117 protein-coding genes, 1 pseudogene and 1 riboswitch (2 of these 119 running past the window's edge) are annotated in these 108,575 nt (G+C 64.3%); of the genes and pseudogenes, 59 read left to right on the forward strand and 59 right to left on the reverse strand.

Annotated features, from left to right (window positions below):
- A protein-coding gene (locus tag ACPPVR_RS37335; RefSeq protein ID WP_426611482.1) for a 6,7-dimethyl-8-ribityllumazine synthase crosses the window boundary here: on the reverse strand, positions 1-577 show its 5' portion. Its footprint begins 17 nt before the window's first position; the window shows 577 of its 594 coding nt (coding positions 1-577); its start codon is at positions 575-577; its stop codon lies off the left edge, out of view.
- 76 nt (positions 578-653) lie between these two features.
- Positions 654-831: riboswitch (FMN riboswitch) on the reverse strand.
- 412 nt (positions 832-1,243) lie between these two features.
- On the opposite strand from ACPPVR_RS37335, the gene ACPPVR_RS37340 reads away from it, so the two are divergent.
- Together ACPPVR_RS37340 and proC are read left to right on the forward strand one after the other, a co-directional pair.
- Positions 1,244-1,744, forward strand: coding sequence for a YbjN domain-containing protein (locus tag ACPPVR_RS37340; protein WP_426611483.1), 501 nt, complete (start codon positions 1,244-1,246; stop codon positions 1,742-1,744).
- 229 nt (positions 1,745-1,973) lie between these two features.
- The gene (proC, locus tag ACPPVR_RS37345; protein WP_426611484.1) at positions 1,974-2,801 is read left to right on the forward strand and encodes a pyrroline-5-carboxylate reductase; all 828 of its coding nucleotides are present in this window, start codon (positions 1,974-1,976) and stop codon (positions 2,799-2,801) included.
- Between the two features lie 69 nt (positions 2,802-2,870).
- Here proC and ACPPVR_RS37350 read toward each other — a convergent pair whose 3' ends face one another.
- The 4 genes from ACPPVR_RS37350 to ACPPVR_RS37365 all read right to left on the reverse strand — a co-directional run bounded on the left by ACPPVR_RS37350 (position 2,871) and on the right by ACPPVR_RS37365 (position 6,360).
- On the reverse strand, positions 2,871-3,263 hold the full coding sequence (locus ACPPVR_RS37350) for a thioesterase family protein (RefSeq protein ID WP_426611485.1): 393 nt from the start codon (positions 3,261-3,263) through the stop codon (positions 2,871-2,873).
- Between the two features lie 85 nt (positions 3,264-3,348).
- A complete protein-coding gene (locus tag ACPPVR_RS37355) occupies positions 3,349-3,552 on the reverse strand; it encodes a tautomerase family protein (RefSeq protein ID WP_008144861.1) in 204 nt (67 codons plus the stop codon).
- Between the two features lie 117 nt (positions 3,553-3,669).
- Complete coding sequence (hisS, locus tag ACPPVR_RS37360; RefSeq protein WP_426611486.1) at positions 3,670-5,190, reverse strand: histidine--tRNA ligase; 1,521 nt, start codon at positions 5,188-5,190, stop codon at positions 3,670-3,672.
- An 87-nt stretch (positions 5,191-5,277) separates the two neighbouring features.
- Complete coding sequence (locus ACPPVR_RS37365) at positions 5,278-6,360, reverse strand: branched-chain amino acid aminotransferase (protein ID WP_426611487.1); 1,083 nt, start codon at positions 6,358-6,360, stop codon at positions 5,278-5,280.
- Positions 6,361-6,697: 337 nt separating this feature from the next.
- On the opposite strand from ACPPVR_RS37365, the gene ACPPVR_RS37370 reads away from it, so the two are divergent.
- Genes ACPPVR_RS37370 through ACPPVR_RS37380 form a run of 3 tightly spaced genes read left to right on the forward strand, consistent with a single transcriptional unit; the run spans position 6,698 to position 9,381 of the window.
- The gene (locus ACPPVR_RS37370) at positions 6,698-7,240 is read left to right on the forward strand and encodes a MarR family winged helix-turn-helix transcriptional regulator (RefSeq protein ID WP_426611488.1); all 543 of its coding nucleotides are present in this window, start codon (positions 6,698-6,700) and stop codon (positions 7,238-7,240) included.
- 2 nt (positions 7,241-7,242) lie between these two features.
- Positions 7,243-7,968, forward strand: a complete 726-nt coding sequence (locus ACPPVR_RS37375) for a response regulator (RefSeq protein ID WP_426611489.1) — start codon at positions 7,243-7,245, stop codon at positions 7,966-7,968.
- 24 nt (positions 7,969-7,992) lie between these two features.
- Positions 7,993-9,381, forward strand: a complete 1,389-nt coding sequence (locus tag ACPPVR_RS37380; RefSeq protein WP_426611490.1) for an ATP-binding protein — start codon at positions 7,993-7,995, stop codon at positions 9,379-9,381.
- A 102-nt stretch (positions 9,382-9,483) separates the two neighbouring features.
- Here ACPPVR_RS37380 and ACPPVR_RS37385 read toward each other — a convergent pair whose 3' ends face one another.
- Positions 9,484-10,014 (reverse strand): DUF3617 domain-containing protein, encoded by a 531-nt coding sequence (locus ACPPVR_RS37385; protein WP_426611491.1) that lies wholly within the window; start codon positions 10,012-10,014, stop codon positions 9,484-9,486.
- Positions 10,015-10,070: 56 nt separating this feature from the next.
- Positions 10,071-10,364, reverse strand: a complete 294-nt coding sequence (locus ACPPVR_RS37390; RefSeq protein ID WP_426611492.1) for a hypothetical protein — start codon at positions 10,362-10,364, stop codon at positions 10,071-10,073.
- Positions 10,365-10,546: 182 nt separating this feature from the next.
- On the opposite strand from ACPPVR_RS37390, the gene ACPPVR_RS37395 reads away from it, so the two are divergent.
- The 4 genes from ACPPVR_RS37395 to ACPPVR_RS37410 all read left to right on the forward strand — a co-directional run bounded on the left by ACPPVR_RS37395 (position 10,547) and on the right by ACPPVR_RS37410 (position 13,209).
- Complete coding sequence (locus ACPPVR_RS37395) at positions 10,547-11,011, forward strand: hypothetical protein (protein ID WP_426611493.1); 465 nt, start codon at positions 10,547-10,549, stop codon at positions 11,009-11,011.
- A gap of 104 nt (positions 11,012-11,115) precedes the next feature.
- Positions 11,116-11,820: a ribonuclease T2 family protein gene (locus tag ACPPVR_RS37400; protein ID WP_426611494.1), complete on the forward strand. Its 705-nt coding sequence runs from the start codon at positions 11,116-11,118 to the stop codon at positions 11,818-11,820.
- A gap of 61 nt (positions 11,821-11,881) precedes the next feature.
- Positions 11,882-12,742, forward strand: a complete 861-nt coding sequence (locus ACPPVR_RS37405) for a 23S rRNA (adenine(2030)-N(6))-methyltransferase RlmJ (protein WP_426611495.1) — start codon at positions 11,882-11,884, stop codon at positions 12,740-12,742.
- A 251-nt stretch (positions 12,743-12,993) separates the two neighbouring features.
- Positions 12,994-13,209, forward strand: a complete 216-nt coding sequence (locus tag ACPPVR_RS37410; protein WP_008544396.1) for a cold-shock protein — start codon at positions 12,994-12,996, stop codon at positions 13,207-13,209.
- An 86-nt stretch (positions 13,210-13,295) separates the two neighbouring features.
- Here ACPPVR_RS37410 and ACPPVR_RS37415 read toward each other — a convergent pair whose 3' ends face one another.
- On the reverse strand, positions 13,296-13,919 hold the full coding sequence (locus ACPPVR_RS37415; protein ID WP_426611496.1) for an outer membrane protein: 624 nt from the start codon (positions 13,917-13,919) through the stop codon (positions 13,296-13,298).
- Between the two features lie 250 nt (positions 13,920-14,169).
- Here ACPPVR_RS37415 and uvrC point away from each other — a divergent pair, with 250 nt between their 5' ends.
- From uvrC to ACPPVR_RS37450, 7 genes are all read left to right on the forward strand, one after another.
- A complete protein-coding gene (uvrC, locus tag ACPPVR_RS37420) occupies positions 14,170-16,233 on the forward strand; it encodes an excinuclease ABC subunit UvrC (RefSeq protein ID WP_426611497.1) in 2,064 nt (687 codons plus the stop codon).
- 94 nt (positions 16,234-16,327) lie between these two features.
- Positions 16,328-16,945, forward strand: a complete 618-nt coding sequence (gene pgsA, locus ACPPVR_RS37425) for a CDP-diacylglycerol--glycerol-3-phosphate 3-phosphatidyltransferase (protein ID WP_426611498.1) — start codon at positions 16,328-16,330, stop codon at positions 16,943-16,945.
- Positions 16,942-17,193: a molybdopterin converting factor subunit 1 gene (gene moaD / locus ACPPVR_RS37430; protein ID WP_426611499.1), complete on the forward strand. Its 252-nt coding sequence runs from the start codon at positions 16,942-16,944 to the stop codon at positions 17,191-17,193. The genes pgsA and moaD overlap by 4 nt, the downstream gene beginning before the upstream one ends.
- A gap of 3 nt (positions 17,194-17,196) precedes the next feature.
- Positions 17,197-17,679, forward strand: coding sequence for a molybdenum cofactor biosynthesis protein MoaE (locus tag ACPPVR_RS37435; RefSeq protein WP_426611500.1), 483 nt, complete (start codon positions 17,197-17,199; stop codon positions 17,677-17,679).
- Positions 17,679-18,638, forward strand: coding sequence for a 50S ribosomal protein L3 N(5)-glutamine methyltransferase (gene prmB, locus ACPPVR_RS37440; protein WP_426611501.1), 960 nt, complete (start codon positions 17,679-17,681; stop codon positions 18,636-18,638). Before ACPPVR_RS37435 ends, prmB begins: the two co-directional genes overlap by 1 nt.
- 89 nt (positions 18,639-18,727) lie before the next feature.
- Positions 18,728-19,321, forward strand: coding sequence for a phage holin family protein (locus tag ACPPVR_RS37445; RefSeq protein WP_426611502.1), 594 nt, complete (start codon positions 18,728-18,730; stop codon positions 19,319-19,321).
- Positions 19,321-20,451, forward strand: a complete 1,131-nt coding sequence (locus ACPPVR_RS37450; RefSeq protein ID WP_426611503.1) for a YihY/virulence factor BrkB family protein — start codon at positions 19,321-19,323, stop codon at positions 20,449-20,451. Before ACPPVR_RS37445 ends, ACPPVR_RS37450 begins: the two co-directional genes overlap by 1 nt.
- 13 nt (positions 20,452-20,464) lie before the next feature.
- Here ACPPVR_RS37450 and ACPPVR_RS37455 read toward each other — a convergent pair whose 3' ends face one another.
- The gene (locus ACPPVR_RS37455; RefSeq protein WP_426611504.1) at positions 20,465-21,307 is read right to left on the reverse strand and encodes a class I SAM-dependent methyltransferase; all 843 of its coding nucleotides are present in this window, start codon (positions 21,305-21,307) and stop codon (positions 20,465-20,467) included.
- A gap of 121 nt (positions 21,308-21,428) precedes the next feature.
- Between ACPPVR_RS37455 and ACPPVR_RS37460 the strand changes: the two genes are divergently transcribed.
- From ACPPVR_RS37460 to ACPPVR_RS37470, 3 genes are all read left to right on the forward strand, one after another.
- A complete protein-coding gene (locus tag ACPPVR_RS37460) occupies positions 21,429-22,979 on the forward strand; it encodes a winged helix-turn-helix domain-containing tetratricopeptide repeat protein (RefSeq protein ID WP_426611505.1) in 1,551 nt (516 codons plus the stop codon).
- Positions 22,980-23,120: 141 nt separating this feature from the next.
- A complete protein-coding gene (locus ACPPVR_RS37465) occupies positions 23,121-24,605 on the forward strand; it encodes an EAL domain-containing protein (protein WP_426611506.1) in 1,485 nt (494 codons plus the stop codon).
- 15 nt (positions 24,606-24,620) lie between these two features.
- Positions 24,621-25,475, forward strand: a complete 855-nt coding sequence (locus ACPPVR_RS37470) for a TIGR01459 family HAD-type hydrolase (protein WP_426611507.1) — start codon at positions 24,621-24,623, stop codon at positions 25,473-25,475.
- 92 nt (positions 25,476-25,567) lie between these two features.
- Here the strand turns inward: ACPPVR_RS37470 and ACPPVR_RS37475 are convergent, their stop codons facing one another.
- On the reverse strand, positions 25,568-25,963 hold the full coding sequence (locus tag ACPPVR_RS37475) for a response regulator (protein WP_027523055.1): 396 nt from the start codon (positions 25,961-25,963) through the stop codon (positions 25,568-25,570).
- Between the two features lie 228 nt (positions 25,964-26,191).
- Between ACPPVR_RS37475 and ACPPVR_RS37480 the strand changes: the two genes are divergently transcribed.
- The 11 genes from ACPPVR_RS37480 to ACPPVR_RS37530 all read left to right on the forward strand — a co-directional run bounded on the left by ACPPVR_RS37480 (position 26,192) and on the right by ACPPVR_RS37530 (position 38,301).
- Positions 26,192-27,163 carry a bifunctional riboflavin kinase/FAD synthetase gene (locus tag ACPPVR_RS37480; RefSeq protein WP_426611508.1) on the forward strand — a complete coding sequence of 324 codons (972 nt, stop codon included), beginning with the start codon at positions 26,192-26,194 and terminating at the stop codon, positions 27,161-27,163.
- A 202-nt stretch (positions 27,164-27,365) separates the two neighbouring features.
- Positions 27,366-30,365 (forward strand): isoleucine--tRNA ligase, encoded by a 3,000-nt coding sequence (ileS, locus tag ACPPVR_RS37485; RefSeq protein WP_426611509.1) that lies wholly within the window; start codon positions 27,366-27,368, stop codon positions 30,363-30,365.
- Between the two features lie 9 nt (positions 30,366-30,374).
- Positions 30,375-30,869, forward strand: coding sequence for a signal peptidase II (lspA, locus tag ACPPVR_RS37490; protein WP_426611510.1), 495 nt, complete (start codon positions 30,375-30,377; stop codon positions 30,867-30,869).
- 93 nt (positions 30,870-30,962) lie between these two features.
- Positions 30,963-31,688, forward strand: coding sequence for a hypothetical protein (locus ACPPVR_RS37495; RefSeq protein WP_426611511.1), 726 nt, complete (start codon positions 30,963-30,965; stop codon positions 31,686-31,688).
- A 192-nt stretch (positions 31,689-31,880) separates the two neighbouring features.
- Positions 31,881-33,275 (forward strand): M16 family metallopeptidase, encoded by a 1,395-nt coding sequence (locus tag ACPPVR_RS37500; RefSeq protein ID WP_426611512.1) that lies wholly within the window; start codon positions 31,881-31,883, stop codon positions 33,273-33,275.
- Positions 33,272-34,645, forward strand: coding sequence for a M16 family metallopeptidase (locus ACPPVR_RS37505; protein ID WP_426611513.1), 1,374 nt, complete (start codon positions 33,272-33,274; stop codon positions 34,643-34,645). The genes ACPPVR_RS37500 and ACPPVR_RS37505 overlap by 4 nt, the downstream gene beginning before the upstream one ends.
- A 117-nt stretch (positions 34,646-34,762) precedes the next feature.
- On the forward strand, positions 34,763-35,179 hold the full coding sequence (arfB, locus tag ACPPVR_RS37510; protein WP_426611514.1) for an alternative ribosome rescue aminoacyl-tRNA hydrolase ArfB: 417 nt from the start codon (positions 34,763-34,765) through the stop codon (positions 35,177-35,179).
- A 156-nt stretch (positions 35,180-35,335) separates the two neighbouring features.
- Positions 35,336-35,722, forward strand: coding sequence for a c-type cytochrome (locus ACPPVR_RS37515; RefSeq protein ID WP_426616262.1), 387 nt, complete (start codon positions 35,336-35,338; stop codon positions 35,720-35,722).
- Entirely contained in the window at positions 35,723-36,118 is a 396-nt protein-coding gene (locus ACPPVR_RS37520) for a VOC family protein (RefSeq protein WP_426611515.1), read from the forward strand.
- Between the two features lie 35 nt (positions 36,119-36,153).
- On the forward strand, positions 36,154-36,702 hold the full coding sequence (locus tag ACPPVR_RS37525) for a gluconate 2-dehydrogenase subunit 3 family protein (RefSeq protein ID WP_426611516.1): 549 nt from the start codon (positions 36,154-36,156) through the stop codon (positions 36,700-36,702).
- 30 nt (positions 36,703-36,732) lie between these two features.
- On the forward strand, positions 36,733-38,301 hold the full coding sequence (locus ACPPVR_RS37530; protein WP_426611517.1) for a GMC family oxidoreductase: 1,569 nt from the start codon (positions 36,733-36,735) through the stop codon (positions 38,299-38,301).
- Between the two features lie 68 nt (positions 38,302-38,369).
- Here the strand turns inward: ACPPVR_RS37530 and ACPPVR_RS37535 are convergent, their stop codons facing one another.
- Entirely contained in the window at positions 38,370-38,687 is a 318-nt protein-coding gene (locus ACPPVR_RS37535; RefSeq protein ID WP_426611518.1) for a ribbon-helix-helix domain-containing protein, read from the reverse strand.
- 250 nt (positions 38,688-38,937) lie between these two features.
- On the opposite strand from ACPPVR_RS37535, the gene mutL reads away from it, so the two are divergent.
- Positions 38,938-40,749: a DNA mismatch repair endonuclease MutL gene (mutL, locus tag ACPPVR_RS37540; RefSeq protein ID WP_426611519.1), complete on the forward strand. Its 1,812-nt coding sequence runs from the start codon at positions 38,938-38,940 to the stop codon at positions 40,747-40,749.
- Here the strand turns inward: mutL and rsmD are convergent, their stop codons facing one another.
- Together rsmD and ACPPVR_RS37550 are read right to left on the reverse strand one after the other, a co-directional pair.
- Positions 40,750-41,307, reverse strand: a complete 558-nt coding sequence (rsmD, locus tag ACPPVR_RS37545) for a 16S rRNA (guanine(966)-N(2))-methyltransferase RsmD (protein ID WP_426611520.1) — start codon at positions 41,305-41,307, stop codon at positions 40,750-40,752. It abuts the gene before it with no gap.
- Positions 41,308-41,309: 2 nt separating this feature from the next.
- Positions 41,310-43,433 carry a pseudouridine synthase gene (locus ACPPVR_RS37550; protein ID WP_426611521.1) on the reverse strand — a complete coding sequence of 708 codons (2,124 nt, stop codon included), beginning with the start codon at positions 43,431-43,433 and terminating at the stop codon, positions 41,310-41,312.
- Positions 43,434-43,552: 119 nt separating this feature from the next.
- On the opposite strand from ACPPVR_RS37550, the gene ACPPVR_RS37555 reads away from it, so the two are divergent.
- Positions 43,553-44,011, forward strand: coding sequence for a nucleoside deaminase (locus ACPPVR_RS37555; protein WP_426611522.1), 459 nt, complete (start codon positions 43,553-43,555; stop codon positions 44,009-44,011).
- On the opposite strand, the gene ACPPVR_RS37560 is transcribed toward ACPPVR_RS37555, so the two are convergent.
- Together ACPPVR_RS37560 and purD are read right to left on the reverse strand one after the other, a co-directional pair.
- The gene (locus ACPPVR_RS37560; RefSeq protein ID WP_426611523.1) at positions 44,008-44,913 is read right to left on the reverse strand and encodes an alpha/beta fold hydrolase; all 906 of its coding nucleotides are present in this window, start codon (positions 44,911-44,913) and stop codon (positions 44,008-44,010) included. The two genes, ACPPVR_RS37555 and ACPPVR_RS37560, sit on opposite strands and share 4 nt — an antisense overlap.
- 181 nt (positions 44,914-45,094) lie before the next feature.
- The gene (gene purD, locus ACPPVR_RS37565; protein WP_426611524.1) at positions 45,095-46,378 is read right to left on the reverse strand and encodes a phosphoribosylamine--glycine ligase; all 1,284 of its coding nucleotides are present in this window, start codon (positions 46,376-46,378) and stop codon (positions 45,095-45,097) included.
- A gap of 260 nt (positions 46,379-46,638) precedes the next feature.
- On the opposite strand from purD, the gene ACPPVR_RS37570 reads away from it, so the two are divergent.
- Complete coding sequence (locus ACPPVR_RS37570; protein ID WP_426611525.1) at positions 46,639-46,869, forward strand: hypothetical protein; 231 nt, start codon at positions 46,639-46,641, stop codon at positions 46,867-46,869.
- 442 nt (positions 46,870-47,311) lie between these two features.
- On the opposite strand, the gene ACPPVR_RS37575 is transcribed toward ACPPVR_RS37570, so the two are convergent.
- The 7 genes from ACPPVR_RS37575 to ACPPVR_RS37605 form a co-directional block, all read right to left on the reverse strand.
- Positions 47,312-48,130: an alpha/beta fold hydrolase gene (locus ACPPVR_RS37575; protein WP_426611526.1), complete on the reverse strand. Its 819-nt coding sequence runs from the start codon at positions 48,128-48,130 to the stop codon at positions 47,312-47,314.
- Between the two features lie 114 nt (positions 48,131-48,244).
- The gene (locus ACPPVR_RS37580; RefSeq protein ID WP_426611527.1) at positions 48,245-48,775 is read right to left on the reverse strand and encodes a TetR family transcriptional regulator C-terminal domain-containing protein; all 531 of its coding nucleotides are present in this window, start codon (positions 48,773-48,775) and stop codon (positions 48,245-48,247) included.
- A 362-nt stretch (positions 48,776-49,137) separates the two neighbouring features.
- On the reverse strand, positions 49,138-49,854 hold the full coding sequence (locus tag ACPPVR_RS37585; RefSeq protein ID WP_426611528.1) for a hypothetical protein: 717 nt from the start codon (positions 49,852-49,854) through the stop codon (positions 49,138-49,140).
- A gap of 323 nt (positions 49,855-50,177) precedes the next feature.
- Positions 50,178-50,585: a hypothetical protein gene (locus ACPPVR_RS37590; RefSeq protein WP_426611529.1), complete on the reverse strand. Its 408-nt coding sequence runs from the start codon at positions 50,583-50,585 to the stop codon at positions 50,178-50,180.
- Positions 50,586-50,847: 262 nt separating this feature from the next.
- Positions 50,848-51,150 carry a winged helix-turn-helix domain-containing protein gene (locus ACPPVR_RS37595; protein ID WP_426611530.1) on the reverse strand — a complete coding sequence of 101 codons (303 nt, stop codon included), beginning with the start codon at positions 51,148-51,150 and terminating at the stop codon, positions 50,848-50,850.
- 3 nt (positions 51,151-51,153) lie between these two features.
- Positions 51,154-51,708, reverse strand: a complete 555-nt coding sequence (locus tag ACPPVR_RS37600; RefSeq protein ID WP_426611531.1) for a hypothetical protein — start codon at positions 51,706-51,708, stop codon at positions 51,154-51,156.
- Positions 51,705-52,715, reverse strand: coding sequence for an alpha/beta hydrolase (locus ACPPVR_RS37605; RefSeq protein ID WP_426611532.1), 1,011 nt, complete (start codon positions 52,713-52,715; stop codon positions 51,705-51,707). The genes ACPPVR_RS37600 and ACPPVR_RS37605 overlap by 4 nt, the downstream gene beginning before the upstream one ends.
- A gap of 137 nt (positions 52,716-52,852) precedes the next feature.
- On the opposite strand from ACPPVR_RS37605, the gene xseA reads away from it, so the two are divergent.
- Positions 52,853-54,475: an exodeoxyribonuclease VII large subunit gene (gene xseA, locus ACPPVR_RS37610; protein WP_426616263.1), complete on the forward strand. Its 1,623-nt coding sequence runs from the start codon at positions 52,853-52,855 to the stop codon at positions 54,473-54,475.
- Between the two features lie 246 nt (positions 54,476-54,721).
- Here xseA and ACPPVR_RS37615 read toward each other — a convergent pair whose 3' ends face one another.
- Together ACPPVR_RS37615 and ACPPVR_RS37620 are read right to left on the reverse strand one after the other, a co-directional pair.
- Complete coding sequence (locus ACPPVR_RS37615) at positions 54,722-54,895, reverse strand: hypothetical protein (RefSeq protein WP_426611533.1); 174 nt, start codon at positions 54,893-54,895, stop codon at positions 54,722-54,724.
- A 208-nt stretch (positions 54,896-55,103) separates the two neighbouring features.
- The gene (locus ACPPVR_RS37620) at positions 55,104-55,928 is read right to left on the reverse strand and encodes a dienelactone hydrolase family protein (RefSeq protein ID WP_426611534.1); all 825 of its coding nucleotides are present in this window, start codon (positions 55,926-55,928) and stop codon (positions 55,104-55,106) included.
- 166 nt (positions 55,929-56,094) lie between these two features.
- On the opposite strand from ACPPVR_RS37620, the gene ACPPVR_RS37625 reads away from it, so the two are divergent.
- The gene (locus ACPPVR_RS37625) at positions 56,095-56,322 is read left to right on the forward strand and encodes a DUF2093 domain-containing protein (RefSeq protein ID WP_426611535.1); all 228 of its coding nucleotides are present in this window, start codon (positions 56,095-56,097) and stop codon (positions 56,320-56,322) included.
- Between the two features lie 16 nt (positions 56,323-56,338).
- Here ACPPVR_RS37625 and ACPPVR_RS37630 read toward each other — a convergent pair whose 3' ends face one another.
- From ACPPVR_RS37630 to ACPPVR_RS37665, 8 genes are all read right to left on the reverse strand, one after another.
- Positions 56,339-56,653, reverse strand: a complete 315-nt coding sequence (locus ACPPVR_RS37630) for a hypothetical protein (RefSeq protein ID WP_426611536.1) — start codon at positions 56,651-56,653, stop codon at positions 56,339-56,341.
- A gap of 252 nt (positions 56,654-56,905) precedes the next feature.
- On the reverse strand, positions 56,906-57,325 hold the full coding sequence (locus ACPPVR_RS37635) for a hypothetical protein (RefSeq protein ID WP_426611537.1): 420 nt from the start codon (positions 57,323-57,325) through the stop codon (positions 56,906-56,908).
- A 157-nt stretch (positions 57,326-57,482) separates the two neighbouring features.
- Complete coding sequence (lpxK, locus tag ACPPVR_RS37640) at positions 57,483-58,499, reverse strand: tetraacyldisaccharide 4'-kinase (protein WP_426611538.1); 1,017 nt, start codon at positions 58,497-58,499, stop codon at positions 57,483-57,485.
- The gene (locus ACPPVR_RS37645; RefSeq protein WP_426611539.1) at positions 58,492-59,838 is read right to left on the reverse strand and encodes a 3-deoxy-D-manno-octulosonic acid transferase; all 1,347 of its coding nucleotides are present in this window, start codon (positions 59,836-59,838) and stop codon (positions 58,492-58,494) included. Before ACPPVR_RS37645 ends, lpxK begins: the two co-directional genes overlap by 8 nt.
- Positions 59,801-60,514 carry a lysophospholipid acyltransferase family protein gene (locus ACPPVR_RS37650; RefSeq protein ID WP_426611540.1) on the reverse strand — a complete coding sequence of 238 codons (714 nt, stop codon included), beginning with the start codon at positions 60,512-60,514 and terminating at the stop codon, positions 59,801-59,803. The genes ACPPVR_RS37645 and ACPPVR_RS37650 overlap by 38 nt, the downstream gene beginning before the upstream one ends.
- Positions 60,511-60,756 (reverse strand): DUF4170 domain-containing protein, encoded by a 246-nt coding sequence (locus ACPPVR_RS37655; RefSeq protein WP_426611541.1) that lies wholly within the window; start codon positions 60,754-60,756, stop codon positions 60,511-60,513. The genes ACPPVR_RS37650 and ACPPVR_RS37655 overlap by 4 nt, the downstream gene beginning before the upstream one ends.
- Before the next feature lie 60 nt (positions 60,757-60,816).
- A complete protein-coding gene (locus ACPPVR_RS37660; RefSeq protein ID WP_426611542.1) occupies positions 60,817-61,635 on the reverse strand; it encodes a 3'(2'),5'-bisphosphate nucleotidase CysQ in 819 nt (272 codons plus the stop codon).
- Complete coding sequence (locus ACPPVR_RS37665; protein ID WP_426611543.1) at positions 61,622-63,010, reverse strand: TldD/PmbA family protein; 1,389 nt, start codon at positions 63,008-63,010, stop codon at positions 61,622-61,624. The genes ACPPVR_RS37660 and ACPPVR_RS37665 overlap by 14 nt, the downstream gene beginning before the upstream one ends.
- A gap of 275 nt (positions 63,011-63,285) precedes the next feature.
- Between ACPPVR_RS37665 and ACPPVR_RS37670 the strand changes: the two genes are divergently transcribed.
- The gene (locus ACPPVR_RS37670; RefSeq protein WP_426611544.1) at positions 63,286-63,804 is read left to right on the forward strand and encodes a DUF6101 family protein; all 519 of its coding nucleotides are present in this window, start codon (positions 63,286-63,288) and stop codon (positions 63,802-63,804) included.
- Positions 63,805-63,806: 2 nt separating this feature from the next.
- Here ACPPVR_RS37670 and ubiA read toward each other — a convergent pair whose 3' ends face one another.
- Positions 63,807-64,739, reverse strand: coding sequence for a 4-hydroxybenzoate octaprenyltransferase (gene ubiA / locus ACPPVR_RS37675; protein WP_426611545.1), 933 nt, complete (start codon positions 64,737-64,739; stop codon positions 63,807-63,809).
- Positions 64,736-65,392, reverse strand: coding sequence for a hypothetical protein (locus ACPPVR_RS37680; RefSeq protein WP_426616264.1), 657 nt, complete (start codon positions 65,390-65,392; stop codon positions 64,736-64,738). Before ACPPVR_RS37680 ends, ubiA begins: the two co-directional genes overlap by 4 nt.
- Before the next feature lie 209 nt (positions 65,393-65,601).
- On the opposite strand from ACPPVR_RS37680, the gene ACPPVR_RS37685 reads away from it, so the two are divergent.
- Positions 65,602-66,396: a 16S rRNA (uracil(1498)-N(3))-methyltransferase gene (locus ACPPVR_RS37685; protein ID WP_426611546.1), complete on the forward strand. Its 795-nt coding sequence runs from the start codon at positions 65,602-65,604 to the stop codon at positions 66,394-66,396.
- Here ACPPVR_RS37685 and ACPPVR_RS37690 read toward each other — a convergent pair.
- Both ACPPVR_RS37690 and ACPPVR_RS37695 read right to left on the reverse strand, forming a co-directional pair.
- On the reverse strand, positions 66,393-67,403 hold the full coding sequence (locus ACPPVR_RS37690; RefSeq protein WP_426611547.1) for a helix-turn-helix domain-containing protein: 1,011 nt from the start codon (positions 67,401-67,403) through the stop codon (positions 66,393-66,395). The two genes, ACPPVR_RS37685 and ACPPVR_RS37690, sit on opposite strands and share 4 nt — an antisense overlap.
- 10 nt (positions 67,404-67,413) lie before the next feature.
- Positions 67,414-67,920, reverse strand: coding sequence for a hypothetical protein (locus ACPPVR_RS37695; RefSeq protein ID WP_426611548.1), 507 nt, complete (start codon positions 67,918-67,920; stop codon positions 67,414-67,416).
- 254 nt (positions 67,921-68,174) lie between these two features.
- Here ACPPVR_RS37695 and ACPPVR_RS37700 point away from each other — a divergent pair, with 254 nt between their 5' ends.
- From ACPPVR_RS37700 to ACPPVR_RS37725, 6 genes are all read left to right on the forward strand, one after another.
- Positions 68,175-68,393 (forward strand): hypothetical protein, encoded by a 219-nt coding sequence (locus ACPPVR_RS37700; protein ID WP_426611549.1) that lies wholly within the window; start codon positions 68,175-68,177, stop codon positions 68,391-68,393.
- 295 nt (positions 68,394-68,688) lie between these two features.
- The gene (locus ACPPVR_RS37705) at positions 68,689-69,840 is read left to right on the forward strand and encodes an ATP phosphoribosyltransferase regulatory subunit (RefSeq protein ID WP_426611550.1); all 1,152 of its coding nucleotides are present in this window, start codon (positions 68,689-68,691) and stop codon (positions 69,838-69,840) included.
- A gap of 3 nt (positions 69,841-69,843) precedes the next feature.
- Entirely contained in the window at positions 69,844-70,821 is a 978-nt protein-coding gene (gene hisG, locus ACPPVR_RS37710; RefSeq protein ID WP_426611551.1) for an ATP phosphoribosyltransferase, read from the forward strand.
- Between the two features lie 86 nt (positions 70,822-70,907).
- Positions 70,908-71,954, forward strand: coding sequence for a glycosyltransferase family 2 protein (locus ACPPVR_RS37715; protein ID WP_426611552.1), 1,047 nt, complete (start codon positions 70,908-70,910; stop codon positions 71,952-71,954).
- Positions 71,951-72,796, forward strand: coding sequence for a ChbG/HpnK family deacetylase (locus ACPPVR_RS37720; protein WP_426611553.1), 846 nt, complete (start codon positions 71,951-71,953; stop codon positions 72,794-72,796). The genes ACPPVR_RS37715 and ACPPVR_RS37720 overlap by 4 nt, the downstream gene beginning before the upstream one ends.
- A 125-nt stretch (positions 72,797-72,921) precedes the next feature.
- Positions 72,922-73,758, forward strand: coding sequence for a DUF2076 domain-containing protein (locus tag ACPPVR_RS37725; protein WP_426611554.1), 837 nt, complete (start codon positions 72,922-72,924; stop codon positions 73,756-73,758).
- Positions 73,759-73,834: 76 nt separating this feature from the next.
- Here the strand turns inward: ACPPVR_RS37725 and ACPPVR_RS37730 are convergent, their stop codons facing one another.
- The gene (locus ACPPVR_RS37730; protein WP_426611555.1) at positions 73,835-74,635 is read right to left on the reverse strand and encodes a L,D-transpeptidase; all 801 of its coding nucleotides are present in this window, start codon (positions 74,633-74,635) and stop codon (positions 73,835-73,837) included.
- 313 nt (positions 74,636-74,948) lie between these two features.
- Here ACPPVR_RS37730 and ACPPVR_RS37735 point away from each other — a divergent pair, with 313 nt between their 5' ends.
- Positions 74,949-75,728 (forward strand): protein phosphatase CheZ, encoded by a 780-nt coding sequence (locus tag ACPPVR_RS37735; protein WP_426611556.1) that lies wholly within the window; start codon positions 74,949-74,951, stop codon positions 75,726-75,728.
- Positions 75,729-75,802: 74 nt separating this feature from the next.
- On the opposite strand, the gene ACPPVR_RS37740 is transcribed toward ACPPVR_RS37735, so the two are convergent.
- Positions 75,803-76,324 (reverse strand): hypothetical protein, encoded by a 522-nt coding sequence (locus ACPPVR_RS37740; RefSeq protein WP_426611557.1) that lies wholly within the window; start codon positions 76,322-76,324, stop codon positions 75,803-75,805.
- A 308-nt stretch (positions 76,325-76,632) separates the two neighbouring features.
- On the opposite strand from ACPPVR_RS37740, the gene ACPPVR_RS37745 reads away from it, so the two are divergent.
- The 3 genes from ACPPVR_RS37745 (at position 76,633) to ACPPVR_RS37755 (ending at position 80,077) form a co-directional block, all read left to right on the forward strand.
- Positions 76,633-76,929: a co-chaperone GroES gene (locus tag ACPPVR_RS37745; protein WP_426611558.1), complete on the forward strand. Its 297-nt coding sequence runs from the start codon at positions 76,633-76,635 to the stop codon at positions 76,927-76,929.
- 162 nt (positions 76,930-77,091) lie between these two features.
- Positions 77,092-78,723, forward strand: a complete 1,632-nt coding sequence (gene groL, locus ACPPVR_RS37750; protein WP_426611559.1) for a chaperonin GroEL — start codon at positions 77,092-77,094, stop codon at positions 78,721-78,723.
- 142 nt (positions 78,724-78,865) lie between these two features.
- Positions 78,866-80,077, forward strand: coding sequence for a hypothetical protein (locus ACPPVR_RS37755; protein WP_426611560.1), 1,212 nt, complete (start codon positions 78,866-78,868; stop codon positions 80,075-80,077).
- 8 nt (positions 80,078-80,085) lie between these two features.
- On the opposite strand, the gene ACPPVR_RS37760 is transcribed toward ACPPVR_RS37755, so the two are convergent.
- A complete protein-coding gene (locus tag ACPPVR_RS37760; protein ID WP_426611561.1) occupies positions 80,086-80,484 on the reverse strand; it encodes an META domain-containing protein in 399 nt (132 codons plus the stop codon).
- Positions 80,485-80,620: 136 nt separating this feature from the next.
- Positions 80,621-82,285 (reverse strand): L-lactate permease, encoded by a 1,665-nt coding sequence (locus tag ACPPVR_RS37765; RefSeq protein WP_426611562.1) that lies wholly within the window; start codon positions 82,283-82,285, stop codon positions 80,621-80,623.
- A 316-nt stretch (positions 82,286-82,601) separates the two neighbouring features.
- On the opposite strand from ACPPVR_RS37765, the gene ACPPVR_RS37770 reads away from it, so the two are divergent.
- Positions 82,602-84,362, forward strand: coding sequence for an ABC transporter ATP-binding protein/permease (locus ACPPVR_RS37770; RefSeq protein WP_426611563.1), 1,761 nt, complete (start codon positions 82,602-82,604; stop codon positions 84,360-84,362).
- 256 nt (positions 84,363-84,618) lie between these two features.
- Here the strand turns inward: ACPPVR_RS37770 and ACPPVR_RS37775 are convergent, their stop codons facing one another.
- The 4 genes from ACPPVR_RS37775 to ACPPVR_RS37790 all read right to left on the reverse strand — a co-directional run bounded on the left by ACPPVR_RS37775 (position 84,619) and on the right by ACPPVR_RS37790 (position 89,032).
- Positions 84,619-85,626, reverse strand: a complete 1,008-nt coding sequence (locus ACPPVR_RS37775; RefSeq protein ID WP_426611564.1) for a TorF family putative porin — start codon at positions 85,624-85,626, stop codon at positions 84,619-84,621.
- Positions 85,627-86,030: 404 nt separating this feature from the next.
- On the reverse strand, positions 86,031-86,405 hold the full coding sequence (locus ACPPVR_RS37780; RefSeq protein WP_426611565.1) for a histone: 375 nt from the start codon (positions 86,403-86,405) through the stop codon (positions 86,031-86,033).
- Between the two features lie 69 nt (positions 86,406-86,474).
- Positions 86,475-87,797 (reverse strand): glycolate oxidase subunit GlcF, encoded by a 1,323-nt coding sequence (gene glcF, locus ACPPVR_RS37785; RefSeq protein WP_426611566.1) that lies wholly within the window; start codon positions 87,795-87,797, stop codon positions 86,475-86,477.
- A complete protein-coding gene (locus ACPPVR_RS37790) occupies positions 87,794-89,032 on the reverse strand; it encodes an FAD-binding protein (RefSeq protein WP_426616265.1) in 1,239 nt (412 codons plus the stop codon). The genes glcF and ACPPVR_RS37790 overlap by 4 nt, the downstream gene beginning before the upstream one ends.
- 360 nt (positions 89,033-89,392) lie before the next feature.
- Between ACPPVR_RS37790 and ACPPVR_RS37795 the strand changes: the two genes are divergently transcribed.
- Positions 89,393-89,728 (forward strand): putative quinol monooxygenase, encoded by a 336-nt coding sequence (locus ACPPVR_RS37795; protein WP_426611567.1) that lies wholly within the window; start codon positions 89,393-89,395, stop codon positions 89,726-89,728.
- A gap of 46 nt (positions 89,729-89,774) precedes the next feature.
- Here the strand turns inward: ACPPVR_RS37795 and ACPPVR_RS37800 are convergent, their stop codons facing one another.
- Both ACPPVR_RS37800 and ACPPVR_RS37805 read right to left on the reverse strand, forming a co-directional pair.
- Entirely contained in the window at positions 89,775-90,938 is a 1,164-nt protein-coding gene (locus ACPPVR_RS37800; RefSeq protein ID WP_426611568.1) for an acyltransferase family protein, read from the reverse strand.
- A gap of 27 nt (positions 90,939-90,965) precedes the next feature.
- Complete coding sequence (locus ACPPVR_RS37805) at positions 90,966-92,459, reverse strand: FAD-linked oxidase C-terminal domain-containing protein (protein ID WP_426611569.1); 1,494 nt, start codon at positions 92,457-92,459, stop codon at positions 90,966-90,968.
- 242 nt (positions 92,460-92,701) lie between these two features.
- On the opposite strand from ACPPVR_RS37805, the gene cycA reads away from it, so the two are divergent.
- On the forward strand, positions 92,702-93,097 hold the full coding sequence (cycA, locus tag ACPPVR_RS37810; RefSeq protein ID WP_426611570.1) for a cytochrome c-550 CycA: 396 nt from the start codon (positions 92,702-92,704) through the stop codon (positions 93,095-93,097).
- An 18-nt stretch (positions 93,098-93,115) separates the two neighbouring features.
- Here the strand turns inward: cycA and ACPPVR_RS37815 are convergent, their stop codons facing one another.
- Entirely contained in the window at positions 93,116-94,072 is a 957-nt protein-coding gene (locus ACPPVR_RS37815; RefSeq protein ID WP_426611571.1) for an alpha/beta fold hydrolase, read from the reverse strand.
- 332 nt (positions 94,073-94,404) lie between these two features.
- Between ACPPVR_RS37815 and ACPPVR_RS37820 the strand changes: the two genes are divergently transcribed.
- Positions 94,405-94,587, forward strand: coding sequence for a hypothetical protein (locus ACPPVR_RS37820; protein WP_426611572.1), 183 nt, complete (start codon positions 94,405-94,407; stop codon positions 94,585-94,587).
- A 2-nt stretch (positions 94,588-94,589) separates the two neighbouring features.
- Here the strand turns inward: ACPPVR_RS37820 and ACPPVR_RS37825 are convergent, their stop codons facing one another.
- From ACPPVR_RS37825 to ACPPVR_RS37845, 5 genes are all read right to left on the reverse strand, one after another.
- Positions 94,590-94,850, reverse strand: a complete 261-nt coding sequence (locus tag ACPPVR_RS37825; protein WP_426611573.1) for a hypothetical protein — start codon at positions 94,848-94,850, stop codon at positions 94,590-94,592.
- A 125-nt stretch (positions 94,851-94,975) separates the two neighbouring features.
- On the reverse strand, positions 94,976-95,629 hold the full coding sequence (locus ACPPVR_RS37830) for a tetratricopeptide repeat protein (protein ID WP_426611574.1): 654 nt from the start codon (positions 95,627-95,629) through the stop codon (positions 94,976-94,978).
- A gap of 107 nt (positions 95,630-95,736) precedes the next feature.
- The gene (ykgO, locus tag ACPPVR_RS37835) at positions 95,737-95,862 is read right to left on the reverse strand and encodes a type B 50S ribosomal protein L36 (RefSeq protein WP_006611362.1); all 126 of its coding nucleotides are present in this window, start codon (positions 95,860-95,862) and stop codon (positions 95,737-95,739) included.
- A 197-nt stretch (positions 95,863-96,059) separates the two neighbouring features.
- Positions 96,060-96,494: a MaoC family dehydratase gene (locus tag ACPPVR_RS37840; RefSeq protein ID WP_426611575.1), complete on the reverse strand. Its 435-nt coding sequence runs from the start codon at positions 96,492-96,494 to the stop codon at positions 96,060-96,062.
- A gap of 13 nt (positions 96,495-96,507) precedes the next feature.
- Complete coding sequence (locus tag ACPPVR_RS37845; RefSeq protein WP_426611576.1) at positions 96,508-96,984, reverse strand: MaoC family dehydratase; 477 nt, start codon at positions 96,982-96,984, stop codon at positions 96,508-96,510.
- A gap of 136 nt (positions 96,985-97,120) precedes the next feature.
- Here ACPPVR_RS37845 and ACPPVR_RS37850 point away from each other — a divergent pair, with 136 nt between their 5' ends.
- Positions 97,121-98,005 (forward strand): amidohydrolase family protein, encoded by an 885-nt coding sequence (locus ACPPVR_RS37850; RefSeq protein ID WP_426611577.1) that lies wholly within the window; start codon positions 97,121-97,123, stop codon positions 98,003-98,005.
- 251 nt (positions 98,006-98,256) lie between these two features.
- Here ACPPVR_RS37850 and ACPPVR_RS37855 read toward each other — a convergent pair.
- The 3 genes and pseudogenes from ACPPVR_RS37855 to ACPPVR_RS37865 all read right to left on the reverse strand — a co-directional run.
- Positions 98,257-98,556, reverse strand: a pseudogene (locus ACPPVR_RS37855) (GlcG/HbpS family heme-binding protein); the annotation flags it as partial.
- A 39-nt stretch (positions 98,557-98,595) separates the two neighbouring features.
- Complete coding sequence (locus ACPPVR_RS37860; protein WP_426611578.1) at positions 98,596-99,189, reverse strand: hypothetical protein; 594 nt, start codon at positions 99,187-99,189, stop codon at positions 98,596-98,598.
- A gap of 71 nt (positions 99,190-99,260) precedes the next feature.
- Positions 99,261-99,980: a superoxide dismutase gene (locus ACPPVR_RS37865; RefSeq protein ID WP_426611579.1), complete on the reverse strand. Its 720-nt coding sequence runs from the start codon at positions 99,978-99,980 to the stop codon at positions 99,261-99,263.
- A 413-nt stretch (positions 99,981-100,393) separates the two neighbouring features.
- On the opposite strand from ACPPVR_RS37865, the gene ACPPVR_RS37870 reads away from it, so the two are divergent.
- The 3 genes from ACPPVR_RS37870 to ACPPVR_RS37880 all read left to right on the forward strand — a co-directional run bounded on the left by ACPPVR_RS37870 (position 100,394) and on the right by ACPPVR_RS37880 (position 102,595).
- Positions 100,394-101,131 (forward strand): haloacid dehalogenase type II, encoded by a 738-nt coding sequence (locus ACPPVR_RS37870; protein WP_426611580.1) that lies wholly within the window; start codon positions 100,394-100,396, stop codon positions 101,129-101,131.
- A gap of 45 nt (positions 101,132-101,176) precedes the next feature.
- A complete protein-coding gene (locus ACPPVR_RS37875) occupies positions 101,177-101,644 on the forward strand; it encodes a YbaK/EbsC family protein (RefSeq protein ID WP_426611581.1) in 468 nt (155 codons plus the stop codon).
- A 117-nt stretch (positions 101,645-101,761) separates the two neighbouring features.
- On the forward strand, positions 101,762-102,595 hold the full coding sequence (locus ACPPVR_RS37880) for an adenylate/guanylate cyclase domain-containing protein (protein WP_426616266.1): 834 nt from the start codon (positions 101,762-101,764) through the stop codon (positions 102,593-102,595).
- 58 nt (positions 102,596-102,653) lie between these two features.
- Here ACPPVR_RS37880 and ACPPVR_RS37885 read toward each other — a convergent pair whose 3' ends face one another.
- Both ACPPVR_RS37885 and ACPPVR_RS37890 read right to left on the reverse strand, forming a co-directional pair.
- The gene (locus ACPPVR_RS37885; RefSeq protein WP_426611582.1) at positions 102,654-103,013 is read right to left on the reverse strand and encodes a hypothetical protein; all 360 of its coding nucleotides are present in this window, start codon (positions 103,011-103,013) and stop codon (positions 102,654-102,656) included.
- 95 nt (positions 103,014-103,108) lie between these two features.
- Positions 103,109-104,092, reverse strand: a complete 984-nt coding sequence (locus ACPPVR_RS37890; RefSeq protein WP_426611583.1) for a Bug family tripartite tricarboxylate transporter substrate binding protein — start codon at positions 104,090-104,092, stop codon at positions 103,109-103,111.
- Between the two features lie 149 nt (positions 104,093-104,241).
- On the opposite strand from ACPPVR_RS37890, the gene ACPPVR_RS37895 reads away from it, so the two are divergent.
- Positions 104,242-104,499, forward strand: coding sequence for a hypothetical protein (locus tag ACPPVR_RS37895; protein WP_426611584.1), 258 nt, complete (start codon positions 104,242-104,244; stop codon positions 104,497-104,499).
- A 36-nt stretch (positions 104,500-104,535) separates the two neighbouring features.
- On the opposite strand, the gene ACPPVR_RS37900 is transcribed toward ACPPVR_RS37895, so the two are convergent.
- Positions 104,536-105,471, reverse strand: a complete 936-nt coding sequence (locus ACPPVR_RS37900; RefSeq protein WP_426611585.1) for a LysR family transcriptional regulator — start codon at positions 105,469-105,471, stop codon at positions 104,536-104,538.
- 116 nt (positions 105,472-105,587) lie between these two features.
- Between ACPPVR_RS37900 and ACPPVR_RS37905 the strand changes: the two genes are divergently transcribed.
- Genes ACPPVR_RS37905 through wrbA form a run of 3 tightly spaced genes read left to right on the forward strand, consistent with a single transcriptional unit; the run spans position 105,588 to position 107,713 of the window.
- Positions 105,588-106,340, forward strand: coding sequence for an SDR family NAD(P)-dependent oxidoreductase (locus tag ACPPVR_RS37905; protein ID WP_426611586.1), 753 nt, complete (start codon positions 105,588-105,590; stop codon positions 106,338-106,340).
- Between the two features lie 28 nt (positions 106,341-106,368).
- Positions 106,369-107,067 carry a pirin family protein gene (locus tag ACPPVR_RS37910; protein WP_426611587.1) on the forward strand — a complete coding sequence of 233 codons (699 nt, stop codon included), beginning with the start codon at positions 106,369-106,371 and terminating at the stop codon, positions 107,065-107,067.
- Between the two features lie 46 nt (positions 107,068-107,113).
- Complete coding sequence (gene wrbA, locus ACPPVR_RS37915; protein ID WP_426611588.1) at positions 107,114-107,713, forward strand: NAD(P)H:quinone oxidoreductase; 600 nt, start codon at positions 107,114-107,116, stop codon at positions 107,711-107,713.
- A gap of 253 nt (positions 107,714-107,966) precedes the next feature.
- Here the strand turns inward: wrbA and ACPPVR_RS37920 are convergent, their stop codons facing one another.
- On the reverse strand, positions 107,967-108,575 hold the 3' portion of the coding sequence (locus ACPPVR_RS37920) for a protein-L-isoaspartate O-methyltransferase family protein (RefSeq protein ID WP_426611589.1). Its footprint extends 276 nt past the window's final position; 609 of the gene's 885 nt are visible here — the last part of the coding sequence; the start codon falls outside the window, past its right edge — the gene reads right to left on this strand; its stop codon occupies positions 107,967-107,969.

The raw sequence follows: 108,575 nt of genomic DNA on the forward strand, positions 1-108,575 counted from the left end.
CGACCTGCCCGCGCAGGCGCTCGAGGCCGAGCAGCGTCTCCGCACACGCTGCCGCGACCTCGATGCCCTTGATCGCAAAGTGCCTGCGGAAGAAATCGTAGTGCACTTCGGTCTCGTGGAATTGCTGCGGCGTCAGCACCGCGGAGAACACCGGCACTTCGGTGCGGAGCTGCACGTCCATCAGCGCCTTGATCACGGTGTCGGCGACGAACTCGTGGCGATAGATGCCGCCGTCGACGACGAGGCCCGCCGCGACGATCGCGGTGTAGCGCCGTGTCTTGGCGAGGATCTGCGCGTGCAGCGGGATTTCGAACGAGCCCGGCACCTCGAACACGTCGACATGGGTGAGATGGCGCGCCTCGGCCTCCTTGACGAAGGCGATGCGGGCCTCCTCGACCACGTCACGGTGCCAGCAGGCCTGCACGAAGGCTACCCGCTGCGGTTTTGCGAAGCGCGGGTGTTCGGGCGCCGGCCCCTGTGGAACCGGAGGCGGTGTTTGGGTTGGTTGGGAGGTTTCGGCTTTGGAAGTTTGGACTTGGGAAGTCTGGGCTTGGGGGTCTTGCAACATCTGATTCATGGCTTTCCTCAGTTAAGGACCAGAATCAGGGCACACGGAACGACAAACAGCCGCATCTTGCGATGCGTCTGCCACCGACCGTTCTCTTTCATCCGGACTCTAACCGTCGGCTTCGGAGTTGCACCGAATCTGCTGACCCTTCCCCTTCAGGGAAATCCTTCTTCAGGAAACCCCTTGGGGAGAAGGCGCTCGCGGGCTTAGGCCTTTCGGCCCTTACCGCCGGTGGGGACTTTCACCCCGCCCTGAGAACATCGGCCGTTCGGGATTGAACGGCCTGAACGGAAATATGACGCCGGTCCGTGGCCACAGCAAGCGTGTTCCGCATGGGAATTCCGCATGGTCCCATGCCGCCATGGCAGGTACGGCCCTCGCGCGGCGGAATTAACGATTGGCGGGCGGGCCGAGAATCCGATTCCGATTTGTTCTTCTCGTTAATAATTGTGGCCGAGATGAGCTGTGGACGAACGAGTCCTGGCTTGTGGACGGACTCGGGACCCGGTTGCGCAGATTCCGCAAATCACATCAGTTGATCCGCGACAAGCCCGCGCTGATCCCGGGATCGCAACAGCGACGCCTCGGGATCGCCTTATCAATATTTAAGGGAGCGCGCGCCGGACCAACCGCGTGCGTATCAAAGACAACAAAAAGGCAAGAGGTCGAGACGGCATGTCCCTGCTCGAAAGCACAACCGATTCCCGAAATCACCCGCTCGCGGTGGTCGAGGATATCGCTGCCAGCAACAACTGGCCGTTCGAACGCTCCGGCGAGGACGAACTCACGATTGTCTCCAAGGGGCAATGGACCGATTACCAGATCTCCTTCACGTGGATGGGTGAGATCGAGGCGCTGCATCTGGCCTGCGCATTCGACATGAAGATTCCCGTCGCGCGCCTGGGCGAGGTGCAGCGGCTCGTCGCCGCGATCAACGAGCAGTTGTGGGTCGGGCATTTCGACTTGTGGACCAACAGCGGCATGATCATGCACCGTCAGGCCCTGGTGCTGCCGGGCGGCCTCACCGCTTCGACCGCACAATGCGAAGCCATGCTCGCCGGCGCCATCCATGCCAGCGAGCGCTATTTTCCCGCGTTCCAGTTCGTGGTGTGGGCGGGCAAGACCACGACGGAAGCGATGGACGCGGCGATGTTCGATACGGCCGGAGAGGCGTAACTCTTAAGAAGACTCTTAAGAAGTGAGGGAGCCGCAGCTTCCTCCCCACGTCGTCCCGGCCTGGAGCGCAATTGCGCACGGGGGGCCGGGTACCGCGTGATGCCTCTTGTGGCACACTGCTTGTTGCCAACACCTCCATCCACTAAAACCACTCGTGGTTATGGGTCCCGGCCCCCCCGTGCGCAATTGCGCTCTAGGCCGGGACGACACTGAGTTTGTGGCAACAGCGATGGCAAACAACAGCACTCTCCAAAACATCACCGGCACCATCCTGCTCGCCGGCGCCGGCAAGATGGGCGGCGCGATGCTGACGGGTTGGCTTGCGGGCGGGCTCGATCCGCGCCGGGTCGCGGTAATCGAGCCGTATCTCGCGCCCGAGATCAGCGCGCTTGCCGCCAAGGGCGTTGCACTCAATCCCGACGCGAAGGCGGTAGGCCTGGTCGAGACGATGATCGTGGCGGTGAAGCCGCAAATTTTCCGCGAGGCCGGCGCCAAGCTGAAGCCGTTCGTGTCGGACAAGACCTCGGTGGTCTCGATCATGGCGGGAACCACGGTCGCCTCGCTTCAGGACGTCTGCGGCGGCGCCGTGGTGCGCGCGATGCCGAACACGCCGGCTGCGATCGGCCGCGGCATCACCGTCGCGGTCGCGGCAAAGAATGTCAGCGTGCCGCAGCGTGCGGTGGCCGATGCGCTGCTGCGCGCCACCGGCTGGGTCGAATGGGTCGAGGATGAAGGCCTGATGGACGCGGTCACCGCCGTGTCCGGCTCAGGCCCGGCCTATGTGTTCCTGCTCGCGGAAGAGCTCGCGCGCGCCGGCGTCGAAGCAGGATTGCCCGAGGCGCTGGCGACAAGGCTTGCGCGCGAGACGATCGCCGGCTCCGGCGAACTTCTCCATCAATCGGAGCTTCCGTCGGGCACGCTGCGCCAGAACGTCACCTCGCCCGGCGGCACCACCGCCGCAGCACTCAGCGTGCTGATGGGTGAGCCAGGCTTGCGCGAGCTGATGATCCGCGCGATTGCGGCTGCGACGAAGCGGTCGAAGGAATTGGCGAAGTAGCTGGACCCTCATGGTGAGGAGGCGCGAAGCGCCGTCTCGAACCATGAAAGGCGCCGCTCGCGCCCGCGGCTACGCCCCCAGCCGCTTGTTGAACATCTCGACATTGACGAGACCGCGCGCATGGCGGCCTTCGCCGAGCTTGCGCGTGCCCTCGAACGCCTCGACCTCGAAGCGGATGACGCGGCGCTCGACCGCGACCACCTTCGCGGTGGTCCGCACCGTCGCCCCGACAAGGGCTGCTGCGAGATGGCGAATGTCGACCTCGGTGCCGACCGTGACCCAGCCCGGCCTTAGCGCGGAACGGATCGCGTCACTCGATGTCATCTCCATTTCCAGGATCATCATCGGGGTCGCATAGACGAAAGGCATGCCCGGCACGAAATGCCCGACCGTCCGCTCCACCGCCACCACCAGCGTGCGCTCGGCGCTCATGCCAATCGTGATGAAGTCGCGTGCGTCCATGCTTGCTCCTCACCGTCGTCCCGGCCTAATGCGCAATTGCGCACGGGGGCCGGGACGACGGCTGTGAATGCCGCTCTGGCAGCGCTTACTTCTTCGCCGCGGCGGCGCGCTCCACAAAGGTCTTGCCGCCCTTCATCTTGTGGCGGAGCGGGGCTTCGTTGATCTGGATGACGACGGCATCGGCGTCGACGCCGAGATTCTTCACCAGCGCCTGGGTGATGTCGCGCATCATGCCGGCCTTCTGTTCATCGGTGCGGCCTTCGGCCATGCTGACGGTGATCTCAGGCATTGTCTTCTCCCTGCTGCTGTCACGACAGCCGGGCATACCCCGGCCATTCACGATGGATGCATCAAACAAGACGTGGATGCCCGGGACAAGCCCGGGCATGACGCTGCTTGCGAATGGCTAGCCCCAGCTTACGTCATGGCGCGCCAAAACCTCTCGCACTTTCGCGACGAGATCGGCTTCGCTGCACGAGAACTGCGCCGGGCGGCTCTCGCGCCATTCCTGGTTGGAGGCGATCGCGGCGGCCGCCTTCGCGCCCTCGATCAGATCCTTGATCTGCACCTCGCCGCGCGCCTTTTCATCCGAGCCCTGGATGATGACGCAGGGCGCGTTGCGGCGGTCGGCATATTTAAGCTGGTTGCCCATGTTCTTGGGATTGCCGAGATAGAGCTCGGCGCGGATGCCTTCGTTGCGAAGGCTTGCCACCATCTTCTGATAGTCGGCGACGCGGTCGCGGTCGAACACGGTGACGACGACAGGGCCGAATTCGGGGCGTGTATCGAGCTTGCCGAGCAGCGTCAGCGCGGCCTGGAGCCGCGACACGCCGATGGAAAACCCGGTGGCTGGCACGGGCTCGCCACGGAAGCGCGAGACCAGGCCGTCATAGCGGCCACCACCACCGACCGAGCCGAAGCGCACGGGGCGGCCCTTCTCGTCCTTGGTCTCGAGCAGGAGTTCGACCTCGTAGACGGGACCGGTGTAATATTCGAGACCGCGAACGACGGAGGGGTCGATGCGGATGCGGTCTGCACCGTAACCCGACGCCGTGACCAGTTTGGCAATCTCTTCCAGCTCGCTCACGCCGGCCTGACCGACTTCGCTCTTGGCCAGGTAGACATCTGCCGCCGCAATTGCCTCTTTCCAATCGTCGCGCGGTTTGGTGATGGCGAGGACAACATCAGCCTCCGCCGCACTCAAATTGGCGCCTTTCGTGAAGTCGCCCTTGCCTTCTTCGCCACCATCCCACCTGCCGGGACCGAGCAATTTGCGCACTTCGTCGGCGGGAAACTTGTCGAGCTTGTCGATTGCGCGCAGCACAGTCAGTCTGCGAGCGGCGTTCTCATCGCCTGCGAGCCCGATGGCTTCCAGCACGCCGTCGAGCACTTTGCGGTTGTTCACCTTCACGACATAGGAACCGCGCGCAATGCCGAGCGCCTCCATCGTGTCGGCGGCCATCATGCAAATCTCGGCATCCGCCGCGGGCGTTGCCGAGCCGACCGTATCGGCGTCGAACTGCATGAACTGGCGGAAGCGGCCAGGGCCGGGCTTTTCGTTGCGGAAGACGTAGCCGACGCGGTAGCTGCGATAGGGCAGGACCAGGCCATCGGTCCCGTATCGCTCGCCGACATAGCGCGCCAGCGGCGCGGTCAGATCGTAGCGGAGCGAAATCCACTGCTCGTCATCGTCCTGGAACGAGAATACGCCCTCGTTTGGACGGTCCTGGTCGGGCAGGAATTTGCCGAGCGCGTCGGTGTATTCCATCGCCGGCGTCTCCACCGGTTCGAACCCGTAGAGCTCGTAGACGGCGCGGATCTTCTCGACCATCTCGCGCGTCGCCCGGATCGCGGCGGGATCGCGATCCTCGAGCCCGCGCGGCAGCCGCGCCTTCAGTTTCTGGGGTTTTTTGGGTTTTTCGACCATGCGGGCGTTTACCAGCCGACGCGCGATGCGGCAACCGGAGTGTTCTTCCCCTCGCCCCGCTAGGGGGAGAGGGGAAGAGATCGGGGCTCAAATCACCTTCTTGATCCAGCTGTGTGGGTCGTTGGTGCGGCCGTACTGGATGTCGACGAGCTGCTTGCGCAGGCCCATGGCGACGGGGCCGGCGACGCCGCCGCTGATCTCGAAATCGCCGCTCACCGAGCGCACCTTGCCGATCGGCGAGATCACGGCGGCGGTGCCGCAGGCGAACGCTTCCTTCAGCTTGCCGCTCGCAGCATCCTTGCGCCACTGGTCGAGGGAATACGGCTCCTCGCGCACCGTCTTTCCGGCATCCTTCGCCAGCGCGATGATGGAGTCGCGGGTGATGCCGGGCAGGATCGTGCCGAGTTGCGGCGTCGACAGCGAGCCGTCCTCGAACACGAAGAACACGTTCATGCCGCCGAGCTCCTCGACATAGCGACGCTCGATCGCGTCGAGGAAGACGACCTGGTCGCAGCCGTGCTGGATGGCTTCGGCCTGCGCGCGAAGGCTCGCGGCGTAATTGCCGCCGCATTTGACCGCGCCGGTGCCGCCGACCGCGGCGCGCGTGTAATTCTCCGACACCCAGATCGACACTGGCGCAGGCCCGCCCTTGAAATAGGAGCCGACCGGCGAGGCGATCACCGCGAAGATATATTCGGACGACGGCTTCACGCCGAGGAAGGTCTCGCTCGCGATCATGAAGGGCCGAAGATAAAGGCTGCCCTCGCCGCCCGGTATCCAGGCGCGGTCGATGCGCACGACCTGCTCGACCGCCTCGGTGAAGACGTCCTCGGGGATCTGCGCCATCGCCATGCGGTCGGCGGAGTCCTTGAAACGCCGCGCATTGGCGTCGGGGCGGAACAGGTTCACGCCGCCGTCGTCGCGCTTGTAGGCCTTGAGGCCTTCAAAGATTTCCTGGGCGTAGTGCAGGACGGCGCCGGCCGGATCGATCTGGAAATTGGCGCGCGCCTCGACGCGTGCCTCATACCAGCCGCCCTTGGCCTGGTTGTAGCGGACCACCGCCATGTGATCGGTGAAGACCCGCCCGAAGCCGGGGTCCACGAGCTTGGCCACACGGTCCTTTTCGGACGTCGGATTGGATGCGGGCTGGATATCGAATTTCATGCTCATGTCCTTGGCTCCCGCTGCCGATGGCGGCGCTGTTCTGGCGCCCGCCTGCCCGTTCCGGGCCCGGCTGGCTTGTTGAGGTTTCTGGCCGAACCACCGCCAGCCTTGTTACGGCCGGTTTCCGTGGCCAGCATGTCCGTCGAGGACATGCTTTTGCGGAAGGCGGAAGTCCAGTATGTTTTGCCGAAAAGCCGCTCGACAATCGCACGGCAGATCTGATCCGGTCGGCGCCGCCTGTTGGCACTCCCCGGCCGCCCTTGAAAATGCCACCCGAAGCGAAACGATCTAAAGTTTCGTACGGGCTGATCGTTTTGTAACATTGAACCCAAGATACGTCAATATGCCTGACATAAATTTCGCGACTCCCTCTCATGACGCCGCCGAGCCCAAGCCGGCCGCGCCGGAAGGAAGCAATTTGCGCTGGGATATCATCGAGCTGCTGTTCTTCGCCTATCGCGATTTCGTCGGCGATCCCGACCAGGAGCTGGAGGCGTTCGGCTTCGGCCGGGCCCATCACCGGGTCATCCACTTCGTCTATCGCTATCCCGGGCTCAAGGTCGCCGATCTCCTCGACGTCCTGCGCATCACAAAACAGTCGCTCGGCCGCGTGCTCAAGCAGCTGCTGGACGAGGGCTATATCGTGCAGAAGACCGGCGACAATGACCGCCGCCAGCGCCTGCTCTTTGCGACGCCGAAGGGCGAGGCGCTGGTGCAGAAGCTCGCCGGCCTGCAGACCACGCGGATCACCAAGGCGCTGGCCGAGATGGCGCCGCAGGATGCCGAGACCGTCAAGCGCTTCCTGCGCGCGATGATCGACCGCGAGGATCCGGACAAGGTGCTGGAGACGATCTTCGCCACCGTCAATCAAGACGCAAAGGAGTAACCGTGCCGCTCGCAGCCACGCTCGCCCGCCCGCCGGCGCAACCGGCCGACGACGCCCCGCATCTCCTGCTGGTCGACGACGACCGCCGCATCCGCGACCTGCTGTCGCGCTTTCTCGCCAGCGAAGGCTATCGTGTCACCACCGCCGCGAGCGCCGGCGACGCGCGCTCGAAGCTTTTGGGCCTGCATTTCGACCTGCTGATCCTCGACGTCATGATGCCCGGCGAGACCGGCTTCGATCTCGCCCGCTTCATCCGGACCTCCTCCTCGGTGCCGATCGTGATGCTGACGGCGCGCCATGAAGCCGAAGCCCGCATCGAGGGACTTCAGATCGGCGCCGACGATTACGTCGCAAAGCCGTTCGAGCCGCGCGAGCTCGCGCTGCGCATCAACAACATCCTCAAGCGCGCTGCGCCGCCGCCGCAGGCAGCATTGGTCGAGAAGATCGCGTTCGGCCCTTACATCTACCATCTCGATCGCGGCGAGCTGCGCCAGGGCGAGGAGGTCATCCACCTCACCGATCGCGAGCGCGAGATGCTGCGGATCCTGTCGGAGAACCCGGGCGAGACCGTGCCGCGCAGCGCGCTCACCGGCAACGGCAGCGTCAACGAGCGCGCCGTCGACGTGCAGATCAACCGCCTGCGGCGCAAGATCGAGACCGACCCCGCCAATCCGCTGTTCCTTCAGGCGGTGCGCGGCATCGGCTACCGGCTCGTGGCCTCGCCGTAAGCAAGTAGCAGTGAAGCGCCACCAATGAGCACGATTGATACCAGCCTGACGCTGCTGCGAAGCGCCGCCGGGCGCGTCTCCGCCGCCAATGGCTGGATGGGCAATGCGTTCAAGGGCTGGATGCCGACCGGCCTCTACGCCCGTGCGCTCCTCATCATGATCGTGCCGATGGTGATCCTGCAATCGGTCGTCGCCTTCGTGTTCATGGAGCGGCACTGGAACACGGTGACACGCCGCCTGTCGGCCGCGGTGGTGCAAGACATCGCCGCCCTGATCGACGTCTACAAGGGCTATCCGCAGGACAAGGACCGCGACCAGATCCGCCGCATCGCGCAGCAGCGCTTAGGCTTGGTGGTGGACTTCCTGCCCGCCAGCGACATGCCGCCACCGGGGCCAAAACCGTTCTTCTCGCTGCTCGACCAGACGCTGTCGGTACAGCTCGGCCGCCAGATCGGGCGCTCGTTCTGGATCGACACGGTGGGCCGCTCCAATCTCGTCGAGATCCGCATCCAGCTCGACGACGCCGTGATGCGCGTGTTCGCACAGCGCAGCGCCGCCTACGCTTCGAACTCGGAGATCTTCCTGTTCTGGATGGTTGGCACGTCGTCGATCCTTTTGATCGTCGCAGTGCTGTTCCTGCGCAACCAGATCAAACCGATCCTGCGGCTTGCGGACGCCGCCGAAAGTTTCGGCAAGGGCCGCGAGGCGCCGAACTTCAGGCCGCGCGGCGCGCGCGAGGTGCGACGCGCGTCGATTGCCTTCCTTGAAATGAAATCGCGCATCGAACGCACGATGGAGCAGCGCACCGCGATGCTCGCCGGCGTCAGCCACGATCTGCGCACCATCCTGACCCGCTTCAAGCTCGAGCTGGCGCTGATCGGCGACAGCCCCGAGATGGAGGGCATGCGCAAGGACGTCGACGAGATGTCGATGATGCTTGAGGACTACCTCGCCTTTGCCCGCGGCGATTCCGGCGAGCAGTCGCAGCCGACCGACATGTCGCAGGCGCTCGAGGAACTGCGCAGCGATGCCGAACGCCACGGCCACACCGCGACGGTGACGTTCCACGGCCTGCCCGTGGTCACCGTGAAGCCGGCGTCATTCAAGCGCTGCCTCGCCAACCTCATCACCAATGCCGCGCGCTACGGCAAGAGCATCGCCATCACCGGCCAGCGCGATCACCGCTATCTGACCGTGACGGTCGACGACGACGGACCCGGCATTCCCATCCATCTGCGCGAAGAGGTGTTCAAGCCGTTCCTGCGGCTGGACAACGCCCGCAACCAGGACGAAGGCGGCACGGGCCTTGGCCTTGCGATCGCACGTGACATCGCCCGCTCCCATGGCGGCGACATCACGCTCGGCGACAGCCCGATGGGCGGATTAAGGGCGAGTGTGCGGATTCCGGTGTAAGCCGACGTAGCCTGGATGGAGCACAGCGCAATCCGGGCCCCTTTGCGCGAAGGGAGAAAGTGCCCCGGATTTCGCTGTGCTCCATCCAGGCTACGATCTCGCCTACTTCGGCAGCAGCGCTTTCAGCTTGTCGACGTCGCGCACGTTCATCTTGAAGCCGCCGGGCATCACGATGTCGCCGGGCTTCTGGTCCGGCTTGCAGGCCCCGAGCCATTTCGCTTCGAGCGTCACGGCGGTGTCGCGGCCCGCCGCGCCGGCCGCGCCGCCTTGCGCATGCGACGACGTCTTCACCGTGTAGGCGGAATTGAAGTCGCCGATGATTTCGGCATGCGAGGTCGTGCTCATGCCGGCGACATTGCACTCGGAATCGCTGACATAGCCGGTTGATGTCTTCTTGATGTCCTGCTTGGAGCAGATCTGCTTGGCCATCGGGGAGACGTTGTTGTTCATCTCCTTGTCGACGGTCTCGTCGGTGCAGTGCTGCATGGTCATGTCCGGCATCGCCGAGCCGGTCCTGACCATCTTCAATTCCCAAAGACCGGCCTTGCGCACCGGCAGATCGTCGGCGCAGGCAGCCCCTGCCGACAACACGAGCCAAACGGCCGAACCGAGCAAAGCAAGCTTGCGCGTCATAGGAGAGGCTCCCGACTGAGACGTCGTGGCGTTAGCTTGGCGTTCCGAAAAACGCCTCAGTAGAGCGTGCGGATCGGCCGGTCGGCCGCGCCATAGGGCACCCAGCGGCAGGCAAACGAGATGTAGCCGCCTTCATAGGCCTGCACTGCGAGGAATTTGACCACCTTGCCGTAGCGAGCACAGTGATCGACCGCGACCTGACGTGCATCGGCCTGAGCTGCCAATGAATAGGCGATGATGCCGCCAGTGTCGTTGCCCTTGAAGGGCGGCACCGGAAGGAGATCGGCGCGCGCCGACTGGCTCGCCATCATACCCAAGGCAAGAAGGCCCGCGGCCGCAATGATTCGCATTCCCGTCACTCCAATTGGCTGGGGGCAGCTTACGGTGCCGGCGCGGCGGTGGAAAGAACGGATAGGCCGCTTGCTGCGACGTTATGGTCAACTCGTCGGCAAGTGTTGCCGCGCTGCACTTGACCTCCCCCGCCCTTCGCGTCACCGTCCGGCTTCCGCAGATCATGCTGTCTGGATTGCCCATGCGCGCCTCGACCTCCCTGAAATCGCTCCGCTTTGCCGCCGTGCTCGGCCTCATGTTCGGGGCGCTGTCGCTCAGTGAGGCCAAGGCCGCCAATCCGCTGGAGCTGAACTTCTGGCTGAGCGGGCCGCGCTATGACGGCAATGTCGCCGATTGTGACAAGGCGCTGCCGACGATCGCGACCCAGTTCTGGGAGAAGGAAAGCTCGTTCTGGAATTCGTCGTTGAAGATCACGGGCTTCTCGGCGGTTCACGAGACCGCGTTCCGGCCCTGGGCGTCCGACAACATTCCGCGCCGCTTTTGCACGGGCGAGGCCATGCTCAACGACGGCAAGGTGCGCAAGGTGCACTTCTCGATCATCGAGGACGGCGGCTTTGCCAGCTTCGGCCAGGGCGTCGAATGGTGCGTGGTCGGGCTCGATCGCAACTGGGCCTACAATCCGTCCTGCCGCGCGGCAAAACCCTGATTCGGATCGATCAAGCAGCCGGACCTTGGCCGCTTGAATTTTGTTCTTGAAATGTTCTTATCGCCTGCTAGGCTCTTTGCACAGTCTAGTTGAGGGGCGTTGCCATGTTTCATTCCAGATTGCATTCGTTTTCTCGCCTGATGATCTCGGTGACCCTCGCCCTGACCCTTGCGGCCGGGCTGATTGGGCTCGCCGGTATGGCAAAAGCCCAGGACAGGCGACAAAACACGCCCGGCGAATTCGATTTCTATGTGCTGTCGCTGTCCTGGTCGCCGTCCTTCTGCGAGGAAGCGGCGGAGCGCGGCGGGCGTTCGCAGGTCCAGTGCGGCGGGCGGCCCTACGCCTTCGTGGTGCACGGCCTGTGGCCGCAATATGAGAACGGCTTCCCGGAATATTGCCAGCGGCCGTCGCCGCGGCTGAACCGCAACATCGTCTCCTCGATGCTCGATCTGATGCCGGCGCCGGGCCTGATCTTCAACGAATGGGACAAGCACGGTACCTGCTCCGGGCTCACCGACCGCAATTATTTCGAGACGATCCGAAAGGCCCGTGCCGCGATCAAGATTCCGGCCGAATATCTCGACCTGACGGAGGCCAAGACGGTGGCGCCGGCCGCGGTCGAGGAAGCCTTCATCAAGGCCAATCCAGGCCTGAGCAATGCCGCCGTCTCGGTCACCTGCAACCGGACGCGGCTCTCCGAGGTCCGCATCTGCCTCAGCAAGGATCTGCGATTCCGCGCCTGCGAGGAGATCGACCGCCGCGCCTGCCGCCGCGACCAGTTGACGATGCCGCCGATCAGGGGTGGGTAGAGGCGCACCATCCCTGAATGACAACAGTTACTTTCATCGCCCGATGTCGTAACGCTCCGTCATGAACTACCGTCACGCCTTTCACGCCGGCAGCTTCGCCGATGTCATCAAGCACATCGTGCTGGCGCGCATCCTGACCTATTTGCAGGACAAGCCGGCCGCCTTCCGCGTCATCGACACCCATGCGGGCGCCGGCCTCTATGATCTCGAAAGCGACGAGGCGCAGCGTGGCGGCGAGTGGCTGACCGGGATCGCGCGGCTGATGCAGGCGCGCTTCACGAACGAGACCATTGAGCTGATAAAGCCTTATCTCGACATCGTCCGCGCCTACAATCCGAAGGGCGAGCTCAAGGCCTATCCGGGTTCGCCGCTGATCGCGCGCGGCCTGATGCGACCGCAAGACCGCCTCGTCGCCTGCGAGCTCGAGCCGAAGGCACGCAAGGCGCTGATCGGCGTGCTGCGCCGCGATGAACAGGCTCGCGTGGTCGATCTCGACGGCTGGGTGGCCCTGCCGGCCTTCGTGCCGCCAAAGGAGCGCCGCGGGCTGGTGCTGATCGATCCGTCCTTCGAAGCGAAGGATGAGTTCGAACGGCTGGGCGAAGCCTTCTCCACGGCCTTCGCGAAATGGCCAACCGGTATCTATGTAATCTGGTATCCGGTGAAGAGCCGGCGCGCCACCGACACGCTGGCGCAACTGGTGGCGCAGGCCGCAGCCGCAGCAAAGCCGCCAGGAAAATGCCTGCGGCTCGAATTCAGCGTGTCGCCGCAGGTCGATGGCGCACCGCTCACGTCCACCGGACTGCTGATCGTCAATCCGCCCTATACGCTGCAAAGCGAGCTGAAGACGATCCTGCACGAGCTGGAAATGCCGCTCGGCCAGGGTGGCCCTGCCAGATTCCGATTAGAGGTACCGAAGCCGTAACACTCCGGCATTCTTGGGAAAAATATGCAGTAGCGGTAGTCAATCTGCAAAGAACCGTATTATGCTGTTTCCGTGACTGGCTTTACGTTCCGCTTCCGCGAATGGTTGCGGCGGAGTGAAGGCCTAAAAAAGATCCAGTCGGACCGAAATGGTCTGCCCAAGGATGGCCAGCTCCCGGGCTTCGTGAAGCCCGGTCATGCTGCGACGCGCGTCTGCGTCGCGGCGGAGGAGCAATGAGGGGGAGTTTCCCGATGGCCATGACGGGAACGGTTAAGTTCTTCAACGGCGAGCGCGGCTACGGCTTTATCAAGCCCGACGACGGCGGTCGCGATGTCTTCGTTCACATCACCGCTGTGGAGCGGGCGGGATTGAAGGACCTCGCCGAAGGACAGCGTATCACATTCGAAGTCGAACCGGACAAGAAGGGGAAGGGGCCCAAGGCGGTCAATTTAGTGATCCTTTCCTAGCGGGCCTCACGCAAAAAAACTGGCGCAAAAAAATCCCGGCCGCGAGCGGCCGGGAGGCTGTTGTCCGGCATTTTCTTATTCGCCTATCAGAAGTGATAGTTCACGCCTGCGCGCACAACGCTGGCGCTATAGCCGTTTGACACGCCCGTAATTGCGAACTGGCTCGTCGACAGATCGATGTAGAGATATTCGAGCTTCGCGCTCCAGTTCGGCGCGAGGCCGACTTCTGCGCCGACGCCGGCCGTCCAGCCAGCGGTGGTGTGCGACTCCGTCCAGCCAAATGTCTGCGCGCGCAGCTCGCCGAAGGCGAGGCCGGCGGTGCCGTAGAACAGAACGTTGCTGAAGGCATAGCCGGCGCGGCCGCGCAGCGTGCCGAACCAGGGATTGGAGAACTTCCACGGTGCGAAAGTGTCGTCGGCGCCGGCGGCCTGGATGTCGCCCTCGACGCCGAACACCCACGGGCCGCTCTGGAAATTGTAGCCGGCCTGCACGCCGCCGGCGAAGCCGGAGGGTTTTGCGGGATTGCTGCTGACCGAGCCCCACTCGTAGCCGACATTGGCGCCGATATACGGGCCGGCCCAGCTATAGGCATTGAGCGGCTGATTGACGGTATAGGGCGCGCGCTGCCCGTAATTGAGATCGGCGGCCTCTGCCGAAGCTGTCCAGCCGGCTGCAACCAACGCGGCCGCGCCCACAACGAACCCCTTCATCGGTACTCTCCAACGCAACTGCCCAAACCCGCGCGCTGCCTGCACCGCCGCGCAAGGCAAACCCGCATGGTTGGGGAACCAAGAACTTTTCGCGTAGGATTTATCGAGAGTTTTAAGTTAAAGGCCTGTTAAGACCCGTTACCGCGCAGTTAACAGACTTAAGGAAGCGTTACCGGGAACTGCGCGCTATCCTGTGCGTGCGGCAATGCCGGAACTTCAAATCGGCATCCCCAGCGCTTAAATGCGTCTCATGGTTCACGATTCCACCGACAATCCGGACGACGCGCGCGCACGCAAACCAGCGCACCGCACCGCACCGGACGCCCCGACCGAGGGGTTGACGCCGCCCGACCTCGATCCCGCCACGGTGAGCGGCGATGACGAGGACGATGCGCGGCTGCCGGATATCCTGGAAGAGAGCGGCGCGGTCGGCGAAGAGCCGCTGGCGACAGGTCATGAGGCGATCGAGCGCGCGGTCCGCCTCGCCCCGACCTCGCCCGGCGTCTATCGCATGCTCGCTGCGAACAGCGACGTGCTCTATGTCGGCAAGGCCAAGAACGTCAAAAAGCGCCTGTCGAATTATGCGCGCCAGAGTGCGCCGCAGCCGGCGCGCATCCTGCGCATGATCGCGGCCACCGTCTCCGTGGAGATCGTCTCGACCACGACCGAGACCGAAGCGCTGCTGCTGGAAGCCAACCTCATCAAGCAGCTCCGGCCGCGCTTCAACGTGCAGCTTCGCGACGACAAATCGTTTCCCTATATCCTGATCACCGGCGACCATTGGGCGCCGCAGATCCTGAAGCATCGCGGCGCGCAGTCGCGGCCCGGCCGTTATTTCGGCCCGTTCGCTTCGGCCGGCGCCGTCAACCGCACCATCACGGCGTTGCAGCGCGCGTTCCTGATCCGCTCCTGCACCGATTCCTTCTTCGAGAGCCGCAGCCGGCCCTGCCTGCTCTACCAGATCCGCCGCTGCGCCGGCCCGTGCACCCGCGAGATCGATTTCCCCGGCTACACGACGCTGGTGCGCGAGGCGACCGACTTCCTGTCCGGCAAAAGCCAGGCGGTGAAGCAGGAGCTGGCAGGCGAGATGGAGAAGGCCTCCGGCGAACTCGAATTCGAGAGCGCGGCGCTCTACCGCGACCGCCTCGCCGCGCTGTCGGCGATCCAGTCGCAGCAAGGCATCAATCCGCGCACGGTAGAAGAAGCCGACGTGTTCGCCATCCACCAGGAAGGCGGCTTCTCCTGCGTCGAGGTGTTCTTCTTCCGCACCGGCCAGAACTGGGGCAACCGCGCCTATTTCCCGCGCGCGGAAAAGACCTATACGCCGGAAGAGGTGCTCGGCTCCTTTCTCGCCCAGTTCTACGACGACAAGCCGCCGCCGAAGAACATCCTGCTCTCGCACCAGATCGAGGAGAGCGAGCTGCTTGCGAACGCGCTCTCGATCAAGGCCGGCCACAAGATCGAGGTCGCAGCGCCCAAGCGCGGCGAGAAGAAGGAGCTCGTCACCCACGCGCTGACCAATGCGCGCGAGGCACTTGGCCGCAAGCTCGCGGACACCGCGACCCAGAGCCGCTTGCTCGACGCGATTGCGACCACGCTGAGCCTGCCGCACCCGCCGAAACGGATCGAGGTCTACGACAACAGCCACATCCAGGGCACCAATGCGGTCGGCGCCATGATCGTCGCGGGCCCCGATGGTTTTGTGAAAAACCAGTACCGCAAGTTCAACATCAAGTCGGAAGGGCTGACGCCCGGCGACGATTACGGCATGATGCGCGAGGTGCTGGAGCGCCGCTTCAAGCGCCTGATCAATCCACCCGAAGAGGGTGCGGCCAAGGCGAAGGACGACGACTTCCCGCAATGGCCGGATCTCGTGGTCATCGACGGCGGCCGCGGCCAGCTCAACGCCGTTCGGGAGATCTTTACAAATCTCGGCCTGACCCAGGTGTCGCTGATGTCGGTCGCCAAGGGACCGGACCGGGATGCCGGCCGCGAGACCCTGTTCATGCCGGAGCGCGAGGCGATCAAGCTCGAGCCGCGCGACCCCGTGCTCTATTTCATCCAGCGCCTGCGGGACGAGGCCCACCGCTTCGTCATCGGCTCGCACCGCAAGCTGCGCAAGAAGGACATTCGCGAGGCTGGTTTGCAGGAGATTCCGGGCATCGGCCCGTCACGCAAACGTGCCTTGCTGCACCATTTCGGAACCCTGAAGGAGATCGAACGGGCCTCGATCGTCGATCTCGGCAAGGTTCCGGGGGTAAGCGCCGAGAGCGCCCGCAGGATTTTCGAATATTTCCATCCCCAGCCGGGGTGAACTCAAGGGGCCGCAGTCATATGGTCGTCGCATCCTGCACCCCATTTGGGGGCGTAAGGTTGACGTTCGGGCTCGAGCGGTATTGGTAGGACGGATGAACATCGCCACGACACGAGGGACCACAAGCCGCGCGATGTCCCTCCCGAACCTCCTGACCTATGGCCGGATCGCCGCGATCCCGGTCGTGATCGGGTGCATCTACGCGCAGTCGATTCTGGATCAGCCGCTGTGGCTGCGCTGGGTCGCGGTCGCCATTTTCATCGCGGCCGCAGTGACCGATTACCTCGACGGCTATTACGCACGGATCTGGAATCAGCAATCGGCGTTCGGCCGGATGCTCGACCCGATCGCCGACAAGCTCCTGGTCGCCTCCTGCCTGCTGATGCTCGCCGCCGACGGCATCATCCATGGCTGGTCGCTGTGGGCCGCGATCGTGATCCTGTGCCGTGAGATCCTGGTCTCGGGCCTACGCGAATATCTCGCGGCGCTCCGCGTCAGCGTGCCCGTGACCAAGCTCGCCAAATGGAAGACCACAGTCCAGCTCGTCGCGATCGGCTTCCTGCTCGCTGGCCCGGCCGGCGACGAGGTGATGCCCGTCGTCTCGATGACCGGACTGGCCCTGCTGTGGGCCTCGGCGATCCTGACCATGTACACCGGCTACGACTATTTCCGCGCCGGCATCCATCACCTCATCAAGGAGGATGAGGGATGAAGCTGAAATACTTCGCCTGGGTGCGCGAGCGCGTCGGCATGGCCGAAGAGACCGTCGAGCCGCCTGCGACCGTGCGCACCGTCGAGGAGTTGATCGCCTGGCTGTCCGGCCGGAGCGAGGCCTATGCCTACGCGTTCGAGAAGCCGAAAGTGATCCGCGCCGCAATCGACCATGCCCACGTCAAGGCGGACGCCGCGATCGCGGGCGCCCGCGAGATCGCCTTCTTCCCGCCGATGACCGGCGGCTAGGCCATGACCTCCCCCGTCACCACCGGCGCCGTCACCATCCGCATCCAGGAAGATGATTTCGACATCGCGCGCGAGATCGCGAGCCTGACCAAAAGCCGTACCGACATCGGCGCGGTCGTGAGCTTCTCCGGCATCTGCCGGGCCGATGAGGGCCGCGCAAAGATCGCCGCGCTGACGCTCGAACATTATCCAGGCATGGCCGAGGAAGAGATCAGGCGCCATGTCGACGAAGCTACGTCGCGCTGGCCGCTCAACGGCGTCACCATCATCCACCGCGTCGGCCGGTTCATGCCGGGCCAGAACATCGTGCTGGTGCTGACCGCATCGCAACACCGCAAGGCGGCTTTCGAGGCGGCCGAGTTCCTGATGGACTACCTGAAGACCAGCGCCCCGTTCTGGAAGAAGGAAGAAAGCGCCACCGGCACCGGCTGGGTCGAGGCCCAGGCCCGCGACGACCAAGCCGCCGCACGCTGGACCCGATCCTGATGGCAAGAGCATCCAAAAAGATCGCGCGCAGCCGGGCCGCGCCAAAACTCGCCAAGGTCGGCCGCGGCGAGCTTCTCACGCTGCTCGATTTCGTCCGCTATGCGGTCAGCCGCTTCACCGAGGCCAAGCTCGCCTTCGCGCATGGCACCACCGATCCGGTCGCCGAAGCCGCCTTCCTCGTCTGCGAGGCCCTGCATCTGCATCCCGACCAGTTCGACGCCTTTGCTCACGCGCGCGTCACGGCGGCGGAAGGCAAGACCATCTTCGATCTCATCCACAAGCGCGTCACCACGCGCAAACCGGCCGCCTATCTCGTCAACAAGATCTATATGCGCGGCCTGCCCTTCTATGTCGACGAGCGTGTCATCGTTCCGCGCTCCTTCATCGGCGAGCTGCTGGACTCGCATTTCGGCGGCGGCGGCGAAGCCGGCTCCCTGATCGACGATCCCACCTCCGTCGAGCGCGTGCTCGATCTCTGCACGGGATCTGGGTGTCTGGCGATCCTCGCCGCGCATCATTTCCCGTATGCCGCGGTCGATGCCGTCGACATCTCCAAGGGCGCGATCGAGGTTGCCGGGCGCAATGTCGGGGAGTACGGGCTCGATGAACGCATCACGCTCCATCGCGGCGATCTGTTCGCCCCGCTCGGCGACAACAAATACGATTTGATCATCACCAACCCGCCTTACGTCGATGCCGAAGGCATGGCGGCATTGCCGCCGGAATGCCGGGCCGAACCAAAACTCGCCTTTGACGGCGGCGCCGACGGTCTCGACGTGGTCCGCCGCATCCTGCGCGACGCGCCCGACCATCTGACGCCGGACGGCGGGCTGATCTGCGAGATCGGCCGTGGCCGCGACCTGATCGACGAGGCCTTTCCGGAGCTGCCGCTGCTGTGGCTGGACACCGAGGAGTCCGAGGGCGAGGTGTTCTGGATCGCGGCCGCCGATCTCGGCTGATCCGTCGCGCGGCACAGCGCCGGCGGAACAAGTCAAACGCCGCCACGTTCATCCCCGAATGGGAATTTCCGCTCTCGGAGGATGTCCACATGCTCGCGCCATCGGGCGAATTGCTGCGCGCCGGCTTGGCGCTCAAGCTCAATCATCTCAAACGCGCCACACGATCCTATCTGCGCGACCAGACCAGCCATGCGACCGGCAAGGTGACGTCTTACGCGGTTGCGGCGGGACTGTTCGCGGTGGCGGGCTTGTTCGTCGTCGCAGCCTGCTTCGTGGGCCTGATCACACTGTACCGCTGGGTTGCGATCACTCATGGCCAATTCTGGGGATTCGGCGCCGTCGGCTGCGTGCTGCTGGTGCTGGCGGCGATCTGCGCCGGTGTGGCCATGGCTCAGATGAAGCGCAAGACCAGGCGGATCGTGCCGCTTGCCAGCCGTCTGCGCGTGGCGATCGCCACCCCCCGTATCCCGCGCGGAACGGTGAAGGAGGCGGTGAAAGAGGTTGCAACGACGATTCCGTTGGCGCCGTTCGCACCGGGTGAACGCGGTCAAGAACGAGATCGTGGCAACAAAGGGCGTTCGCTGCGCACCAACAGGCCGGTGCAACTGGGCTTGATGCTCGCGGCCGTTGGCGTGTTGGGGTTCACCGCGGCGCGCCGGAGCCGTCACGGGCAAGGCACGTAATGGCGGCGCGGGGTTCTCAGCAATTCGATTCCTGGCTGCTGGTCGCGGCCACCGCTGTCTTCGTGCTGAGCGCTGAACGCTATTTTCAGGACTCCGGCGTCCTCCGATCGGGGCCTCCGCAAGAGCATCGCAATGCCGAGGCGAATTCGCCCGAAGCGAGTCCGGCCGGCGCAGCCACACAGCCCGGCCACGGCCGCCGTGCGAAGAGCCCGTTCGCGATCCCCTGGGCGGGTTGGAAGGATATTTTCTGGCGTACCTATCAGCGCATCGACGACGATCGCCTGCTGGCAACCGCGGGTGGCGTCGTCTTCTTTGGGCTGCTCGCGGTTTTTCCCGCCGTCACCGCACTCGTCTCATCCTACGGCCTGTTCGCCGATCCCTCGACCATCAGCGCCAATCTCCAGACGCTGGCGATGATGCTGCCGGAAGGCGCGTTCCAGATCGTCGAGGACCAGGTCGCGCGCGTGGTGTCGCACGGCAATACGGCGCTCGGTATCACCTTCCTGTTCGGCCTCGTGCTCGCGATCTGGAGCGCCAATGCCGGCGTCAAATCCATGTTCGACGCCCTCAACGTTGCCTATGAGGAACGCGAGAAGCGCAGCTTCATCAAGCTGAACCTGATTTCCCTAACCTTCACGGCCGGCGCCATCGCGGCGCTGCTGCTCATGGTGGCTGCCGTGGTCGCCTTCCCGCTCGCGCTTGATCATCTCGGCATCGCGCCCGAGAGCAAGCTGATCGTCGCACTCGCACGCTGGCCGCTGCTGCTCGTCATCCTGCTGGGGGCGCTCGCGATCCTCTACAGGTTCGCGCCGAGCCGCGACGCACCGCGCTGGCAATGGTTGAGCATCGGCGCGGTGGCAGCCGCCATTCTCTGGATCGCCGGCTCGGCGCTGCTGTCCTGGTATCTCTCGGCGTTCGCCAATTACAATGCGACCTACGGCTCGCTCGGTGCGGCGATCGGCCTGATGACGTGGATGTGGATGTCGGCGATCGTGATCATGTTCGGGGCCGAGCTGAACTCGGAGGTCGAACGGCAGACCCTGCGGGACACGACCACCGGGCGGCCCAAGCCGCTCGGCAGCCGTGACGCTGTTTCGGCCGATACGGTCGGCGCCGCGGCGCCGTCCTGACCGACTTCGCACCTCAACGCTTGGTGATGACGGCTTCGAGATATTCGCTGTGCACCACCACCGTGCCGTCGTCGGCGTGGTTGAACTCGCCGAGCAGGGTCATGAGATCGAGCCGCAGCGCCGCCTGGCCGGTCTCGTCGAGCGCGGCGAAGGCTTTCAGCATCGGGCCGTAAAACGACTTGAAGACCTCGAGCCAGTGCTCCGGCGAGCGATAGCGGAACACGAACATGCGCGGTTCGGCCGCGATCTCCGAGGCCTGGCTTCCGAACATCTCCTGAAGCCGCGCAGGCGTGCCCCACAGCGCCGGCGACTTCACGCCGGCCGGCGGCGGCAGATGCTTGCCGATAATCTTGAAGAGCTGGCCGATGAAACCTTGCGGCGTCCAGTTGGCGAGGCCGACCTTGCCGCCGGACTTGCAGACCCGAGCGAGCTCGGAAGCCGCCTTGTCCTGGTCCGGTGTGAACATGACGCCGAAGGTCGAGAGCACGACATCGTAGCTCGCATCCGCAAACGGCAGTGCCTCGGCATCGGCCTCGCGGAATTCGACCGTCAGATGCTCGGCCGTGGCCCGCTCCTGTCCGCGTTTGAGTAGCGCCGGCACGTAGTCGGTGGAGGTGACGTCACACCAGCGCCGCGCCGCCGCCAGCGTCGCATTGCCGTTGCCGGCGGCAACGTCCAGCACCTTGCTGCCGGCACGCAGATCCAGCGCCTCACAGAGCTGCTCGCCGACGATCTGCAGGGTGGTGCCAACGACGGCATAGTCGCCGGACGACCAGGCGCCGTGCTGGCGCTGCTTGACGGCGGCGAGATCGGGTTGAGTTGCGGCTTGGGTGCTGAGCGCTGCAGATGTCGACATGGCTATCTCCTGCGGTTGAAAACGCCCGGGACGATACGGCGCATGTCATCGGCTGGCCTTGAGAGCGGCGCTATTTTACGTTCAGATCACCTTGATTTCCGAGCCGGAGCCGAGGCGCAGCGTGACATTTCATTTCGAGGATTTCGTGCTCGATCCCGAGCGCCGCGAATTGCGGCGGGCGGATACGCTGGTCGCGCTCGAACCCCAGGTGTTCGATCTCGTGCTCTATCTGATCCGCAATCGCGAGCGCGTGGTGACGCGGGACAATCTGCTCGATGCGATCTGGAACGGCCGCGTCGTCTCGGAATCGACGCTGACCAGCCGGATCAACGCGGCGCGGCGCGCGGTCAACGACAATGGCGACGAGCAGCGGCTGATCCGCACCGTGGCACGCAAGGGCGTGCGCTTCGTCGGCGAGGTCACAGAACTCTCCGCCATGGCGATACCGGCTGTTGCCGACACGGCGCCGGCAGCATTGTCCCTGCCCGATCGTCCCGCAATCGCCGTGCTGCCCTTCACCAACATGAGCGGCGAGGCCGAGCAGGATTATTTCTCCGACGGCATCAGCGAGGACATCATCACCGCGCTGTCGAAACTGCGCTGGTTCTTCGTCATCGCGCGCAACTCCTCCTTCATCTACAAGGGCCGCACGGTTCATTTGCGCCAGGTCGCCGAAGAGCTCGGCGTGCGCTATGTCGTCGAAGGCAGCATCCGCAAGGACGGCGACCGCGTCCGCATCACCGCGCAGCTTAACGACGTCGCCACCGGCAGCCATCTCTGGGCCGAGCGCTACGACCGCGAGCTCGCCGACGTCTTCGCCGTGCAGGACGAGATCACGGAGGCGATCGTCGCCGCGATCGAGCCGCAGCTCTATGCCGCGGAGAATTTTCGCGCCCAGCGCAAGCCGCCCGACAGCATGGATGCCTGGGACCTGCTGATGCGCGCGCTCTCGCACTACTGGCGGGTGACGCGGCAGGATCATGTCGTTGCCCAGGCCCTGCTCGAAAAAGCGATCGCGCTCGACCCGAACTACGGCAAGGCGCTCGGGCTGCTCGGCACCAGCTACATGTTCACCGCGCATATGGGCTGGACGGAGATGGCCGCTGCGATCTCCGTCGCCGAGCCCGCGGCGCGGGCCGCGATCCGTGCCGACGACGAGGATGCCTGGGCGCATAATGCGCTAGGCCATGTCAATCTGTTCGCGCGGCGCTTCGAGGACTCGCTCGCCGAGTTCGAGACCGCGCTGCAGCTCAATCCGAACTTTGCGCTGGCGCAAGGCTATTATGGGCTGGCGCTGGGCTATTGCGGCCGCTGGCGGGACGCCGACGAGGCCGCGCGCCGGGCGATCCGCCTCAGCCCGCGCGACCCCTATGCCCCTGTCTATTTCGGCATCGCCGCCTATGCCCGCTTCCTCGGCGGCGATTACGCGGAAGCCATCCGGCTCGCACAGGAGGCCCTGCGCCAGCGCAGCGATTTCGTCGGCGGGCACCGGGTACTGACCGCGGCCGCCGGCATGGCCGGGCACACCGAGATCGCCCGCGCGGCCCTGAAGGAACTCCACCGGGCCCAGCCCAACGTCTCGCTCGCCTGGATCGCCGAGTTCATGCCGATGAAGCTCGCCCCCGACCGCGAGCACTACCTCGAAGGCTTTCGCCGGGCTGGATTGACTTGAGCGATGAAGAGGCTGCTATCCCCTCGAATCAACAATGATGTTAGGGTGATGCGGCTTGGGGGAGCATGAGGCGTGACGGGTTCGTACAGTGACCCGTGTTTTCCCGGTGAGGCAGTCAGCTCTTGAGGCGTAGCGCGCGGCATGATTCGCATTTCGACGGTCTTCATCGCCATCTGTATGGTTCTGGTCGCGGCCTCTCTCGGGCTTGTCCTCTACTCGGTCGCCGGGATCAGCGGGACCGAATCCGCGATCGTGGCGCTCACCGCGCTGACCTTCCTGATCCTCTACAACGCGGTGTCGATGCGGCTGCGCGACCGCAGCGACGTCGGCGGCCAGATCGCCGATCTATCGCGCGGCACCGCTGACCTCGCCCGCCAGGTGGCCGAGTTCGGCCGCCGGCTCGCGGCGGTCGAGGGACGCATCGCCTCGTCCAATTCGACCAATTCCGACCGCATCCAGTCGGTGGTCGGCGAGATCAACGAACTCGGCGGGTTGGTCCGACAGCTCGCGGCCACGGTGTCGGCCCATGAGGACCTGCTGGCCGACGGCACGCCTGCCCCCGTCCCGGTCCCCCGGGTGGAGCCGGAGGCGCCGATCGACCTGATTGCCATGCCCGAGGAAAGGCTGGTCGCGCCCGCGCCGCCCCCGCTTCCGGCAACCCAGCGGCCGGCGCCGGCGGTCCAGACCACCAATGCGGTCCAGACCGGCAATTCGGTTCAGACCGGCAATGGACGCAACCCGACCCAGATGCTGGCGATGCTCCGCAACGCCATCGACGAGAACCGCATCGACATCTTCCTCCAGCCGATGGTGACGCTGCCGCAGCGCAAGGTGCGGTTCTACGAGGCGGTGACGCGGGTGCGCGACGAGCGCGACCAGCTGATCGCGGCCGAAGAGTTCATCAGCATCGCAGAGGCCTCCGGGCTGATCGGGCGCATCGACAACATGGTGATGCTGCGCTGTGTGCAGGTGCTGCGCCGGCTGATGGTGCGCAACAAGGATGTCGGCGTATTCTGCAACGTCGCGGCGTCCACGCTCGGCAACTCCACCACCTTCGCCCAATGCCTCGACTTCCTCGAGGCCAACCGGGCGCTGGCGCCATCGCTGGTGCTGGAGTTCAAGCAGTCGACCTTCCGCAGCCTCGGCCCCGCCGAGACCGAGAATCTCGCAGCGCTCGCGCAGCGCGGCTTCCGCTTCTCGATCGACCACGTCACCGACTTACGGATTGAACCGCGCGAGCTCGCCGACCGCGGCGTGCGCTTCATCAAGGTGCCGGCGTCCCTCCTGCTCGACCCGAAGCGGGCGTCGACCTCGGACATTCACCCCTCCGACCTGTCCGATCTGCTCGGCCGCTTCGGCATCGACCTGATCGCCGAGCGGATCGAAGGCGAGCGCGCAGTGATCGACCTGCTCGACTATGACGTGCGGTTCGGCCAGGGCTTTCTGTTCGCGCCGCCCCGGCCATTGCGACCCGAGGGGGCTTCTGCTACCGCCGGGGCCGCGCCGAACCAGGCGCAGGACATTCAGGGATCCAATGGCTCCGGAACACCCAGCCCAGGCGCAACGTCTGGCGCCCCTCCGTCACCGCGCGTCACCGGCAACGCGGCACTCGCGCGTCGCGTCTGATCGGCCGCGCGCATCATGACCACGCTGCATTTCGCCGAAAGCCTGCGCGAGCTCGTGGGCGGCGTTGACGTCGTGCTCAGCGACATCTGGGGTGTGGTCCATAACGGCCTGGAATCCTTCCCCGAGGCCTGCGAGGCGTTGCATACCTATCGCAGCCGCGGCGGTACGGTGATCCTGATCACCAACGCGCCACGCCCGGCCGACTCCGTGCAGCGGCAATTGCGCAAGCTCGGCGTCGCCGACGAGACCTACGACGCGATCGTCTCCTCGGGCGACCTGACGCGGCTCTATGTCGCCGACCATCCCGGCCGGAAAATGTTCTGGCTCGGCCCCGAGCGCGACAACTCGATCTATCGCGGCCTCGATGCGGTGACCGCGCCATTGGAAGAGGCCGACTACATCGTCTGCACCGGCCTCTATGACGACGAGACCGAGACCGCGGAAGACTATCGCGGCATGATGCTGAAGGCGCGCGAGCGCAAGCTGACGCTGGTCTGCGCCAACCCCGATATCGTGGTGGAGCGCGGCGACCGGCTGATCTATTGCGCCGGCGCGATTGCCGAGCTCTATCGCGAGCTCGGCGGCGAGGTGATCTTCTACGGTAAGCCGCACCGCCCAATCTACGAGCGTGCGATGGCGCTGGCCGGCGAACGCCAGGGCCACCTGATCGACCGGAAGAAGGTGCTGGCGATCGGCGATTCCGTCCGCACCGATTTAACCGGCGCGCGCGAATTCGGCATCGACTGCCTGTTCGTCACGCGCGGCATCCATGCCGAGGAATTCGAGGGCCTTGACCAGCTCGACCCGGCGTCCGTGCTGGAATTGTTCGGCCACCCGCCAAAGGCGCTGATGCGCGAACTGAAGTGGTGATCTCTGTCGTTCCGTGAGGAACGACGCTGCAACGCAGAAAGCCCGGGACAGACGCCCGGGCCTTCCGAATTCAAGTGATGGCTTGATCGCGCTTACGCGCTCGCCATGTCCGGGAAGACCGCCTCGATCTTGGTCTTCAGCGTCGCCGCGTTGAACGGCTTGACGATGTAGTTGTTCACGCCGGCCTTCTTGGCCGCGATCACGTTCTCGGTCTTGGATTCCGCCGTGATCATGATGAAGGGCGTGGTGGCGAGGTTGGGGTCTGCGCGCACTTCGCGGAGCAGGTCGTAGCCCGTCATCGGCTCCATGTTCCAGTCGGAGATCACAAGCCCGTACTTCTTGCCGCGCATCTTGTTCAGCGCTGCCGAACCGTCGCTGGCATCATCGATATTATCGAAGCCAAGCTGCTTCAGCAGATTCCGGATGATACGGATCATGGTGCTGTAGTCGTCCACCACCAGAACCGACATCGACAAATCAACCGCCATCTCGACTCCCCCAACGCAATCCCAGGAATGTTACAATCGGACCTGCCAGGCCGGGGCCCCGCAGTTCCACCTTCGAAGCACTAGCACCCAGGCGTTAAACAGCGCGTTAATTGGAGGCCGCCCGAAGAATTGAAATCGTGTTCAATGCGGCCGCCCCCTCCCGCTTGACTTCGTCGGGCGGCTCAAGCCACGGTCTGAACCGGTCCTGCCGCTTCGAGAATTCCCCTGATGGCCCCGCAATTTACCGTTATCCGCGATACCACGCCGGATTCTGCGATTTTGAAGGGGGCCGTGGTCGCCATGGGCAATTTCGACGGGGTCCATCTCGGCCACCGCGCAGTGATTGCCGCGGCGCTGGAAATGGGCCGGACGCATGGCCGCCCTGCGCTGGCATTGACCTTCGAGCCGCATCCGCGCCGGTTCTTCAGCCCGAACACCCCGCAATTCCGCCTGACGGACGAGCCGGCCAAGCTGCGGCTCCTGGCCGGGACCGGACTTGCCGGCGCCGTGGTCATGACCTTCGACAAGGCCAGAGCCGGGACCACCGCGCAGGATTTCATTCACCATGACCTGATCGGACGCCTTGGCATCGGCGGAATCGCGGTCGGATACGACTTCCATTTCGGCAAAGGCCGGGTCGGCTCGCCGAGCCTTCTGGTCAACGAGGCGCCCCGGCTCGGCATCGAGGTCGACGTGCAGCCGCATGTCGATATCGACGAACGCCCGGTCTCCTCCAGCGCCATCCGGATCGCGCTCGCGGAAGGCCAGCTCGATGAAGCCACCACCATGCTGGGCGCGCCCTGGTTCATCACCGGCGAGGTCATCCATGGCGAGAAGCGCGGCCGCGACCTCGGCTATCCCACCGCCAACATCCGGCTCGATGCCAATTGCGGGTTGAAGCACGGCATCTATGCGGTACGGGTCGGCCGCGGCGCCGAGCGGCTGGACGGGGTGGCAAGTTTCGGCCGCCGCCCGACCTTTGATAATGGCTCGCCGCTGCTGGAAATCTTCCTGTTCGACTTCAAGGGCGACCTCTATGGGCAGGCGCTCGACTGCGCGTTTATCGGCTTCATCCGCGAGGAGCTGAAATTCGACAGCCTGGAGGCCCTGATCCGCCAGATGGACGACGATTCCGCCCGTGCGCGAGGCATGCTGGCCGCCGCCCCGGGCGCGTTTCCGCGGCTTGGGACGGTCGATTGAAGGCCCGAACCCTGTCTGGGCGGCCTTTGCGCTTCCCCCGCCCCCCTGCTATGGAGAGCCCATGTTTGCGCGGCGCATCATAGGGATTAGCGGCCCGGCTTCCGCCTGAGCCTTCGGCTCGGCGCAAGACCGGGATGTTGTCGTTTCACCCCGCGATTCCAGTCGCCATCCGTTCCCGCGCCCTTCCGAGCCAGTCAGCCTCATGTCCGAAAAGCCGCAAAAGTCCGACGCCAAAGACTATTCGAAAACCCTGTTCCTGCCGCAGACGGACTTCCCGATGCGCGCCGGCCTGCCGCAGCGCGAGCCGGAGATCCTCAAGCGCTGGTACGAGATCGGCCTCTACGAGAAGCTGCGCGAGAGCGCGAAGGGCCGCGCCAAGTTCGTGCTGCATGACGGGCCGCCCTACGCCAACGGCAACATCCATATCGGCACCTCGCTGAACAAGATCCTGAAGGATCTCGTCACCAAGAGCCAGCAGATGCTCGGCTTCGATTCCAACTACGTGCCCGGCTGGGACTGCCACGGCCTGCCGATCGAGTGGAAGGTCGAGGAAGAGCACTATCGCAAGAAGGGCAAACAGAAGCCCGACTTCCGCGACAGCGCCGCGATGATCGACTTCCGCAAAGAGTGCCGCGCCTATGCCACGCACTGGCTCAACGTGCAGCGCGAGGAGTTCAAGCGGCTCGGCGTGATCGGCGACTGGGATCACCCCTACGCCACCATGAACTATCCGGCCGAAGCCCAGATCGCGCGCGAGCTGATGAAGTTCGCCGCCAACGGCACGCTGTATCGTGGCTCCAAGCCCGTGATGTGGAGCGTAGTCGAGAAGACCGCGCTTGCCGAGGCCGAGGTCGAGTACGAGGACTACACGTCCGATATGGTGTGGGTGAAATTCCCGGTCACCTCGCCGGCGCACGGCGCGCTCGCCTCCGCAAGCGTCGTGATCTGGACCACCACGCCCTGGACGCTGCCCGGCAACCGCGCCATCTCGTTCTCGCCGAAGATTGCCTATGGCCTCTACAAGGTGACGGACGCGCCGGCGGACAATTGGGCCAAGACCGGCGATCTCCTGATCCTGGCCGACGCGCTCGCCGCAGAAGTGTTCAAGCAAGCGCGCGTCACGGCCTATGAGAAGGTGCGCGACATCCCCGGCGACACCATGGACGCGATCGAATGCGCCCATCCGCTGAAGGGGCTTGCCGGCGGCTATGAATTCATCGTGCCGCTTTTGTCCGGCGACCACGTCACCGACGACACCGGCACCGGCTTCGTGCACACGGCGCCCAGCCACGGCCGTGAAGACTTCGACGTCTGGACAGCGAGCACGTGCGAGCTCGACGCACGCGGCATCAACAGCGCGATCCCCTACACAGTCGATGAGAACGGCGCCTATACCGATCATGCGCCGGGCTTTGCAGGCAAGCGCGTCATCAACGACAAGGGCGAGAAGGGCGACGCCAACGAGGCCGTGATCAAGGCGCTTGTCGAAAAGGGCATGCTGCTCGCGCGCGGCCGGCTCAAGCACCAATATCCGCATTCCTGGCGTTCCAAGAAGCCTGTGATCTTCCGCAACACGCCGCAATGGTTCATCGCGATGGACAAGGATATTGCCGTTGACGGCAAGACCAAGTCCGGCGACACGCTGCGCGCCCGCGCGCTGCACGCGATCTCGGTGACACAATGGGTGCCGCCGTCAGGCGAGAACCGCATCAACGGCATGATCGAGGCGCGGCCCGATTGGGTGATCTCGCGCCAGCGCGCCTGGGGCGTGCCGATCGCCGTGTTCGTGCGCGAGAAGGGCGACGGCTCCGCCGAGATTCTCCAGGACGAGGCTGTCAATACCCGCATCGGCGACGCCTTCGAAATTGAAGGCGCCGACGCCTGGTACGCGAACGGCGCGCGCGAGCGCTTCCTCGGTTCGCGTGCCAAAGAAGACTGGCAGAAGGTCGACGACATTCTCGACGTCTGGTTCGATTCCGGCTCGACGCACGCCTTCGTGCTCGAAGACCCCGTGCACTTCCCCGGCCTTGCAGGCATCAAGCGCAAGGTCGACGGCGGCACTGACACGGTGATGTACCTCGAAGGCTCGGACCAGCATCGCGGCTGGTTCCACTCCTCGCTGCTGGAGAGCTGCGGCACGCGCGGCCGCGCGCCCTACGACATCGTGCTGACCCACGGCTTCACCCAGGCAGAGGACGGCCGCAAGATGTCGAAGTCGCTCGGCAACACCATCGAGCCGCAAGCCGTCATCAAGGAATCCGGCGCCGACATCCTGAGACTCTGGGTCGCGTCCTGCGACTACACCGACGACCAGCGAATCGGCCCCGAGATCCTGAAGAACACCGTCGAGACCTACCGCAAGCTGCGCAACACCGTGCGCTGGATGCTCGGCACGCTGCATCATTACAAGCCGGCCGACGCGGTCGCGCCCGCCGAGATGCCCGAGCTCGAGCGGCTGATGCTGCATGAGCTCGCGCTCCGCGCCGAAGCGATCCGCAAGGCCTATGAGACGTTCGATTTCAAGAGCGTGGTGGCGATGCTCTCGGCATTCCTGAACAGCGAGCTGTCGGCGTTCTATTTCGACATCCGCAAGGACACGCTCTATTGCGATCCGCCGTCCTCGCTGACGCGCAAGGCGGCGCTGACCACGATCGACCTGCTGTGCAACGGGGTCCTGAAATGGCTGGCGCCGGTGCTGAGCTTCACCGCGGAGGAGGGCTGGCGCATGTACAGGCCCGACGCCGAGCCGTCGGTGCATCTGACGCAGTTCCCGGAAGGTCTCGAAAAGCTCCGCGACGACAAGCTCGCCGCGAAGTGGGAGACGATCCGCAACGTCCGCCGCGTCGTCACCGGTGCGCTCGAGCTCGAACGTGCGGCCAAGAACATCGGCTCGTCACTGGAGGCCTCGCCCGTCATCTATATTGCCGACCGCGACGTGCTCGCGACGCTGTTCGACACCGATCTTGCCGAGATCTGCATCACCTCGAACTACGAGGTGCGCGAGGGAGAGGCGCCGGCTTCGGCGTTCCGCCTCGACGCCATCCCCGGCGTCGGCGTCGTGGTGGAGAAGGCGCAAGGCACCAAATGCGCCCGCTCCTGGAAGATTTCGCCGACCGTCGGCGAAGACGCCGAATATCCCGACGTCACCCCGCGCGATGCCAAGGCGCTGCGCGAATGGAAGGCGCTGGGGGTGGGGGTCTAATCCCCGGCCATGACCCCGCTCCGCGCCGGCATCCTCTCGGCCATCGTCACCGTCATCCTCGACCAGGCCTCGAAGCTCTGGCTGCTGAACGTGTTCGACCTCGCCCATCGCGGCGCGGTGAGGGTGACGCCGTTCTTCGACCTGGTGCTGGCCTGGAACATCGGGATCAGCTTCGGCTGGCTCCAGAACGACAGCCAGGCGGCACAGCTCGCGCTGATGGCAGTCAAGGCCATCGCGGTGGTCGCGCTGGCGATCTGGATGGCCCGGTCCCACACCTTCCTTGCGACCGTGGCACTGGGGCTGATCATCGGCGGCGCCATCGGCAACGGCATCGACCGCCTGGCCTATGGCGCGGTGGTCGATTTCGCCCTGTTTCATATCGAGATCGCCGGAAATACCTTCAATTGGTATGTCTTCAACCTGGCGGACGTGGCCATCGTTGCTGGGGTGGCGGCGCTGTTGTATGATTCCTTCCTGGGGGTACCCGCCGCAAAAGCGCCCTGATCCCGGCCGATACGGGCCGGAGGTGGAACCTTGCTTTGCGAGGGGTGCCGCGCGCGACGCAGCAATCTGCCACAATATGGAACAGGTACAGGTATGCGCAGCTCCGAGACCAGCGGTTCGATGGTGCGAGACCCCCGGACGGGGATTTGGCGGGCGCTGAAATTGTCAGCCGTCGCACTCGGTATCGGCCTCGTCATGGCGGCAGGCCCGGTCCGCGCTGGTGACGACGGCGACGATGATGACGACATGACCTTCGAAGAGAAGCTCATCGACAATCTGATGTCCGGCATCGGCGCCAAGAGCATGGAGAAGAAAGGTATCGAGTACCGCGAGCGGTCGCCGCTGGTGGTGCCGCCCAAGCTCGACCTGCCGCCGCCGGCCGACACCGTGGCCAAGAACGCGCCGAACTGGCCTAAGGACCCCGACGAGAGGCGCCGCAAGGAGGCCATCGCTCAGCGGAAGAAGGCGGTTAAGGCGACGGAGAACTGGCAGGCCGCCCAGCCGCTGACGCCCGCCGAGATGAAGGCCGGCCAGATCGCCGCCCCCGAGCGCACCAGCAACGACCCCATTCAGCCGGGCACTAACGGCAACCCGTCGCTCAGCCCGGCCCAACTCGGTTTCACTGGCGGTCTGTGGAACATGATGACGAACAACAAGGGCGAGGCCAGTAAATTCACGACCGAGCCGCCGCGCCAGTCGCTGGTCGAGCCGCCGCCAGGATATCAGACGCCTTCGCCGAGCTATGCCTATGGCGCCGGAGAGGACAAGTCGCGGAAGACGTTTTACGACATCATGTCCGGCAAGGAGAGGGAGCAATAAGCTCCTTGCCATCGCGCGACTGGACGCGTGGACCTGCCGCAATCGTCCGGTCCAGGGTCGGACGCGGCAGATGACTTATATTTAAGTTCAATTTGACCGCGTTCTCTGCTTCGTGACGGGAAGCGTCAACCGCACGGTGTACCATGCCGTGCCTCCGAGCCGGACGTCAGGGCTCGGCCTTTCATAAGGATCATGATGTCCTCTTATCGATCGGCTGCCTGTCTCCTTGCCGCGCTGCTTTCGACGAGTATCCTCTCGTCCGGCGCCGCCCTTGCCCAGACCACGGTAACATCGGCCCCGCCCGCCAGCTTCACGCTCAGCAACGGCCTCCAGGTCGTGGTGATCCCGGACCATCGCACGCCCGTGGTCACGGAGATGATCTGGTACAAGGTCGGCTCGGCCGACGAGACCCCGGGCAAGTCCGGCCTCGCGCATTTCCTCGAGCATCTGATGTTCAAGGGCACGGAGAAGCATCCGGTCGGTGAGTTCTCCCAGACCGTGCTCCGCGTCGGCGGCAACGAGAACGCCTCGACCTCGGTCGACTACACCAACTACTACCAGCGCGTGCCCCGCGAGCAGTTGCCGACCATGATGGAATTCGAGGCCGACCGCATGACGGGCCTCATCCTCAAGGACGAGAACGTGCTGCCCGAACGCGACGTCGTGCTCGAAGAGTACAACATGCGCGTTGCCAACAGCCCTGACGCGCGCCTGAACGAACAAGTCATGGCCACGCTCTATCTCAACCATCCCTACGGTCGCCCGGTGATCGGCTGGCACCAGGAGATCGAGAAGCTCAATCGCGAGGACGCGCTCGCCTTCTACCGCCGCTTCTACGCGCCGAACAATGCGATCCTGGTGATCGCCGGCGACGTCGAAGCCGCCGATGTCCGCCCGCTGGTCGAGCGCAATTTCGGGCCGATCCCGGCCCAGCCGGCGATCCCCGCGCAACGCATCCGTCCGCAGGAGCCGGATCCGGCCGCGCCGCGCACCGTTACGCTGTCCGACCCGCGCGTCGAGCAACCCGGCGTGCGACGCTATTACCTGGTGCCGTCGGCAACGACGGCCGCAGCCGGTGAGAGCGCGGCGCTCGACGTGCTCGCGCAATTGATGGGCAGCGGCAGCAATTCCTATCTCTACCGCGCGCTCGTCGTCGACAAGCCGCTCGCGGTCTCCGCCAGCGCCAGCTATTCGAGCATCTCGCTCGACTCGACCCAGTTCGCGGTCGCGGCCTCGCCGAAACCCGGTGTCAGCTTTGCAGACATCGAGCAGGTGATCGACGGCGTCATCGCCGACATCGTGCAGAACCCGATCCGCGCCGAGGATCTCGAGCGCGTCAAGACCCAGCTCATTGCGGAAGCGATCTACGCGCAAGACAATCAGGCAGTGCTGGCGCGCTGGTATGGCGGCGCCCTGACCACGGGCCTGTCGATCGAGGACATCCGGAGCTGGCCCGATCGCATCCGCGCGGTCACCGCCGAACAGGTCCGTGAGGCTGCGCAAAAATGGCTCGAGAAGAAACGCTCGGTGACGGGCTATCTGATCAAGGACACCACACCCGCCAAGCGCGAGGAGAAGCGTTCGTGACCTATCCCTTCCTTCGCGCACGTCATTTCGCGCTTACTTTCGTCACCGGTGCGGCACTCGCGCTTGCCTCGGCGTCGCCGTCGCATGCGGCTGCAAAGATCCAGCATCTGACCTCGCCGGGCGGCATCGAGGCCTGGTTCGTCCAGGACGCGACCGTACCGCTGATCGCCATGGAATATTCCTTTGCCGGCGGCTCGGCCCAGGATCCCAAGGACAAGCCCGGCGTCGCCAATCTCGTCGGCGACCTCCTCGACGAAGGCTCCGGCGATCTCGATTCCAAGACCTTCCATGAGCGGCTCGACCGCCGCGCCATCGAGCTCTCCTTCAGCGCGACCCGCGACACCTTCCGCGGCAGCCTGCGCATGCTGCGCGACAACAAGGACGAGGCCTTCGACCTTTTGCGGATGTCACTGACCTCGCCGCATTTCGAGACAGCCGATGTCGAGCGCATCCGCTCCCAGGTCATCTCGAGCCTGCGCCGCGAGACCACCAATCCGACGTCGCTCGCAAGCCGCAAATTTTTGGAAATCGCGTTCGGCGATCACCCTTACGGGCGGCAGACCACCGGCACGCTGGACAGCGTGCCGACCATCACAGTCCCCGATATGAAGGATTATGTCGGCCGCATCCTTGCCAAGGATACGCTGAAGATCGCGGTCGTCGGCGACGTCGATCCCGCTACCCTTGGCAAGCTGCTCGATCACACCTTCGGTGCCCTGCCCGCCAAGGCCAATCTCGTGCCGGTTCCGGACGTCGACGCCGCCAAGCCGCCGCAGCGCGCCTTCGTGCCGCTCGACGTGCCGCAGACCGTGATCACCTTCGGCGGCCCCGGCGTGAAACGCAGCGATCCAAACTTCATGGCGGCCTATGTCGTCAACCACATCCTCGGTGGCGGCGGATTGTCCTCGCGGCTCTATCACGAGGTCCGCGAGAAGCGCGGGCTCGCTTATTCGGTGTACGAATCGCTGCTCTGGATGGAGCATTCGGCGGTCTTCATCGGCAACACCGGCACGCGCGCCGATCGCGCTGGCGACACCATGGACGCGATCGAGAAGGAAGTGCGCCGCATCGCCGACGAAGGCCCAACGCAAAAGGAGCTCGACGAAGCCAAGTCCTACCTCAAGGGCTCGCAGATGCTGGCGCTCGATACCTCCTCCAAGCTCGCGCAGGCACTGCTGCAATACCAGCAGGATAAGCTGCCGATCGACTATATCGAGAAGCGCAACGCCATCGTCGACGCGGTGACGCTGGACGACGCCAAGGCCGCCGCCAAGCGGCTCTGGGGCGATGGCCTCCTGACCGTCATCGTCGGCCGCGCCCCGCAGGCCGCCGTGCAACCGGCCGCAGCGCCGGCGACGAAGTCGAACTGACGTCTTCTTTACGCTTCCTGAAATGGCCGGGCTCGTCCCGGCCATTTGCGTTTCGCATGCGCGCCATTGCCGAATGGTGACGTCCGGGATATGTCCGGGCATCACGAATGGTGTTCCATGCTGCGGATATCCCGCGACCTCGTCATTGACGAGGACGACATCGAGATCGGCTTTGTCCGCGCTTCCGGCCCCGGTGGCCAGAACGTCAACAAGGTCGCGACCTCGGCGCAATTGCGCTTCGACACCCGCAAGCTGACCTTGCCGGAGGATGCGAGCTTGCGCCTTGCCCGGCTCGCCGGCCAGCGCCTGACCAAAGACGGCGTCATCGTGATCCAGGCGCAGCGCTTCCGCACCCAGGAGCGCAACCGCCAGGACGCCATCGACCGCCTTCTGGAGATTTTGCGCGAGGCGATGATACGGCCGAAGCCGCGACGGGCGACGAAGCCAACTTTCGGCTCCAAGCAACGTCGGCTCGACGGCAAGAAGCGCCGCAGCGACGTCAAGTCCAAGCGCGGGCGCGGTTTCGACGACTAGGGGCGGCCGTCGATCAAACCACGTGAGCAGCCCGAGGCGCGTCGCGCGAATTTCGCTTTGTTCTCGATCGAAACAGCCCGCTACTACCACCGCATGTTTGACGCCGCCTAGAGTTTGCGCACGCTGAATTTGGTGTGGATGGGCGGGCTCTTCGCGATGCGCGCGATCGTGCTGGGATTGTGCACCGCAGTGGTGCTGGTGGCGCGGGTTGCCGACGCGCAAATGCCGTTGCCGGCCGCAAAGCCGCCGGATGGCGCGACGCTGTTCAAGCAGCAATGCGCGGTGTGCCACACCACCAACCTGTCGGAACCGATGCGGCAAGGGCCGCCGCTGGTCAAGATCGTCGGACGACCGGCCGGCAGGGTCGAAGGGTTTCATTACTCTGACGGCCTCGCCAAAGCCGACTTCGCCTGGGACGAGACCCGGCTGGATGCATGGCTGACCAATCCGCAGGCTGTCATTCCTGGCGTGGTCATGGCCTACCGGCAAGCGAAGCCGGAGACGCGCGCCGCCATCATCACCTACCTCAAGGAGCTGAACTGAATGGCAAAGCCTGTCCATTCCATGATCCGCGTGCTCGACGAGGCGCGCGCGCTCGACTTCTACAAGCGCGCCTTCGGCCTCGAGGTCGCAGACCATCTGAAGTTTCCGGAGTTCGCGCTGATTTACCTGCGTCACCCATCCTCATCTTTTGAGGTCGAGCTGACGGTCAATTTCGATCGCAAGGAGCCGTACCAGCTCGGCGACGGTTACGGGCATCTCGCCGTCGTCGTCGAGAATCTCGATGCCGAGCATGCCCGCTTCGAGCGCGAGAAGCTCGCGCCAGGGCCGCTGCGCGACTTCAAGCACGACGGCAAGACGCTGGCGCGCTTCTTCTTCGTCAGCGACCCCGATGGCTACAAGATCGAGGTGATCCAGCGGGGCGGACGTTTCAACTGATCAATCCAAAACACAAAAATCCACGGAGGAACGCTATGAGAGAAGTCGATCGTCGAAGCAAGCACAGCCGCCGCGTCTTTCTCAAGGGCGCGGCCACCGCGGTGCCGGTCGCAGCCGTTGCAACCAGCGTCGCCGTCAGCATCGAGGGCGCTTGGGCCGATGATGCGAGCGCGCTGTCGCCCGCAACAATGAAGACGCTGCTAAAAGTCGCCCGCGACATCTATCCGCACGATGTGCTCGGCGACAGCTACTACATCACCGCGATCAAGCCGTGGGATGGCAAGGCGGCAAAGGACCCCGCCGTCAAGACGCTGATCAGCGACGGCATCACGCGGCTCGATCAGAACGCGCGCGATCGCCACAAGGTGGCTTACGCCGAAGTGCCCTGGGAAGCCGACCGCGTGGTGCTCTTGACGGAAATCGAGCAGAGCGACTTCTTCCAGAAGGTGCGCGGCGACCTCATCGTCTCCCTCTACAACCAGAAAGAGGTCTGGCCGCGGTTCGGTTACGAGGGCTCCTCCGCCGAGCACGGCGGCTACATCAACCGCGGCTTCGCCGACATCGACTGGCTGCCGAAAGCTTAAAGGCCCACCCAACGGTTCAGGAGAACGCAAATGGCAAAATTCGATCTGAACGATTCTGGCGTTGTGGTGATCGTCGGCTCCGGCGCCGGCGGCGGCACACTTGGCAACGAGCTGGCGCAGAAAGGCGTCAAGGTCGTCATCCTCGAAGCCGGTCCGCGCATCGAGAACCAGGATTTCATCAACGACGAGTGGGACAGCTTTTCCCAGCTCGCCTGGACCGATGCCCGCACCACTTCGGGAACATGGCGCGTTGCCAAGGACTTTTCGGGTCTCCCCGCCTGGATCGTCAAGGCGGTCGGCGGCTCGACCATCCATTGGGCCGGCGCGTCGCTGCGCTTCGACGAGCACGAGTTCAGGGTCAAGAGCACCTACGGCAACATTCCCGGCGCCAATTTACTGGATTGGCCGGTCACGCTCGCCGAGATGGAGCCGTGGTACGCCAAGGCCGAGAACAAGATGGGCGTGACCCGCACCAACGGCATTCCCGGCCTTCCCGGCAACAATAATTTCAGGGTGCTCGAGGCCGGCGCGAAGAAGCTCGGCTACAAGACCGTGCACACCGGCAACATGGCGATCAACAGCCAGCCGCGCGACGGACGCGGCTCCTGCCAGCAGATCGGCTTCTGCTTCCAGGGCTGCAAATCCGGCGCGAAATGGTCGACGCTCTACACCGAGATTCCCAAGGGCGAGGCGACCGGCAATCTCGAAGTGCGGCCGAGCAGCATGGCGGTCAAGATCGAGCACGACGCCAGCGGCAAAGTCACTGGCGTGGTCTATGCCGACGAGAGCGGTGCGATGCAGCGCCAGAAGGCGCGCATCGTCGCGGTTGCCGGCAATTCGATCGAGAGCCCGCGGCTGCTGCTCAACAGTGCTTCCACCATGTTCCCCGACGGTCTTGGCAATTCATCGGGCCAGGTCGGCCGCAACTACATGCGGCACATGACGGGCAGCGTCTACGCCGTGTTCGAGAAATCGGTGCACATGTATCGCGGCACCACCATGGCCGGCATCATCCGCGACGAGGCCGCCAACAATCCGAAGCGCGGCTTCGTCGGCGGCTACGAGATGGAGACGCTGTCGATCGGCCTGCCTTTCATGGCGGCGTTCCTCAATCCAGGCGCCTGGGGCCGTCCGTTCACCGCAGCGCTCGACGGCTATCCGCGGATGGCCGGCATGTGGCTGGTCGGCGAGGACATGGCGCAGGAGACCAACCGCATCACGCTCGACCCGGTCGTGAAGGACAAGTTCGGCCAGCCGGTCGCGAGCGTGCACTTCGACGATCATCCCAACGATCTCGCGATGCGTGCCCACGCCTACAAGCAGGGGGCTGCGGTCTACGACGCGGTCGGCGCGACCGTGAGCTATCCGACGCCGCCCTATCCGAGCACGCACAATCTCGGCACCAACCGGATGAGCGAGAAGCCGCGAGACGGCGTGGTCAACAAGTTCGGACAGAGCCACGACGTCAAGAACCTGTTCGTCTCGGACGGCAGCCAGTTCACCAGCGGTGCGGCCTGCAATCCGACTCTGACCATCGTCTCGCTGGCGATCCGGCAGGCGGACTACATTGCGGGTGCGATGCAGAAGAAGGAGATCTGATCTCTCAATCGTCGTTCTGGCGAAAGCCAGGACGACGTTGAGGATGCGGAAACAGCCTCGCGATCGTGCTATTCGGCCGCATCGAGAATGGGCGCGACGGTTGCCTTGAATTCCTGCACCGATGCCATCGTCTTCGAGCGGTAGATCAGGCAGGAGCAACGCAACAGCGAGGCGAAATTGTTGACCTCGCCATGATGGTCGAGGACTTCGTTGTAGAGCGTCGTCAGGAACTTGCCGAGGCTCATGCTCTCCCTGGCCGCGATCTCCTCGAGCGTGTCCCAAAACGCCATTTCCAGCCGGATTGACGTGCAGTGCCCGCCGATCCGCAACGAGCGGGTCTGGGACTCGTAGTCGCGTTGGGGCTGGTGCGCGAACAAATGGCACATGGCGTCCTCCCGTCCTGTTGCCGTTTTTTCACGATGCTACACCTGTGTCCGGCACCTCACAATCGGGACCGAGGCAGAAGACCGACCAGAAGCGGATGCGCAATTTTCTCGAACGTCCAGCGTCTTCAATGTGATAGACACCCCTCTTCCCCAGCCCGCCACGGACCTGTTGCCCAGCACATGCTTTTGACGCAACACGGCATAGAATAACGCTTCCTGCGAATCCCAGACCGAGCCCAAGATCGAGTTCATGCCCGTCCGCCAATTGCCAGAGCAGGTCGTCAACCGCATCGCCGCCGGCGAGGTGGTCGAACGTCCCGCGAGCGTGGTCAAGGAACTGGTCGAGAACGCGATCGATGCCGGCGCGAGCCGGATCGACGTCTTCACCGATGGCGGCGGGCGGCGCCGGATCGGCATCACCGACGACGGCGGCGGCATGACCGCGAAGGACCTGTCGCTCGCGGTCGAGCGCCACGCCACCTCCAAGCTCGACGACGAGGACCTGCTGCAGATCCGCACCCTCGGGTTCCGCGGCGAGGCGCTCCCCTCGATCGGCTCGGTGGCGCGGCTGTCGATCACCACGCGCCATGCCAGCGAGCCGCATGCCTGGGCGCTCAATGTCGAGGGCGGCGAGAAGTCGGACATCATGCCGGCGGCGCTGGCGCATGGCACGCGCGTCGAGGTCAACGACCTCTTCTACGCGACCCCGGCGCGGCTGAAATTCCTGAAGACCGACCGTACCGAGGCCGAGGCGATCCGCGAGGTGGTGCGGCGGCTCGCGATGGCGCGGCCCGATGTCGCCTTCACGCTGGCCGGCGAGGAACGCGCGCCGGTGACCTGGGCCGCTGCGCTACCGGGCGTCGCCGGACGGCTGACGCGGCTCGGCGACATCCTCGGCGCGGAGTTCCGCAGCCACGCCATCGAAGTCCATGCCGAACGCGAGGGCGTTGTCGTGGCCGGCTACGCGGCCGCGCCGGCGCTGACGAAGGCCAACGCGCTCGGGCAATATCTCTTCGTCAACGGCCGCCCGGTGCGCGACAAGCTGATCCTGGGCGCGGTGCGCGGGGCCTATGCCGATTATCTGCCGCGCGATCGCCATCCGGTGCTGGCGCTGTTCGTCACGCTCGATCCGCGCGAGGTCGACGCCAACGTGCATCCGGCCAAGACTGAGGTACGCTTCCGCAATGCCGGTCTCGTGCGCGCGCTGATCGTTCACGGATTGAAAGAAGGTCTCGCACGCGAGGGGCGGCGCACGGCCGCCAATGGTGGCGAGAGCGCGCTGTCGTCGTTCCGGCCCGCGTTCACGCCGCGTCCGGCGAGCTGGGACTGGCGGCAGTCGCCGTCCGCGCCGGCCGGCCCACTGCCATCTTTCGATGGATCGGCGGCCCCTGCCTTTGCGGAACGCGCGCAAGCCGCCTTCGACGTCGGCGCGCCGAGCGCCGACGTTCGGATCGAGACGCAGCCGGTGAACGACCTCGTCGATCGCCCGCTCGGCGCCGCGCGCACACAGCTGCACGAGACCTACATCGTCTCGCAGACCCGCGACGGCCTGATCATCGTCGACCAGCATGCAGCCCATGAGCGCATCGTCTATGAGCGGCTGAAGGCCTCGCTGGCCGCCAACGGCGTGCAGCGGCAGATCCTGCTGATCCCCGAGATCGTCGAGATGGACGAGGCCACCGTCGAGCGGCTGCTTGAGCGCAACGAAGAGCTCGCCTCGTTTGGTCTTGCGATCGAATCCTTCGGCCCCGGCGCAGTCGCGGTGCGCGAGACGCCGTCGCTGCTCGGCAAGGCCAATGCCGGCGGCCTGCTCCGCGATCTCTCCGAGCACATGGCCGAATGGGACGAGGCGCTGCCGCTGGAGCGCCGCCTGATGCATGTCGCCGCCACCATGGCCTGCCACGGCTCGGTGCGCGCCGGCCGAAGGCTCAGGCCGGAGGAGATGAACGCGCTGCTCCGCGAGATGGAGGAGACGCCGAATTCCGGCCAGTGCAATCACGGCCGGCCGACTTATGTCGAGCTGAAGCTCGCGGATGTGGAGAAGCTGTTCGGGCGGCGGTGATTACGCGTTGCGCTTCAAAAACACGAACTCCGTGTCGTCATACGCGCGCCGTTCCAATTCCTCGTAACCTTCGGGCGTCGCGAACTGCGCAGCCTTCGCCTCCTCCACCACCAGCAGCGCACCCGGCGTCAACCAGCCGCCGTCACGCAAGCTCGCAAGCGCCTTCTCGGCAAACCCATTACTATAAGGCGGATCGAGGAACACCAGCGAGAACGGTTCGACCGGATGGGCAGGTCCAAGATCGGTCGCGTCGCGGCGGTAGACCTTGGTCGTGCCGCCCAAGCCCAGCGCCTCGACATTGCTGCGCAACAGCGCACGCGCTTCGGCGCCATTGTCGACGAACAGCGTGAACTTCGCACCGCGCGAGGCCGCCTCGATGCCGAGCGCGCCGGTGCCCGCGAAGAGATCGAGCACGCGCGCGTCCTGGATCGGATCGTCATAGGCATGCACGAGAATGTTGAACACGGACTCGCGCAGGCGATCCGCCGTCGGGCGGATATCGCGCGAGGACGGTGAGGCGAGATTACGCCCCTTCAATCGACCGCCGACGACGCGCAACCCTAGTCCTCCTTCGGCGTCAGGTCGCGCTTGCCGTGATAACCGCGCTTGGGACGGCGCGGGGGGCCATAGCCGCTCGCCTCGGCCTCGTTGCGCTCACGCGCTTCGTCGCTGCCGGTGCGCTGCACCAGCACGCGACGGCCCTTGCGATCGTTGATCACGTCGCGCTTGACCGGCTTCTTCTCGGGCGGTGCATCACCGTCGCGCGAGGGGGACTTTTGCGGCACGTCGAACTGCGCGCCCGACTTCTCGATGATCTTGTCGCCGAGCTGGTCGCGCAGCACGCGCGACTTGATCTCCTCGACCTGGCCTTCGGGAACCTCGCCGAGCTGGAACGGGCCGTAGGACACGCGGATCAGCCGGTTCACCTCGAGCCCGAGATGAGCGCAGACGTTGCGCACCTCGCGGTTCTTGCCTTCGCGGATCGCGAACACCAGCCAAACATTGGCGCCCTGGTCACGCTCCAGCGTCGCATCGATCGGACCGTATTTGACGCCCTCGACCTCGATGCCGTTCTTGAGCTCGTCGAGCTGCGCCTGCGTGACGTCGCCATGGGCGCGAACGCGATAGCGGCGCAGCCAGCCGGTGTCGGGCAGCTCCAGCGTACGCGCCAGCCCGCCGTCATTGGTGAGCAGCAGCAGCCCTTCGGTATTGAAATCGAGCCGACCGATCGAGATCAGCCGCGGCAGGCCTTCGGGCAAATTGTCGAACACGGTCGGACGCCCCTCGGGGTCGTCATGAGTCGTCATCAGGCCGCGCGGCTTGTGGTAGAGGAACAGCCGCGTGCGCTCGCGCTCCGGCAACGGCTTGCCGTCGACAGTGACGACATCGTTCGAGGTGATATCGAGCGCCGGCGAATTGATCACACGTCCGTTGACGGCGACGCGCCCCTGCGTGACCATCTCCTCGGCATCGCGGCGCGAGGCAAGCCCCACCCGTGCCAGCACCTTGGCGATGCGCTCGCCGGCCTTCTTCGGCTTCGGCTCCTCTTCACGCCGCGGCCGGCGGTCGAAATCACGATCCCGCTCGCGGTAGGCGCCGCGGCCGCCGAAGGCCGGGCGCTTCTCGAAGATCCTGCTGTCATCCTCGTTTTCACGCCGCGGACGATCACCGGAACGATCTTCGCTGCGCGGATGCTCGTGCCAGTCGGAGCGGCCTTCGGAGCGCTCGCGCGGACGATCGAATTTCGGGCGATCACCGCCGCGCCCACTACGCTCGCCATCGCCGTCGCGACGGGGCCGATCGAATTTGGGACGATCCCCGCGCGGGCGATCAAATTTGGGGCGATCGAACTTGGGCCGCTCGCGGAACGGGCGATCGCCCGACGGACGATCATCGCGGGAGCGCGAGAACCGCGGACGGTCATCGCCGCCGCCTTCGCGCTTCTGCCAGGGCTTGTCCTGGCCGCGATCGGGGCCGCCAAAATCCTTGCGCGGGCCCTTGCTAAAATCCTTGCGCGGCGGTCGGTCGCCGCGCGGAGCTGCATCACGCTTCTGCCAGGGCTTTGAATCGCTGCGCTCGCTACGATCGCGCGGGCGGTCGTCAAAATTGCGTTTGCGATCGCCGAAGTCACGCGGGCGATCGCTGCGGTCCGGTGCACCGCGCGAAAACTTCCGCTCGCCGTCGAACTTGCGTTCCGGGCGGTCGCCACGCGGCGCGTACGGACGCTTGTCGCCAAACTTCTTCTCGCCGGACCTATCGGCGGGACGGGAGTCGTCGCGATCACGGCTGCGCGGCGGACGGTCGTCGCGCCCGTAGGACGGACGATCGCCGCGCGGCTTGAACGGGCGCTTCTCGCCGTCGCGGGACGGACGATCGGAAAACGGGCGGTCGCCACGCGGCTTGAAGCTGCGCTCGCCGCGATTTTCGCCGCCGCGGTCGTCGCGCTTGAATTTCGGACGGTCGCTGAAGTCGCGGCGCGGGGCATCGCCGTCCGCGCGGGGGCGGAACGGACGGGCCTCGCGGTCGCCACGGGGCGGGCGGGCGTCGCCCTTGCCCTCAGGGCCGCGCTTGGCGAACTTTTTCTCAGGGCCGCGCGGCTTGCCGGACCGGCCCTTCGGCGGGCCTCCCCTGGCCGGGCCTCGCCGGCCGCGGGAATCGTTGTCTTTGTCGCTGTCGCGAGGCATGAATAATCTCACTCAGGGGGTGGCCAGAAAGCATTGTGCGCGCTCGTTTCGAGCCGCATGCTCAGGCAATATCTGTAAGCACTTCTGCTGAAGGCGCAGCTACTAGCAGGTTTCTTCGGATGATACGAGGCTTGAAAGCCCCCTCTTTCATGGATTTGGCGCTCAAAACGGCCGAAAATGCCGGAAAGGCGGGCGAAGTTCCGATCGGGTGCGTGGTGGTCCGCAATTACGAGGTCATTGCCACTGCGGCCAACCGGACGCTGACCGATTACGACCCCACGGCCCATGCCGAAATCGTTGCGCTGCGCGAGGCGGCCAGGAAGATCGGCAGCGAGCGCCTGGTCGACTGCGACCTCTACGTGACGCTGGAGCCCTGCACGATGTGTGCGGGCGCGATCTCCTTTGCAAGGGTCCGCCGGCTCTATTACGGCGCCGCCGACCCCAAGGGCGGCGCGGTCGAGTCCGGCGTGCGGTTCTTCACCTCGCCAACCTGCCATCACGTCCCGGACGTCTATTCCGGCGTCGGCGAAAGCGAGTCGGCGCGGCTGCTCAAGGACTTCTTTCGGGAGCGGCGTTAAGACGCGAGGAAGAACGCGCGCAGCGCCTTGGCGGTGACGTCCGGGTTCTCCTCGGTCAGGAAGTGGCCGGAATCCACCGGCTGGCCTTCGACATTCGTCGCCCATTGCTTCCAGATATCGAGCGGCGTGGCGGCGGCCTGCGCGATGCCTACGCCACCCCACAAAGCCAGCATCGGAATGGTGATCTTGTTACCGGCCTCGAAATCGGCCTTGTCGAGGTCGTAGTCGACATAGGCGCCGGCGCGGTAGTCTTCGCACATCGCGTGCACGCGGGCGGGATCGCGGAACGGCGCGATGTAGTGTTCGAGCGCGCGTTTGTCGATTGCGTCGAGCGTCTTCGACTTGGTCTGGCTCGCCATCTTGAAGCGCAGGAAGAACTCGCCATTGCCTGAGATCAGCGTCTCCGGCAGCGGCGCGGGCTGCGCCAGGAAGGTCCAGTGATAGATCTTCAGCGCGTAGGCGCGGTTCATCCGCTCCCAGTAATTATAAGTCGGCAGGATATCGAGCACGGCGAGCTGCGACAGCCGGCCGGGATGATCGAGCGCCAGCCGATACGACACGCGGCCGCCGCGGTCGTGGCCGGCGAGTGCGAAGTGGACGTGGCCGAGCTGCTCCATCGCCTCGACCATGGCCTTCGCCATCGCGCGCTTGCTGTAGGGCAGATGTTGCGCGTCGCTGCCCGGCATGTCGGACCAGCCATAGCCCGGCAAATCGGCGATGATCAGCGTGAACTTGTCGGCCAATTGCGGCGCGACGCGGTGCCACATCACGTTGGTCTCGGAGAAGCCGTGCAGCAGCAGCAGCGGCGGACCCTTGCCGCCGACGCGCGCGAAGATGCGGCCCGAGGATGTGTTGATCCATTCGGAGGCGAAGCCGGGATAGAGGTCGGCGAGATCTAACATGAGTTCCATCCCCTCAAAATGTCGAAAACAACCCCATGCACAGTAGCACGGTGATTTCGGTGAGGGATGCTAACCCCAACGCCCCATTGCGCAATCTTGCAATGTCGCGATGACGGGGCGCGGCGCGCCAAAGTCGAGATTCCGGCCGACGCGCTTTGCGCGGCGATCGGAAAAAAGCCTGTCAGCCCCTGGCCTTCTCGGCTTCCACCGCCTGCCAGCCGATATCGCGGCGGCAAAAGCCCTCCGGCCAGTTGATGCGGTCGACGGCCTGATAGGCGCGCGCCTGCGCCTCCGTCACGGTCGCCCCTAACGCGCAGACATTGAGCACGCGGCCGCCATTGGCGAGGATCGCGCCGTCCTTCGCCACCGTGCCGGCGTGGAAGATCTCGACGGTGTTGACCCCCGCCGCGTCATCGAGCCCCTCGATGCGCGTGCCCTTCTGGTAGTCGCCGGGATAGCCCTTGGCGGCCATCACCACCGTGAGCGCGGATTCCGGATACCAGCGCAGGTCGAAATGCTTCAGCTGCCCGTCGCAGGCGGCGAGGAACGCCGGCACGATGTCGGACATCATGCGCAGCATCAGCACCTGGCACTCGGGATCGCCGAAGCGGACGTTGAACTCGAACAGCTTTGGGCCCTGCGTCGTCAGCATGATTCCCGCGTAGAGAATGCCGCGGAACGGCGTGCCGCGCTGCTTCATGCCGGCCACCGTCGGCAAAATGATCCTGGCCATGATCGCGTCATGGATCGCCGGCGTCACCAAAGGCGTCGGCGAATAGGCGCCCATGCCGCCGGTGTTCGGGCCGACGTCGTGGTCGAACACACGCTTGTGGTCCTGGGCGGAGGCCAGCGGAATGGCGGTCTCGCCGTCGCAGAGCGCAAAGAAGCTGATCTCGCGACCCGGCAGAAATTCCTCGATCACGACTTCAGTGCCGGCTTCGCCAAAGGCGCCCTCGAACATCATGGCGATGGCGTCCTCGGCCTCGCGCACGGTTTTCGCGACGACGACGCCCTTGCCGGCGGCGAGGCCGTCGGCCTTGACGACGATCGGTGCGCCCTGACTCTGCACGTAAGCACGCGCATCATTGGCGTTGGTGAATCGCTCATAGGCGCCAGTCGGAATACCGAATTCGGTGCAGAGCGCCTTCGTGAACCCCTTCGAGCTTTCGAGCTGGGCGGGGATCTTGTTCGGCCCGAACGCCTTGATGCCCGCGGCGGTGAGGTCGTCGACGATGCCGGCGGCGAGCGGCGTCTCGGGGCCGACCACCACGAGCTCGACCGCGTTCTGCTTGCAGAAGTCGATCACGGCGGCATGGTCGGCGACATCGAGCGCCACGCACTCCGCCTCACGCGCGATGCCGGCATTGCCCGGCGCGCACCAGAGTTTGGTGACCAGGGGGGAGGCTGCGATTTTCCACGCCAGGGCATGTTCGCGGCCGCCGGAACCGAGCAGGAGAATGTGCATCGAGGGCTCGAAATGAGGGGTTTTGCTGGGGGCGGAGGTCGCACGAATCGGGGCGGGTCTCAAGGGGGAAACGCCCCGCACTCCCCGTCATTCCGGGCGCTGCGTGCGGTTGGCCTTACCCTCCCCTGAGGGGGAAATATATACTTGGGTATGCGCTTAAGCTCAGCCTAGCGCGGCCGCACGGTCTCTCCCTGAATAGAAATCGGGATCAGCACCACTCCGCGACTTGGGACCGATTCGAAAAGAGCTTTCGCATTACAATGGCGCGCGATCTCGAAGGTGCGCTTGCGGCAGGCGGGGACGCATTCCAGAGAATTCGGTACAGCTACGAAGGCGGGAACGAGACCCTTCAGTATTACTTTCAGGACCTTCCCGCCGCTCTCGGGCGCATCATCTTGCAGATGAAACCGGAGTGGAATGGACATCATCGCGATGGTTTTGCGTCTCTACCAGGACGCCCCATTATTGAAGCCGAACGGCAATTGCGGTGACAGTGCACTAAGCTCAAAGCCGAAGCATCGGTTGAGCATCAGTTGACGTGGTTTAGTGCACTGTCACCGTAATCTCCATGGCAAGTCGAATTCGACGCTAACAACGAGACGATCAAGACAAGAAAGGCGATGGAGGCGGCATTCGCGAAGGAAGGTTAGGCGGTGTGGGCAAAATTCCACATACCACGGTAGCCCCCAAGCGCCGCCTGGGGCCGGCAGGGAGCAAGGCGCGAGGCCGACGGCGGAGTGGACTCCGTCAAAGCCGAGCAACGCTGCCAAGGTCGCCGCTTCGATCGGGACCTTGGCCGATGAATTTTCGAGGAGGGTTTGAGCTTCTTGTTCGTTCCTTCGTCACTACGGCGAAACCCGACCCCTCCCCAATATGCACCTCAATATACACCCCTACATGTCTCCCATGGGCGATAATGGATGAGAGATGTCGTCAAGACCTGATGAACGAGAGCAGGTCGGGGTTGAGGACATCCGCATGCGTGGTGAGCATGCCATGGGGGTAACCGGGATAAGTCTTCAGCGACCCGTGCTTAAGCAGGTCGACCGCACGCGGCACTGAACTTGCGAACGGGACGACTTGATCAGCCTCGCCGTGCATCACCAGCACCGGCACGGTGATCTTCTTGAGGTCTTCGGTATAGTCTTCGAGCCAAGAGTCGACAGTCGCGTAGTGAGCGAGGGCTCCGCCGGCCATGCCTTGACGCCACCAGTTCGCGATGATCGCCTCCGAAGGCTTCGCCCCATCGAGGTTGTAGCCGTAGAACGGATTCTCAGGGACGAAACGGTAGAACTCCGACCGGTTGCCCAGCACGCCTGCCCGGATCGCTTCGAACCACTCCGGCGGTTGGCCGGACGGGTTGTCCGCGCTCCGGTACATGTTCGGCGTCAGTGAAGCGACCAGCACCGCCTTCGCGACGCGCTCCTGATGGCGAGCGACATAGCGAGCCACCTCACCACCACCTGTGGAGTGGCCGATATGGATCGCGTCGCGCAGGTCGAGGTGTTCAGTCAGGGCTGCGAGGTCGGCGACCCAGTGGTCCATGTCGTTGCCGGTGCTGGGCTGGTCGGACCGGCCGTGGCCGCGCCGGTCGTGGGCGATTACCCGGTAGCCGTGGCGAAGGAAGAAGGTCATCTGGGCGTCCCAGTCGTCCGCTGTCAGCGGCCAGCCGTGACTGAAAACGATCGGCTGGCCAGAGCCCCAGTCCTTGTAGAAGATGTTGACGCCGTCTGTAGTCGTGATCGTGGGCATTGTTCAGGTCCTTCAGGTTAGCCGCGGATGAGACTCATCGCGCGCTGGCGCGGCGTTCCAGCGATGATCCCGTTGAATCAATATGACCAGTCGTCTATTAACTGGTCAAAATTTTTAACTCAGCAGAGAGGGCAAAACAAAGCGCTCGAAGCTGTCGAAGGCCGCCCGGTTACGTTCGACCTTGGCCCGCATGACCGCCCCTTCGAACGTGTCAATCAGCGCGACGGCAAGCTGCCCTGGATCCTTTCCGGCCGACAATTCCCCTTTCTCCTGCGCTTCCCGCAAACATGAGGCGAGCGCGGCTGACCACTCGCGATAGATCGCCGCAAGCTTGATCCGCACATCCTCGCTCGTCGGCGTGACCTCCAGTGCCATGTTCCCGATCAGGCAGCCGACCGCGTAACGGCGGCGCTCGTGAAACTCGGCAAGTCTGGCGAAATAGCGCGCGATGCGCGACAAGGGCGGCGTCCGGCGTTGATTCAAAATGGCCCCATACTCGGCGACAACCGCGTCCCAATATTCGGTCAGTACCGCGACGGCGAAGGCTTCCTTACTGTCGAAGTAATTATAGAACGACCCCTTGGGCACGCCGGCTGCCGCGGTGATCTCCTGCACGCCCGTGGCGTTGAAGCCGCGGGTGCTCACAAGGTCTCCCCCTTTTTCCAGAAGGCGCGATCGGGTTTCGGGATTGGCTGGTCTAGGCATGAGTTAATATATGACCGGTCGTCTTATTATAGTCAAGTAGTTTTTTTGGTGTGGGCACTGGTTCGTCCGGGCGCTCACCGGGCGGATGACAGGCGGGTAATCTCGGGCATCATGACGTGCTGATCGATTTACGGTGACAGTGCACTAAACTCCAAAGCCAAAGCATCGGTGGAGATAAAGCATCAGTGCAGATGGTTTAGTGCACTGTCACCGTAATCCTGTCTTCCCACAGTGCCGTGGCACGATGACGGGTTGCAACGTTTCATCGCTCGCATCTGCCCCCGCCAGTGGGCGGAGGCCCTTCAACGAAGGGCTACGAACTTGCAGCCGGTCCACAACGCCTCGGCGTTTTTCTGGTCTATCCTTTGCGAGTTCTCAATCGAGAAGCTAGTGCCATTCACCCAGCAGTAGAGACTTTCGAGAATTGGTATCGAGGCATCCATCACTTTGGTTTCGTCGCCGTACTTCATTGGCTGGACAGGTCCGTTCTTCTCGCGGCGTGTCGCCTCGAGGGAGTGCGCGAGGTACTTATCGCGAACGTTCATGATCGAGGCTAACCGCGCTGATCTAAGAACTGAGCGGGCGTCTGCGATTGCGTGCAGCAGCTCGGTCCGAGCCTGCGATGCGCGCTCTTCTGCGAACTGCTGGTCTCTCCGATCTTGGTGCTGGCTGCGCGTTTCCTCAGCCAGCATCTCGATGAGCTCATCATCGTCAATCAGCGCGACGACGGTCGGAATGTTTTCCTTGTCAAGATCGACGCCGTCCCAGATCGCGCAAAGACGCACGATCTCGATCTGGTACATGCTGCGCTGAAAGATCCTGAACGCGTTCGCTGCATAGGATCGGGGAATTTGAGACGCCAGCACCGGCGAGAACACCACGAACGAATTGTTGGCGTGCAGTTCGACCACATAGAGGAAGTGATCGAGCACCTTCTTCATTTTGGCTTTGGCAAGCCGGAGCCGGTCTGCCTTCGAGAGGCGAGCAATCGCCTTCTCGGCATCGTTACGTTTCGACATGTTGCTATGAAGGGCTAAGCTCAGAAGGCCAGCAACAGACCGGTGCAGCTTATCCCCGCGTTTCTGGTCCGTCCGTCGCTGCCCTTGGGAATTACGGAATTACGGTGACAGTGCACTAAATTCCAAAACCAAAGCATCAGTCGACATGATTTAGTGCACTGTCACCGTAATTCGGCGTTCGCCCGTAAGAACATTCAGGTACCGTGGTGGCCCGGCGGCCGCCCGAGGCGATCGTGCCGCAAGAATTACGGTGACAGTGCACAAAACTCCATGACATCAGGCGACGTCAATTTAGTGCACTGTCACCGTAATTTCCTGGAAAATCATTGAGGCTGGCCGCCAGATTGGGACGCTTGGCCGCCGCCGAAGCCGGAGGTATTGCCGCCGCCGCAACCGCAACCTCGGCAGCCAGCGCAGCCGCAGCCTCGGCAGCCGCAACCACGACAGCCGCCGTAGCCGCAGCCACGCGCGATCTGTTGGAAGCCGGTGCCAACGTTCTCTTTGTCGAAGAGATGGAACGTGGCGAGACTGACGTCGGCCATTTCCTCTTCGCCAAGAACGAAGCGCTGATTGGGCGAGGTATTATCAGATTGCGGGATACCAGCAGTGGGCATCGTGGATGCGGATGCACTACCCACCAGCGAAAGACCCAGTCCGGCGGCACTCAGCACCTTCATGGCGGCGGCTTTGGCTGTGCGTTTTGGCTTCGAAGCTTGCTTGACCCACGGCATGGTCGCATCCTCCGTAAGTTCTTTTTGTGAAAACGCTTGGCAAGCGTGCGCTCGGCTAAACCGGCGCGCAAGAGTTAACCTGCGCCATGCGGCCGTCTTTGCGAGGTGCTTACTGAACACCGCGGGAGGCCGATCCGTGGTGTTGCAAAATACAAAACCCTGCTACAAAAGAGTAGGAAGCGAGCGCAAATTCGCAAGTTTTATCAATGCAGAAGCTGGTTGTTGGCAGTACCCACCCAACCGTACCAGTCTTACCGAAGGCCTACCCCTGCTTCCCCGCAATAATCTCCTGCAACGTCGCCACATGCCGCGCGAATGCCCCTCGGCCCGCCGCCGTGGCGGTGACCGTGGTCTGCGGCTTTTTGCCTACGAAGGCCTTGTCGACCGTGACGTAGCCGGCCTTCGCCAGGGTCTCGATGTGCGCGCCGAGATTGCCGTCGGTGGCGCCGGTGAGTTTCTTGAGCCGGGAGAAATCCAGGCCCGCGGCCGTGGCCGGCAGCGAATTCAGTGCGGCCATGATCTTGAGCCGCAGCGGCTGGTGGATGATGTCGTCGAGCTCGGCCATCGACTAGCTCCGCCGCATCCAGAGGCCACCGACGATCAGACCGGCACCGTTGACGACGGCCATCCACGGCAGGAAGGCATCGCCCGTGACGAAGAAATAGCCGATCAGCGTCAGAGCCGTTATCGCGAGCGCGATGACGACGAAGGCGTAGCCGAACCACAGCCCGGCCAGCGCATAGAACAGCATGAAATAGATGGTCCAGAACGTACCCTGCTGGCGCGGCGTGAAATGGCCGAGGACGTGCGCGCAGAGGAAGCCGAAGGCGACGAACATCAGGAAGGCGACCAGCACCCGCATGTCGAAGCTGCGAACTCCCGTCGAGGCCTGGTTCGCGGCGCTGATTGCAAAGGACCCGGCAATGCCGAGGACGTAGACTGCGAGCCAGTAGTAATAGGCTTCTCGGGGCCAGAGCCAGGTCGCGATGTTGGCGACAAAGACCAGCACGCCCCACATGATCATCATCTGGCTGGCGAGATCGTAGACCCGCGATTGCCGCACGCGCTGGACGATGTCGTCGATATCGGCCAGCGCCTCGGCTGCCTGCTTGCTGTCGATCATGACTGCCCGCTCCCCCGCGTCGCCACGTCCTCGGCGATCGCCGAGACCGCCTTTGGGTTGGTCACCATGCCCATGTGATTGACGCCGTCGATCACCTTGACGTCGACCGACGGCTTCACCGCCTGAACTGTCTCCGCGTATTTGTCCGAGATCATCATCTCGTCCTCGGCGCCGCCGAAGATCGTGAGCGGATGAGTCACCGAGGCGAGATCGAGGCGATAGCCGCGCGTTGCGAAATTGCGCATCAGGCGGTCGGAATAGGTCGGCACCAGAATCCGCTCCGAATTCGCAGGCACCGCAAAGGCGAGCACAGGCAGCTGCGCGCAGCAATCGATGCCGAGCTTGCGGAGTGCGGCAAGGCCGAGGAAGCGCGGAATGTCAGCATTGGCCCAGCCGCCGGAATGCGGCTTGTTGGTCGGCGCGTCATAGCCGAGATAGGGCGCGACCAGCACGGTGCGCACGAACAGATCCTGGATGATCGGCGTTGCAGCGACACGCAGCGAAAAGCCGCCGCCGGCGGAATGGCCGATCAGGGTGAGCGGCAGGTCCGGCGCGCTCTTGCGAACGAGCGCGACGAAGTCGACCAGATCGTCCTCGAGCTGGCCGACATAGCCGATGTCGCCGCGCGTACCGGAAGCGCCGTGACCGCGCATATCGATCGCCCAGGTCTCGACGCCACGCGCGGCGAGCGCCGCCGTCAGCGCGTGATTGATCGTGCCGGAAGAGCCGGACGAGCCGTGGATGAAGATCGCACCGCGCCCGCTGTCAGCGCCGCTCGGTGCGTAATGGCGATAGCCAAGCCAGGTGCCATCACGGGCCTGGAAGCGTTCGAGCGCCGGCAGGGTCGTCATGTCGACGCCCTTGCGGGAGTCGGAGACCGAGCGCAGCTCTGTAGGCCGCTCCAGCGGCGTCGCGATCAAGGCGGTCAGCAGCAGCGCCACGGCGCCGGCCGCGCACAGAACCCATTTCAGCAAGCTCAGAGCACCTCGCAGCAACTGCATTGCCATGGTCCAACTCCATCAAACTGAAGATCGATAGAGAACTCTATATTACAGAGTACTCTCCATATCAATCCCCGGATTGGCGCCGCGCGGCGAAAATCCTTAACGTCGGGCTCGATCCCAAAATGCCGAATCGTGTGCCGATGCCGCCTGCGGAACCCCTGCCCAATACGCCCGAATTCACCGTTTCCGAGCTCTCCCAGTCCCTGAAGCGGACCGTGGAGGACACCTATGGCCATGTCCGGGTCCGCGGCGAGATTTCCGGGTTCCGCGGCGCCCATTCTTCCGGTCACTGCTATTTCGCGCTCAAGGACGAGAGCGCCAAGATCGAGGCGGTGATCTGGAAGGGGGTGCACGGGCGGATGCGCTTCAAGCCGCAGGAAGGGCTCGAGGTGATCGCCACCGGCAAGCTCACGACCTATCCGGGCTCCTCGAAGTACCAGATCGTGATCGAGGCTTTGGAGCCGGCCGGCATCGGCGCGCTGATGGCGCTGATGGAGGAGCGCAAGAAGAAGCTCGCCGCCGAAGGCCTGTTCGACGAGGCGCGCAAGCAGCTGCTGCCCTGGCTGCCCGAAGTGATCGGCGTGGTGACGTCGCCGACCGGCGCGGTCATCCGTGACATCCTGCACCGGCTCGAGGATCGTTTTCCGCGTCACGTGCTGGTGTGGCCGGTCAAGGTGCAGGGCGAAGGCTCGGCCGAGCAGGTCGCGGCCGCGATCCGCGGCTTCAACGCGCTGCCGGAGGGCGGCAAGATTCCGCGGCCCGACGTGCTGATCGTCGCGCGCGGTGGCGGCTCGCTGGAGGACCTTTGGTCGTTCAACGAGGAGATCGTGGTGCGTGCAGCCGCCGAAAGCATGATCCCGCTGATCTCGGCGGTCGGGCACGAGACCGACATCACGCTGATCGACTTCGTCGCCGACAAGCGCGCGCCGACGCCGACGGCGGCGGCCGAAATGGCCGTGCCGGTGCGCAGCGATCTCTTTGTCGAGGTCGCCGACCTTGCGCGGCGCAACCGCGCCTATTGGCAGCGCAGCCATGAGAGCCGCCGCAACGAGCTGCGCGCCGCCGCGCGCGCCCTGCCGGCGGCCGGCGACCTGCTGGCGATCCCGCGGCAGCGGCTGGATTCGGCAGGTAGCGCCCTGCCCCGCGGGCTCAAGGCCAACACGCATGCGCATTTCCGCAGATTTACTGCCGCCAGCGCCAAGCTGACGCTGCGGGTGCTGCACGGGCAGATTTCGCAGGCCGATCACCGGCTCACCGTCTGCGGCGAACGGCTTGGCCTGTCGGCACGCTCTCTCTTGCGCCGGCGGCGCGATCGCTTCGCCGGACTTGAGGTGCGCTTGCGCGCCTCAAAACTCTCCAACGCACAGGCGCAGCGCAATGCGATCGCCCGCCAGCGCGAACGCGCGCATCGGCTTGGCGAGCGGGCGCAACGCGCACTGGCGACGCTCTTGCACCGGCTCGACGCGCGCGTCGAGGCCAGCGGCAAGCTGCTCTCCGCTTTGTCCTATCGCGGCGTGCTCGCCCGCGGCTTTGCGCTGGTGCGTGACGAGGCCGGCCATCCCCTGCATTCGGCCGACAACGTCGGACCGAACGCGCGGATCGCGATCGAGTTTGCCGACGGCCGCGTCGGCGCGACGGCGGATGCGGATCGCCCCGAGCCGCCCGCCAAGCGCGCGCCATCGCAACCAAAGCCGGCAGCGCCAGACGCAAAGCCCGCGCCGAAGCGCGTGGGCAAGCCGGTGGATCAGGGCAGTTTGTTTTAGAGCTTTCCGTCATTCCCCGCGAAAGCGGGGAATCCAGTGCTCCGCGGCTTCTCGGTGAATCACGAACGTCTCGGACTACTGGATCGCCCGGTCGAGCCGGGCGATGACACCGATGATGTGGGATGCGCGAGCAGCCCCAACCTCGTCATTGCGAGCGTAGCGAAGCAATCCAGAGTCCCTCCGCGGAAAGATTCTGGATTGCTTCGCTGCGCTCGCAATGACGCCGTGGAGACAGCGCGTAGCCGCCTACTGGCAGGACAATCCCGCGTCGATCGTGGTCCAGAAGCCGCAATGTTCCGGCGTGGGCTGCGGGGCGCCGGCGTGGGCTTCGAACAGGAAGATCACGACGGTGAAGATGACCAGTGCGGAGGAGAACAGGGCGAAGCGATTGCGCATAAGGATGCGTTTAATCGACATCATGGTCGAACTAAGGCGCCGACACCTGCTGAAACCCGGTTGACGCGCGATCCGTAGATTCCCGGTCGGCCATCATTGTCCGTGCAGGGCGGTGGTCGATGCGGGGCTGTCCGCCTCACCTTGTTCCTCGGGCGGCCCCGCTTCCGCCTTCGCTTCTACCGAGCTACGGCGAGACAAGTCCGCTCATCCCTGCAAAACTTTCAGCGCGCCCTTACCGCGCCAGCCATTCCGCGACCTGCTTCTGCGAATCCGCGCGTGCGTCCGCGTCGGTGCCGAGATGGCCCTGCTCGGGCGCGGCGGCATCGCTGCTGCCGGCAGCTGCGTGCAGCGGCGTGTTGGCGCGGTCGAAATCGTGATAGGCGCCGGGATAGACCACGATGCGTGTGAGCGCACTGCGGCCGAGCGCGCCGTCCACCATCTGGCGACAGGCCGGCGGCGACGAGACGTCGTCCTTGCCGCCGATCAAAACCAGCGTCGGCACCCGCGCGCTCCAGCCGAGGCCGGCGGAAATCCGGCAGTCCGGATAGAAGGCGATGGCCGCGCGAAAATCCGGCGCCGCGTCGCGCGCGGCATTCTGCGGACGCACCGCCCAGAGCAGCGCGCTGGCACCATTCGCCCAGCCCATCAGGCTGACGCGGTCGCGCGCGACCCAGGCCTGCTTCATCAGCCAGGCGCGCGCCGCCACGATGTCGGCAACACGCTCGCGCCGCGCCTTGATGTGCATCTCCTTGACCCGGCACTGCGGGCCGAGCTCGCGCGAGCCGTAGCTGTCGGGTAGCAGCACCGCATTGCCCGCCTTGAGCAGATCTTCAGCCCAGTCGCGATAGCGCGTCAGCACGGGATCAGCGTGACCGCCGAGCCCGCCGCAGCCATGCAGCGCGACCACGGTCGGAAACGGCCCCTCGCCCTCGGGCTTGTAGAGCTGCGCATGCAGGATTCCGGACGACAGGGGAATGTCGACCTGCTGCGGCACGGGCGCCGCGTGCGCGGCCGACATCAGGAGGGTTAACAACAGGGCGGTCAGTCGAAGGCGCATCGGACGATCCTTCGCCGCAGCACTATCATGCGGAAACGGCGGTAAAACATCACAAGTCGGTGGCTTTCACGGGCGGACAAGGCATCCTATTTATGGTAGATCGAATGCATCACATCATGCCCTCCAGGGTTTTCCACGGAGAGGCTTTTCACGGAGACTTCCAACCGTGCTGAACAAGTTCGGCCCATCGGGCAATGGCGAAGCGCAGGTGCAATATCTCGACGGTGATTTCCGCGTGATATCGCCGGGGACCTTTGTGCGCTGCGCGATATCAGACACGCGGATCCCGCTCGACGAATTGAAATACTGGAGCGTGGACCTGCAAGAGGCCTACGCCACGCCTGCCGCCGTGCTGCAGCGGCACTTTCCGGGTGCGCCCAAGCCACAGCCGTAAGCCCGCAGCCGCGCGCCTATTGTTGCTCCGTGCCATCCGCGCCGACGCAGGTCTTGATAAAATTCCTCCTGGGCTCGCCGACGACCTTCTGATCGATCGCCTGCTTCAGGCAATCGAGCCGGGCCTGCGCCATGCAGAGCTGCATCTGGTCGCGCTTGTCTTGCCCCTTCAGCTTTTGAGTCGAGCCAAGGCACGTCATGCGCTTGGTCGCGGGAACCGGAACCGTGCTGGCTGGATTTGCGGGCGCGGCCGGCGGCGGTGTTTGTGCAGACACCGGTGCAATGATGAGACACACAAGACTGGCGGCAACGGCCGCGGAGGGCAGTTTCATCGAATTCTCCTGATCGATTGGAATAGGAGTCTTGCGATGAATGCCGGGTGAATAGCGAGGTGCCGTAGTTTTGCGATGAATGTCGGCTCAATGGCGCACTGTCGCAGGGTGGGCAAAGCGCAGCGTGCCACCTCGTCTGCGTTCTCATAAAAACGCGAGGTCGTTCTGAGGGCGGGTCGCTCCTTCATTTCCCCAGAACGTTAGCTCGTGCTCCAGAACGGACTTACGCCGTGTTGCGTCTCTCGTACCGGATCACCCCTTGATCTCCGGAACGCCCTGCCCCAAAAATACGTTGATACCGATCACAGCGATCACGAAAATCAGCATTAACAAGGTTGTTGCGAACACCGCCTTGGAGCCAAGACCGAACCGTCCCTTTTTCCTGATCCCGTAGTTCGCCGCCATGCGGGTAATGATGAAACCCCACAGCGCCAGCCCTGCCAGGTTTGCTCCCAAGTCCAACACAGGAGAGACGTCAAACTCCGCCTTGGAAAAATTGTACACTGCAAGCAGCACGGCCAAAACGGAATTCGCCACCACCGCGATTAAATAGGCTTGCCAAAATGCCAGCCTTCGTTCGAAATATTTGATGATAGCCCCATAGATCAGCGAAAAGAGCAGCGTCCCTACGACAAAACGAAGAATAAGCGGACTGGCAGGGTACGGCAGCATCGCGACTACTTAAGCCATTCACTGAGCGCTCAAATCTGGACGCTCAACCTATGATATATAAGCGATAAAAATACAAGTACCGTAGGGCGGACAGAGCAATATTATTGGTGGGCACGCTTCGCTTTGCCCACCCTACGAGATCATTGCGGGGACGAGGTCACCGCGTGCTGAACCGTCGCTCGCGCGCCTTGTAGAGATGATCGCTGATCAGGCGGCGGAGCGTTGGTACGTCATCGAACTCGAGCTGGACTGCGAACGGCACGATGCCGTCCGGCACGCCCTCGTTGCCGCGCAACCGCGCAAGATCCTTTTCCGTCGTCACCAGAACGAGCTGCTCGCGCTGTGCGTCCGCTACGAGTGCCGCGATTTCGGCTGGCGAGAACATGTGGTGATCGGCGAACGGGCGCGTGCGCGCGACCTCTACGCCGCAGGCGCGCAAGCTGCGGAAGAAGCGCTCGGGATCGCCGATACCCGCGAACGCCAGAACCTGCCTGCCGAAGAGCTGCGCGACCGATGCGGCCTCGGGCTTCAGCCGCGCGCGCAGCACCGGCTTGTCGCGCGCGGAAATCTCCGCCGCGACACCGTCGGCGGCATGGCCATCGCCGATCAGCACCAGCGCATCGGTACGCGCGAGCTGCGCCTTCAGCGGCGCACGCAGGGGGCCGGCGGGAAACACCTTGCCGTTGCCAAGGCCGCGTTCGCTGTCGATCACGATCAGCGAGGCGTCCTTCATGATGCGCGGGTTCTGGAAGCCGTCATCCATCAGGATCAATGTCGCGCCTTGGGATTTCGCCAGCGCGACACCTTCGAGCCGATCGTGCGCAACGGCGACCGGCACGTCGCGCACCATCATCAACGGCTCGTCGCCGACATCAATTGCGGTGTGACGCATCCGGTCGACCATCACCGGGCCCTCCAGGCGCCCGCCATAGCCGCGGCTGAGCACGACCGGCGTCTCGCCGAGCTCGCGCAACAGCTTCGTCAGCGCCAGCACGGTCGGCGTCTTGCCGGCGCCGCCGACGTGATAGTTGCCGACGCAGAGCACGGGAATGCCGGCATCGACGCCCATTTGCGTCATGCGGCGCGCCGCAATGGCGCCGTAGAGCGCGCCCAATGGACGGAGGAGATGCGACTTCGGGGAACGCGGCCGGTACCAGAAGGCCGGCTCACGCATTGGCGGCTCCCATCTCGATCCGCAACTGCATCAGATACGGCTCGAGCGCCGTGATCGTGCGATCGAGCGCGCCGCCGAGCTGCGCGACCACGCCTGAGCCTGCGTGCTGCATCTTGTCACGCACGGTCGGCTCGGCCAGCAACAGGCCGAGCTGCTTGACCAGCGCCTCCTGCGTGTCGGCCTGGCGCGCACCGCCGCTTTGGTCGAGTGCCTCATAAAGTTCGCTGAAGTTGAAGACGTGCGGACCATGGACGATCGCCGCGCCGAGCTTGATCGCCTCGATCGGATTCTGTCCGCCATGGCGGATCAGCGATCCTCCCATGAAGACGATCGGCGAAAGGCGGTAGAACAGGCCGAGCTCGCCCATGGTGTCGGCGACATAGACGTCAGTGGTGGCCGCCAGCGGCTCGTCGCGCGAACGCAAGGCCGGCTTCAGGCCCGACGCCGTGATCATGCCCGATATCGAGGAGCCGCGGTCCGGGTGCCGCGGCACGATCACGGTCAGAAGTTGCGGGAAGACACCGACGAGGCTGCGGTGCGCCGCGACCAGCATCTCGTCTTCGCCCGGATGGGTCGAGGCCGCGACGATGATCGGCCGCCCCCGCGTCATCGCCATCAGCCGCTCGAGCCTGGCGGGATCGGCGGGCGGCGCCGGCACGTCGAGCTTGAGATTGCCTGTCGTGACGACGTCACGGCCGCCGAGCGCCGAGAAGCGTTCGGCGTCCAGCTTCGACTGTGCGAGACAAATGTCGAACCGCGAGAGCAGCGCCGAGATGGTGCCGTACATCCGCCGCCAGCGCGGGAACGAGCGCGGCGACATCCGCCCGTTGATCAGCACCATCGGCACGCGGCGCACTGCGCCCGCCAGGATCAGGTTCGGCCACAGATCGGATTCGATGAACAGCGCCAGTGACGGCTTCCAGTGATCGAGGAAGCGCGCGACATAGCGCGGGGAATCATACGGAACGTATTGATGGATAACGTCGGGCGGAAAGCGCTTTGCGACGACAGCGGCCGAGGTCACCGTGCCCGAGGTCAGCAGGATGCGCAGGTTGAGATCGCGCAGCCGCTCGATCAGCGCTGCCGCGGCCAAAACCTCGCCGACGCTGGCGCCGTGAATCCAGACCAGCGGCCCATGCGGCCGCACGTCCTGGGACAGACCCCGCCGTTCGCCGACGCGCGCGGGATCCTCCTTGCCCTGCTTCAGCCGCCGCTTGATCAGCGCAGGCGCCAGCGGCACCAGGCCTGAAGCCAGGCGCTGGTACATCCGCAGCGTCATCGGCAACGAATTGGGCAGCGAACTAGCCATCTTGGGGCCCCGGGCGGCCGAGATGCGCATAGGCGCGGCGGGTCGCCTCGTTCAACGTCTCTTCCAGCTCCAGCCGCAGCGCTTCCATGGTGGCGGCGTCGGCATCCGGCGGCACGCTGATTTCCTTGATCCCGACCAATGCGCCCCGCCCGAATGGCAGATTGATGGTGGTGCGGTCCCAGTTCTTGAGCCGGATGAAGCGGCTGGTCGCCATTGCGAAAGGCATGATCGGCCGCCCCGATTCCCGTGCCAGCATGATAATGCCGAGTCCCGCCACGCGCGCGCGCTTCGGGACATCGGCGGTCAGCGCGACATTACAACCGTCCTCGAGCGTCCGCACCATCTCCTTGAAGGCGCCGACCCCGCCTTTGCGGTGGAAGGCGCTGCCATGGTCGCCGGAACCGCGGATGAGGCCGATGCCGAGCCGCTCCACCGCGATGGCGTTGAACTCGCCGTCGCGATGCCGCGAGATCAGGACCTTGGCCCGATAGGAGTCCTTGTTCTTGATGAAGGGGGTGAGGAAGTGCTGGCCGTGCCAGAAGGCGAAGATCGCCGGGATCTGCGGCTCGACGATGTCATAGACCTCAGGCGGATCGAACGTGAACCTGTTGGTCCGCCAGACCAGACGCAGATATTCGGCCGCCAGGACCCCGACGGCACGCTGAAACCAGCTGCTTCGCAGCGTATTGCGAAGCAGTTTTTTCAACGCGCCTTCGATTCTTGATTCGGGTCGAGCAGCCGGTGGAGATGGACGATGAAATAGCGCATCTGCGCGTTGTCGACCGTGCTCTGCGCCTTGGCGCGCCAGGCGGCGTGCGCGGTCGCATAGTTCGGGTAGAGGCCGACGACCTCGACGTCGTCCAGGTTCTTGAAGGTGTTGTGCTCGAGATCGAGCAGCTCGCCACCGATGACGAGATGAAGCAGTTGTTGCGGGGCACTATCCGACATGGGTTCTCTTCCTAATGAGCTGCCCGGCAAAGCAGTGTTCGAAAAGCACAGCGAAAGGGCTCAGGGCAAGGGACGATTGCGAAAATGCGCGACAATGCTCGCATGACGATCGCGCCCCGCTGCCACCAGCACCCCGTGCGTGATTTCCCGGCGGTTATAGAGGATGGGTTCTCCGGAGAGGTCGCTCATCCTACCATCCGCTTCCTGCACGATCAAATCGGCCGCCGCAAGGTCCCAATCATGGCTGCTGCCGCCCGCAAAAGCCGCATCCAGCCCGCCATGGGCAACCCGGCAGAGCCGGAGCGCGAGCGAGCCGATTCGCGGATGCAGCTTGATGTCGCCGCCGGAAACGTTGAGCCGCTCGACCAGCGGCTTCGGGCCGGCGATCCGGGCGAAGTCGAGCGCAGAGCCGGACGCGGCCCGCACCGGCCTGTCGTTCAGCATCGTGCCCTGGCCGCGGGCCGCGAAAAAGAACTCGCCGCTGGTCGGCGCGAACACCGCGCCGAGGAGGGGCGAAGCATTCTCGACCAGCGCCACGCTGACGCACCATTCGTCATGGCCGCCCAGATAATTGCGGGTGCCGTCGATCGGATCGACCACCCATGTCAGCCGCCGCGACAGCCGCGTGGAATCATCGGCGCTCTCCTCCGACAGCCAGCCATAGTCCGGCGTGACGCCGCGCAGGCGCGCTTCGAGCAAATCGTTGACGGCGATATCTGCTTCCGAGACCGGCGAGGATGCGCCCTTGGTCCATTTCTTCAGTTCGGTGCGGAACATCGACTGCGCCAGCGCGCCTGCGTCCAGCACCGCGTCTTTCAGCAGCGCCGCGTCGCGCACCAGGACAGTCTGGTCGAGAGAGTTCGCGTCAGCGTCCGCCAAGCGTCAAACCCTCGATGCGTACCGTCGGCGCGTTGACGCCGTAGCGGAATTCGAGATTGTTCGCCGGCTGCATCGACTTGAAGATCTCGAACAGATGGCCTGCGATCGTCACCTCACTGACGGGATAGGTCAGCTCACCATTCTCGATCCAGAAGCCGGACGCGCCGCGGCTGTAATCGCCGGTGACACCGTTGACGCCGGAGCCGATCAGATCGGTGATGTAGAAACCCTGCTTGATGTCGGCGATCAGCTCGGCCGGGGTCGGGATGCCGGGTTCGAGATGCAGATTGTACGGCCCGGGCGACGGTGATGACGACACGCCGCGATGGGCGTGGCCGGTGGTGGTGAGGCCGAGCTCGCGCGCGGTGGCGCAATCGAGCAGCCAGGTCGTCAGCACGCCCTCGTCGATCAGCGCGATCTTCTTCACCGCAACGCCCTCGGCGTCAAACGTCTGCGAGCGCAGGCCGCGCTTGCGCAAGGGATCGTCGATGATGCGGATGTTCTTCGAAAAGAGCTGCTGGCCGAGCTTGTCCTTGAGGAAGCTGGTCTTGCGCGCGATCGAGGCGCCGTTGATGGCCCCGACGACATGGCCGACCAGCGAGCCGGCGACACGCGGATCGAACACGACAGGCACCTTGCAGGTCTCGACCTTGCGCGGATTGAAGCGCGCCACGGTGCGCTCGCCGGCGGAGCGGCCGACGATCTCGGGCGACAGCAGATCGGTGCCATGCGGCGCCGAGGTGAAGTCGTAGTCGCGCTCCATGCCGGTGCCTTCGCCGACGATCGCGGTCGCCGAGATGCCCTGGCTCGAGCGCAGATAGGAACCGTGGAAGCCGGTGCTGGTCACGAGCACCATGCCGCCCATGCCGGCGGAGGCCGAGGCGCCGCCGGATTTGCTCACGCCCTTCACGGCAAGCGCTGCAGCCTCGGCTTCGAGCGCGCGGCGCTCGAGCTCGGAGGTCGCGGGCACGTCGGGATCGAGCAGATCGAGATCGGGGAAGTCGCGCGCGAGCAGCGCGGGATCGGCGAGCCCGACATATTTGTCGTCGGGCGCCACGCGCGCCATCGCCACCGCACGCTCGGCAAGCTTGGTCACGGCATCGCCGCTGGCGTCGTTGGTGGAGACCACGGCCTGGCGCCGGCCGACCAGCACGCGCAGGCCGACATCGTCGCCCTCGGACCGCTCGGATTCCTCGACACGGCCGTCGCGCACCTCGACGCCTTGCGAGATGCCGCGCACCGCGACCGCATCGGCCGCGTCCGCGCCGGCGCGCTTTGCCGCCTCCACCAGCCGCTGCGCGAGATCGGACAGCGCGGACTGATCGAACAGGCCGCGATTGGCGGGCGAAAGTGTCGAGCTTGGTGAAGGGTTCACAAACGAAATCCTGTTGCGGCGGGAGGTTTCGGGGCGATACCGGCCCTCAACACCAGATGTGCCCAATTGGCACGGACTTCAAGCGTTTTCAGCCGGCAAAAAGCTCAGATTCGCGAGGCCTGCGCAACGTCTCGTCAATCATGCGTGCCAAGGTCTTGTCAATCATGCGCGGCGGTGAGGTTGGATTAACCAGCCTTTTTAAGCGGTTTCGGAAAGCGCCGCGCTAAGGTCCTCGCATCGACCGGGAACATAATCCTGGCGGGGAGACTAAAGCCGTGAGGCGTCAAACAGCAACAAGCGGGGCCGCTCCCGCCGGGTCGAGCCGCAATCTGCGGCTCGACCCCCTTTCCCTTCCCGTCCGCTTCGATGCGCATGATCCGCGCGCCGACGGATACACCAGGCAGATCGAGCTTCATCGCGAACGCGTCGTGCTGCGCCGTGCCGTCCGCGGCATGCGGATGGCGATCAACGTCCGCGTCAGCGACTTCACCGGCGTCGCACTGCGCGGCAATGACGAAGCGCAGAGCCTCGTCCTGGTCCATCGCGATCCCTCGCTTTCGGTTCCGCTGCTGATCAGCACTGATGGCGACGAACTCACGGAGGCCTGGACGATCTGGAGCGAGATCTTTGCGCTGCCGCAGCTCGACGAAGGCGCCCGCAAGCCCGCAGCCCGCCGTCGCCGCAGCAATGCGATCCGCACCCGCCGTCCGAAATTTCTGATGCGCCGTCGCACTGCCATGACGCGCGAGCTGCCGGTTCACCGCGCAGAGCGCGAGATCATCGCGCGGAACTGAAGTTACGCCGCCCGCATGACCGCGTCGGCGAGCAACCCTGCAAACAACAACAGCCCCGCATCGCGGTTCGAGTAGAACACGCGCTTGCAGAGTTCGGGATCATCGATCCTGAGCCGCTTGATCTGCCAAGCCAGATGCATGGCGAAGGCCGCGAGCCCGAGCCATGCCGGCCAGCGCGCATCGCTTGATGCGAGCGCGACGCCGATCAGCATCACCGCAAGACCATAGAACAGGATCAGCGCCTGGTGCGTATGCGCGCCGAACAGCCGCGCGGTCGACTTGACGCCGATCAGCGCGTCATCCTCGGTGTCCTGATGCGCGTAGATCGTGTCGTAGCCGATCACCCAGGAGATCGCGCCGGCATAGAGCACGAGCGCTGTGACGTCGATGCGGCCGAAGATGACGGCAAACCCCATCAAGGCGCCCCAGGAAAAGGCGAGACCCAGCACGATCTGCGGCCACCAGGTGATGCGCTTCATGAAGGGATAGATCGCGACGATCAGAAGCGACGCGATGCCGGTCGCAATCGCAAAGCGGTTGAATTGCAGGAGCACAACGAGCCCGATCAGCGCCTGCGCGACCAGGAAGACCAGCGCCTGTTTCGCGCTCACCTGCCCCGACGGCAGCGGCCGCGAGCGCGTGCGCTCGACCTTGGCATCGAGGTCGCGGTCGGTGATGTCGTTCCAGGTGCAGCCCGCCCCGCGCATCACGAAGGCGCCGATGAAGAACAGGATGATGGTGAGCGGCAAGCGGCTGACATCGTGCGCCATGCCTGCGGCGAGCGCTGCCGACCACCAGCACGGCATCAACAAAAGCCAGGAGCCGATCGGACGATCGAAGCGCGACAATCGCAAATAAGGCCGCGCCCATTGCGGCGCGATCGTATCGACCCAGTTGCCGGTGGAATCGGCAACGCGGGCGGATGTATCGCTCATCGGGTCAGGACGTTGCCATTGAGCGTGTCGAAGGTGCTGCCGCCCTTCTTGCCGGCATTGGCTTCCGGCGCCGAGCCCGACCCCACCACCTCGCTCAGCGAAGGCCCGGCCGGACCGCGCGGCTGGTTCTGCATCTGCTGCGCGACCGTGCAGACCTTCTTCTGCATGGCCTCGGTGTTCTTGTGGCCGTTCTTCATCTGGTCGCCGATCTGCGGCGGGATCCCGCATTTGGCGGCGTGGGCTTCGACGTATTTGATCATCTTGAATTCAGACTGGCTGAAATTGCTGATCAGCTTGCAGGCCTCGTCCGGCGGAGCATGGCGGTCGCTCGCCGCCTTGATCAGCTTGCCGCGCTTTTCGGCTTCCTCGCGCAGCGGGATGAACTCCTTCATGCAATCCTCGCCGGGACCGCCTTGCGTCGGCGGTGCCGCGCTGAAGCCACCACCACCGACGGGAGCCGCACCATGGACCGGGAACGAGGCTTGCGGCGCGCCGCCGACGGAGGCAACGGGCGCCGAGCCGTTCACGGGCGGAAACGCGGAATCGGGTGCGGCCTGGCCGGGCAGCGGTGCCGGGAACCCCTGGGCATAAGCTCCCGCGGCGCCCATGGTGACCATGGCGACAGTGATCGGAACCATCAGACGACGGATCATCAAGGCAGTCTCTCCGGCAGGAGCTTACGGGTTCGGCGCCTTCCCAATTGAAGTGCAACCGGCGCGCTCGCATTTTACGATTCCCGCCGACCCTTAACAACCCGTCGATTAGGGCAAGAGCGCGGCGCGCCGACGTACCAGTTTGGCAAAATTTACCCCCGAAATGGCTGCTTTCGGTTAAGAACGGCGGCAAATCGGACTTTTGAACGATGCCCTCCCACGATTTTCGCGCTCCCCGCCTGTTCGTCGATGCCCCCCTTGCTCCTGACGCCAGGGTCCCGCTCGACCGCGCCCAGAGCAATTATCTCGGTAATGTGCTGCGGCTGTCCGCCGGGGCCCCGATCCTGGCCTTCAACGGCCGCGACGGGGAGTGGCAGGCCGCCATCGAAGGCCGCAAGCGGCCCGACAACCTCGTCATCCTGCAGCAGGCCCGCGCCCAGGACGGGTTGCCCGACCTCACTTACGTCTTCGCCCCGCTGAAGCATGCCCGGCTCGACTACACGGTGCAGAAGGCGGTGGAGATGGGTGCGGCCATTCTGCAACCGGTCCAGACCCGGTTCACGCAGGCGTCCCGTGTCAACACCGAGCGCATGCGCGCCAATGTGATCGAGGCGGCCGAGCAATGCGGTATCCTCAGCATCGCCGCCGTGGCCGAGCCGGTGCCGCTCGAACGCTTCCTGACACAGCGCGCCGCCGACCGCCTGCTGGTATTCTGCGACGAGGCGGCGGAGGTCGAAAACCCCATCCAGAGTCTGCAGCAGGCGCGCGAGGCCGGGCATGATCAGGCAAGACTTGATCAAGGAAGATTTGATCAAGAAAGATTTGGGATCGACGTCCTGATCGGCCCCGAAGGCGGCTTTGCCGAGGAAGAGCGGGCATTGCTGCTGCGTCAGCCGAAGATCCTGCGGCTGGCGCTCGGCCCCCGGATCCTGCGGGCCGACACGGCCGCGGTCGCGGCGCTGGCGCTGGTGCAGACCGTGCTGGGCGATTGGCGCGGCGGCTAGATTGCCTCTCGCATCGACCGGTGCAGGGTCTCGGAGGGTAGCTCTCCGAACGCCGCCCGGTAACTCGCCGCGAACTCGCTCAAATGCCAGAAGCCATGCGCAATGGCGCAGCCCTTGACGCTGCGCCGCCCGGGGCCGACGCGCAGCTGCTTGCGCACCGACCAGAGCCTCAACACCCGGCTATAGCGATGCGGGCTCATGCCGCAGATGGCCTGAGTGGCACTCTGGAGAGTCCGAACGGACACTCCCACCCGCTCTGCCAGTTCGGTCGTCTTGTGCCAGATCCTCAGATCGTGCCGGATCAGTCTTTCCATCTCCGCGACGATGCGCTGATAGCTATCCGTGGTGGAGGGCACAGCTCCGCGATTTACATTGGTACGAATAGCAGCATCCATCGCGGCGAACAGGGATTGCTCGACAACCGTTCGCGAAGTCGGCTCGTTCAGGAAGTCCGGATCATTCGCTGCAGTTTCAAGCGTGGTGGAAATCAAGCAACGCAAGGAGAGCAGCACGTCGGATGCCGGGCATAGCAGATGAAAGCCGTCATCCAGTCGAGACCAGGGCTCGCGCGCGGGCGGATTGAAGTAGACAACAGCCATCAGGCGCCCCGCCGGCTCATAGACCAGGCAATCGGAAGCCCCCTTCAGAATGAGTACGGAACTACCGATCGTTTGGCCATTGATGCGGGTTGCGGTCACATCATCCATCGGCACCACCACCGCGGCAGCGTTCATCAGCTGATAGCCGCGAATGATCCGCGGGAATGTCTTCACCAGAGACAGGGTCAGGGTCGGCAGGCTGAGCCGGGCGCGCATGATTGCGGTCGACCCGGCAGACAACGGCATGCTGGAGGCGCCGGCATATCTCTCGCTCTCGCCGAAATGATCGATGTCGTACGATTGGAGCTCGAGGGCCGAGGATGGCTTCAGACCCTGGAACGACAGCAAGCTGTCCGCCGCACTATTTTGCGCTCCGTCGCAAACCTTGTTGAGAAGGCCTTGATCCATATCCTGCCGCTTACCTCGCCTTCCTTGTGGATGCGGCGCTTTTGCCCGCACGCAGATCATCCGGTCCGTTGATGCCGGCACGTTTGAGATCGCGAAGCAGCTTTGTCAGCAGCAGCATGTTGATCTTCTGCAGTTCGTGATTGTTTCCAAACCTGAATGCGTTCTGCTCGGTCACGATCAGCCCAGCCTTGGTCTCGGCGAGAATCTTCCGCCTCTTCAGTCCCGTCACGCGACGGCGAACTGTCTCCAGCGGCAGGCTCAGGAAGCGAGAGAGTGCCGCCCGCGAGACCCCTTGCTTGATCATGTCCGGCTCGACCGCATGAATGCTGGAGAATCTCTCGTCGAGCGCCGGATCGTTCATCACGTTGATGACGTTCGCGTTCAAAATCGCATGGACGATCAGAAGGTCCAGCGGATCGAATTCGTCGTAATGCCGAAACATCTCGCTGATCGAAAACAGCATATAGGCCAGCGTGTGCCGCGAGACCGTCCGGGTAATATCTGAAGCATTGCGCATGAATCAAAAACCAACATTAACACTGTAAACGAAGGCAGCAGCGAACGGATCATCCGCCATACCCAAAATGAGTATGCGACAACTTGCCTACGGTCCTCAATTTCTCATTGTGATGTCGGGACCGATTGCAGGTGCCTCGGACAAATTCGCGATTGGCCATGGGGGCAGCCGAAACTTTAAGGCGCGACCGCCGTATCTGATTGCTTCGAAGGTGCAGGCTCCACTCAGCCGGCGGTCGCGCGGGAATAATGGCCATGGACGACGATGTTGGATTCGACAGGCAGCGCGGCGAGGAATTGTGGCTGATCAAAGCGTTTCTCAGCATCACGGATTCGGGCAAACGGGAGAAAATCCTCGAGCTGGCAGAGCAGCTCGCGGATGAGGCTTCATCCGACCCTCCAATACTTACGTTCACCTCGGCCGAGGCGTCTGTTGCGGAACCGTCCAGCGACGTCCCTGGCCGAACTGAATGAAAGCGAAGCAGATTGTAGCCACATCGGCCGTTGCCGGCAGAACACGAACCGAGCGTTGATGAAATAGGTATTATAGTACCTTCCTTTGCTGACGAGGTTGGCCGGGGCTTCCTCGGTTCGCCGGCCTTCTCCGCCAACCCGGCTGCGGATCCGGGCAAGATCGTCCGGACGCTCCAACCTCGTTAAGCGATTGATCCTTTGAAGGTCGAAACCGGTTTCCGGCCATGCTAAGGGCTGCGCCAACTCCCGTCCCTTTCCTTGCCTGCCCGGTTCCGCCCGGACGATGGACCCCGAGATGACCGTCACTGCCACCTCAAATGCTGCCGGATCTGCCGCCTGGGCGGACACGCTGCTGCTGTCGTTCGCGCAGGCGGGCTATGTCAGGGCCGAGCCCGCCATCCTGCAACCGGCCGAGCCGTTCCTGGACCTTTCCGGCGAGGACATCCGCAAGAGCCTGTATTTGACGACCGACCTGTCCGGCGAAGAGCTCTGCCTGCGCCCCGACCTGACCATCCCCGTGGCCCGCGACTATCTCGCCTCGGGCCGCGCCGGCCAGCCCGCCGGGTTCAGCTATCTCGGCCCGGTGTTCCGTTACCGCAGCGGCCAGGCCAGCGAATTCCTCCAGGCCGGCATCGAATCGTTCGGCCGCCAGGATCGCGCCGCCGCCGATGCCGAGATGCTGGCGCTGGCGCTGGAGGCGACCGCCGCCTTCGGCGTCCGCGATGTCGAGATCCGCACCGGCGACGTCGCGCTGTTCAACGCGCTGCTCGATGCGCTCGACCTCTATCCGGTCTGGCGCCGCCGCCTGGTCAAGGATTTCAACCGCAAGATCAGCCTGGAGCAGGATCTAGAGCGGCTGGCGCGCACGACTGCCACCACTCGCAGCGAATATGAGGGCGTGCTGGCCGCGCTCGCCGGCTCCGACCGCAAGGCGGCGCTGGCCTTCGTTACCGATTTGATGTCGATCGCCGGGACCACCAATGTCGGCGGCCGCACCACGGCTGAGATCGCCGATCGCTTTCTTGAGCAATCGACGCTAAAGGGCGGCGCGCTGCCGCGCGAGGCGATCGCCGTGCTGAAGCGCTTCCTGTCGATATCGGGCAACCCTGACGGTGCCGTCGCCGAGCTGCGCGCGCTCACCGCTGATGCAAAGCTCGATCTCGCTGGCGCGATCGACCAGTTCGAAAGCCGGATCGGCTTCATGGCCGCGCGCGGCATCGACGTGAAGGGCACACGCTTCTCGACTGCGTTCGGGCGCGGGCTCGACTACTACACAGGCTTCGAATTCGAGCTGCATCACCGGGGTAACGGCACCGAGCCACTGGTCGCCGGCGGCCGCTATGACGGGCTGATGACCCAGCTCGGCTCGCCGGCGCCGATTGCTGCCGTCGGCTTTTCGGTCTGGGTCGACGCGCTGACCGGGATCGGCCGCAAGGTGGGAGCTTAAGCCATGAGCGCGCCATTCGTTCTGGCAGTTCCCTCCAAGGGCCGGCTTCAGGAAAATGCCGAGGCCTTTTTCGCCCGTGCGGGACTCAAGCTGTCGAAGGCCGGCGGCGCACGCGACTATCGCGGCACCATCGCGGGCCTCGACAATGTCGAGGTCGCCTATCTCTCGGCGAGCGAGATCGCCGCGCAACTGGCCCGCGGCTTCGCGCATCTCGGCGTCACCGGGGAAGATCTGGTGCGCGAGAACATCGCGGATGCCGACAAGCGTGTGTCCCTGATCGACGGGCTTGGCTTCGGCTATGCCGACGTCGTCGTCGCCGTGCCGCAGTCGTGGATCGACGTCCGCACCATGGCCGATCTGGACGACGTCACCACCGGCTTCCGCGAGCAGCACCACATGCGGATGCGGGTCGCGACCAAGTTCGTCAACCTCACCCGCGCCTTCTTCCAGAACCACGGCATTGTCGACTACCGCATCGTCGAAAGCACCGGCGCAACCGAAGGCGCGCCCGCAGCCGGCGCCGCCGAGATGATCGTCGACATCACCACCACGGGCGCGACACTTGCCGCCAATGGCCTCCGGGTGCTGGACGACGGCGTGATGCTGCGCAGCCAGGCCAATCTGGTCGCCTCAAAGGATGCCGACTGGACGCCGCAAGCGCGCGAGACCGCGCGCATCATCCTCGATCACATCGCAGCGCGGGCGCGGGCCAACAAATATCGTGAGGTCCGGACCCGTTTCCGGCAGTGCGACGCGGTCTTGCTCGGCGAAGCCCACAGCCGCTTCGGCGTCGAAACCCCGTTCGGCGGACCGACCTCGTCGGGCATGCTCACGCTGCACTGCCCACCTGGGCAGCTCTACGCGCTCGCGAGCTTCCTGCGCGAGCATGGCGCCGAGACCGTCTCGGTGGTCTCGCTCGACTACGTGTTCGACCGGGACAACCCGCTTTTCGCCAAGCTCGAGGCGTTCCTGCGGCAGTGAGCCTCGGGCCCGTTCAGCATGGCGACAGCAAGCGACGGCTACCATATGCTGTTGAGAAGACTTCAACGCCTCTGGAACCTTGATCGATGACGCTGGGCTCTGACGTTTCCGGCCTGACGACCACCGCGGCCGGCGCCGCGGCGAAGGGACTGTCGATTGTCGTCCCCGTCTACAATGAGGCGGCGGGCCTGGCCTCCCTGCACCAGCGCATTTGCGATCTCGCAAAAACCTTGCGGCAGCGCTATCGCCTCGCCTGCGAGGTCGTCTATGTCGACGACGGCAGCGCGGATGCGACGCTGTCGATCGCACGCAGCCTGCCGGCCGATATGGTCGACGTCCAGGTGGTCTCGCTGTCGCGCAATTTCGGCAAGGAGGCGGCGTTGATGGCCGGGCTCGACCATGCCCGGCTCGGCGCCGTGATGTTCATGGACGGCGACGGCCAGCATCCGCCTGATCTCATCGAGCAGCTGGTGCGGCACTGGATCGAGGATGGCTATGACGTCGTCTATACCGCGAAGGCGCATCGCGACAACGAGCCCTTCCTACGCCGGCTCGCCGTGCACGGCTTCTACGCACTGATCAATTGGGGCGCCCGCCAGAAAATCCCGGAAGACGCCGGCGACTTCCGCCTGCTGTCGCCGCGCGCGGTCGCTGCGCTGCGGCAGCTGCCGGAGCGCAACCGCTTCTTCAAGGGTCTGGCGAGCTGGATCGGCTTCCGCCAGATCCGCGTCGACTACGAGCCCGCGGCGCGCATCCACGGCGTGACCACCTTCAGCGCCGCGCGGCTGCTCGGCCTGTCGATCGAAGGGGTGACCTCGTTCTCGGTGGCGCCGCTGCGCTTTGCCAGCCTGCTCGGCGTGATCCTGGCCGGCGGCGCCTTCCTGTTCGGCCTCTCGATCCTGTGGGAGGTCTGGACCACCGGCAAGCAGGTGCCGGGCTATCCCTCGCTGGTGATCGGCCTGATGACGATCGGCGGCGTGCAGCTCATCATGATCGGCATCGTCGGCGAATATATCGGCAAGATCCTCTCCGAGCTGAAGGCGCGCCCGATCTACTTCGTCGCCGAGCACAGCGAAAAGCATTTCGAAGCCGGCAAAGCCGACGACGCGTCGAACAGGACGGCGGCCGAATGAGCGCGGCCGCGACGCCGCGGCGGATCTGGCTCTGCGCCGACGATTACGGCATCAGCCCCGGCGTCAACCGGGCCATCCGCGACCTGATCGAACACGGCCGCCTCAATGCCACGTCGGTGATGATGGTGGGCCCTGCGATCGAGCGCGGCGAGGTCGACGCGCTTCAGGCCGCAGCGAAGACGAGCCCGCGCTGCGCGATCGGATTGCATGTGACGCTGTCGGCGCCGTTCCGGCCGCTCACCATGCATTTCCGGCCGCTCGACGGCGACATGTTCTTCGCCTTTCCAAAGCTCTTGCGCGCGGGCCTCATGCGGCGGCTCGACCGTGAGTTCTTTCGCAATGAGGTGAAGGCGCAGTTGGCAGCCTTCGCAAAAGCCTTCGGCCGCCCGCCCGACTTCGTTGACGGCCACCAGCATGTGCAGCTGTTTCCGCAGGTGCGCGACGGCTTTGTCGACGCAGTCACCGAAGCCGCGCCAAACGCCTGGGTGCGTCAGGGCGGCCGCGACCTGCCATGGGCGCAGCGGCTGGCCTCGCCGAAGGCACTGGTGCTCGACATCCTGAGCGCGCAATTCCGCCGCCGCGCCGGTGCAGCCGGCCTCAGCTTCAATCCCGGTTTTGCCGGCGCGTACGATTTCACGCGGGCGGCCGATTTCGGCGAACTGATGCGGCAATTCCTGGAAGGCCTGCCTGACGGTGGCCTCGTGATGTGCCATCCCGGCTTCGTCGACGACATCCTGGCCGGCCTCGACCCCATGACCGACGTCCGCGAGCGCGAGCATGCCTATCTCGCCAGCGACGACTTTCCGCAGCTGCTCGCGGCCAGCAATGTGACATTGGGATGAACCTGGTGAAAGCAAGCCGCGATGGCAGCCTGTCGCATACCGAAATTTAATCCAGCCGCCACTGTTGGGGCCGCAATGGAACCCTACATCTGCCTCGCGCTTGTTTCGCGCGAAGGAGACACACCATGACGCCGCAGGAACGCCAGCTCGTTGACGAGCTTTTCGACCGGCTTTCGAAAATCGAGAATGCACCGCGCGATCCCGATGCGATCACCGCGATCTCGGATGGCTTGCGCAAGGCGCCCGGCGCGATCTACGCGCTGGTGCAGACCGTGCTGTTGCAGGACGAGGCACTGAAGCGCGCCCATGCCCGCATCCAGGAGCTGGAAGCGGCCCATGCGCCCGAGCAGGCCCAATCCGGCGGCTTCCTGGATACCATGCGCGACACACTGTTCGGCGGGAGCCCCTCACGCGGGTCGGTTCCGAACGTGCCGCCGCGCGACCAGCGGCCAGTGTGGAACAGCGGCCAGGCGATGCAGCAGGCGCAGCCGGGTTACGGCCAGCCGCCTTCCGGACAGGCTTACGGCCAAGGGCAAGGTTATGGACAGGGTTATGGCGCCCCGCCGGTCGGTGGTGGCGGCGGCTCGTTCCTCGGCACGGCGGCGGCGGCGGCCGCCGGCGTCGTCGGCGGCTCGCTGCTGCTCTCGAGCATCCGCGGCATGATGGGCGGATCGCATCAGCAGGCTTTTGGCGACACTGGCGCCTTCGGTGATCGCGGCGGCAGCCCCTGGGGCGGCAGCGACCAGTCCGGCGGCTCGCTCGCCCGCGATGCCGGCCTCAACGACATCGGTTCGAACCGTGATCGCGACGACTCGCGCCAGGGCTTCGCCGATCAGGCGTCGAACAACGACCGTAACGACAACGACCAGAACGACAACGATCAGAACGACGACAACGTGGACGTGGCCGACGACAGCGATTTCGGTGGCGGCGGAGACGACGGCGGCAGCGACTACGCGTGACGCCATTTCTCGTCCTTGCACCAAACAGAAACGGCCGCCCCATGAGGCGGCCGTTTTCATTTAAGATGCCAGGCGATCACATCACCACGACCCTGGTGCCGACATTGACGCGGCCGTAGAGGTCGATGACGTCCTCGTTGCGCATCCGGATGCAGCCGGAGGAGACGTTGGTGCCGATGGTCCATGGCTCGTTCGAGCCGTGGATGCGGTAAAGCGTCGAGCCCAGATACATTGCGCGCGCTCCGAGCGGGTTTTCCGGGCCGCCTTCCATGTGCCGTGGCAGATCGGGGCGGCGCGCGATCATTTCCGAAGGCGGTGTCCAATCCGGCCATTCGCGCTTGGCCGTGATCGACTTCACGCCGGACCAGGTGAAGCCGGGACGGCCGACGCCGATACCGTAGCGCATCGCCTTGCCGTTGCCCTCGACGAGATAGAGAAACTTGTTCGGCGTATCGACCACCAGGGTGCCGACACTTTCCTTGCCGCTATAGTCAACAACTTGTTTCTCGAATCTCGGATCGAACTGGCGCTGCCGGGGATCGACCGCCTCTTGCTGAACAGCCGCCCCCTGCATCTGCGGTTCGCCCATCGGCGGCAGGCGGCGCGGATCGGAATAGCCCGGCTGCTGCTGATAGAGCGGCTGCTGCGGAGCATAGGCCGGGCCGCGGCCGGGCCCATCGCCGAACAGGAACTCGATGAAGCCGCCGCCCATGTTGGCATTGGAGGCGACACGCACCGGCGCCGGCAGCACCTGCGGCTGGTAGAGCACCGCTGGCGGATCGTTCGGCACAGTATTGTCGAAGGCACCGGCGCTGGTCGCGCCGGCCATGAAGGTGCAAGCACTGCCAAGCAGCGCGACAGACATTTTCTTGAACATCGACGTACTCTGTACTGTTTCGTCTAGTTGCATTTACCGTCGAAAGCGTCTGGCTCAACCGCGTCCGCGACGTGGTCAATAAAGAGCAAAAGCCGTTTTGTTTGGTAAACGGAAACGGCTTTTCGATTCACCATTTCGCCAAGCGAGGGCCAATTGGCGATCAGCGTTTATTTTCGGTGAATGTGAGAAGTGCATGGTTAACCGCGGGTTTTCACGTCGTCGCGCACCGCCGCACATCAGTTCCGGCTGTGAACTTCGTGTTAAATCGCTTCTGTCTACAAAGACGCGTGAGTGAGGTGGGGGGAGTAACGTGATGGCAATTCACCGCAAACGTTTTCGTGTCGAAGATATCGTCGGTGGCGAGATGCCAATTCTTGACGTAACGGAAGAGGCAATGCCGATGCATAGCGAGATCATGGCCGAGCTGCGCGCGATCCGCGCACAGATGGCGAAGGGCACTGCCCCGCTATCCGGCAGCGCAGCCATGGCGGCCATCGACGCCTCTACGACCCAGGAGCTTACCGACGCACGCACGATGCTTGAGACCTACCGGGCTCAGATCGAGCAGTGCGAGAAGCTGAAGGTCGAGCTCGACCTCATCCATGACGCCATCGATCGCACCAAGCGCGAGATCGCGACGCTGCACGGCAAGAGCTTTGACGGCGGCGAAATGGCCAAGGTCAATGGCGAGCTCGGCGCGGTCGTCGGCGGCACCGAGCAGGCGACCCAGCAAATTCTCGAAGCCGCGGAGTCGATCGACCAGGCGGCTAGCGCGATGTCCAAGGTGCAATCGGCCGACCAGCAGAAACTGCTCGCCGACGACATCCAGGAACGCGTCATCTCGATCTTCGAGGCCTGCAACTTCCAGGACCTGACCGGCCAGCGCATCAGCAAGGTCATGGGCACGATGAAATTCATCGAGCAGCACATCAATGCGATGATGGACATCTGGGGCGGCGTCGACGCCATCAAGTCCCACGTCGTGCCGCAGGTCGATACCCGCAGCGACGACGACAAGCTCCTCAACGGCCCGAAGCTCGCCGGCGACGTCGGCCACGCCTCGCAGGACGACATCGACGCGCTGTTCGACTGATCGGACGCGGCAGAGAGAAAAACAAAACGCCGGCGCAAGCCGGCGTTTTTTTCGTGGTTAGACGGGTACCCCGATCACGCCCTTGGCGCGCAGCGGACGTAGACCATGTTGCCGTAGCGGGTGGCGGCGTCCTTGTCGACGAAGCGGGTGATCATGACGCGGCCGTCGAAGGAGACGATCTCGCGGTCCTGCTCGCCGGGCGTCGGGCCGGGCGGGCCGATAAAGTTCTTGCCGCCGGGCGAGCCTTTCAGCCGCAGTTCCTGCGGTGTGGCCTGGTCGGCCAGATGCATGACCACGCCGCCGGAGGTCCCGGCGCCGATCACGTAAGGATTTTTGCACTGGGCCCGGGCGGCCGCCTCGGTACGGGCGCGATCGGCCGGGTTCTGGAACGAGGCGAGACCCCAGCGGCCGACGATCTCGTCGGCACGGATCGACGCCGGCATTTCCGGCGCCTGGCCGGGCTCGGATTCGGGCGCCGGCTGGGACGAGGAGAAGGACGGCAGGCTCATGCCGCCGCCGCAGGCGCCAAGCAGCAGCGCCAGGCAAGAGGCCGCCGCCAGATTGGCAACCGTGCGCGCGTGAGCTGAACTGATCATGGCTTTCCCCCGAACCAAACGACGGCCGCACCCCTCCCGCAGCCAAGCGCAAAACCGCTGCTGGAGCAATGACGTCCTATAATACGTCCGCGCCCCGAACGAGTTTCCAATGCCACCATCCTATATCCGCCTCACCAATCGCTTAACCACCTTTGCTTGACAGGATCGCGGCCAAGCCATATTTCCGGGCACACTATTAGCACTCGGAAAGCCCGATTGCTAAGCGCGCCGTTCGATCCTCCGGCGGCAGCGCTGCCCTCACCCACTTCCGCCGCTTTCGGAAAACCGAGCCTCCAAAGGGAAACGTCATGGCTAAGTCCAAATTTCGTCCGCTGCATGACCGTGTCGTGGTCAAACGTATCGATGCCGAGGAAAAAACCAAGGGCGGCATCATCATCCCGGACACCGTCAAGGAAAAGCCGTCCCAGGGCGAAATCGTCGCCGTCGGCCCCGGCGGCCGCGACGAGGCCGGCAAGCTGATCGCGATCGACCTCAAGATCGGCGACCGCGTGTTGTTCGGCAAGTGGTCGGGCACCGAGGTCAAGATCGACAACGAAGATCTCCTGATCATGAAGGAGTCGGACATCATGGGCGTTCTGGCCTAAGGCCGTACGCCTGAACGGCCGCTGAATGCCATGCCCGGATCATCAGGTCCGGGCATCCATCATTCCGCCGGGTTCGATCCACGGATCCCGGAATTGATGCGACGAACACACACGACACATCACGAAACAAGACCCATCACGAAGTAACAGGGATTGCAGACCATGGCTGCCAAGGACGTCAAGTTTTCCGGAGACGCGCGCGATCGCATGCTGCGCGGCGTCGACATTCTCGCCAACGCCGTCAAGGTGACGCTCGGCCCGAAGGGCCGCAACGTCCTCATCGAGAAGTCGTTCGGCGCGCCTCGCATCACCAAGGACGGCGTCACCGTCGCCAAGGAGATCGAGCTCGACGACAAGTTCGAGAACATGGGCGCCCAGATGGTGCGTGAGGTCGCCTCCAAGACCAACGACCTCGCCGGCGACGGCACCACCACCGCGACCGTGCTGGCCCAGGCCATCGTGCGCGAGGGCGCCAAGTCGGTTGCCGCCGGCATGAACCCGATGGACCTGAAGCGCGGCATCGACATCGCTGTCGCAGCGGTGATCAAGGACATCGAGAAGCGCGCCAAGCCGGTCGCCGCCTCCTCCGAGGTCGCCCAGGTCGGCACCATCTCGGCCAACGGCGATGCCGCCATCGGCAAGATGATCGCGCAGGCGATGCAGAAGGTCGGCAACGAGGGTGTCATCACCGTCGAGGAGAACAAGTCGCTCGACACCGAAGTCGACATCGTCGAGGGCATGAAGTTCGACCGCGGCTATCTGTCGCCCTACTTCGTCACCAACGCCGAGAAGATGACCGCCGACCTCGAGGACGCCTACATCCTCCTGCACGAGAAGAAGCTGTCCGGCCTGCAGGCCATGCTGCCGGTGCTGGAAGCCGTGGTGCAGTCGGGCAAGCCGCTCGTCATCATCGCCGAGGACGTCGAGGGCGAGGCGCTGGCCACCCTGGTCGTCAACCGCCTGCGTGGCGGCCTGAAGGTTGCCGCCGTGAAGGCGCCGGGCTTCGGTGATCGCCGCAAGGCCATGCTGGAGGATCTCGCGATCCTGACCGGCGGCCAGCTGATCTCCGAAGAGCTCGGCATCAAGCTCGAGAACGTCACGGTGAAGATGCTGGGACGCGCGGGCAAGGTGGTGATCGACAAGGAGAACACCACGATCGTCAAGGGCGCCGGCAAGAAGCCCGACATCGAGGCCCGCGTCGGCCAGATCAAGGCCCAGATCGAGGAGACCACCTCGGACTACGACCGTGAGAAGCTCCAGGAGCGCCTCGCCAAGCTCGCCGGCGGCGTCGCGGTGATCCGCGTCGGCGGCGCGACCGAGATCGAGGTCAAGGAGAAGAAGGACCGCGTCGAGGACGCGCTCAACGCCACCCGCGCCGCGGTGCAGGAAGGCATCGTCCCCGGCGGCGGCGTCGCGCTGCTGCGTGCCAAGAAGGCTGTGGGCCGTCTCACCAACGCCAATGCCGACGTTCAGGCCGGCATCAACATCGTGCTGAAGGCGCTGGAAGCTCCGATCCGCCAGATCTCGGAGAATGCCGGCGTCGAGGGCTCGATCGTGGTCGGCAAGATCCTCGAGAACAAGTCCGAGACCTACGGCTTCGACGCCCAGAACGAGGACTATGTCGACATGGTCGAGAAGGGCATCATCGATCCCGCCAAGGTGGTGCGCACCGCGCTCCAGGACGCCGCCTCGATCGCCGGCCTGCTGGTGACCACCGAAGCCATGGTCGCCGAAGCGCCGAAGAAGGAAGCCGCGGCCGCCCCGGGTGGCGGCGGCGGCATGGGCGGCTTCTAAGCCGTCCGTTCCATTGCAATGTTGCGAAGGCCGCCTCCGGGCGGCCTTCTTTTTTGCCGACCATGGCCCTAGCTTTCCGATTCAACCGGCAGCCAAAACCCACTACGGTGGCGCCGATTCTATTTCCCCGAGGATTTAGTCGATGCGCGCGCTTCTGGTCTGCTCCACCGCCCTTTTGGCGGCCCTGCTTGGTGCCTCGCCCGAGGTCGCCTCCGCCCAGATGAAGCTGTCGCCGAAGGCCGCGGCGCCGGGCGGCACGGAAACGCGCTATTTCACCTCGATCGACGGCCTGATGGACGGCAATGCCGACGTGATCCTGAAGGAGACGCGGTCCGGCAAGATCGTCACGGCGGCCGTGCTCGACGTCTGTTACCCCGTCACAAAGAATTCCGACCGCAAGGACCGCTTCGTCGTCAATCTCCAGGTCGCGGGCCAGACGCTGACGGGCACGACGCAGAGTCTCGGTGAAAAGGCGCCGGTCAGCGTCAAGCTCACGCGCAAGGCGACCGGAGACACCTTCGAATTCCGCGGCCAGATCGGCATCGGCCAGGCCGTGACCGAAGTGGCCTCGCCGGACAACGCCGATCTCAGCGAGAAGGAATTTCTCGACAACCAGACCACCGATGACGGCATCACGCCGCAGCCGAAGGATTTCACCGAAGTCTCGCCGGAAGCGATCGCGGTCAAGGTCAAGCTGGATGTGGCCACCGACTTCCTGAAGAGCCTCAAGGGCCAGGACGTCGAGGTGACGCTGGCGAGCCTCACCGTCGGCTGCGACGCGCTGCGCGCCGGCGAGCAGACCATCAACATGTCGGTCGATCCGGAGCGCGCCGCCGCGCTGCTCGCGAAGTTCAAGGCGACGCCGGGCGTCACCGCAGCCGGCTGGACCACTGGGCTGACCGAGATGGACCGCTCCATCCGCATCCCCGCCGCCGACTGGCGCGACGGCGACAGGATCAACCGCGACAAGCTCGCCGCCGCAGTCGCGGGCGTGCTGGGCAAGACGCTCGCGGCAAAACCGGTCTCGCAGAGCTTCAACCCCGCCACCGGCAAACTCAAGCTGGTCTTCAAGCGGCCGAACCAGGATTTCCCGGCACTTGAGCTCACCGACACGATCGAGGTCTCAGCTCTCGTCTCCGCCGACAAGCCGGGCACGACCGACAAGCTGTTGCTTTGGATCAGCAGCCCCTCGACCACGACCACCGATGAGAGCACCGGCGCCAAGCTCAACGTCTCGGACGAAGCCGCGGCCGACGAGGAAGCCGACCAGCCCGACGACAATGGCTCGGTCGAGGCGCTGGCCAAGGAGCTGAAGGGCCAGCGCTGGGACGCCGACAAGTCGGTGTGGAAGTGACGTAACCGTCAATTCCCGTTGGCGCGAAAACGCAGCGGCTTCGGGCCGATCAGTGTGAGCACGTCGCCCTGGCGCTTCCAGGTCTCGACGGCTGCGAGCGCCGCGACGAGGTCGTCATCGGCCTGGGCCCTGGCCGGCGGACAGGACCGGTCCTCGATCTGGCCGGGCACGAAGATCACAGTGTTGCCGGCGACGGAAAACTGGCCCTTGCCGCCCTTGCACCAGAGCTCGAGCACGACCTCGCCATTGTCACCGATTTCGAGGTTCGGGATCCGTTTCGAGCCGGGCTGAGGCACCGCTTCGAGCGTCATCTCCGTGCCGAAGGGGAAGCCCTCTTCCGCACGCGCGCCAGCGGACATCGCAAGCACCGCAGCCGCCGCACACACCATCCGCCTGAACGAAACCATGAGACCTCTCGACCAACCCGGTTTGCCGGGTCTTCTATAAGACGGCGAAGCCTTTGAGAAGGTTTGTCGATTCAAGTCACAAAAATCCCCGCGGGACGATCCCGCGGGGATTTGGGTCGAAGCCGGACGTCGCCCGCTACTTCAGGACCATCGCCGTGAACGGCCAGACATAGGCCTGCAGCGTCACGAACAAGCCGACCAGGCAGGCCAGCACGATCGAGTGCCAGAACACGAAGCGCAGGATCGTGCCCTCGTGGCCGTACCAGTTGGTGGCGGTGGATGCGACCACGATCGATTGCGCGTCGATCATCTTGCCCATCACACCGCCGGACGAGTTCGCCGCCGCCATCAGGATCGGCGACAGGCCGAGCTGCTGCGAGGTGATCTTCTGGAGGTTGCCGAACAGGATGTTCGAGGCGGTATCCGATCCCGTCAACGCCACGCCCAACCAGCCGAGCAGCGTGCCGAAGAAGGGATAGAGCACGCCGGTTGCGGCGAAGGCGAGACCGAGAGTCGCGTCGACCCCCGACAGACGGGTGAGCGTGCCGATAGCGAGCATCGCCGAGATCGTGATCAGCGAGATCGCGCAGAGCCGAATCGTACGGCCATATTCCGCGAGCATCCGCGCCGGCGAAAAGCCGGCCAGAGCCGCGGAAATGATTGCCGCGATCAGCATGCCCGTGCCGGTGAACGACAGGTAGGTGAATGCGAACACCGCGCCCTCAGGCGTCGGCTTCGCCGCCACCGGCGGCACCTTGTTGATCATGTTGTGCAGATCCGGAACCGGATAGTTCACGGTGAAGATCGAGTTCGCCCAGGTCTTGAACGCACCGTTGCCCCAGATCAACATCACGACGCAGACGATGATCCATGGCAGCAAGGCGGTCCAGAGTTCGCGTTGCGTGAGCGGAGTTCTGTCCATCGACGCCGGCTTGGCCATGGTCGCGGCCGATTCGTCCCTGCCTCGCAGCGCCGGCGATAGCCAGAGCTGCTTCGGCTGCCAGACCCTGAGGAACAGAATGAGGCTCCCCATCGAGATCAGCGAAGCGCCGATATCGACGATCCAGGGATTGATGTAATTCGAGATCACGAATTGCGGGATCGCGAACGATAGGCCAGTGACAAGGATCGCCGGCCAGATGTCCTTCATGCCCTTCCAGCCCGCGAACGCCCACACCACCCAAAAGGGCACCATCAGCGAGAACAACGGCAATTGTCGTCCGACCATCGCGCCGAGGATGTAGGGATCAAGCCCGGTGACGGAAGCCAGGCCCTGGATCGGCGTGCCGAGCGCGCCGAAGGCAACCGGCGCGGTGTTGGCTATCAGTGACAGGCCGGAAGCCGCGAGCGGCGAGAAGCCAAGCCCGATCAGGACGGAGCCCGTGATGGCGACCGGCGTACCGAAGCCAGAGGCGCCTTCGAAGAAGGCACCAAAGGAGAACGCAATCAGCAGTAGCTGCAGGCGCCGATCCTCCGTGACGCCGCCGACCGCGCGCTTCAATAGCTCGAATTGGCCTGTTGCAACCGTGATCTGATAGAGGAAGATAACGTTCAACACGATCCAGCCGATCGGGAAGAAGCCGGCAACGACACCGAGCGCAGAGGCGCGAACCGACATGCCTGCCGGCATGGTGAAGACAAAGATAGCGATCAGGTTGGTCAGGATCACGGCGATGATGGCCGCGATGTGGGCCTGGACGCGTCCGGTTGCGATCAGGACCAGCAGCGTGACGACGGGTATCGCCGCCGCGATCGTCGACAGCACAGGGCTGTGCAGCGGATCATAGATTTGATTCCACATGGTCTTCCTCCCCCACGCGTTCTTGTGACATGCCGGTCAGCGTGGATGACCGGGCCTGCCTGGCGTGGTGGCTGAGGTGCCTGTGCGCTCTTGGCGAAAGTGTTGCGAATGCGGCTGTTCCCGCCCGCTCACAAGCTCGCGAAGTCCCGGAGGCCCCCACCCCGCGCCGTTAAAGCCCATGCTAGGGTTGCAGGCCGCGACAAGCCAACGCAAATTACAGAACTTGCGACTTTAGTCTAAGCGCGCCCATGTCGGCTCTTGCCTCAGCCATTTGGCTCCGAGCATTTGTGCACATCCCCTCAGGAGATCCCGCTCTGTGAAGAACATCAGCGCCACGCTCGCGATCGTCTGGCGAATCGCCATTCCCTATTTCCGATCGGAGGACAAATGGGCTGGCCGCGGCCTGCTCGCAGCCGTCGTCACCATCGAGCTGGCGCTGGTCGCAATCGACGTTCTGGTGAACCAATGGCAGAACCGGTTCTACAGTGCGCTCCAGGCGAGTGACTGGGACGCCTTCGTCACGCAGATCTGGATCTTCGTCGTGCTCGCCTTCACCGCGATCGCGCTGGCCGTCTACAAGCTGTATCTGAACCAATGGCTCCAGATCCGCTGGCGGCAATGGCTGACCCGGCACTATCTCGGCGAATGGCTCCAAGGCGCCACGCATTACCGCATGCAGCTCAAGGGCGACGCCGCCGACAACCCGGACCAGCGCATCACCGAGGACGTCAAGAACTTCGTCGAGCAGACCCTGACCATCGGGCTCGGCCTGCTCTCGTCGATCGTGACGCTGTTCTCCTTCGTCATCATCCTCTGGGGTCTCTCCAAGGCCGCGCCGCTACACCTGTTCGGCACCGACTACATGATCCCGGGCTATCTGTGCTGGATTGCGCTGATCTACGCGATCTTCGGCACCGCGCTGACGCACTGGATCGGCGCGCCGCTGGTCAATCTCAATTTCGAGCAGCAACGCTATGAAGCCGATTTTCGCTTCAACCTCGTCCGCGTCCGCGAGAATTCCGAGCAGATCGCGCTGTTGAAGGGCGAAGGCGCCGAACGCGGGCGCCTGCTGGACCGCTTCAGCTTCGTGATCGGCAACTGGTACGCGATCATGAGCCGCACCAAACGCCTTAGCGCGTTCACCAACAGCTATCAGCAGGCCGCCGTGATCTTTCCCTACGTGCTGGTGGCGCCCGCCTTCTTCGCCAAGAAGATCCAGCTGGGCGACATGATGCAGACAGCGTCCGCCTTCTCCAGCGTGCAAGGCGCGTTATCGTTCTTCGTGGTGGCCTATCGATCGCTGGCAGAGTGGCGTGCGATCGTCGCACGTCTGGACGGCTTCGAGATGTCGGTCGATGCGGCCGCGCACCTGCCCGCCCATGAGCCGGCGATCGCGCTCAAGGCCGCCAGCGGCCGCAATATCGGCCTCGAGCAGCTCTGCGTGAACCTGCCCAACGGCACGCCGCTGGTCGCAGCCGACGGCTTCACCATCCAGGCACCGGAGCGCGTGCTGGTGACCGGGCCATCCGGCTCCGGCAAGTCGACGCTATTCCGCGCCATCGCCGGCATCTGGCCGTTCGGCACCGGCACCATCGTCGTCCCCGAGAAGGCGAAGCTGATGATGCTGCCGCAGCGCCCCTATTTCCCGGTCGGCCCGCTGGGTGAAGCCGTGATCTATCCTGCAGCGCCCGGCGCGTTCCAGGCAGCCCGGATCCGGGATGCGGTGCTCGCAGTCGGCCTGCCGGACCTCGCCGAGCGGCTTGGCGAGGAGGGCCATTGGAACCGGATGCTGTCGCTCGGCGAGCAGCAGCGCCTGGGGCTCGCCCGCGCGCTGCTGCATGCGCCGGACTATCTGTTCCTGGACGAGGCCACCGCCTCGCTCGACGAGCCCTCCGAGGCCCGGCTCTACCGGCTGCTGGTCGAGAAGCTGCCGCAGGCCACCATCGTCTCGATCGGCCACCGCTCCACGCTCGACGCCTTCCACACCCGCAAGGTGACGATGGTGGAGGATGGCAAGATCCACGTCCTCGGCGATGGCGGCGCGCCGGCCGAGAAGGAGCCGAGCGCGGCGCGCTGAGGCGGCGGCCGGCGGGTTATCGCATCGAAAGGACCGGCGGCTTCCTGATCGCCCTCGGGACGCCCGCCGTCTTGGTTCTGGCCTCGTCATTGACCGAGTGTGAAGCAGTCCACCCGCTCTTCCACGCGCACTTTGAGGCGCAGGCACCCTCGCAATCTCGAGCCACGTCTCGACCCTGAGGCCGAAAGCCCTCCATCCCAAAGCAAAAGGGCGGCAGATTGCTCTGCCGCCCTTGGGAGTCGTCTCGGGAAGAAACTTACTTCAGGTTGCTCATCGCCGTCAGGTCGAACGAGAGCTTGGCAACGCCAGCCGCGCCGCACCAGTTCGAGCCAGCACCGCCGGGGTTGATCGGGGTGACACTGGTCGTGCCACTGGCGTTGAAGGCGCTGGTGAAGGCGTTGCAATCACCCTTGTTCAGGTTGGTGTCGGAGTAACGCAGATCCAGCGTGAACACCTTGTAGGTGAAGCCGACACCGACGTTCCAGGTGTAGTAGTCCTTGTAGGGGATACCGTTGGCGAAAACGGTGCCGACACCGGTGCCGTAGAAGGCGTCAGATGTGCCGAACCACTGCCGACCGAATTCACCCGATGCGTACAGGCCGACGCCCGAGGAGCCGAAAACCGTGCTCGGCGCCGTGTACTTGGCGGTCACCGAGGCGTAGTTGCCCCAAGCACCCGAATTCAGGAAGTTCGGCGAGTAGTACTCGGTCACGCCAAGCGCCCAGTTGTCGTTCACCGTGTAGGTGCCCTTGCCGTAGACTTCGAAGAAACTGACGTCCTTCTTCATGACGTTGCCGTCGGCGAGGAAGATCGTGGTCGAGCTGATTCCGCAGACGTTGCCGCCCGGAATGCCGCCGGTGAGCACGTTGTCGGCGCAGCTCCCGCCCGGATACAGATAACCCCAGACGCCGATATCGAAGGCGAAGGCACCGAAGGTCGGGCGGATACCACCGTAGATGTCGACTTCTGCCGCAGCGCGGTTGGCGAAGGAAATGCTCTCCGCGGACACGCCGACGTATAGCTGGAGATCCTTGGTGACGTTGTAGCGGGGCTCGAAATAGGCGGCGACCGACGGCTTGTGGTTCGACTGGGTCACACCGCGGAAGATGTAGTCGTTCATGATCGCGCCGCCGAAGGCGATATCCCAGGGGTCAAAGGCCGGCGGCGGCGGAGCCTTCAGTGCCTTCACATGCAAATCTGCCGCGAAAGCCGAACCCGTCGCCACCATTGCCAGCGCCGTTGCCAACAAAGCCATTTTCTTCATTTCGATCCCCATCACCAGTTCTAGACCCCAGTCGAGTTCCGGAAGCCCCCCGGGCCACCCGACCTGATTTCAAATTTCGTTACCGCGGCAATCTGGATTGGGGGACGTGAACCGTGAAGCAAAAAACAAGAGCATCTGCCGACTTTTTAGGCGTTCTGGCGATTCCACGAAAGGTTGTCAGACTGTGTTGCTTCTCGATCACATTAATTTCACGCCAAAGTGCACAGAGGGGACCGGGATAGTACGTAGCCCTGCGGTCGCGTGGCGTGCGCGCACCGAATCAAGCTGACTCGAAAAGCGGCAGCCTTCGGCAGGCCGCGGCGGCGATGCAAAAAGGCCGCAGCGTCACCGCTGCGGCCTTCCTGATTGTCGATCGTGGGTAGGGGGCTGGACCCTGGCCTGGCCTAGCTTTGGCCCTCGGCCGGCGTCGGCTCCGCAGAAGACGAAGGCATCGCCCAGCTTGTCTCGGCGGCAGGCTCGGGAGCCGGCGCCGGCGCTGCCGGCTTCGGCGCGGAAGCTGCCTTCGGCTTCTTCGGTGCTGCTTTCTTCGCGGCCTTCTTGGGCGCCGCCTTCTTCACCGCAGCCTTCTTTGCTGCCTTCTTGGCAGCCTTCTTCGGTGCGGCTTTCTTGGCAGATTTCTTTGCAGATTTCTTGGACGACTTTTTCGCTGCCTTCTTTGCGGACTTCTTGGCCGCCTTCTTCTTCGTCGCCTTCTTCGCCGCTACAACCTTCTTGGCCTTTTTGGCCTTCTTGCTTTTTTTCTTTGTCGCTTTCGCCATCGTGGTCCTCCTGTTGCCGCCGAACAATGGTCGATCGGGCGTCTTCGGCCGTCACCCCGGGAGGAAAGTTCAGCTCGACGAATTCAATGCCGGCCGCGACCCGCCCGTAGCCCAATCGAGAAGCTCAATCGTGTGCACGACCGGAATTGACGTGCCACTGGCAATCTGCACCATGCAGCCGATATTGCCCGCGGCAATCATGTCCGGCTTGACGCTCGCGATGTTGGCGACCTTGCGATCGCGCAACCTGCCCGCAAGGTCGGGCTGGAGAATGTTGTAGGTCCCCGCCGAACCGCAACACAAATGGCTCTCGGGCACATCTTTCACCACGAATCCATTCTTGGAAAGCAATTCTTTCGGAAGGCCCGTGATTTTCTGCCCGTGCTGCAAAGAACATGCGGAGTGATAAGCGACGACGATGTTGTCTTCCCGCGTCGTCGGCGCGAGTCCGAGGCCGGCGACGTATTCGGTGATGTCCTTTGCGAGCGCGGAAACCTGCGCGGCATCGGCGGCAAGCGCGCGATCCTCGCGCAGCAGATAGCCGTAGTCCTTGATCACAGTGCCGCAGCCCGATGCCGTCACCAGGATGGCGTCGAGCCCCTCGCCTGCCGCCTCTTTCTGCCACGCCGTGACATTGGCGCGGGCGCGTGCCAGCGCATCATCGTCGTGGCCGAGGTGATGGGTCAGCGCGCCGCAGCATTGCTCGTCCCTGACCAGGACGACCTCGATGCCGTGGCGGGTAAGAAGGCTGATGGCGGCCTGGTTGATGCGCGGCGCCAGCACCTGCTGGGCGCAGCCCTGGAGCAGCGCGACCCGGCCGCGCTTCTTGCCGAGTGCTGCGAACACGCTGCCCGGAGCGGGGCCCGGTGCCGGCAGCCGGCCAGGTGCCAGCGCCAGCATCGCCTTGATGCGCTGGATCAGGCCGGGCGTCGCCGACGGCCGCGGGGTCGGCAGGAAGACCGCGAAGGGCCGGGCCAGCCGCGCCAGCCGCATGCTGATGCGGAAGCGCTGCGGGTCGGGCAGGACGAAGGCCAGCACCTGGCGCAACAGCCGCTCGGTCAGCGGCCGCTGATAGCGCTGTTCGATCCTGACCCGGGCCTGGTCGACGAGGTGCATGTAGTTCACCCCTGACGGACAGGTGGTCATGCAGGCAAGGCAGGACAGGCAGCGGTCGACGTGCTTGACCACCTCGGCCGTCGGCGCCTGGTCCTTCTCCAGCATCTCCTTGATCAAATAGATGCGGCCGCGCGGGCTATCGAGTTCGTCGCCGAGCAGGACATAGGTCGGGCAGGTTGCGGTGCAGAAGCCGCAATGGACGCAGGCGCGCAGGATCTTGTCGGCTTCCGCGATGTCGGGGTCGGCAAGCTGGGCGAGTGAGAATTCGGTCTTCATGCCGCAACGCCCCGCGTCAGCCGTCCCCGGTTGAGAATAGCTTTTGGATCGAAACTGGCGCGGACCCGCTCGCTCAGGGCGGCAATGCCCTCGCTTTGCGGATGGAAAACGTCGACGCCGCGCCTGACGTCCTCGGCCGCCCGGATGAGGGTAGCGTGCCCACCGAAGGCGCCGGCGCGCTGGCGCACGGCCGGCGCGTGCGCGTCGCCCTTCGGCGGCAGCGCCGCCCAGATCAGACCGCCGCCCCAATCGTAGATCACGTCGCCGCCGGTCTCGCGCGCCAATTGCGCGCCGAGCGCTGCGCCCGATGCCGGCGGACAGACGATCCGCCACACCGGCCAGGCGCCGAGCGCGCCGCTTGCCGCGAACGGCAGGACGTCACGGATCGTGGCCCACAGCGCGGACGACGCCGCGTCCTCGATCAGGGTCGCGGTTCCGAACGGCGCCAGCAATTCGCGCAGCGAGCCGGCGCGATGGACGGCGGAGGCCGTGATGCCCTCGAGCCGCAGCACCGTCAGCGCCTCGCCCTGGCCTGCGATATCGCCAAGCCCGTCGGTCCTGCCCCGAAACGCCGATTTCGGCAGATGCGCAGCCGCAGACACATCGAAGGGCGAGCCGAGCGCCGCGGTCATCGCCTTGTTGGCGGCGGCATCATCGAGCCCGCGGAGCAGCAGCGTTCGCTCGGCTTCCGGCTTCGGCATCACCTTCAGTGTGACCTCGGTCATGACAGACAGGGTGCCCCAGGAGCCCGCCAGCAGCTTGCAGAGGTCGTAGCCGGTGACGTTCTTCACCACCTTGCCGCCGGTCTTGAAACTGTCGCCGAAGCCGGAGACGGCATGCGCGCCGAGCAGATGGTCGCGTGCCCCGCCCGCCTTGATGCGGCGCGGCCCGGCGAGGCCGGCCGCGATCATGCCGCCGATGGTCCCGAGCGCGGGCGTGCCGAGCAGTGGCGCCGTGTTCATCGGCTCGAAGGCGAATTGCTGGTTCTTGGAATCGATCAGCGACAGCACGTCGGCGACCGGCGCGCCGGCCTGAAGCGTGACGATCAGCTCGTTGGGTTCGTAGGCGACGACCGCGCTCAGCGCGGAGAGGTCGAGCACGGCGTTGGTCGCCATGGTGTGCCCGATGCCGCGCTTGCTGCCATGGCCAATGATCTCGAGCGGCTGCTCATTGGCAATCGCCGCGCGCACCACTTCTTCGACGTCTTTGGCGTCTCGTACCCTGAGCGTATCCACCCTCATAGCGGGTATCGAAATTCGACACCAAAATCAAATGCGGCGTGAAGCCGATGCGCGAGACCCCACCGCGACGCTTCGACCGCAATCGAAGCGTTCACGACATCGACACTTCGACCAGCGGCGAACCAAACCCGGCGGGCCATCGCTACAAGGTTGTCCGAACGGGGGCGCGATCAACCGATGGAGACAGGCATGGAACGATCGACACATCCGCGGCGGGCGCCGCGTGCCCGTGAAGCGCTCAGTCACAGGCCGGTGATCCCAGCCTTCGGAGCCGTCTTCGCAGCCGCCCTGGCGATCTACTTCTTGCCATGGACGACATCGTCATCCCAAGCCCAGCAGCAAGGAGCAAAGACCATGAACCATTATGCAACACAGAAATCGATCAGCGACGCGGTTGACGGCGGCGGCCTTCTCGTCGTCGCGCAATGGGAGGCCAAGCCCGGCGAAGCCGACAAGGTCGCCGCGATCCTCGACAGCTTCCTGCCCGAGGCGCAGCGCGAGGACGGCGTCAAGCTGTTCCTGATCTCGCGCGCCAAGGACAATCCGGCGCAGTTCCTGTTCTACGAACTGTTCCGCGACGAGGCGGCCTTCAAGGCGCACCAGGAGAGCGCACATTTCAAGACCTACATCGCGGGGCAAGCCCTGCCGTTGCTGGCGAAGCGCGAGCGCACGCAATACGGGATGATGTAAGCCATATCGGGACCGAGCGCCGCGGCTCGAGCCGCGGCGCCCGGCACTAGATGATCGCGCGCAGCGGCGATTTGCGCAAAATCCACGCCGACACTGCGAAGCTGCCGATGGCCGCAAGCAGCGTCAATAGCGATACCTTTGCGATCGCCCCCAGCGGCAGCGTGTGCAGGAGCAGCGCAAAGCCGATCAGGATCGGCGGATGGATCAGGTAGACGCCGAACGCATTGTCGGAAAGCCATTTGGCGACCGGTCCCTGCGTATCGAAGTAGCGGCGATAGACGGCGAGCATCACGAGCCCCATGCCGGCGCAGACCAGCGCCTCCCACAGGCACTTTCCGGCACTGACGAGGTTGAAGCCGCCGGCATAGAGCGTCGTATCGCCGCTCAGGCCACCACCGAACAGCACCAGCGCGGCGAACAGCGGCACGGCGAGCGCCAGCGCAAGCAGCCCCCAGCGGATGCAGGACCGCTCGGCAAGCTGCGCGATCCAGTTGCCGCGATAGCCAAGCGCGCCGGCCGCGAACATCAGGACATATTGCGCGACGTCGCCGGGATGGACGTTGAGCACCGAGGCATCAGCATGCACGGCTACGCGAACGGCAAATGTCGCTGCGGCCATGGCAACGATGAATAGGGCGATCACGGTCCCGTGCAGCGTGACGTTCGGCTCCCGCCATCCTGACAGGCGAACCGGGCCATAGAGAAGCGAGAACAGCAGCAGCACCGCACAGAACCACATCGGGCCGGTCTCGGAGAGCCACTCTCCGTCCTCCAGATGGGTCAGCCATTGATGGCCGAAGCCGCCATTGCCCCAGGTCCAGGAGAGAAAATACTGCGTGAGCGGACCGATCACGAACATGTAGAGCAAGGTCGGCAAGCCGAGCCTGAGCAGCCGATCACGCGCAAATCTCGGGAAGCCTTTCCGATCGAAGGCGCCGGCGGCGAAATAGCCGGCGATGAAGAACAGCGCCGCCATGAAGAAGGCCTGGAGGAAGCTCTGGTAGATGCCAAAGAAGAGCGCCGTGCCGAAGCTGGTTGCCTGTCGATCCACATAGTACCAATTGCCGAACGGACTGTAGGTGTCGCAGGCGTGCATGCTCAGCACGAGAATGATCATCGACCAGCGGATGTTGTCGATGAACAGCAGCCGCGATTTCGTTCGCGGCTCGGCCGGCGCTTCGTCCGTGGCACCTATCGCAACATCCGCCATGTCGCCACCAGGCCGGAGAGCCGGCCGTCAGAACCGCGGAATATCCGGGAATGCCAGCTTGCCCGCATGGACATGCATGCGGCCGAGCTCGGCGCAGCGGTGCAGCGTCGGGAAAACCTTGCCGGGATTGAGCAGGCCCTGCGCGTCGAAGGCGCATTTGAGCCGCTGCTGCTGGTTGAGGTCGATCTCGCTGAACATCTCCGGCATCAGGTCGCGCTTCTCGATGCCGACGCCGTGTTCGCCGGTGAGCACACCGCCGAATTCGACGCAGGCCCGCAAAATGTCGGCGCCGAACGCCTCGGCGCGCTCGATCTCGCCCGGCTTGTTGGCGTCGTACAGGATCAGCGGATGCAGATTGCCGTCGCCGGCATGGAACACGTTGGCGCAGCCGAGCTGGTATTTTTCCGAGAGTTCGCGAATGCGCGCCAGCGCCTTCGGCAGCGCGCCGCGGGGAATCGTGCCGTCCATGCAGAGATAGTCGGGCGAGATGCGACCGACGGCGGGAAACGCCGCTTTGCGGCCGGCCCAGAACAAATTGCGCTCGGCTTCCGATGTCGAGATCTGGCAGGTGGTTGAACCGCAGCCATTTGCGATCGTCTCGACACGCGTGATTAGTTCGTCGACCTCGATCTTGGGACCGTCGAGCTCGATGATGAGCAGCGCTTCGACGTCGAGGGGATAGCCGGCATGGACGAACGCTTCTGCCGCATGAATTGCGGGCTTGTCCATCATCTCCATGCCGCCGGGAATGATGCCGGCGCCGATGATGCGCGCCACGCATTCGCCGGCCGCCTCGACTTGCGCAAAGCCGACCATCAGCGCGCGTGCCGTCTCCGGCTTTTGCAGGATACGCACGGTGATCTCGGTGATGACGCCGAGCAGGCCTTCGGAGCCGGTGATGACGCCCATCAGATCGTAGCCGGAATTTTCCGCCGACTTGCCGCCGATGCGCAAAATCTCGCCGCTCATCAGGACGATCTCGCAACCGAGCACGTTGTTGGTCGTCATGCCGTATTTCAGGCAGTGCACGCCGCCGGAATTTTCCGCGACATTGCCGCCGATCGAGCAGGCGATCTGCGAGGACGGATCGGGCGCGTAATAGAAGCCGGCATGCGCAACTGCCTGGCTGATCGCGAGATTGGTGACGCCGGGCTCAGTGACAACGGCGCGGTTGTCGAAATCGATCTCGCGGATACGCTTGAACTTGCCGAGACCCAGCAGCACGCCATCTTCCAGCGGCAGCGCACCGCCGGACAGCGACGTGCCGGAGCCGCGCGGCACCACCTTGATGCCCTGCCCGGCACAATATTTCAGGACAAGCGAGACCTGCTCGGTCGTATCCGGCAGCACCACGACCATCGGCGGCTGCCGATAGGCGGTCAGCCCGTCGGATTCATAAGCCCGCATCTCGGCGGCGCTGTCGATCACGCCTTCGCCGGGCACGATCGCGCGCAGCGCAGCCACGATCTCGGCGCGGCGCGCGAGCACGGCCTGGTCGCTCGCAGGCATCATGATGGCCATAACATATCCTTCCGACTCGCGATTTGTTCCGGCAAATCAACCACGTCCACCGTGGTTTGGGTAGGCCATCCGAAAGTCGGAGCGGCGATCCGGCGCGAGTTCGCTCTGGGACAAGTAGGAAATCATGAAACCTGTCATGGTTTCGTGGCTTGTCCAAGCCGAGCGGGCCGTGCCAAAACCGGCAAGGTCCGACGATTGCCGACCAGATAACAGCCCACCGGGAAAGAGACGAAGAGCACCCTATGAAAAAACTGACTTTTGGCGCGCTGATGATCCTCACCGTCACTGCCACGGCCTCCACCGCGATGGCGCAGGATGCCGCGGCCGGCAAATCGTCGTTCAACAAATGCCTAGCCTGCCACGCGATCGGCGAAGGCGCCAAGAACAAGGTCGGCCCCGAGCTCAACGGCCTCGACGGCCGCAAGTCCGGCACCGCGCCGGACTACAATTATTCGGATGCGAACAAGAATTCCGGCATCACCTGGAACGAGGCGCAGTTCAAGGAATACATCAAGGACCCCAAGGCCAAGATTCCGGGCACCAAGATGGCGTTCGCCGGCATCAAGAACGAGACCGAGATCAACAATCTCTGGACCTATGTCTCGCAGTTCGACAAGGACGGGAAGATCAAGCAGTAAACGGATAAGAGGCGGTCGCTAATCGGCGGCCGCCTGCGCCGGGACGATCTTCCCGATCATCGTCTCGACCTCCGTCTTCACGAGATTCGGCACGGCGTTCTGCACCATGTGGCCGAGATCGGGCAGCACGATCAGCTTTGCATTCGGCACCTGAGCGGCGAACGGGCGCGCGTGGATGTCTGTCTTCACCGTCTTGTCAGGCTCTCCGGCGATGATCGTGACCGGCGCTTTGATCTCGCCATAGCGCGCGACTTGCGCGGCCACCGCTTCCTTCAGCGTCACCAGATCATAGGCATTGGCGATGAACTCGCGCGGGCGCAGCAGCAGCGGCGTCGCAGAATCCTGCATGAATCCGTCCGGCATCGTCTGCGGCAGGAAGACATTGCGCGCGCCGGCTTCGGCAACGAAATACCCCAGCGGCAGCGTGACGGTGTAGGCGAGCAGCGGGCCGATCAATGGCATTGCGATGATTTCATTGTAACGGCCAACGCCGCCGCGCCAGGGATGGGTCACGGGCGCGAGCATCACGAGACCGGCAACGCGGCGGGGATGATCGAGCGCCAGCCGTGCGCCGAGCGCCCCGCTCCAGGAATGCACGACGAAGACGGCGCGATCGACCCCGAGCTTGCCAAGCGCCTGGTCGATCATCCACGCCTGGATTTCGGGCGTCGAATCCCGCCGCCGCGCACGCGTGCTCCAGCCGTGGCCGGGACGGTCGATCAGGATGACGCGATGCTCCCTGGCGAGGAGGTCGCCGAGCGGATGGCGCATCGCCTCGAGATTGGAGCTTGCACCGTGCAGCATTACGATCGGCAGGCCGGCATCGCGCGGACCGATATCGACGACGTGGAGCACAGCACCCTCGACCTCGATCATCCGGCCTTGCGGCGGAAAACTACGCTGCACAGCCAACACGCCGGCCTGCGAGACCAGCGCCAGCAGAACCAGCGCCGTCACGACTGACATCACGATCATGGAGAGAGTCCGGGCAATCCAGGGCACATCACAGCTACGGGTCTTGGCACACGGCAGTTTCGCCCCGTGGGCGTCAGCGCTTCCATCGAAAATGCCGGGGCTGTGGATATGTGCATAATCTAAATCTGAAAAACACAATAGAATCAATGACGTTCCCAGCGCGCCACAAGCCTCGGACCAGCTTCATGCACTCGTCATCGCAGCTTCCTTATAATCGCCACGGTCGGTTCCGCCATCTAGACGCGGATGGGCGCCGATCCTCCCCGCAACCCCCCGGGGGATGCAGGAACGACCGGCAGAATTTGCCCTGGTTTGAACCGGAGGATTTTTCGATGAGCTTCAGATCGAACGACACTGCAATCGACGAGATCGTCGCGAGCTGCAACGGCGACTTGCGCGGTGCCTTGCGGGCGCTGCTCCTGATCAACGAGCATCTCGAGGCGGAGCTTGCAAAGGCTTACGCAGCGGCCGTCGACCATGGTCTCACTGAGCGCGGCGGCAGCGTCCTGCACTAAGCCTAGTTCGTGCTGTCCTCGGCCTTTTCCTCGTCGGGGGCGGGCGCAGGACAGGCACGGATGGTCGAGCGAGCAAGCTTGGCGTCGGCCATGGATTTGTAGGGACCGTCGCCGAACCAGATGTCGCCGTCGATGACCGGATTGCGGGTCACGATGTTGCATTTGCCGGTGGCGTGATTGCCGACCACCCAGAACAGTCCGTCGGCAAGGCTCATTGTCCCCGACGCCAACAGCAAGCTACAAGCAAAGATCAAACGCTTCATGGCTTTTGCTCCTGCCATGCAAGTAGGCCTGCTGGGGCGCCGACAATACCCCTCGCAGCGTGATCCATGTGATCGTGGTTAATCCGCGTGCGCCGCAATCGCTCGGGAAATGATCAACTTGTCGGCTAGATGTCGCGGCCTTCGACCTTCTCGGTCAGCGCCTTGACCTGGTCGGGGATCTTTTCGAGGTGCGGATTGACGGCGAGCGCCTTGCGGTAGGCCTCGAGCGCACGCTTCTCGTCGCCGACCTCCTGCATGATCATGCCGAGGCCTGCGAGCGCGCCGAAATGACGGGGCTCCCGGATCAGTACCTCGCGGATGTCGGCGAGCGAGCGGCCGTAATCGTTCTGCATGTAATAGAGCGTCGCGCGGCGGTTCCAGGCTTCGATGTAGTCAGGCCTGAGCTTGATGACCGAATCCAGCAGCTTGATCGCGATGTCGATCTTCTGCGCATCGACGGCAGCCTTGGCTCGCGCCATCAACAGCGCCGCGGTGTCGCTAGGGGTCTGGAGCCAGATCGCCCAGATCCGCGCCTCGACATTCTTGGCGCTGTCATCGTCAGGAGCGGCTTTGAGCGCGCCGAACAGGAAGTCGAGATTCTTGGTGCGATCGATCTTGGGCAACTTGGCCGGCGCCTCCGGCAGCTTCTTCTGCTGCCTTGAGGGCGGGGCCGGATCATCCTGCGCCAAGGCAGGATCGATCAAGGCCGGCGCGAAGCCGGCGGTTCCCAGAACGAGGGCCAGACACAGGGTGCGCGCGAAACGGAATCTCACTGTCATGGCCAAAGTCTAAACGCGTAAAGCCGCCCTTGCAAAGCAGGGCGGCGTCAAACTCGTGTGAGACCGTGGTCTTGCGGGGCGCGCGCGAGGCGTCCGGCAGGGCAAAATCAGCCCTGACGAGCCTTGAAGCGGCGCTGCACCTTGTTGATCACATAGACCCGGCCCTTGCGGCGGACCAGGCGGTTGGCACGGTGGCGACCGCGCAGCGATTTCAGCGAGTTACGGACCTTCATGGCAGAATCCTGAACGTTCGAAAGGCCGTGTTCGGCACTACCGTTTCGGCACGCGCGAATGTGGCAAAATGAGATTTTCCCCGCCGGCGGACGACCGCCCGGGACGGGGCGGTTCTTAAGGCATGGCGGGACCGGATGTCAATGCAAACGGGCCATTCGGGGCTGATTAACCTCGGGATAGGGCGAAAACGGCCCTTTTAGAGTGGAAATTCGACCATCGCCTCGCCGGTCGCAACGCGCTCCTCGTTCTGGTTCCGCACGACGACGTCGATCAGGACCCAGCGCGATTTAGCGGTGACCTGCTTCGCCTTGATCAGTCCTGAGGGCTGGATCGTGTCGCCCGGGCGGACCGGCTTGACCCATCGGGTCTCGAGCCGGCGGTGGACCGCGCCTGCCGGGTAGGCCCAGTCGGTGAGCATGCGCGAGATCAGACCGAAATTATTCATGCCGTGCATGATCACGCCGCCGAACTGGGTCTTGCCGAAACTGCCTTTCATAAAATCGTCGTCGAGATGCAGCGGGTTGTAGTCGAGCGAGGCATCGCAGAACAGGCGGATGGATTCGCGCGAAACGGCGAAGGCTGGCCCTTCGATGGAATCGCCGGCCTTGAGGCTTTCGAATGTCACGGTCATCTCGCGCGCTCCTTCACGCCGGCCTGATGGTCCAGCCGCGGCCGGAGCAAATGACGTCGCCAGCCTGGTTGAAAAAGACGTTGTCGTGCACCACGAACAGCCGCTCGCGCTTGATGAACTTGTCGAGCGCGCGAGCCTCGAGCCGAATGACATCACCCGGGCGAGCCGGAATGTTGTAGCTCCAGGACTGCCCGGCATTGACCGTGCCCGGCGAGCGCATCCAGTCGTCCGCGGGCGTGCAGGCGAACATCAGCATGATGTGGATCGAGGGCGGCGCGATCAGCCCGCGGTATCGGGTGGTCAGCGCATAGGCCTCGTCGAAATAAAGCGGATGGGTCTCGCCGACCGACTTGCAGTAGAGCGCGATCGCCTCGCGCGTAAGCGTATAGGGGATGGTCTTGCGCGGCTCGCCCGGGACGATTTCGTCCCATACCTTGCGCGATTGCGCATCTTTCCAGAAATCGGTCTCGAAGGCTTGCGCGCCTGCCATTTTCGGCCTCCCTTACCCCTTATCGTTGCGGAAACATTAGCTCAGGGATTGCTACCTACCAATGCTTCCCGCACGCGGCGCTTGCCAATTTCGTTATATCATATAATCAATTTGGTAACCCGTCGGGAGGAAACCAATGCCGAAGCTGAAGCTGCCCAATATCGACGACGTCGTCGCGATCGACATCCATACCCATGCCGAGGAGCCCTGCGGCACCCATCCCGACGACGGCTATGACGATTTCCAGTCGCAGATGGCGGATTACTTCAAGTCGCCGCACAAGCATCCGCCGACCGTGCCGGAGACCGCCGCCTACTACCGCTCGAAAAACATCGCAGCGGTGATCTTCCCGGTCGATGCCGAGCGCGAGACGGGCTTCCGCCGCTACAAGAATGAAGAGATGCTGGAGATCGCTTCCGACCATCTCGACGTCCTGATCCCCTTCGTCTCGATCGACCCGCACAAGGGCAAGCTCGGCGTGCGCGAGGCCCGCAAGCTGATCGAGGAATACGGCGTGCGCGGCTTCAAATTCCACCCGACCATGCAGGGCTTCTACGCCAACGACCGCATGGCCTATCCGCTCTATGAAGAGATCAACAATGGCGGCGCCATCGCGCTATTCCACACCGGCCAGACCGGTGTCGGCTCGGGCATGCCCGGCGGCATGGGCATGCGGCTGAAATATTCCAACCCGATGTACATGGACGACGTCGCGGCTGACTTCCCCGACCTCAAGATCATCCTCGCCCATCCCTCCTTCCCCTGGCAGGAAGAGGCGCTGTCGGTCGCGACCCACAAGCCGAACGTCTATATCGACCTCTCCGGCTGGTCGCCGAAATATTTCCCGCCGATCCTGGTGCGCTATATCAACTCGATCCTGCAGGACAAGATGCTGTTCGGCTCGGACTGGCCGGTGATCACGCCGGACCGCTGGCTGTCGGACTTTGCCAAGATCGAGATCCGCGACGAGATCCGGCCGAAGGTGCTGAAAGCCAACGCGAGGAAGCTGCTGGGCATCTAGCCGCTTACTCATCACCACGGCGCGTTGAGGGCTTCGACCGGTTGCCGAAGCCCTCACGCTCAGGCGCTCAAGGCCTCAGACTTGTGCCAGGCCTCGGTCGACGTAAACCTCGCCGCCGGTCATGAAGCTGCTGTCAGGGGACGCCAAGAATAGCAAAGGACGGTAAGGTGGCCATTTAGGTATAGTCCGCGTGCCCGTAACGCTTCAAAGGGACGGACAATGAGCATCAAAGCCGTCGTCTTCGACGCCTACGCATTCAGTTCGGTGGTGCTGGTACGGAATGTTGCTGCGGTCCACGCCTTGCCTGAGGCCGTTGGAACGGTGTGAGCACCTGCGAACCTGTCACGAAGGATCACCTGTGTCCCCCCGAAGCGATCGACGATCGCGACGGCGACCTGGTACCCGCGTCGGCAATCGCCAAGCGATGCCCGGGCCAGATCAAGCGCCAGCTCGGGACTCAGAGATTTGTAGGTCGCGAGCGGCTTCTGCGCCATTGCCGGGTGCGCGAGCATCAACAGGACGGTGGCCGCAAGCAGGGTTCGAGCGAGCATGGTTTCTCCGACGTGAGCGGGTCGACGCCGACTTTAACCTTAGTTCAGCGCACCGTATGTCAGGTCGTCGAATACGGTGACACTGTCGGCCTTGGTCCACAAGCCGATCATGCCGGCGTCCCTGATCGATTCGTCCTCGACCTCGAACATCGGCTTGCCGTCATACGTTACCTTGAATAGCTTTCCCGCGAATTCGCAACGTAGGGAATGCCATTGACCTGATGGCACCGACACCTTGACGCCATAGCCGCCTTTCCGGCCGACGATATCGAGCGCGTTGCGAACACCCTTGATCGTCTTGTAGAGCACAACATTGTCTTCAAGCGCGTTGGCCCGCACGACATAGTAGTTGTCGGCATCCTTTGCGCGCCAGACAATACCGGCCGCACGATCCTCGGAGCCTGCAATCGCCTTGAACTTGACCTCGACGAACCCGTCTAGGATGCTGGTACCGTTCCTGAGCGCCACTGGAAACGTCGCCTGACCAGATTGTTTCAGGACGTTCGGCTTGCTTGGCGCCGTCGACTCCACCTCGACCGTCCATTTGGGCTGGCCACGACCCGTCATCGTCAGAGTCCAGCCTTCGGGCGCTGCACCGGTCGCTGCGTTGTCAAAATTTACAGTTTCTGCCATCGCGTTTCCTTCCACCAACAATAGGAACAACGCCGCCCCCAAGAGCGCTACGCTCATTTCTTGCACAACGCCTAAGCTTCCCGCCTGTATTGATCGTACAGTGTTGCAGCGTTGTCCCATTTGATCGCTTCCATGTAGATGTCGACATACTTCGCGGCCGCGGCACCATAATCCATGTGATAGGCGTGCTCATACATGTCGAGCACCAGCACGGGGCGTCCGCCGGCCAGCGTCGTCGTGTGGTCGGCAGCCCACTGATTGACCAGCCGCTTGTCGCGCGGTGAGTAGGAAAGAATCACCCAGCCGGATCCGCCGCCTTCGGCCTTGCCCATAGCCGAGAACTCCGCGCGCCACCGCTCCATGCTGCCGAAATCGCGCGCGATCGCGTCGGCAAGTGGTGTGCTCGGCTTGCCGGCACCGCCGAGCCCGTCGAAATAGATTTCATGGAGGATCATCGAGTTTGACGCGACGAGTTCCTCGCGCTTCAGGCCGTTGATGACAAAGTTCGGAGCTTTCGCGAAGTCGAGCTCGGCGAGTTGCGTTCCGATCGCGTTGAGTCGCTTTACGGCGCCGACATAGTTGTTCTCGTAGTGGCTGACGAGCACCTTCTCCGAGATGCCGGCAATGGATTTCGGATCGAACGGCATCGGCTTGGGCTGGTATGTCATTGGCCTGGCTCCTGTTGGCTGATTGGCTTGCGCAAGGGCTTGCGGACCCGCGAGTATTGCGGTCGATACCGCGGCGGCCCCCACGCCCCTGATGAAGTCTCGGCGGTCGGTATTCGTGGTCATGGAGTCCTCCACTTCATTGTCGTCCCCAACTTGCCCCGGGTGCTCGCTAGCTCCTGGTGCTCGCCGTCTTGTCGAGTGCGCAAATAGACCGCGCGGTCCTCGTCGATACGGACATCGACGAGGCTCGGCGCGCTGGCGGCACCAATTGACGGGACAATTTCTCTGGTGAGATCGAGATGAATGAAGACATGCAGCGTCCTTGGTGACCAGGACGCGATACTTGGGCATGTCGCCTCGCGGGGAGATCGCAAATCCCCGTGCCCTGAATTAAACGCCTGCCGGCGGCAGTGTCAATCTGCTGCGCGAGGTCGACGGGGTGACGTTTTTTTGAAGAAGGTTCCGACCTTGTCGCGTACCAGGCCGTTGCGGTATTGTCCGTGCGCCCCCGCAAAGATCCCAAAGGAGCGAGCCAATTGCCCCTCAAAGCCGTCGTCTTCGACGCTTACGGGACGCTCTACGACATCCAGTCGGTCGCGGAGATCACCGAAGATGGGTTTCCGGGCTACGGCGAGATCATCACGCAGATCTGGCGCATCAAGCAGCTTGAATACACCTGGTTGCGCTCGCTGATGCGGCGCTACCAGGATTTCTCCGTCGTCACGCGCGACTCGCTCGCTTATACGCTGCGCGTGCTCGGGCTCGCCTATGAGAACGAGGTATTCGAGCGCGTGATCGAGAAGTACCTGCATCTCGACCTCTATTCCGATGCAGCGACATCGCTTGCGACCTTGAAACCGCGAAAACTCGCCATCCTCTCCAATGGCAGCCCGGACATGCTCGATGCGCTCGTGCGCAACACCGGCCTCGACCGCCTGCTCGATGCCACCATCAGCGTCGATGCCAAGAAGATCTTCAAGCCATCTCCGGAAGCCTACTCGCTGATCGGCGAGGTGCTCGGCACCGCACCGAACGAGGTTCTGTTCGTCTCCTCAAATCCCTGGGACGTCGCGGGCGCAAAGTCGTTCGGATTGAATGTCGCATGGATCGAACGGGTGACGCCCGAAGCGATGGCGCTGGCTTGCGTCGAGAATGAACTCGTGGCACCGCTGACGATGTTCAAGGCGATCCGGACCCAGATGGACGAGCTCGGCTTTGCGCCGGATCATCGCGTCCGTTCTCTCTCGGAGCTGCCCGGGATCGTCCAGGGATGACCCGGGGATCGCCGCCCGCCGTAAGTCTGGAATGAGCTGACTGGAATGAGCCTGGAATCCGTTCGCGCCTTCTTCGCCGAGAAAGCCCCCGACATATCCGTCATCGAATCCACGATCAGCTCCGCGACCGTGACGCTGGCGGCCGAAGCCTATGGCGTCGAGCCCGGGCGGATCGCCAAGACGCTGTCGTTGCGGATCGGCGAGCGCGTGATCCTGATCGTCGCCGCCGGCACCTCGCGGATGGACAACAAGAAGGTCAAGGCGGCATTCGGCGGCAAGCCGAAGATGCTGGGGCTGGAAGAGGTCGCCGAGATCACCGGCCACGAGGTCGGCGGCGTCTGCCCGTTCGGGCTGAGGTCGCCGCTGCCGGTCTATTGCGATGTGTCGCTGAAGGCGTTCGACGTCGTGGTGCCGGCCGCGGGCTCGACCCACAGCGCGGTGCGTATCACGCCGGACCGAATGGCCGAGCTAACCGCGGCCGAATGGGTCGATGTGTGCGAGCACAAGCCCTAAGGCAGCTGCGACTGCACTCATAGACCGCGGTGCGCAGATCGATCGGTCGTTGAACCGCGATGGCGCCAGATGCGATGCCTGATGCATTTGCCAGTCAGGGAGGCTACCATGGGTGTCATGGCCGACGACAAGGTGAAACGACGACTGACCACCGTCCTGTGCGCTGATGTGCACGGCTATTCTCGCCTCATGGAAGCCGACGAGACCGGAACGTTGGAGACGCTCCGCCGCTACCGCACTGCCATTGCAGGATTGGTGGAGCGTCATGACGGCCGCATCGTAAATACTTGGGGCGATGCTGTAATCGCCGAGTTCGCCAGCGTCGTCGAGGCCGTGCAATGTGCGGTCGAGATTCAGCAGGAAATTGCCAATCAGGATTCGGACCCGCCTCACGCGCACCCGATGCGGTTTCGCATCGGCATCAATCTCGGCGATGTGATGGTGGACGGTTCTGACATCTATGGCGACGGGGTCAATATCGCGTCGCGGCTGCAAGAACTTGCCGACCCCGGCGGGGTCGTGATCTCGAGTTCCGTCTACGATCAGGTGCACAACAAATTATCCGTTGGCTTCGACTGCCTCGGCCAGCGACCAATGAAGAACGTTGCTCCCCTGACCAGCTATCGGGTGACGATGAGCGGCCGAACCGCTCAGGGACGGAGCTTCCCAGTTAGCAAAAGTCCCACTTCCCAAGGGGAAGCTGGTGCTCCGCGGATTGGCGACAGGCACGAGCCATCCTCGTGGACGCGTGTCGTCTCGGATTGGCTGGCGAAGCTGCCCCGCCCGGTTGCAGCGGCCCTCACGGTGTCGGCCTTTCTGATTCTGATCAATGTTTTCAGTGGCATGCACAAGATCTGGTTCCACTGGCCAGTCGCAGCATTGCTCTTCGGTGCCCTCTTGCGGACAGCACTCCGAAATCGACCTGAGTCGGACAGCAAGGGCGAGCGCTGAACGAGGCGGTGCGACCGCATCTTCGCGCCACCCGCTGCGCACCTTTGCGGATCATGCTTCAGTCGTCGTCATCGTCAGGTCGCGACGGCGGTGGCGCCTCGTTATAGCGCGGCGGCGCATTGTTGTAGCGCGGCGGCGGCATAGCCCGGCCGCGCGGGACCGGCTGCTGCGGCTGCATCTGGTTGTTGGATTGGAACACCGCACGGCAGCCGCTCGAGAGCTGCGGCGCGTTCTGCTGCAGACAAGCCGTGATGCGGTTCACGTCCGGAATCTGATCGCTGCACAGGCGCCAGACATCCGGCGTGCACGCCATCTGTTGCTCCATTGTGCCGCGATTTTCCTGCGCGAAGGCCGCCCCTTGCGCGACCATGCCGCCGACTATCAGCGCCACACCCAGCGCAATTCGCTCTGTTCGCATGTCCCGATTCCTTCTTGAGTCCCTTGATTTGTCTTCAATCAATGAGACGCGGTCAGGTTCTGGCCCAACAAAAAAATGTGAAGCGCGGATGGAACCTACTCGACCCGGCCGATCTTCCTGACCGCCGCGATCAGCCGCGAACTGTCAGCCGCGACGAACTCGGAGAACGCTGGCGCGTCCTGATAGGCGACGAGACTGCCCGAGGTGTCGAAGGTCTTGAGCACGTCGGGACTGGTCATCACCTGCCCCATCGCTTCGCGCAGTCTGGTCGCTATCGGCGCAGGAAGAGAACTCTGTGCAAAGAGCCCGGCCCAGATGTACATCTCGACATCCTTGTAGCCGAGCTCCTGAAAGGTCGGGATATCAGGGAAACTCGCGATGCGCTGCGCGCCGCAATTGCCGAGCACGCGCAGCTTGCCGTCGTCGACCTGCGGCTTCAGCGTACCCGGTGCCGCCGCGATTCCCTGCACAGTGCCGCTGAGCAGCGCGGTCAGCGCGGGCCCGGCGCCGCGGAACGGCACGTGCAGCAGCTTGATGCCGGCGCTGTTGGCAAACATCTCCATCGCCACGTGCAGCGTGCCGTAAGGACCGGACGAGCCGTAGGTGATCTCGCCCGGGCGTTTCTTCGCGTCCTCGACGAAATCCTGTGCCGTCTTCCACGGCGCGGAGGCCGGCACCGCCAGCAGCGTGGGATCGGCGAGCACGCGCGCGATCGGCATGAACTGCGAGACTTCATAGGCGACCGGACGGTCGAACAGCCGGTCGGCCTCGGGGAGCACCGCGAGCGAGGACAGCGTCATCAAGAGCGTGTGGCCGTCGGGCTCGGCGCGTGCGGCCGCGGCATTGCCGACAGATCCGCCGGCGCCGCCGGCGCGGTTGTCGACGATGACGGCCTTGCCGAGAATCCGCTCCAGCGCCTGTGCCACCGGGCGCGCCGCGAGATCGGCCTGGCCGCCGGCCGGGAACGGCACGATCATGGTGATGTTACGGGTGGGATAGGTTTGGGCGAATGCTGCGCTCGGCAACACGGGCAACAACGGCAGTGCGGCAACTGCGCGCAGGACATCGCGTCGATCCATGGCAGGTCTCTCCCCCCGATTTTTCTTGTTTCGCTCCCAGCCTAGCGTCGCGATCGGCAAGAACAAGCCGTTTACGATGCGTTAACCATGTTCGCTTCGGTCCGGAACGGATCCCCAGAGCCATTGTTGCCCTCCCAAGGGAGTGTGCCATGGGAAAACTAGCAACCATCGACGTCGCCCTGGACGAGATGCTGGTGAATCTCGCCGCGATCGTCCTGCGGCTTTCAGAGCCCGAAATGACACGAACGCCGGAAGCGCGGCATGCCCTGGCGCAATCCGTCCATCAATACGCGGTCTGCGCGGCGCGCTCGTCCGACCCGCGCGTTCACGAATTGAAGTCGCAGTTGGAGGAGACGCTGAAGCCAGCCTTGCGAATTGTCGCAAGCAACGGCGTGAAGGTGTCGTAGTCACACTCCGTCATTGCGACGTTGAAGCAACTCGCTCTACGACGTCTTTGTCTTCCCGCGAGGCCGCCGCTTGCAGGTGCCCGGCAGCTTCGCCGCGAGAAACTCACCGAGCGCTTCGACGCGCGCGGGGCGCGGGCCGCCTGGCGGGGTTACGAGGTGCACGGCGCCTTCGGCCTGCTTCCAGTCCTTCAGGATCACTTCGACCTCGCCTGAGGAAATGGCTTCGCCGACGATGAATTCGGGCAGTTCAGCGATGCCGAGGCCGGCGATCAGGGCCGGCATCACGGCCTCGCCATTGTTGACGCGGAGTTGGCCGCCCGGACGCACGCTGGCCTGCTCGCCGGCCGCATTGGTGTAGTGCCAGACATTGGGCGTGGTGAGGTAAGCGTAGCTGAAGCATTTGTGCCCGGCGAGATGCATCGGGTGCGTCGGCCGGCCGTGTTTCTTGAGGTAAGATGGCGCGGCCACCGTGAAGCGCGGCATGGTGAAGAGCCGTCGCGCGATCAGCGACGAGTCCGGCAGCCGCGCGATCCGCACCGCCATGTCAAAGCCCTCGCCGATCAAATCGACGGTCGCATCGCTCAAATGCAGATCGACCGAGACTTCCGGGTAGGTTTCGAAAAACTCCGGCAACAGCGGCGCCACCGCCTTGATCCCGAACGTCATGGGCACGGCGAGCCGCACCAGCCCGCGCGGCGCCACCGATTGCGCCAGCGCCTCGTTCTCCGCCGCCTCGCCGTCGGAGAGCAGGCGCGTCGCGCGTTCGGCGAGCTTGTGGCCGGCATCGGTCAGCGCGAGCCGGCGCGAGGTGCGGTTGAATAGCCGGGCGCCGAGCCGCTCCTCCAGCCGCGTCACGGCCTTGGACACGGTCGCCTTCGACATCGCAAGCTCGCCGGCGGCCGCTGCAAACGACCGTAATTCCACGACTTTTGCGAAAATCGCGAGAGCCTCGAAATCGGGGAGTTTTGCCATGGGAGCCGTCCAATTGGGGTGTTTAAAGAAACAATGTGTTTCGACAGTTTCTATTTCTATACCACAGGCGGAGGCTTATCCAAGCGTCATCAGAAATTCAGGACTGGAGAAATCCAATGACCAAGAAGCTCTCGGGCAAGGTTGCCCTCGTCACCGGCGGTTCGCGCGGCATCGGCGCGGCCTCGGCCCGCGCTCTCGCCGACGAAGGCGCGGATGTCGCGATCAGCTACATCGCCTCGCCCGAAAAGGCCGAAGCCGTCGTCACCGAACTGAAGGCCAAGGGCGTCAAGGCCCGTGCTTTCAAGGCCGACCAGGCCTCGGCCAAGGACGTCACGAAGCTCGTCAACGACGTGGCAAAGGAGTTCGGCCGTCTCGACATCCTCGTCAATAATGCCGGGGTCGCCAATGGCGGCGCGATCGACGATGCCAAGGCCGACGTCGAGGCGCTGGCCCGCCAGGACCAGGTCAACGTGCATGGCGTGATCGCGGCGATCCGCGCCGCTGCGCAATTGATGGGCGAAGGCGGCCGCATCGTCACCGTCGGCTCGATGCTCGCTGATCGCGCCTCGTTCCCGGGCCTTGCCGACTACGTCGCCACCAAGGCGGCGGTGGTTGGTTACACCAAGGGTGCGGCACGCGACCTTGGCCCGCGCGGCATCACCGTCAACGTGGTGCAGCCCGGCTCGATCGACACCGACATGAATCCAAAGGACGGCGGCGAGTTTGCCGAGACCCAGCGCAAGCAGCACGCGCTGCAGCGTTTCGGCCGCCCCGAGGAAGTCGCAGCCGGCGTCGTGTTCCTCGCAAGCCCGGAAGCCTCCTTCGTCACCGGCACCGTGCTCAACGTCGACGGAGGCTTCGGCGCCTAAGACATCCAGCTAACAAGGGATTACGCAAATGATCGAACTCAGACCCTTCGCAAAACTCGGCGGCGCTGATCACGGCTGGCTCAAGGCCAAGCATCATTTCTCCTTCGCAAGCCACTACGACCCGAACAACATTGGTCACGGCGCCTTGCGGGTGTGGAACGACGACGAGATCGCACCGAACACCGGCTTCCCGGCCCATCCCCACGCCAACATGGAAATCATCACCTATGTGCGCGAAGGCGCGATCACCCATCAGGACAGCCTCGGCAATGAGGGACGCACCGAGGCGGGCGACGTGCAGGTGATGAGCGCGGGCAGCGGCATCCGCCACTCCGAGTACAATCTCGAGCCGACCAAGACCCGGATCTTCCAGATCTGGATCGAGCCGACCGCTCGCGGCGGCCAGCCGACCTGGGGTTCGAAGCCGTTCCCGAAGGCGGACCGCTCGGGCAAGCTCGTCACGATTGCGAGCGGCGACGCGAACGACAAGGACGCGCTGCCGATCCGCGCCGATGCACGGGTGCTGGCGACGACGCTGAAGGCCGGCGAGAGCGCGGAATACGAGCCCGAGAAGTCACGGAACCTCTACCTGGTGCCGGCGGCAGGTGCCGTCGAAATCAACGGCGTGCGCGTCAACGCCCGCGACGGCGCCGCGATCCGCGACGAGGCCAGGCTGAAGATCACGGCTCTGGAAGACTCCGAGCTCGTGCTCGTCGACGCGGCGTAACGCTCCAAGCAATCAACCATCTCACTCGATCCCCACGGAGACCACCATGATCAAAGTTCTCGTCCTCTATTATTCCGCGTATGGCCACATCGAAGCGATGGCCAACGCCGTCGCAGAAGGCGCGCGCGAGGCCGGCGCGACCGTCGACATCAAGCGCGTGCCGGAGCTGGTGCCGGCCGAAGTCGCAAAAGCCTCGTATTACAAAGTCGACCAGGCGGCTCCGATCGCCAAGATCGAAGATCTTGTCAATTACGACGCGATCATCGTCGGCACCGGCACCCGCTTCGGCCGGATGGCCTCGCAGATGGCGAACTTCCTCGACCAGGCCGGCGGCCTCTGGGCCAAGGGCGCCCTGCACGGCAAGGTCGGCGGCGCCTTCACGGCAACCGCGACCCAGCATGGCGGCCAGGAGACGACGCTGTTCTCGATCATCACCAACCTCCTGCATTTCGGCATGACGGTGGTCGGCCTGAACTACGGCTTCGCCGGCCAGATGAAGCTCGACGAGGTGACCGGTGGTTCGCCCTACGGCGCCACCACCATCACGGGCGGCGACGGCAGCCGCCAGCCCAGCACCAACGAGCTCGCTGGCGCGCGTTATCAAGGGCGCCAGATCGCGGAGACCGCGAAGAAGCTGCATGGCTAAGCTTCGCAGTTAAAGCTAACAACCAGCTGCATGGCTGATGCGATGTGGGCGGCATTCTCTGACGGGAATGCCGCCCCATCTATGTCAGCAGGAACGACAGGACTTACGACAAGAATGGCTTTCGAACTTCTCTTGATGGCGCAGATGATCCGCAGACCGGTGCAGGCGCTGACGCGCCGCTGGTATTGCCGCAGCTTGTTCCGTGCTTCCCGCGGCCGGTTTCACTGTGCCGGTTGCGCGGGATCTTGACGCGCTAAGCCTGCGTGATGTCCGCGTGCGATGGGATGCTGACCGCCGGTGCGGGCGCCGGCGCGGTCGAAAGCCACCAGCCGTCGCCGGAAAACCAGCAGGTCTCGTCGGGCGCGTCCCCTCTCCGCAACGACTGCACGCTCTCCCATCCTTTTGCGAACGCCTCCGCCAATCGCCGGCCGGCATCCGCATCCTGTAGTCCCGCGCAACCGATGAACTGGGCCCGCCCCAGGAATTTGGCGGGCCAGATCGTACCCTGATCGGCGCGCGTGATCATCAGCATGCCGCCGAGCACGCCCTCCGGCGCCAATGGAAACACCAGCCGCCCACCGGGCCGCAACGCCTCGAGCCATTCCATGGCCGGCTGCACCGCGCCCGCACAGACATAAATCACGTCCGCGCGGGGCAGATCGGACGCAATGCCCGAGCGCTCGCGCAGCTCGACTTCAGCGATATCTTTCAGATTCTCGCGCGCGAGCGGCGCCAGGCGTTCGTCGATCTCATAGGCATAGACGCGGCCTTTGGGACCCACGAGATCGGCGAGAATTGCGGTGTAATAGCCGGTGCCGGCGCCGATCTGGATCACCGTCTCGCCTTGTTTCACAGCACAGCC

Origin of the sequence: Bradyrhizobium sp. McL0616 (assembly GCF_049993385.1) — a bacterium.
Taxonomy (GTDB): Bacteria; Pseudomonadota; Alphaproteobacteria; order Rhizobiales; family Xanthobacteraceae; genus Bradyrhizobium.

What these genes read in the sequence shown, in the direction of transcription:
- arfB (WP_426611514.1), top strand. Translation starts at nt 34,763, where the DNA reads ATGCTGCGGATATCCCGCGACCTCGTCATTGACGAGGACGACATCGAG.
- lspA (WP_426611510.1), top strand. Translation starts at nt 30,375, where the DNA reads ATGACCCCGCTCCGCGCCGGCATCCTCTCGGCCATCGTCACCGTCATC.
- ACPPVR_RS37860 (WP_426611578.1), bottom strand. Translation starts at nt 99,189, where the DNA reads ATGGCAGAAACTGTAAATTTTGACAACGCAGCGACCGGTGCAGCGCCC.
- ileS (WP_426611509.1), top strand. Translation starts at nt 27,366, where the DNA reads ATGTCCGAAAAGCCGCAAAAGTCCGACGCCAAAGACTATTCGAAAACC.
- ACPPVR_RS37355 (WP_008144861.1), bottom strand. Translation starts at nt 3,552, where the DNA reads ATGCCTGAGATCACCGTCAGCATGGCCGAAGGCCGCACCGATGAACAG.
- ACPPVR_RS37705 (WP_426611550.1), top strand. Translation starts at nt 68,689, where the DNA reads ATGACCGTCACTGCCACCTCAAATGCTGCCGGATCTGCCGCCTGGGCG.
- ACPPVR_RS37390 (WP_426611492.1), bottom strand. Translation starts at nt 10,364, where the DNA reads ATGCGAATCATTGCGGCCGCGGGCCTTCTTGCCTTGGGTATGATGGCG.
- ACPPVR_RS37475 (WP_027523055.1), bottom strand. Translation starts at nt 25,963, where the DNA reads ATGGCGGTTGATTTGTCGATGTCGGTTCTGGTGGTGGACGACTACAGC.
- ACPPVR_RS37680 (WP_426616264.1), bottom strand. Translation starts at nt 65,392, where the DNA reads ATGATCCGTCGTCTGATGGTTCCGATCACTGTCGCCATGGTCACCATG.
- ACPPVR_RS37875 (WP_426611581.1), top strand. Translation starts at nt 101,177, where the DNA reads ATGAGCCTGGAATCCGTTCGCGCCTTCTTCGCCGAGAAAGCCCCCGAC.
- ACPPVR_RS37530 (WP_426611517.1), top strand. Translation starts at nt 36,733, where the DNA reads ATGGCAAAATTCGATCTGAACGATTCTGGCGTTGTGGTGATCGTCGGC.
- hisS (WP_426611486.1), bottom strand. Translation starts at nt 5,190, where the DNA reads ATGGTCGAAAAACCCAAAAAACCCCAGAAACTGAAGGCGCGGCTGCCG.
- ACPPVR_RS37470 (WP_426611507.1), top strand. Translation starts at nt 24,621, where the DNA reads ATGACCACGCTGCATTTCGCCGAAAGCCTGCGCGAGCTCGTGGGCGGC.
- ACPPVR_RS37850 (WP_426611577.1), top strand. Translation starts at nt 97,121, where the DNA reads ATGCCGAAGCTGAAGCTGCCCAATATCGACGACGTCGTCGCGATCGAC.
- ACPPVR_RS37445 (WP_426611502.1), top strand. Translation starts at nt 18,728, where the DNA reads ATGCTCGCGCCATCGGGCGAATTGCTGCGCGCCGGCTTGGCGCTCAAG.
- ACPPVR_RS37880 (WP_426616266.1), top strand. Translation starts at nt 101,762, where the DNA reads ATGGCCGACGACAAGGTGAAACGACGACTGACCACCGTCCTGTGCGCT.
- ACPPVR_RS37380 (WP_426611490.1), top strand. Translation starts at nt 7,993, where the DNA reads ATGAGCACGATTGATACCAGCCTGACGCTGCTGCGAAGCGCCGCCGGG.
- ACPPVR_RS37695 (WP_426611548.1), bottom strand. Translation starts at nt 67,920, where the DNA reads ATGCGCAATGCTTCAGATATTACCCGGACGGTCTCGCGGCACACGCTG.
- ACPPVR_RS37590 (WP_426611529.1), bottom strand. Translation starts at nt 50,585, where the DNA reads ATGCCGTGGGTCAAGCAAGCTTCGAAGCCAAAACGCACAGCCAAAGCC.
- ACPPVR_RS37645 (WP_426611539.1), bottom strand. Translation starts at nt 59,838, where the DNA reads ATGCGCATCTCGGCCGCCCGGGGCCCCAAGATGGCTAGTTCGCTGCCC.
- ACPPVR_RS37715 (WP_426611552.1), top strand. Translation starts at nt 70,908, where the DNA reads ATGACGCTGGGCTCTGACGTTTCCGGCCTGACGACCACCGCGGCCGGC.
- ubiA (WP_426611545.1), bottom strand. Translation starts at nt 64,739, where the DNA reads ATGAGCGATACATCCGCCCGCGTTGCCGATTCCACCGGCAACTGGGTC.
- ACPPVR_RS37570 (WP_426611525.1), top strand. Translation starts at nt 46,639, where the DNA reads ATGGCGCGCGATCTCGAAGGTGCGCTTGCGGCAGGCGGGGACGCATTC.
- ACPPVR_RS37740 (WP_426611557.1), bottom strand. Translation starts at nt 76,324, where the DNA reads ATGATCAGTTCAGCTCACGCGCGCACGGTTGCCAATCTGGCGGCGGCC.
- ACPPVR_RS37700 (WP_426611549.1), top strand. Translation starts at nt 68,175, where the DNA reads ATGGACGACGATGTTGGATTCGACAGGCAGCGCGGCGAGGAATTGTGG.
- ACPPVR_RS37820 (WP_426611572.1), top strand. Translation starts at nt 94,405, where the DNA reads ATGAGCTTCAGATCGAACGACACTGCAATCGACGAGATCGTCGCGAGC.
- ACPPVR_RS37395 (WP_426611493.1), top strand. Translation starts at nt 10,547, where the DNA reads ATGCGCGCCTCGACCTCCCTGAAATCGCTCCGCTTTGCCGCCGTGCTC.
- ACPPVR_RS37885 (WP_426611582.1), bottom strand. Translation starts at nt 103,013, where the DNA reads ATGCGAACAGAGCGAATTGCGCTGGGTGTGGCGCTGATAGTCGGCGGC.
- ACPPVR_RS37775 (WP_426611564.1), bottom strand. Translation starts at nt 85,626, where the DNA reads ATGAAGAAAATGGCTTTGTTGGCAACGGCGCTGGCAATGGTGGCGACG.
- ACPPVR_RS37630 (WP_426611536.1), bottom strand. Translation starts at nt 56,653, where the DNA reads ATGAAACTGCCCTCCGCGGCCGTTGCCGCCAGTCTTGTGTGTCTCATC.
- ACPPVR_RS37600 (WP_426611531.1), bottom strand. Translation starts at nt 51,708, where the DNA reads ATGATCGACAGCAAGCAGGCAGCCGAGGCGCTGGCCGATATCGACGAC.
- ACPPVR_RS37595 (WP_426611530.1), bottom strand. Translation starts at nt 51,150, where the DNA reads ATGGCCGAGCTCGACGACATCATCCACCAGCCGCTGCGGCTCAAGATC.
- ACPPVR_RS37830 (WP_426611574.1), bottom strand. Translation starts at nt 95,629, where the DNA reads ATGACAGTGAGATTCCGTTTCGCGCGCACCCTGTGTCTGGCCCTCGTT.
- ACPPVR_RS37845 (WP_426611576.1), bottom strand. Translation starts at nt 96,984, where the DNA reads ATGGCAGGCGCGCAAGCCTTCGAGACCGATTTCTGGAAAGATGCGCAA.
- ACPPVR_RS37905 (WP_426611586.1), top strand. Translation starts at nt 105,588, where the DNA reads ATGACCAAGAAGCTCTCGGGCAAGGTTGCCCTCGTCACCGGCGGTTCG.
- proC (WP_426611484.1), top strand. Translation starts at nt 1,974, where the DNA reads ATGGCAAACAACAGCACTCTCCAAAACATCACCGGCACCATCCTGCTC.
- ACPPVR_RS37765 (WP_426611562.1), bottom strand. Translation starts at nt 82,285, where the DNA reads ATGTGGAATCAAATCTATGATCCGCTGCACAGCCCTGTGCTGTCGACG.
- ACPPVR_RS37865 (WP_426611579.1), bottom strand. Translation starts at nt 99,980, where the DNA reads ATGACCACGAATACCGACCGCCGAGACTTCATCAGGGGCGTGGGGGCC.
- ACPPVR_RS37725 (WP_426611554.1), top strand. Translation starts at nt 72,922, where the DNA reads ATGACGCCGCAGGAACGCCAGCTCGTTGACGAGCTTTTCGACCGGCTT.
- ACPPVR_RS37575 (WP_426611526.1), bottom strand. Translation starts at nt 48,130, where the DNA reads ATGCCCACGATCACGACTACAGACGGCGTCAACATCTTCTACAAGGAC.
- ACPPVR_RS37720 (WP_426611553.1), top strand. Translation starts at nt 71,951, where the DNA reads ATGAGCGCGGCCGCGACGCCGCGGCGGATCTGGCTCTGCGCCGACGAT.
- ACPPVR_RS37615 (WP_426611533.1), bottom strand. Translation starts at nt 54,895, where the DNA reads ATGATGTCGATTAAACGCATCCTTATGCGCAATCGCTTCGCCCTGTTC.
- ACPPVR_RS37815 (WP_426611571.1), bottom strand. Translation starts at nt 94,072, where the DNA reads ATGATCGTGATGTCAGTCGTGACGGCGCTGGTTCTGCTGGCGCTGGTC.
- ACPPVR_RS37555 (WP_426611522.1), top strand. Translation starts at nt 43,553, where the DNA reads ATGATACGAGGCTTGAAAGCCCCCTCTTTCATGGATTTGGCGCTCAAA.
- ACPPVR_RS37755 (WP_426611560.1), top strand. Translation starts at nt 78,866, where the DNA reads ATGCGCGCGCTTCTGGTCTGCTCCACCGCCCTTTTGGCGGCCCTGCTT.
- mutL (WP_426611519.1), top strand. Translation starts at nt 38,938, where the DNA reads ATGCCCGTCCGCCAATTGCCAGAGCAGGTCGTCAACCGCATCGCCGCC.
- uvrC (WP_426611497.1), top strand. Translation starts at nt 14,170, where the DNA reads ATGGTTCACGATTCCACCGACAATCCGGACGACGCGCGCGCACGCAAA.
- moaD (WP_426611499.1), top strand. Translation starts at nt 16,942, where the DNA reads ATGAAGCTGAAATACTTCGCCTGGGTGCGCGAGCGCGTCGGCATGGCC.
- glcF (WP_426611566.1), bottom strand. Translation starts at nt 87,797, where the DNA reads ATGAAGACCGAATTCTCACTCGCCCAGCTTGCCGACCCCGACATCGCG.
- ACPPVR_RS37385 (WP_426611491.1), bottom strand. Translation starts at nt 10,014, where the DNA reads ATGACGCGCAAGCTTGCTTTGCTCGGTTCGGCCGTTTGGCTCGTGTTG.
- ACPPVR_RS37550 (WP_426611521.1), bottom strand. Translation starts at nt 43,433, where the DNA reads ATGCCTCGCGACAGCGACAAAGACAACGATTCCCGCGGCCGGCGAGGC.
- ACPPVR_RS37690 (WP_426611547.1), bottom strand. Translation starts at nt 67,403, where the DNA reads ATGGATCAAGGCCTTCTCAACAAGGTTTGCGACGGAGCGCAAAATAGT.
- pgsA (WP_426611498.1), top strand. Translation starts at nt 16,328, where the DNA reads ATGAACATCGCCACGACACGAGGGACCACAAGCCGCGCGATGTCCCTC.
- ACPPVR_RS37655 (WP_426611541.1), bottom strand. Translation starts at nt 60,756, where the DNA reads ATGTCGGATAGTGCCCCGCAACAACTGCTTCATCTCGTCATCGGTGGC.
- ACPPVR_RS37635 (WP_426611537.1), bottom strand. Translation starts at nt 57,325, where the DNA reads ATGCTGCCGTACCCTGCCAGTCCGCTTATTCTTCGTTTTGTCGTAGGG.
- ACPPVR_RS37495 (WP_426611511.1), top strand. Translation starts at nt 30,963, where the DNA reads ATGCGCAGCTCCGAGACCAGCGGTTCGATGGTGCGAGACCCCCGGACG.
- ykgO (WP_006611362.1), bottom strand. Translation starts at nt 95,862, where the DNA reads ATGAAGGTCCGTAACTCGCTGAAATCGCTGCGCGGTCGCCACCGTGCC.
- ACPPVR_RS37780 (WP_426611565.1), bottom strand. Translation starts at nt 86,405, where the DNA reads ATGGCGAAAGCGACAAAGAAAAAAAGCAAGAAGGCCAAAAAGGCCAAG.
- cycA (WP_426611570.1), top strand. Translation starts at nt 92,702, where the DNA reads ATGAAAAAACTGACTTTTGGCGCGCTGATGATCCTCACCGTCACTGCC.
- purD (WP_426611524.1), bottom strand. Translation starts at nt 46,378, where the DNA reads ATGCACATTCTCCTGCTCGGTTCCGGCGGCCGCGAACATGCCCTGGCG.
- ACPPVR_RS37480 (WP_426611508.1), top strand. Translation starts at nt 26,192, where the DNA reads ATGGCCCCGCAATTTACCGTTATCCGCGATACCACGCCGGATTCTGCG.
- prmB (WP_426611501.1), top strand. Translation starts at nt 17,679, where the DNA reads ATGGCAAGAGCATCCAAAAAGATCGCGCGCAGCCGGGCCGCGCCAAAA.
- ACPPVR_RS37685 (WP_426611546.1), top strand. Translation starts at nt 65,602, where the DNA reads ATGCCCTCCCACGATTTTCGCGCTCCCCGCCTGTTCGTCGATGCCCCC.
- ACPPVR_RS37840 (WP_426611575.1), bottom strand. Translation starts at nt 96,494, where the DNA reads ATGACCGTGACATTCGAAAGCCTCAAGGCCGGCGATTCCATCGAAGGG.
- ACPPVR_RS37370 (WP_426611488.1), top strand. Translation starts at nt 6,698, where the DNA reads ATGCCTGACATAAATTTCGCGACTCCCTCTCATGACGCCGCCGAGCCC.
- ACPPVR_RS37340 (WP_426611483.1), top strand. Translation starts at nt 1,244, where the DNA reads ATGTCCCTGCTCGAAAGCACAACCGATTCCCGAAATCACCCGCTCGCG.
- ACPPVR_RS37455 (WP_426611504.1), bottom strand. Translation starts at nt 21,307, where the DNA reads ATGTCGACATCTGCAGCGCTCAGCACCCAAGCCGCAACTCAACCCGAT.
- ACPPVR_RS37450 (WP_426611503.1), top strand. Translation starts at nt 19,321, where the DNA reads ATGGCGGCGCGGGGTTCTCAGCAATTCGATTCCTGGCTGCTGGTCGCG.
- ACPPVR_RS37365 (WP_426611487.1), bottom strand. Translation starts at nt 6,360, where the DNA reads ATGAGCATGAAATTCGATATCCAGCCCGCATCCAATCCGACGTCCGAA.
- ACPPVR_RS37415 (WP_426611496.1), bottom strand. Translation starts at nt 13,919, where the DNA reads ATGAAGGGGTTCGTTGTGGGCGCGGCCGCGTTGGTTGCAGCCGGCTGG.
- ACPPVR_RS37535 (WP_426611518.1), bottom strand. Translation starts at nt 38,687, where the DNA reads ATGTGCCATTTGTTCGCGCACCAGCCCCAACGCGACTACGAGTCCCAG.
- ACPPVR_RS37585 (WP_426611528.1), bottom strand. Translation starts at nt 49,854, where the DNA reads ATGTCGAAACGTAACGATGCCGAGAAGGCGATTGCTCGCCTCTCGAAG.
- ACPPVR_RS37560 (WP_426611523.1), bottom strand. Translation starts at nt 44,913, where the DNA reads ATGTTAGATCTCGCCGACCTCTATCCCGGCTTCGCCTCCGAATGGATC.
- ACPPVR_RS37520 (WP_426611515.1), top strand. Translation starts at nt 35,723, where the DNA reads ATGGCAAAGCCTGTCCATTCCATGATCCGCGTGCTCGACGAGGCGCGC.
- ACPPVR_RS37435 (WP_426611500.1), top strand. Translation starts at nt 17,197, where the DNA reads ATGACCTCCCCCGTCACCACCGGCGCCGTCACCATCCGCATCCAGGAA.
- ACPPVR_RS37500 (WP_426611512.1), top strand. Translation starts at nt 31,881, where the DNA reads ATGATGTCCTCTTATCGATCGGCTGCCTGTCTCCTTGCCGCGCTGCTT.
- ACPPVR_RS37760 (WP_426611561.1), bottom strand. Translation starts at nt 80,484, where the DNA reads ATGGTTTCGTTCAGGCGGATGGTGTGTGCGGCGGCTGCGGTGCTTGCG.
- xseA (WP_426616263.1), top strand. Translation starts at nt 52,853, where the DNA reads ATGCCGCCTGCGGAACCCCTGCCCAATACGCCCGAATTCACCGTTTCC.
- ACPPVR_RS37805 (WP_426611569.1), bottom strand. Translation starts at nt 92,459, where the DNA reads ATGGCCATCATGATGCCTGCGAGCGACCAGGCCGTGCTCGCGCGCCGC.
- ACPPVR_RS37620 (WP_426611534.1), bottom strand. Translation starts at nt 55,928, where the DNA reads ATGCGCCTTCGACTGACCGCCCTGTTGTTAACCCTCCTGATGTCGGCC.
- ACPPVR_RS37900 (WP_426611585.1), bottom strand. Translation starts at nt 105,471, where the DNA reads ATGGCAAAACTCCCCGATTTCGAGGCTCTCGCGATTTTCGCAAAAGTC.
- ACPPVR_RS37465 (WP_426611506.1), top strand. Translation starts at nt 23,121, where the DNA reads ATGATTCGCATTTCGACGGTCTTCATCGCCATCTGTATGGTTCTGGTC.
- ACPPVR_RS37605 (WP_426611532.1), bottom strand. Translation starts at nt 52,715, where the DNA reads ATGGCAATGCAGTTGCTGCGAGGTGCTCTGAGCTTGCTGAAATGGGTT.
- ACPPVR_RS37735 (WP_426611556.1), top strand. Translation starts at nt 74,949, where the DNA reads ATGGCAATTCACCGCAAACGTTTTCGTGTCGAAGATATCGTCGGTGGC.
- groL (WP_426611559.1), top strand. Translation starts at nt 77,092, where the DNA reads ATGGCTGCCAAGGACGTCAAGTTTTCCGGAGACGCGCGCGATCGCATG.
- ACPPVR_RS37350 (WP_426611485.1), bottom strand. Translation starts at nt 3,263, where the DNA reads ATGGACGCACGCGACTTCATCACGATTGGCATGAGCGCCGAGCGCACG.
- ACPPVR_RS37825 (WP_426611573.1), bottom strand. Translation starts at nt 94,850, where the DNA reads ATGAAGCGTTTGATCTTTGCTTGTAGCTTGCTGTTGGCGTCGGGGACA.
- wrbA (WP_426611588.1), top strand. Translation starts at nt 107,114, where the DNA reads ATGATCAAAGTTCTCGTCCTCTATTATTCCGCGTATGGCCACATCGAA.
- ACPPVR_RS37910 (WP_426611587.1), top strand. Translation starts at nt 106,369, where the DNA reads ATGATCGAACTCAGACCCTTCGCAAAACTCGGCGGCGCTGATCACGGC.
- ACPPVR_RS37400 (WP_426611494.1), top strand. Translation starts at nt 11,116, where the DNA reads ATGTTTCATTCCAGATTGCATTCGTTTTCTCGCCTGATGATCTCGGTG.
- ACPPVR_RS37890 (WP_426611583.1), bottom strand. Translation starts at nt 104,092, where the DNA reads ATGGATCGACGCGATGTCCTGCGCGCAGTTGCCGCACTGCCGTTGTTG.
- hisG (WP_426611551.1), top strand. Translation starts at nt 69,844, where the DNA reads ATGAGCGCGCCATTCGTTCTGGCAGTTCCCTCCAAGGGCCGGCTTCAG.
- ACPPVR_RS37410 (WP_008544396.1), top strand. Translation starts at nt 12,994, where the DNA reads ATGGCCATGACGGGAACGGTTAAGTTCTTCAACGGCGAGCGCGGCTAC.
- ACPPVR_RS37745 (WP_426611558.1), top strand. Translation starts at nt 76,633, where the DNA reads ATGGCTAAGTCCAAATTTCGTCCGCTGCATGACCGTGTCGTGGTCAAA.
- ACPPVR_RS37795 (WP_426611567.1), top strand. Translation starts at nt 89,393, where the DNA reads ATGAACCATTATGCAACACAGAAATCGATCAGCGACGCGGTTGACGGC.
- ACPPVR_RS37525 (WP_426611516.1), top strand. Translation starts at nt 36,154, where the DNA reads ATGAGAGAAGTCGATCGTCGAAGCAAGCACAGCCGCCGCGTCTTTCTC.
- ACPPVR_RS37895 (WP_426611584.1), top strand. Translation starts at nt 104,242, where the DNA reads ATGGGAAAACTAGCAACCATCGACGTCGCCCTGGACGAGATGCTGGTG.
- ACPPVR_RS37515 (WP_426616262.1), top strand. Translation starts at nt 35,336, where the DNA reads ATGCGCGCGATCGTGCTGGGATTGTGCACCGCAGTGGTGCTGGTGGCG.
- ACPPVR_RS37730 (WP_426611555.1), bottom strand. Translation starts at nt 74,635, where the DNA reads ATGTTCAAGAAAATGTCTGTCGCGCTGCTTGGCAGTGCTTGCACCTTC.
- ACPPVR_RS37405 (WP_426611495.1), top strand. Translation starts at nt 11,882, where the DNA reads ATGAACTACCGTCACGCCTTTCACGCCGGCAGCTTCGCCGATGTCATC.
- ACPPVR_RS37800 (WP_426611568.1), bottom strand. Translation starts at nt 90,938, where the DNA reads ATGGCGGATGTTGCGATAGGTGCCACGGACGAAGCGCCGGCCGAGCCG.
- lpxK (WP_426611538.1), bottom strand. Translation starts at nt 58,499, where the DNA reads ATGCGTGAGCCGGCCTTCTGGTACCGGCCGCGTTCCCCGAAGTCGCAT.